Raw genomic sequence first — 114,447 nt, forward strand, 5'->3', positions numbered from 1 at the left:
TCCGCCAGACCCGTTACGGCATGGATGGAAAACCAATCAAAGTATGGAAATTCCGCTCCATGAAAGTGATGGAAAACGATGCCGTCGTGACTCAGGCCACCAAAGGTGACAAGCGTATTACGCCGGTGGGGAATTTCCTGCGCCGCACGTCGCTGGATGAACTGCCGCAGTTTATTAATGTGCTGATGGGAGAGATGTCGATTGTCGGTCCTCGCCCCCATGCGGTTGCGCACAACGAGCAATACCGCTTGCTGATTGAAGGCTACATGCTGCGCCACAAAGTGAAACCCGGCATTACCGGCTGGGCACAAATCAACGGCTGGCGCGGCGAAACTGACACGCTGGAAAAAATGGAAAAGCGCGTTGAGTTTGACCTGGAATATATCCGCGAATGGAGCCTGTGGTTTGACATCAAAATCGTCTTTCTGACGATTTTCAAAGGCTTTGTTAATAAAGCTGCGTATTAAGTGAGTCTTTAATGAGCCTGAGAGAAAAAACCATCAGCGGCGCGAAATGGTCCGCCATCGCCACGGTGATTATTATTAGCCTGGGGCTGGTGCAGATGACGGTGCTGGCACGCATTGTCGACAACCATGAGTTTGGCCTGCTGACCATCTCGCTGGTGATTATCGCGCTGGCCGATACGCTGTCGGATTTTGGTATTGCCAATTCGATTATCCAGCGTAAAGAGATCAGCCATCTTGAACTCACCACGTTGTACTGGTTGAACGTCGGCCTGGGGCTAGTGGTGTTTGCGCTGGTGTTTTTGCTCAGCGATGTGATTGCCTCGGTGCTGCATGCACCGAAGCTCGCGCCACTGATTAAGACGCTGTCGTTTGCTTTTATTGTCATTCCCCACGGCCAGCAGTTCCGCGCGTTAATGCAAAAGGAACTCGAGTTTTCAAAAATTGGCTCAATTGAAACAGTCTCCGTAATGGCGGGCTTTACCGTCACCGTGGGGGCGGCGATGTATTACCCGTTCGCCATGACCGCCATCGTCGGCTACCTGGTCAACACCGTGGTGCGTACCTCTCTGTTTGGCTTCTTCGGCCGCAAGATTTACCGCCCCGGCCTGCATTTTTCACTCAAGTCCGTTGGCTCGAACCTCAAGTTTGGCGCGTGGCTGACTGCAGACAGCATTATCAATTACGTTAATACCAACCTTTCAACGCTGGTGCTGGCGCGTATTCTTGGGGCGAGCATCGCCGGGGGCTACAACCTCGCTTATAACGTGGCGGTGGTGCCACCAATGAAGCTAAACCCAATTATCACCCGCGTGCTGTTCCCGGCATTTGCCAAGATTCAGGACGATACCGACAAGTTGCGCCTCAATTTCTACAAGTTGCTGTCGATTGTCGGAATTATCAACTTCCCCGCGCTGCTCGGTCTGCTGGTGGTATCGAACAATTTTGTGCCGCTGGTGTTTGGTGAAAAGTGGCAGTTTATTACCCCAATATTGCAACTGCTTTGCGTGGTGGGGCTGCTGCGCTCCATCGGTAACCCTATAGGGTCGCTGTTGATGGCCAAGGCGCGAGTGGATATCAGCTTTAAATTCAACGTCTTCAAAACCTGCTTGTTTATCCCGGCGATTATTGTCGGCGGCAATCTTGCTGGCGCACTGGGCGTGACGCTCGGCTTCCTGTTTGTGCAGGTGGTGAACACCGTTCTGAGCTATTTCATAATGATTAAACCGGTGCTGGGGTCCAGTTACCGCCAGTACATTCAGAGCATCTGGCTACCGTTTTACCTTTCGATTCCAACCATTGTGGTGAGTAGTGCGCTGGGGATTGCCCTGAAAGGCCATCTCGCGCTCGGCTTGCTGGTGGGCGTACAAATCGCGGCAGGCGTATTGGCCTTTATCGTCATGCTGGTGCTTTCCCGTAATGCGCTGGTGGTTGAGATGAAGCGCCAGTTCTGCCGTAACGACCGTTTAAAAACACTGCTTCGCGCAAGCTAAAACCCCTTAATAAGAGGTCTGATTTATATGAAATTATTGATTCTTGGCAACCACACTTGCGGCAACCGCGGTGACAGCGCCATTTTGCGCGGACTGATCGATGCGATTACCACCATTGATGACACCGTGCAGGTTGATGTGATGAGCCGTTATCCGGTGAGTTCCGCCTGGCTGCTGGGCCGCCCGGTTATGGGTGACGGCTTGTATAAGCAGATGAAGCAGCACAACAACGCGGTTGGGCTGATGGGGCGGGTAAAGAAAGTGCTGCGCCGCAAGTATCAACACCAGGTTTTGCTGGCGAAAGCCACTGACAACGGGCGCCTGCGCAATATCTCCATCCCACAGGGTTTTATTGATTTTGTGAAATCGCTGCAAAAATATGACGCGATTATTCAGGTCGGCGGCTCTTTCTTTGTCGATTTATATGGCGTTTCTCAGTTTGAGCATGCGCTGTGTAGCTTTATGGCCAAAAAGCCGGTGTACATGATTGGCCACAGCGTTGGGCCATTCCAGGACCCGCAGTTTAATCACCTGGCGAGTTATGTTTTCGGTAATGCCGAGTCGCTGATTTTGCGTGAGTCCGTCAGTCTCGACTTGATGAAACAAAGCAACATTGACAGCAGCAAAGTGGAGCAGGGCGTCGATACCGCCTGGCTTGTCGATCATCACAATGACAGCTTTGTGCCGAGCTACGCAGTGCAGCATTGGCTGGAAACCATCAAGCGCAAGAAGACAGTCGCTATTACGCTGCGTGAACTGGCACCTTTCGACAAACGCCTTGGCACCACGCAGCAGGCCTATGAACAAGCATTCGCCTCAGTGGTGAATCGTGTCATTGAGCAGGGTTACCAGGTGCTGGCATTGTCGACCTGTACGGGTATCGACAGCTACAACAAAGATGACCGCATGGTGGCGCTCAACCTGCGCCAGTATGTGAATGACCCGGAGCAATACCATGTGGTGATGGACGAACTTAACGACCTTGAGATGGGCAAAATTCTCGGTGAATGCGAACTGACGGTTGGCACGCGCCTGCATTCTGCCATCATCTCGATGAACTTCGGTACACCTGCGATTGCCATCAACTATGAACACAAATCCGCAGGCATCATGAAACAGCTTGGCATGCCGGAAATGGCGATTGAAATTCGCCAGTTGCTGAATGGATCTTTACAGAGTGTGGTGGCGGATGTGCTGGGGCAATTACCAGCAATCAAAGAACGCCTGGCTCATGCGGTGCGCGCCGAACGTGAAGATGGTTTGCATATGGTGGAATCTGTATTGAAGCGTGTTAAGGGGGAAAAATGAAAGTTGGCTTCTTCCTACTCAAATTCCCTGTGGCATCGGAAACCTTTGTGCTCAACCAGATAACCGCATTTATCGATATGGGTTATGAGGTGGAAATTGTCGCCATCCAGAAGGGGGATTTGACCAACACGCACTCGGCATTCAAAGAGTACGATCTGGCGGCGAAAACCACCTGGCTGATGGACGAGCCTTCGGGGAAGGCAGCAAAACTGCAATCACGTGCCCTGAATACTCTGCGTGGCGCACTTCGCCCGCAGACCTGGCGCGCGCTAAATTCCAAACGCTATGGCGACGAGGCGCGCAACCTGATCCTCTCCTCTATTTGTGGCCGTAACCCGCAAACCGTACAGGCAGATGTATTTATCGCTCACTTCGGTCCGGCGGGTGTCACGGCGGCAAAGCTGCGTGAACTGGGGCTGCTTAAAGGCAAAATTGCCACAGTGTTCCACGGCATTGATATTTCAGGGCGCGAGGCGCTTGCGCACTACACACCGGAATATCAAAAACTCTTTACCCGTGGCGATTTGATGCTGCCGATAAGCAATTTATGGGCGGGGCGTTTGCAAAAAATGGGCTGCCCGCCGAGCAAGATTACCGTTTCGCGTATGGGCGTGGATATGGAGCGGTTTTCGCAGCGTAGCGTGAAAGCTCCGGCCAAAACACTGGAGATTATTTCGGTAGCGCGATTGACCGAGAAGAAAGGTCTGCATGTCGCAATTGAAGCCTGCTTACTGCTCAAAGAACGCGGCGTGAAGTTCCGTTACAACATCCTCGGGATAGGTCCGTGGGAAACACGCCTGCGTACGCTTATCGAACAAAATCAGCTTGATGACGTAGTATTTATGCCGGGCTTTAAGCCGAACCATGAAGTGAAAGCGATGCTCGATGAAGCTGATGTGTTCTTGCTGCCGTCGATAACCGGTGAAGATGGCGATATGGAAGGTATTCCGGTGGCGCTAATGGAGGCGATGGCTGTGGGTATTCCGGTTATTTCTACCGTACATAGCGGTATTCCTGAACTCATAGACGCGGGTCGTTCCGGTTGGCTGGTGCCAGAAAAAGATGCGCCAGCACTAGCGGATACATTGCAGGCATTCGGCAACATCGAAGCCAATGAGCTGAAACCAATGCTTAGCCTTGCTCGCGCGAAAGTTGAAACTGAATTTAACCAGAAAGTTATCTACCGAGAATTAGCCCGTCAGCTACAAACGCTGTAAACCCACCGAGTGAAACCTCACGAGGATGTATGCGCAAAAGATTTGAATCGACTCACCCTTCGTTTTCCTCCTCCCGCCGCAAATTACTTAAAGCCAGTTCAGTACTGGCTGCGGTGCCATTCATCTTACCTCGTAGCCTGTTTGCCACAGGCCTTAAGAGCGAGGTCAACGTGCAGAAATTCTATAGCGGTGACTGGATTGCCGCCTTCAAACAAGCATTCTCAGCCGCTGATATCGTGACCGTTCCGACCGATTTGGTCTGCGACAACATCAATACCGCCATTTTTATGCCTGCAGGCAAAACCTTGCACGTCGCTGGCGGCTTAAAAGGTAATGGCAAAGGGCGTTTTGTACTGCAGGATAGCTGCCAGATTCTGGGTGAGAAGGGCGGGCGATTTAACAATATTACCCTCGATGTGCGTGGTTCTGATTGCACTATCAAAGGCATTGATCTGAGCGGCTTTGTGCCTGTGACGCAGATTTACATTGGCGGTAAAGAGAAGCGCACCATGCGCAACCTGGTGATTGACCAGATTACGGTGCACGATGCGAACTACGCGATTTTGCGCCAGGGTTTCCATAATCGTATGGAGAACGTGAAGATCACCAACGGGCATTTTAGCCGCCTGCAAGGTGATGCTATCGAATGGAATGTTGCTATCAACGACCATAACCTGCTTATCTCAGACCATGTGATTGAAAACATTGATTGCACCAATGGGAAGATCAACTGGGGCATTGGGATTGGGCTTGCGGGTAGTACTTACGACAACGAGTACCCGGAAGACCAGGCGGTAAAGAATTTTGTGGTGGCGAATATCACAGGTAGTAACTGTAGGCAGTTAATACATGTTGAAAATGGTAAACACTTTGTTATTCGTAATATTAAAGCCCGCAACATTAATCATACTTTCAGCCAGAAAGCGGGAATTGATAATGCGACAATAGCGATTTATGGCTGTGATAATTTCGTGATTGATAATATCGATATGAAAGAGAGTGCGGGGTTTCTTATTGGTTATGGTGTGATCAAGGGTAAGTATTTATCTATTCCGCAAAATTTTAAACTAAACGATATAGTGCTTGATAATACACAAATGCAGTATAAAAGCCGTGGAATACAGATTTCTTCGGGTAACGCGACGTCGTTTGTTGCCATCACCAATGTGGCGCTAAAGCGTGCAACGCTTGAGTTACATAACAAACCGCAACACTTGTTTCTGCGCAACGTTGACGTCATGCAGTACGCTGAAACTGGACCTGCGTTGAAGCTTAACTTCGACCTACGTAAAGACGTGCGAGGCCGCTTTATGGCTAAGGGTGATACGCTGCTTTCACTTGCGAATGTGCACGCTGTGAATGAGAGGGGGCAGAGTTCGGTGGACATCGACCGGGTTGACCATCAGCATGTAAACACTAGCGGGTTGAATTTTGTGCTGCCAGTGACGACTAAGTAGATTGTCAAATCACATTGCGAATTTTCCGACCTTTTGCAATGCATAAATCAAGGTTTTGGTTTTGCGTACTTTATTGAGAACGTTAAGATGAAGTACTAATTCTGGGGATCAATTCATGCTGGCATCAGCGCACGAAAAGACTATAATCCCCCAACCATTTTGAGGTGGGCTTGAATATGATTAATTTGAAAGCAGTTATTCCGGTAGCAGGCTTGGGCATGCATATGTTGCCCGCAACAAAAGCTATCCCAAAAGAGATGTTACCAATCGTCGATAAGCCGATGATCCAATATATCGTCGATGAGATCGTAGCTGCTGGTATCAAGGAAATCGTGCTGGTAACGCATTCATCCAAGAATGCTGTTGAAAACCACTTCGACACATCTTATGAACTTGAAGCTCTGCTTGAGCAGCGTGTTAAGCGCCAGTTGCTCGCTGAGGTTCAGTCAATCTGCCCTCCGGGCGTGACGATCATGAACGTACGTCAGGCTCAACCGCTAGGCCTTGGTCACTCCATTTTGTGCGCCCGTCCGATTGTTGGCGACAATCCATTTGTTGTGGTATTGCCTGACGTTATCCTTGATGGCGCAAGTGCTGACCCATTGCGTTATAATTTAGCTGCTATTGTTGAGCGTTTCAGAGAGACAGGGCGCAGCCAGGTTCTGGCAAAACACATGCCTAACGTTGATTTGTCTGAATACTCAGTTATCACAACGGAAGAACCGCTAGATAACGATGGGCAGATTGGCCGCATTGTCGAGTTTGTGGAAAAACCGGATGAACCACAAACACTGGATTCCGATTTGGCCGCGGTAGGGCGCTATGTTCTGTCTACTGATATCTGGGCTGAACTCGAGAAAACCGAGCCGGGTGCCTGGGGCCGTATCCAGCTTACTGATGCCATCGCTGCACTTAATAAAAAGCAAGCGGTAGAAGTTGCATTGATGACTGGCGAAAGCTATGACTGCGGCAAGAAAATGGGTTATATGCAGGCATTTGTACAATATGGTCTGCGTAACCATAAAGAAGGCCAGAAGTTTAGGGATAGCATTCAGAAGTTGTTAGCTCGCTGAGTCAAATACGCTCCTTTGTAATAATTAAGGGCAGTTAGATAGTTGGGACAACAAAGGCGCTTGGTAAGTCTGTTGTAGCTAACTGCCACTTCATTATGGTTCTTAACAGTAGTACATTAATCCCCAATGATTACTCATTTAATTGGTAGGTATTATTAGCCATCATTTGAATGTGTGTCTAAATGAATGTTTTCCAGTGGACTGGTAGCTGTTGAGCCAGGGCGGTAGCGTGAACCTAAAATAGAAGTATTTTAAATGAAAATGGTCAGAGTAATTGTTTTAAATGGTCTATCCGTATTTATTAGAGTTATTACGCTGTTAGGTATTAATAAGGCTGTTGCTTACTTTGCAGGACCTTCATCATTCGCAATCATATCACAATTACAAAATTTAATTGCAATGGCGCTCGTGTTCCCATCGAGCGCCATTAACGGTGCGACTGTAAAATTAATTGCAGCAAGAAAAGATAATGAAACGGAAATAGAAAAGGTTTCCCAAACATCATTTAGTGTAATGTTTTATTTCTCATTAATCTTTTGCATCCTTATACTGATATTTGGTGGTTTCATTTCATTTTTTTTACTCAAGACTTATAGCTATTCATATGTTATAAGATTGTTTGCAGTATGCATTTTTTTCTTTGCTCTAAATAGCTTTTTATTAGCATTATTTAATGGTCGAGGAGAAATAAAGAAGTATATAGCATGTAACATTATCGGAAATATTATAACATTGGTATTTTCGGTTGTTCTTATAATTAATTTTAAAATAGATGGTGCGTTAATTTCAATTGCAACAAATCAAGTTCTAAATGTAATTGTCACTATATGTGTATTGAAAAAAACCAACTGGTTTAAACTAAGTGAATATATTAGTATTACGAGTTTTATATATCTAAAGGAGATAATGCATTTTGCAGCTATGCCAATATTTGCTGCATTAATTATGCCTGTAAGTTTGACTATTGTTAGGAATTTTATCGTCTCATCATCAAGTTGGAATGATGCTGGTGTATGGGATGCGCTATGGAAGATCAGCAATGTTTATCTAATGATTATTACATTAACATTAAATGTTTATTTATTGCCGAAATTATCGAGTTTGTTTCATCAAGATTTGATTGTAAAAGAACTTTTGAAAAGTGCATGCGCAGTAGTTGCTATCATGATTTCCATAGCGGTAATGTTATTTCTATATAAAGATTTGATTATAAAATTGTTATTCACAAAGGAATTCATTAAAGTCAGTGACTACATATTATTTCAAGTGCTTGGGGATTTTTTCAAAATGTTATCATGGATAATAGCTTATTACATGTTAAGCAAGTCCAGAGTAATGAAGTATATTTTTTCCGAATCAGTTCAGTGGGTAGGATTTGTAATACTGTGTTGGGCTTTACCCCATGGAGATATTATTACTGGAGTAATGCATGCGTATGTAATATCGCAAATAATATACTTTATCACCCTTCTTCTTTTACTAATTCACGATATGAAAATTAAAAATGTCAAATGTAAAACCTTTAGTTAGTGTATTGATACCAGTATATAATGCTGCGGGATTTGTAAAAGAGTCTGTGCAAAGCATCATTAATCAAACATATGAAAATTTAGAAATAATTATTATCAATGATGGTTCAACGGATAATTCGTTAGAAATCGTTAATGATTTTAATGACAGCAGAATAATTGTCATTAATAACAAAGTTAATATGCGATTAATCAAAACATTGAATTTAGGATTGGATATATGCAAAGGGAAATATATAGCAAGAATGGATAGCGATGATATATCAGAATTACAGCGAATAGAAAAACAAGTAAATTATCTGGAAACACATGAGAGTTGTGTTGCATGTGGAAGTTTAGTGAAATATTTTTCACATGATGGCAAGACTAAACGATTTAATTTTATTGCGCCAGAAAACGATGAAAAAATCAGGTCCAAAATGTATATATCATCTCCTATATGTCATCCTGCTGCCATGATTAGGAGGTGTACTATAGCTGATAATAATTTGCGCTTTGATGAAAATTATCCTGATGCCGAGGACTATCATTTTTGGTACGTCCTTTCAAAATTCGGAAAGCTTCATAATATTCAAGAGATACTATTGAATTATAGACTTTCTAAATCACAGATAACGCAATTGCATAATAAAACTCAACAAGAAAGTTCGGAAAAAATCAGAGCGTTAATATTCAAAGAGGACTGTGGTTATAGCGCAGAGTTAGTTAATTTATCTAAGAACCAAGTTGATGAATTGCTTACAGTAGCGACGATAAAACCAGAGATTTTAATCTATTTTTTGAAGAAACAAACCAAAGTTAGTTTTTTATATTTAAAGTTATGTTACATGAGCATGAAACATATTAATTTTCTTAACTTTGCAGTAGTATTGAAACACACCATGAGAATCATATGACTAAAAGAAGCATCTTATCATGTTTGGCATTTTTTTTCATTCCTATCCTAGGGTTTGCAAGTTCATTTATTAATATATGTCGACGAGATGTTTCTAAGACTGATATATTTATAATATCTTCATTTTTTTTTATTATTGGATATTCAGTTCCTCCAGTGTATGATCTTGCTAGACATTATAGTGACTTCGACAGTATGGTCGATTTTAATTCTTTTTATACACTGATTGAATATAAATTCGATTTTATACTATATACTACAGAGTATGTTACTAAAACCCTCGGACTTCATTTTGGAATAGTGCCTGGCGCATATTCTTTTATATCATATTATATTATATTAAGCATTTATCGATTTTATACGTTAAAAAGTCAAAAAATGACATCTTCAACTTATTTTTTGCTTTCGCTTTTAGTTCTTTCAACTGTCCCATTGTTTACGATAATTTTAGGTTTAAGGTTTGGGTTCGGAATATTCATAGCCTTATACGCATCTTTTCTTATATTTGAAAAAAGGAACAAGATTGGATATTTATTTTTGATATTAGCTATGATTTGCCATTTTGCATTTTTATTATTAGCAATAGCGTTTATTCTTTCAAAATTAGTTCGTGTTAGTAAATCGTTATTCATAGTGCTAATAATAGTTGCTATATCAACATCATATCTTATTTCAAATTTGATTAATATTATGCCCGTACCTGAACTATTAAAGGGGAGACTCTTAGCTTATTTAACCGGTTATTGGGCTACGGAGTTTTTGGATACCTATAGCTTGTGGTATAGGGTGTCATTGATTTTGACATATTGGATGATATACCCAGGGGTTTTGTATTTATTTCTTATTAATAAAAATAGTTATAAAGATAGCTATATGCAGTTTACAATTTGGAATATTTTAATACTGTTTCTTTTTTGCAATTATGAAGTTATATTTAGTAGATATGCAATGTTTGTCAATTGCATGATCATATTGCAGTTTATAAAGCATTATTCTTCGAGTTGTTTTAAAAATACTTTTTTATTAATATTTACTTTTGTCGGTTTAATCACTTTTGCTTTTGGCAATATATATGCAAATAGAACTGTTATTAGTCTTAATAATATGACTAATATACTATATTTACCACCGGTTATTACGATTTTCGAACGTACACAATATGATAGAAAGATATTATCTCAAATTGATGAGCAAGGGCGATTTTTATGAAATTTAGTTCACCGACTGATTGTGATGTTGTTCTGTATTGGGTTGATTCAGAAGATCCAGAATGGTTAAACGAATATACAAAATATAAAAAATCCCCACCCAATCGATTTCGCGATCTAGGAGTTCTAAAATATGTATTTCGGAGCATTGAGTATAATATGCCATGGATACGAAACATCCATTTCATAACAAATGGTCAAATTCCCGAGTGGCTGAACTTAAGTTCTCCGAAACTCAAGTTCCATACACATGATGACATATTTTATTTCAAAGAAGCTTTGCCTGTATTCAATTCTTCTGCAATAGAAGCTAATTTCTCTAACATTCCTGGGTTGGCAGAACAATTCATCCTTTTTAATGATGATACATTAGTATTAAATCCTGTAGATATTACGCGTTTTTTTATTGAGTATAAGCCCGTGGATTACATTAAATTATCCTATCCGCGAAAAGGTAAATTATATGAAAAAATAAAACCGCAGAATGCACTTGCATGCAAATTCATTAATAATGCATATGCTTATTTAGATACGAAAAAGGTTAGAGAGTTAAAGATAAAAACATTATTTAATACCAACTATAATTGGCGAACAAACATTTCTAATCTTTTTTGGTATTGTGCAGGGGACATTAAATGGATTGATATATATCACCATCCACAACCCCATCTTAAAAAAACATGGATTGATTTTTATAATACACAAAAATATGGTGTTATTAAAGATACTTGCTATGCAAAATTTCGTAGTGGAAAAGATATAAATCAGTACGTGTATAGATTTATAAATTTAGTTAGAGGCAATTTTTACCCTATGGAATTTAATGATCATAAATCAGTTTATATTAATGATGTAGAAAAATTCAAGTTTTTATATGAAAAAATAATTTCTGGTATTACATTCTTGTGCTTTTGTGAAGATGAAAATATCAGTGATAGTGATTTCTCCAATCTTAAGGGTTTTTTAATCAATAGACTCGAGGCACATTTTGAAAAAAAGTCTAGTTACGAAAAATAAAATTGACTCAATACAATTTTTTCGATGCATTGCTATTGCCCTTGTTGTTTATGCACATTCATTTGATAGAATGGAACGATATAGCGAATTGTCAAATTACATTTCATTTTCCGATTTAGCTCATTTTTCTCGTTCAGGCGTAGATCTTTTTTTCATTATAAGTGGCTTTATTATGTCATATATTACACATAATGACGTTGTTAGTGGAAAATTCTCATGGCGATCTTTCATGTACAAACGAATTACTAGAATAGTGCCTATGTATTGGTTGGTTAGCCTTGTGGTTTTAGTGTTGTTACATTCATTCCCATCAATTTTTTATAACACCACAACTGATATTTATCACACTCTTGGTAGTTTCTTTTTTGTAGCGATTGCAAGTCCTGAAGGGAAATTTGCTCCATTGTTAGGTGTTGGCTGGACTTTGAATCTGGAAATGTATTTCTATCTAATTTTGGCACTATTTATATTTTTTTTTAAGGATAAGTATATTTTTCGTATTTTCATATTTATATCTTTATGTGCTTCACTAGGTCTATTATTTAAAGGTCGTGATGAATTATATATCTATTCATTGATAACTAATCCAATATTGCTGGAGTTTATTCTTGGTGCCTTTGTTTATCATCTTTATAAGATGAATAGTAGATTTTTACCTGATTCTTTATGGTATGTATTACTTGCGTTTAGCTTTATTTTTATTAGTTTCACCCTATTTTTACAAATGCCTGATGATTTAAGGTTTTTGTATTGGGGGGTGCCATATTCGATATTAATCCTTTGTACTCTCAGAATTTTCGAGTTTTATAAATTTCCAAAATTTTTCCTTATAATTGGAGATGCATCATATTCGATATATTTAACTCATTACTTTATTATATCTGGGTTTTATTTCATATTGCATCGCTTGGGCTATGATTTTATGTCTAATCCCTTCTTGGTGATATCCACAGCTATGATTTTTTCAATTCTGAGTGGCTATGCTGCTTACAAGCTCATTGAAATAAAGATAGTAGTATTTTTTAAAAAAAACGTCTCTTCTAAGGTTGGTATGCATGTTTAAAAATAAAGTATTATTAATTACCGGTGGTACAGGTTCTTTTGGTAATGCAGTGCTAAAACGTTTTTTAAATTCAAATATTGGTGAGATTAGAATCTTCAGCCGAGATGAAAAAAAACAAGATGATATGCGGAAAAAATATTCCAGCGATAAATTAAAATTTTATATTGGTGATGTACGAGACTATCAGAGTATATCTAATGCAATGCGTGGCGTTGATTATATCTATCATGCGGCAGCTTTAAAGCAAGTTCCATCTTGTGAGTTTTATCCTTTAGAGGCGGTGAAAACTAATGTAATTGGCACCGAGAATGTTTTAGAGGCAGCGATCACGCACGGTGTTGAGCGAGTGGTATGCCTGAGCACAGATAAAGCTGTTTATCCTATTAATGCCATGGGAATATCTAAGGCGATGATGGAAAAAGTTATTGTGGCTAAAAGCCGCAATCTAGCTCATACGAAAACAACTATATGTTGCACTCGTTATGGTAACGTAATGGCCTCCCGTGGGTCGGTAATTCCACTGTTTATCCGGCAGATTGTAAATGGTGATGCTATCACTATTACAGATCCTAATATGACTCGCTTTATGATGACATTAGATGATGCTGTTGATCTTGTTTTACATGCATTTGAGCATGGCCATAATGGAGATATTTTCGTACAAAAAGCACCTGCTGCAACAATAGAAATTTTGGTGAAAGCTTTATTGGATATTATGGATAAACCGAAGCATCCGGTTAATATCATTGGTACCCGTCACGGTGAAAAGCAATATGAAGCATTATGTAGTCGTGAAGAAATGTTTGTTGCTCAAGAAGAAGGCTATTATTACCGTGTACCTGCAGATAATCGTGATTTGAATTATTCAAAATATTTTGAGGAAGGCGAAAAAGATTTATCTGTTGTAGAGGATTATAATTCTCATAATACAGTGCGCTTGGATTTGGAAGGTATGAAAACTCTTTTGCGGAAACTTGATTTTATCCGTGCAATTGAAGATGGAAATGTATTTGTACCAGAAGGAGTATAATAGTGAATGTTTTGATTTTAGGTGCGACAGGTATGCTGGGGTACAGTCTGTTTGCTAATTTAAATGAATACAGCCACTTAAATATTTTCGGGACAGCACGTAGTATTATTGGAAAGGAGCCATATTTTTCTGATTGCGGAAAAAATTTGATTGTTGGTGTTGATGCCGATGATATTTGTAGCCTTGATAAGGTGATGGATATAGTTAAGCCGAATGTTGTTATAAATTGCATTGGTCTGATTAAACAGCATGAAGTTTCTAAACAACATATTTCTGCCATTAAAATTAATGCCTTACTACCACATCAATTGGCTGATTTATGTAATAAACATACTGCAAAATTTATTCATTTCTCTACAGATTGTGTTTTTGATGGTAGTAAAGGTTTATATGATGAATCTGACTTCCCCTCATCTACAGACTTATATGGTAAATCAAAATGTTTAGGTGAGGTGACTTACGGACAACATTTGACTTTGAGAACATCTATAATTGGCCATGAATTAAAATCAACTGTGAGTTTGGTAGACTGGTTCTTAAATCAGTCTTCTGAAGTTAATGGGTTTTCAAAAGCGATATTTTCGGGCTTGCCTACTTGTTATATTGCCAAGTTACTAGCTGAAAAGATATTGTCGGATGAGAGCTTGAAAGGACTTTATCATCTTTCCGTGAATCCAATTAATAAGTTTGATTTAATTTCGCTTATCTCTAAAAAATATGGGAAATCGATTGATATTCATAAATCTGAAGAGCTCGTTATCGACCGCTCACTTGATTCAGCAAAACTTAGAGCGGCAATTCGTTTTTCTCCTCCAACATGGCAGGAGCTGATTGAATATATGCACAGTGATTATCTAAAAAGGTACCTTCCATGCAAAAATTAAAAGTAATGACTATTGTTGGCACTCGTCCAGAAATTATTAGGTTATCACGTACAATAGCTAAGCTTGATACTTACTGTGAACATATTTTGATTCATACTGGTCAAAATTATGATTATGAGCTGAACCAAATATTTTTTGACGATTTAGGCATTCGTACGCCTGATGTTTTTTTAGAATGTGCTGGAGCTAATGCTGCAGAAACTATGGCTCAGGTAATTAGCAAATCAGATAAAGTATTCGCAGAGTTCATGCCTGACGCTCTACTAATTCTAGGAGATACTAATAGTGCCTTAGCAGCGATCTCTGCTAAACGAAAGAAAATCCCAATCTTTCATATGGAAGCAGGTAATCGCTGTTTTGACTTGCGAGTCCCAGAGGAGATTAATAGAAAAATCGTTGATCATATTGCAGATGTTAATATGCCATATAGCGATATTGCTCGTGAATATTTGCTTCGTGAAGGACTTAATCCCGATCTAATTGTCAAAACGGGGAGTCCAATGGATGAGGTGCTTGGTTTCTATAATAATAAAATTCGTGCATCAGATATTGTTAGCCGGTTGTCCTTAAACAGGAATGAATATTTTTTAGTTAGTGTTCACCGAGAGGAAAATGTAGACTCTGATATAAATATTCACAATTATGTTCAAGTGTTAAATGCATTGGCAGAAAAATATAAATATCCCATCATCGTTTCTACGCATCCAAGAACTAGAAAAAAAATAGAAAGTTTAAACTTACAATTCCATCCCTTGGTGAATTTATTAAAGCCATTAGGTTTTTGTGAATATGTTCGCTTGCAGATGGATGCTAAAGTTGTACTAAGTGATAGTGGAACTATTACCGAAGAGTCCTCTATTTTAAATTTCCCTGCATTGAACATTAGAGAGGCTCAAGAACGTCCTGAAGGATTAGAAGAAGGAGCCGTAATGTTCACGGGAATGAATATTGAGCGAATTTTGCAAGCTATCAATATACTTGAGCATCAACCACGTGGCACTATGAGATTAGTAAATAAGGTAAATGATTATATTGCTCCAAATGTTTCGGATAAAGTTCTACGTACAATTATAAGTTACACTGATTACGTCAATCGAGTTGTATGGAGAAAGTCGCTTTGAAGTTGGTGCTTATCATTGATGATTATTTGCCTGACAGTACTCGTGTAGCTGCGAAAATGTTTCATGAGTTGGCGATTGAACTATCTAAAAGAGGTCATTCAGTTACTGTTATTACTCCTGAGTTTAACGACGCGGGTAAGATAACTGTGAGTGAACTTGATGGCATTACCATATGGCGCTTCAAAAGCGGCCCAATAAAAGATATTGGAAAATTTCAGCGTGCAATAAATGAGTCCGTCATATCATTTCGTGCATGGAAATCCATCCGTCACTTAGTAAAATCTGATTCTTTTGATGGGGTTGTTTATTATTCGCCATCGATTTTTTGGGGCAGGTTGGTGAATAACATTAAGAGTGTTTGCCAATGCCCTGCATATCTCGTTCTTCGGGACCTGTTTCCTCAATGGGTTATTGATGCAGGAATGCTTCGTCAGGGTTCAATATTAGAAAGATATTTCAGAATATTTGAACGCTATTCTTATAAGCAAGCTGACGGAATAGGGTTAATGTCTGAAAAAAACCTCGAGATATTTCATGAAAAAAATAAGGGGTATCCGTGTGAGGTATTACGAAATTGGGCTGATGTATCAGTGTGTACAAATGATCAATGTGAAGGTGGGTCAATAAGAGAAAGACTGAACTTACATAAGAAAGTAATATATTTTTATGGTGGTAACATTGGACATGCGCAGGATATGGCTAACTTGATGCGACTTGCCAAAAGTATGAGCCACAATGAAAATGCTCATTTTCTTTTTGTAGGGCAGGGAGATGAAGTTGATTTAATAAATTCGCTTGCTTTGCAATGGGATTTGAAAAACTTCAGCTATATTCCATCTGTCTCACAGACTGAATTTAAGCGTATTCTGGCAGAGGTTGATATTGGTTTGTTTTCTCTTTCCGCTCGACATACAGCTCACAATTTTCCCGGAAAATTGTTGGGATATATGGTCCAGTCGCTTCCTATTTTAGGAAGCGTCAATGTTGGTAATGATTTAATGGATGTGGTCAATTTTAATAATGCTGGATACATTCATATAAATGGTGAGGATGACAAATTATTTGCCTCAGCACAGAAATTATATACGGATAAAGCTCTGAGAGAATCATTAGGTGAAAATTCACGTAAGTTGTTGCATAATCAATTTTCGGTAGCTTCAGCTGCGTATGCTATTGAGATGCGATTGGAGGCTGAAAATGCAGTTAATTGATAATATTCAATTACAACAGTTATATCTTGAAGCATCAAAATCTGAACGTTTGCGAACTCATTTTTTGTTGCATGATTCTCATCAGGACCACGTACAACGTTTAATTATTGCAATGGTACAGGGTAGTTATGTAGAACCTCATTACCATGAATTGTCGAACCAATGGGAATTATTTTCAGTTTTAGACGGGGTAATAAAAGTTACTTTGTATTCAACTGATGGCGGTGTCATTCAAAGTTTTAATGCCGGCCCTGGTGAGGATATATCCTTAATCCAGTTTGCTGCTGGAGACATCCATGGGATTGAGTGCCTTTCTAAGACAGCTCTTTTGTTAGAAGTAAAAGAGGGACCTTTTAACCCTGAGTTTGCAAAAGTATTCCCACATTGGTCATAGATGTGTTTTTTGTTCAATAACGTTTGATCTTTTTTATTTTTCTTTTCACAGTTTAAATTTGATTAAGTGCGGCTATTTTAAGCTCATGATGGCTACCTCATCAAACACTATCCCCTGGACTAAAACCTGAGTTAACATCTAAGCCACATTTCAAGCCGCGCACTTGCAGCGGTGACCACACCTGACAGGAGTATGTAATGTCCAAGCAACAAATCGGCGTCGTTGGTATGGCAGTGATGGGGCGCAACCTTGCGCTGAACATCGAAAGCCGTGGCTATACCGTTTCCGTGTTCAACCGTTCTGGCGATAAAACTGAAGAAGTGATCGCAGAGAACCCGGGCAAGAAGCTGGTTCCTTACTATACGGTACAAGAGTTTGTTGAATCTCTCGAAACTCCACGCCGTATCCTGTTGATGGTTAAGGCTGGTGAGGCCACGGACAAGACCATTGATTCTCTCAAGCCATATCTTGAGAAGGGCGATATCCTGATTGATGGTGGTAACACCTTCTTCCTGGATACAATTCGTCGTAACCGTGAGCTTTCCGCTGAAGGCTTCAACTTCATCGGTACTGGCGTTTCTGGTGGGGAAGAGGGCGCATTGAAAGGGCCTTCCATCATGCCTGGCGGTCAGAAAGAAGCTTATGAACTGGTTGCGCCAATTCTTAAGCAGATCGCAGCGGTTGCTGAAGATGGTGAACCATGTGTTACCTACATTGGTGCTGATGGTGCTGGTCACTATGTAAAAATGGTTCACAACGGAATTGAATACGGTGATATGCAATTAATTGCTGAAGCCTATTCACTGCTTAAAAATGGCCTGAATCTTTCGAATGAAGAGTTGGCGACAACCTTTACCGACTGGAATAAAGGCGAATTAAGCAGCTACCTAATCGACATCACCAAAGACATCTTCACTAAAAAAGATGAAGACGGTAACTACTTGGTAGATGTGATTCTTGATGAAGCTGCGAACAAAGGTACTGGCAAGTGGACTAGCCAGAGCTCGCTGGATCTGGGTGAACCGTTATCTCTGATCACCGAATCTGTGTTTGCACGTTACATCTCTTCCTTGAAAGAGCAGCGTGTTGCCGCTTCTAAAGTGCTGAGTGGCCCGCAGGCAAAACCATTTGCTGGCGATAAAACTGATTTTGCCGAGAAAGTGCGCCGTGCATTGTATCTGGGCAAGATTGTTTCTTACGCTCAAGGTTTCTCCCAGCTACGTGCAGCATCTGAAGAGAATAACTGGGATCTCAACTACGGTGAGATTGCTAAGATTTTCCGAGCAGGTTGCATTATCCGTGCTCAGTTCCTGCAGAAAATCACCGATGCGTATGCAGAGAACCCAGCCATCGCGAACTTGTTGCTGGCACCGTACTTCAAGAAAATTGCTGACGAATACCAGCAAGCTCTGCGTGATGTGGTTTCTTACGCGGTGCAAAATGGTATTCCAACGCCAACCTTCTCTGCTGCTATCTCTTACTACGACAGCTACCGTTCAGCGGTACTGCCTGCTAACCTGATTCAGGCACAACGCGACTACTTTGGTGCGCATACTTACAAGCGTACCGATAAAGAAGGCGTATTCCATACGGAGTGGATGGAAAAGTAATTAACTATCAGTAAATTATGATCTTATTTAAAACCAGTGGAGAATGCTCTCCACTGGTTTTTTTTCTGTCTGGACGTATAGGCTAAGCGCACCCTAAGTTCTACTATTAACCTCCATTAAAAATGGGGGATGTCCCCAAGGATTGAGACTATGGGGCAATTTGGCTGAGGATGACATCGATACAAAATCGATAAACTCATTTTGCAATCTGAATCTGGAGAAACTATGGCAATTCTTGTAACTGGTGGTGCTGGCTATATTGGCTCACATACCGTACTGGCATTACTGGAGAGAGGTGATGAAGTCGTTGTTATCGACAATCTTTCTAACGCATCTAAAGCGTCTTTAGAAAGGATTACAGAATTAACCGGAAAAGCACCAACACTATATGTGGCCGATATTTTAGATAAAAATATTCTAAAAGAGATTTTCTCAAACCATGTGATATCCGATGTTATCCACTTTGCCGGTTTAAAATCCGTCGGTGAATCGGTTAGAAAACCACTGGAATATTATGAGAACAACGTCGTTGGAACGCTTGTTTTGCTTAATGAAATGTTGCTCGCAGGCATAGATAATCTGATCTTCAGTTCATCTGCGACGGTGTATGGTCATCCCGAAAAAGTACCGCTCAGTGAAGAGTGTCGCACTGGCGGCACCACTAACCCATACGGGACGTCGAAATTAATGGTTGAGCGAATTTTGCGCGATTTTTCGCATGCACAGCCTAACTTCCGCATTACCTGTTTACGTTATTTCAACCCAGTCGGTGCGCATCCTTCAGGCCGTATAGGGGAAGATCCCAACGGCATTCCCAATAATCTAGTACCTTATATTTCTCAGGTAGCAATTGGAAAACTCGAATGCCTGTCTGTTTACGGCAATGATTATCCAACACCAGATGGAACCGGTGTTCGTGACTATATTCATGTGCTGGATTTGGCAAGCGGACATCTGGCGGCATTAGATCATAAAACTGAAGGTTCACCATTCAAAGCCATTAACCTGGGGACGGGTGTCGGCTATTCCGTTATTGATCTTATTAAGGCGTTTGAAAAAGCAGCACAAACGACAATTAACTATCAAATAGTTGAAAGAAGGCCGGGTGATGTTGCGGAATGCTGGTCAGATTCATCCTTAGCCAAACATGCTCTGGGATGGGAAGCGATTCGTTCTCTTGATGAGATGATGCGTGATACATGGAACTGGCAGAAAAATAACCCTAACGGTTTCGATTCTTAATCTCGTTTCTATCCTCAAGTTATTTCAAGATGCAGGGTGGTGGCAATTGAGTAAATCCAGATGAGCATGCAAAAATGAGCGATTCGGGTGAGCAGCCAAACCTCTGCAACTTGAAGGGTAATTTACATTATGGGTCCGGTATTCAGTCTCAATACCAATCAATTATTGAGCGCGAATCTTCGATACTCGATTCCAACCATTGCTCTGCTTTCCTCCATTATCCAGATTAATTATGGTTTTTCCTTGACCATTCAGCATCGGCAACGCAATAAAATAATACCTATTAACTAAGGTGACAGGCTGTTTAAGTGATCTATTATTTTGCGCAGCTATTTAGGTGATAACTCGTCCAGCACGTCAGAGGTATAATCCCCCGAAAAACGTTGAATTTGTAATTCGAATTTTCTCGTAATCTGAATCGGGGAGATATCTATGGACAAATCACGTTTTGCTGAAAGCCAGATCAGGACCATTCTGAAGTAGGTTGAAACCGGTACACCGATACCTGAATTGTGCCTGAAAGCAGTAATATGTGCTCGTCGATGGACTTCATGCTCGACCAACTATCGGATGATTGTTCTGTTCGTCTACTGAATATCATTGATGACTTTAACCGCGAAGCGCTGGCTATTGAGGTAGATTTTCCTCTGCATGCCAGTCGGGTGGTAAAGACACTTGAACAACTCATTGAGCGGAAAGGAAAATCGGCTGCAATAAGGTGTGATAACGGAGCGGAATATACAGGTAAGGCATTAATGTCATGTGCTCATCAGCAGAATATAGCGTTTAAGTTTATTCAGCTCAGTAAATCTCAGCAAAATCTCTATATTGAGCGATATATCGCATTGTGCGTTATGACTGACTGAGCCAGCACCTGTTTAGTATGCTTGATGAATTACAGCAAAATATGCAATAGAATGGCAGTGGTTTTATAATCATGAACGGCCCAATATGGCGATGAAAGGTTATACACCAGTGCATCATATATAGCGTATGGCCTGATTCTACTTATCACCTCCGTTAAAAATGGGGGATTACCGTAGTCGTAGCGGTTGTTCAACAAGATTTACACTCTTTGAGGCTTTATGAAAATTATTGTAACTGGTGGGGCAGGGTTTATCGGTTCTGCAGTAGTTCGCCACATTATTAACGCAACCAGTGATGAAGTTTTAGTCATTGATAAATTGACCTACGCCGGAAATATGGAGTCTCTTACCTCCGTATCCAGTAGTAAGCGTTATTCATTTCGCCAGATTGATATTTGTGACCGGGCCGCTTTAGATAATGCTTTTCATGAGTTCCAACCAGATGCGGTGATGCATTTGGCAGCAGAAAGCCATGTTGATCGTTCAATTGATGGTCCTGCAGCGTTCATTGAAACGAATATTGTTGGAACTTATATTTTACTCGAGGCTGCTCGAAATTACTGGAACCAGCAGACTCCATCATCGAAAGACGGCTTCCGTTTTCATCATATTTCCACAGATGAGGTTTTTGGTGACTTACATGATACGGAGTCACTGTTTACCGAAACAACACCTTATGCCCCAAGCAGTCCATATTCTGCTTCTAAAGCGTCTAGCGACCATTTAGTTCGTGCTTGGATGCGGACCTACGGGTTGCCCACAATTGTGACTAATTGTTCAAACAACTATGGCCCGTACCATTTCCCTGAGAAGTTGATTCCACTCGTTATTCTCAATGCGTTAGAGGGTAAACCTCTGCCAGTGTATGGCAATGGTTGCCAGGTACGAGACTGGTTATATGTCGAGGATCATGCCAGGGCACTTTACAAAGTAGTTACGGAAGGTAATCCGGGCGAGACATACAATATTGGCGGCCATAATGAGCGTAAAAACATTGATGTTGTGAAGACCATTTGCCGCTTACTTGATGAAATTGTTCCCACTAAGCCCGCAAACATAGAACGTTTTGAAGAACTTATTACTTATGTCACGGACCGTCCTGGCCACGATCTGAGATATGCAATTGATGCTTCCAAAATTGAAAGGGAACTTGGTTGGAAACCTAGTGAAACCTTTGAGAGCGGGATCAAAAAAACCGTCGAATGGTATCTTGCGAATGAGTCATGGTGGCAACGTGTTAAAAATGGTTCATATTCAATGGAACGTTTAGGTCTAAATAGTTAATCAAGAATATAAGGATTTTAAGATGAAGGGGATTGTACTGGCGGGCGGATCGGGAACACGGTTGTATCCGATTACACGCGGGGTCTCAAAGCAGCTGTTGCCCATTTACGATAAGCCCATGATTTACTATCCACTCTCGGTACTAATGCTGGCAGGTATCCGCGATATTTTACTTATCACCACACTTGAAGATCTTCCTTCATTCCAGCGTTTGTTGGGTGATGGTTCTCATCTAGGGATCAAGCTGAGCTATGAAATTCAGGCTCGTCCTGAAGGTCTGGCACAGGCATTCATTATCGGAGAAGAATTCATCAATGGCGAGAATTGTGCTCTGGTACTCGGAGATAACATATTCTTTGGGCAGGGATTCGGCAGTAAGCTTGAAATGGTTGCACAACGGCAAAATGGCGCTACCGTTTTCGGATACCAGGTGATGTCTCCGCAACGTTTTGGTGTTGTCGAATTCGACGAAAATTATCGAGCGCTTTCTATCGAAGAAAAACCGATGCAGCCAAAATCTAATTGGGCAGTTACTGGGCTCTATTTCTATGATAACAAAGTCGTCGATTTGGCTAAGCAGGTTAAACCTTCAGAACGGAATGAACTCGAAATCACCAGTATCAATCAGATGTATCTTGAGATGAATGAACTGAATGTTGAATTGCTTGGGCGTGGTTTTGCCTGGTTGGATACAGGGACTCACGATAGCTTGATTGAAGCATCTCAGTTCGTCCATACCATTGAAAAGAGACAGGGTTTCAAAGTAGCCTGCCTGGAAGAGATTGCCTATAGAAAAGGATGGATGTCTGTCGATCAAGTGCTTGAAAGTGCTAAGACTATGGATAAGACATCGTATGGGCAATATTTGATTCAGTTAGTGGGTAAGCAGATTCCCGTCTAAGCAAATCTACTTAATTGAGCAATCCTTAGACTCCTGGTTGATAAGGGATTGTATTTTTTCACAAAGCCCCATGATTTGAGGGGCGTTTTTCGGTTTTTTCCGACACAAACCATTACTCTTTCGCAGGCAATTTTTCTGTTATCTGATTATACTAAAAACGTACAAATGTTAGCGGTTTGTGAACTGATTTTTTAGGGTAATCATGATTCAAGATAAAAATGTAACAAATAGCCAAACAGGGAATTCAGGCGAAACAATCGATTTAATAGATGTTTTAATGCAGTTGTGGAAAGGGAAAACCACCATTATTGCTTGTGTTGTTGCGGCCATAGTACTTGCCGTTATCTATCTGTTTATCGCTAAAGAGAAATGGACCTCTACGACGGTTATTACGCAACCAGATGCTGCGCAAATTGCTACCTACAGCAATGCGTTAAACGTTATTTATGGCAATGCTGCCCCTAATATTACCGATCTGCAAAATAGAGTTGTCGGTCGCTTAAGCTCCTCACTTTCTGCTTTATCAGAAATGTTAGATAACCAGGAAGAGCCTGAAAAACTCACAGTTGAACCTTCTGTTAAAGGTCAGCAATTACCCTTGAAAGTTAGTTATGTCGACAACACACCTGAAGGTGCTAGAGCTAAAGTAGCTCAGTATATACAACGAGTTGATGAACAGGTTGGTGAAGAGCTTGCCGCAGATCTTAAGGACAATATTAAGCTGCAAATTTCGACGCTTGAGGACTCTTTGCAAACTCAGCAAAAAGTAGCGCAGGAACAAAAAGATTTGCGTATTAAGCAAATCAGTGAGGCGCTTAAATTTGCGACAGAAGCAAAGGTTTCGTCACCTCAGCTACAGCAAACTTCTGATGTTACTCAAGACACAATGGTTCTATTAGGTAGTGAAGCACTGTCTTCGATGATTAAAAATGAGGCTACACGCCCGTTAGTGTTTTCATCTACTTACTACCAGACTAAACAGAACTTACTTGATATTCAGAGTTTGAAAATCGATCCTGCGACAATCCATTCTTACCGCTATGTAATGAAACCAACTCTGCCAATTCGTCGAGATAGTCCGAAGCGTGCTTTGACATTGATATTGGCAACGTTGTTAGGTGGGATGGTTGGTGCTGGTGTAGTGTTAGGCCGCAATGCTCTACGTAACTACAAACCTGATGCCTAGAGTCAGAATGTGAAAAAGGCCGCTTTCGCGGCCTTTTTCACATCAACGTAAACCTACTTATGCCTTTCCCGCAAATTCTCAATCACCGCGCTCAAATCCAAATCCTGATCCTGCAGTAACACCAGCAAGTGATAGACCAAATCCGACGCCTCATTCTTCAGCTCAAAACGATCATTAACCGTTGCGGCCAAAGCGGTCTCCACGCCTTCTTCACCGACTTTCTGCGCGATACGCTTGGTTCCACTCGCATACAACTTCGCGGTATACGAACTTTCAGGATCGGCAGTTTTGCGTGACGCCAGCAGTTCCTCAAGTTGGTACAGGAAGTGCCAGTCGTGGTGGGTTTCACCAAAGCAGCTTGAGGTACCTAAATGGCAGGTTGGGCCTATTGGGTTTGCCAGAACAAGAAGTGTGTCGTTATCGCAGTCTGGAGCGATGTTTACGACATTCAGGAAATTGCCGGAAGTTTCGCCTTTGGTCCACAAACGTTGTTTCGTACGAGAGAAGAAGGTGACCTTTCCGCTTTCAATGGTTTGCGCCAGAGCTTCCGGATTCATATATCCCAGCATCAGCACTTCGCCGGATTTGGCGTGCTGGACGATGACCGGCATCAGGCCATCGGTTTTTTCCCAGTCCAGTTGAGCTTGTTGTTCTGTTGTTAGCACACTCTTATCTCCACGCCTTGCTGAGCCAGATAAAGTTTCAGCTCACCAATATTAATAATTTGTTTGTGGAACACTGAGGCTGCCAGTGCACCGTCAACATCTGCATCACGGAAGGCTTCCAGGAAGTGCTCCATGGTTCCCGCACCGCCAGAGGCAATCAGTGGCACGTGGCAAACTTCACGTACTTTCTTCAATTGCTCAAGGTCGTAACCGTTACGCACGCCATCCTGGTTCATCATATTCAGAACGATTTCCCCGGCACCGCGTTTTTGCACTTCCTGCACCCAATCTGCGGTTTCCCACGTGGTCACGCGCGTGCGGCTTTCATCGCCGGTATATTGATTGACGTGATATTTGCCGGTTTCGCTATCAAACCAGGTATCGATTCCGACCACGATGCACTGTACGCCAAAACGATCGGCCAGGCGGGTAATCAGTTCAGGGTCAGCCAGAGCAGGGGAGTTGATTGAAATTTTATCCGCGCCAAAAGAGAGAATCTGCGCGGCATCTTCAATCGACTTTATGCCACCCGCCACGCAGAAAGGAATATCGATAACTTCTGCCACGCGTGACACCCAGCTTTTATCAACCACACGGCCATCGCTGGATGCGGTGATATCGTAGAACACCAGTTCGTCAGCACCTTCGGCAGCGTAACGTTGCGCGAGTGGTACGATGTCACCAATGATTTCATGGTTGCGGAATTGCACACCTTTCACGACTTGCCCGTCGCGTACGTCCAGGCAAGGAATTATCCGTTTTGCCAGCATGAAATTGCCTCCGTCACGTTGAATTTCCCTTCCAGCAATGCCCGCCCAACAATCACACCCTGCACGCCCGTTCCGCGCAGCGCGGCGATATCATCAAGCCCGCCAATGCCACCGGAAGACTGGAACGCGACTTGCGGATAGCGCGCGCAAACTTCTTCATAAAGTGAGACGTTCGAGCCAGCCAGCGTGCCGTCGCGAGAAATATCGGTACACAGCACGTGTTTCAGGCCGACGGGCAGATACATCTCCACCAGCTCTTCCAGAGACACCCCCGAGTTTTCTTGCCAGCCGCTGACGGCAACGTGTTTATTGCCTTGTTCGTCGATGCGCACATCTAACGCCAGCACCAGCGCATCAGCACCAAAACGGGTAAACCAGCCTTTGACAACTTCGGGTGATTTCACCGCTGTTGAGCCAACCACGACACGCGCGACACCTGCTTCAAGTAGTGAGGCAACATCTTCTTCCGTGCGCACACCGCCGCCAACTTGCACCGGAACCTTCACGCCCGCAACCAGCGTTTTAATCAGTGGGATCTGGCGCCTGGCGGGATCTTTCGCGCCGGTTAAATCTACCAGGTGCAGCACTTGTGCACCTTGCGCTTCGTACTCTTGCAGGCGCGGTAATGGGTCGTTGCCGTAATCGCGTTGCTGGCCATAATCCCCCTGATGGAGGCGCACCACTGTGCCGTCAATTAAATCGAGAGCAGGAATAATCATGGTGCTTACATCTCCAGGAAGTTTTTCAGTAATTTTGCGCCTGCGGCACCCGAGCGCTCCGGGTGGAACTGCACGCCAAAGAAATTATCTTTTTGCACGGCGGCTGTGAAGGCTTCGCCGTAGCTTGCCTGCGCGATGGTGTTTGCACATACAGGCATCGCGTAGCTGTGCACGAAGTAAAAATAATCACCGTCGTCGATGCCGCGGAACAGACGGTCACCGGCTTTTGGATAGACGTGGTTCCAGCCCATATGCGGCAAAGGCAAACCATGGTCGACCATTTTTAGCACTGGCTGCTCGATGATGCCGAGCATGTCGATGCCGTTGCTTTCATCGCTGCGCGAACCCAGCAATTGCATACCGAGGCAAATACCCAGCACGGGTTGAGTACAAGCTTTGATCAGGTCGATAAGGTCGCGCTCACGAATCTGAGCCATCGCCGCTTGTGCTGTTCCAACGCCCGGTAGAAAAAGTTTATCGGCGCGCAGCACCACATCAGGATCGCGGCTAACCAGTGGCTCGTAGCCGTGGCGCTGAATTGCTGACCTCACCGAGTGCAGGTTGGCGCATCCTGTGTCCAGAATCACCACGTTCATTACAACACTCCTTTTGAGGAGGGCAGCGTGTCGCCTTCGACTTTAATAGCCTGGCGCAACGTGCGGCCAAAGACTTTAAACAGGCTTTCGACACGATGGTGGTCGTTTTTACCTTTGGTTTTCAGGTGCAGCGTCACGCCCATGGTGTAAGAAAGTGAACGGAAGAAGTGCTCAACCATCTCGGTGCTTAAATCGCCGACACGTTGGAAGTTATACTCGGCTTTATATTCAAGGTGCGGGCGGCCAGAAATATCCAGCGCACAACGGGCCAGGCATTCGTCCATCGGCAAAGTGAAGCCAAAACGCGTAATGCCACGTTTATCACCGAGCGCGATTTTCAGCGCTTCGCCCAGCGCCAGACCGGTGTCTTCAACGGTGTGGTGGTCATCGATATAAAGATCGCCTTTTACGCTGATATCCATGCGGAAACCGCCGTGGGTAGCAATCTGGTCCAGCATGTGGTCGAAGAAACCGACGCCAGTGTTAATTTTGCTTCCGCCTTCACGGTCGAGCCAGACTTGCACGTCGATTTGTGTCTCTTTGGTGGCACGTTCAACGTGGGCATAGCGGTCACGCTTAGTCAGCTTTTCGCTGATGGTCGGCCAGTTCAGTGTTTCGCCGTGGTAGCGTAAACCCTGAATTCCCATATTTTCAGCCAGCTCAATATCTGTCGCGCGGTCGCCAATCACATAACTGTTGGGTTTATCCAGCATGCCTTCTTCCAGGTAACCGTTCACCATGGCAATTTTTGGCTTACGGCAATCGCAATTATCTGCCGGTAAGTGCGGGCAGATCAGCACGTCGTCAAAGTTCACACCCTGCGAGGTAAACACTTGCATCATCAGGTTGTGCGGGCCATCGAAATCCGCCTGCGGGAAGCTCTCGGTACCTAAACCGTCCTGATTAGTAATCATAACCAGTTTGTAGCCTGCTTTTTGTAATTGCAGCAGGGCGGGGATCACCGCTGGCTCAAAGGCCAGTTTGTCCATGCGGTCCACCTGATAATCTGAAGGTGGCTCAGAAATTAAAGTGCCGTCACGGTCGATAAAAAGAATTTTCTGGCTCACACGCCCTCCGTGGCCGTCAGGCCTGGTTGTTCACGCAGCGCAGCAATGGTGCGCTCGCATTCTAAACGGGTGCCAACGGTTATCCGCAGGCAGCCGCTTAACGATGGTTGTTTATTTTGGTCACGTAAGATAATGCCCTGATCCCACAGAGATTTAAACACTGCACTTGAAGCGGTGATGCGGGCCAGAACATAGTTGGTTTCTGAGTCGAAAACTTGCTCTACGCAACCTACTTCATTAAGCGCGGTGACCAGGTACTGGCGATTCACCAGAACTTCTGCGACACGCTCGCGCATTGCATTTATTCCCTGCGGGCTTAACGCCTGAGCGGCAATATCCGCAACCGGGGTCGAAAGCGGGTAAGGGGCGATGACCTTCATCAGCAAGTTAATCACTTCTTCATTGGCGAGCGTAAAGCCACAACGCAGGCCAGCCAACGCAAAGGCTTTAGAAAGTGTGCGCAGTACTACGAGGTGTGGATATTCATTCAGCCAACCGGCCAGCGTCGCCTGCGGGCAAAACTCAATATAGGCTTCGTCGGCCACAACCAGCGCTTTGCCGCGAGCCATTTCAAGCAGCACGCGGAAATCCTGCGGGTTGATTAACTGTCCCGTTGGGTTGTTCGGGCTGCAAACATAAATGACTTTTACGCCTTCAATATTTTCCGCAATGCCCGGTAAATCAAGCTGCCAGTCTGGAAGTGTAGGGACGGTGCGGCACTCAACGCTAAAGGCTTCGCTGCTGACGCTGTACATACCATATGTCGGCGGGCAGTAGAGAACGGCATCTTTACCCGGCTCGCAGAATGCGCGGATCAACAGTTCGATACCTTCGTCTGCGCCACGGCTGACCAGCACTTGCTCAGGTTTCACGCCTGCGTATTCGGCATAACGCTCGATTACCAGTTTTGGCTGGCATTCCGGGTAACGGTTCAGCGTCTGTTGAGTCAGTTCGTACTCAACCGCAGTTGGATATTCGTTGGCGTTCAGCCACACATCACCATTGCCACCCAGGCGGCGAGCCGACTGGTAAGGGGTCAGGGCGCGGACATTTTCGCGGGCTAACTCTTCAATGCTCATGCTTGCTCCTTCAGTGCTGCAACTCGCAGGGTAACGGCATTTTTGTGGGCATCCAGCAGCTCGGCGGCGGCCAGAGTTTCAATCGTTTTCGCAAGACTTGCGAAACCTTGTGGTGAGAGTTCCTGAACCGTCATCCGTTTCTGGAAATCAGCCAGTCCAAGGCTTGAACACGTTGAGGTATAACCATACGTCGGCAGCACGTGGTTAGTGCCAGAAGCGTAGTCGCCAGCCGATTCCGGTGACCAGTCACCGAGGAACACGGAACCTGCACTGGTGATGCTATCGACCAGCTCACGGGCGTTGCGTGTCTGAATAATCAGGTGTTCCGGACCGTACTGGTTGGAGATCTCAATGCATTGCTCGAGGTCTCGGGCAACAATCAGGCGGCTGCTTTCCAGCGCTTTGCGAGCGGTTTCAGCACGTGGCAGAGCGGCTAGCTGGCGCTCAACGGCTTCGGCAACGGCTTGTGCCATATCGGCATCCGGCGTTAACAGAATCACTTGCGAGTCCGGGCCGTGTTCGGCCTGTGAAAGCAAATCCGATGCCACAAAGTCAGGCGTTGCACCGCTGTCGGCGATGACTAAAACTTCTGATGGGCCAGCAGGCATGTCGATAGCCGCGCCGTCAAGACGCTGGCTGACCTGGCGTTTGGCTTCGGTCACAAACGCGTTACCTGGCCCGAAGATCTTATCCACTTTCGGGATGCTTTCCGTGCCCAGCGCCAGTGCGGCAATGGCCTGCGCGCCGCCGACCTGGAACACTTCCTGCACACCGCAAAGTTGCGCGGCATACAGAATTTCATCGGCAATCGGCGGAGGTGAACACAGCACTACTTTTTTGCATCCCGCGATTCGTGCAGGCGTGGCAAGCATCAATACGGTTGAAAACAGCGGTGCGGAACCACCGGGAATATAAAGGCCAACAGAGGCAACCGGGCGCGTAACCTGCTGGCAACGCACACCCGGCATGGTTTCGATATCAACGGTTGGCAGTTGCTGGGCCACGTGGAATTTTTCGATATTCGCGACAGCAACGGCCATCGCGTCTTTAATCTCCGAACCCAGACGAGCAACGGCATCGGTAATTTCCTGCGCACTGACTTTCAGCTGCTGCACATCTGTTTTATCAAACTTTGCGCTGTATTCGCGCAATGCAGCATCACCGTTAGCTTTCACATTATTAAGAATGTCAGCCACCGTGCGGGTAATGCTTTCGGAGGCAGAAATCGCCGGACGGGTCAGCAAAGCCTGTTGCGCCGCTGCATCGCACTCATTCCAGTTAATCAACGTATTGAAGTTTGCCATGGTGTTACTCCATCATCTTCTCAATTGGTAACACCAGAATCGAACTGGCACCCAGCGCTTTCAGTTTTTCCATGGTTTCCCAGAACAGCGTTTCGCTGCTCACCATATGCATTGCCACACGTTGTTGATCGCCAGCCAGCGGCAGAATAGTTGGGCGTTCAGCGCCTGGCAGCAGAGAAATAATTTCATCCAGGCGCTCGCTTGGTGCATGCAGCATGATGTATTTCGATTCACGCGCCTGAATCACACCCTGGATGCGAGTCATCAGTTTGTCGATTAACTGCTGTTTGGCTTCCGGCATTTCACCGTCGCGTTGAATCAGGCAGGCTTTGGAGCGGTAAATCACTTCAACTTCACGCAGGCCATTAGCTTCGAGTGTTGCGCCGGTAGAAACCAGGTCACAGATTGCATCAGCCAGGCCCGCACGCGGGGCCACTTCAACAGAACCGTTCAACAGGCAAGATTTAAACTGCACACCTTTGCCATCAAGGTAGCGCTTCAACAGGTGAGGGTAAGAGGTCGCGATACGCTTATTATTCAGGCTTGCCGGGCCGTCCCACGGCTCATCAACGGAAATCGCCAGAGAAAAGCGGCAACCGCCGAAATCCAGGCGGCGCAGGGTAAAGTAACGTGGGTCTTCGCCCTGAGCGCGACGTGTCAGTAACTCTTCTTCCAGCACGTTCTCACCGATGATCCCCAGATCAACCACACCGTCCATAATCAGGCCAGGGATATCGTCATCACGCACGCGCAGAATGTCGATTGGCATGTTTTCAGCTAACGCAATCAGGCGCTGGGTGTGCAGGTTGATTTTTATGCCACAGCGTGCGAGCAATTCGCGTGAGTCATCGCTTAAACGGCCTGATTTCTGAATAGCTATGCGTAAACGGTTATTGTCTAACATGAGTAATCCCTCTAATAAATTCTTGTCTGACGTCCAAAAAAAAGCCCCCGGAAGAAATCTTCCGGGGGCTTATTGACTCGTTCATGCACCACTGGAAGATTTTTCTGTCTCCCAGCACACATCGCCTGAAAGACTAGTCAGGATGATGGTGATGATGGTGGGTAGTAGTTTGAACGCGTGTCATAAAATTCTCGTATGAATGTTTATTCATGATGTGCTTTTAACGTAAACCATATTCAGTGCCTTGTGCAAGGGCTTTTTACCCCCTCAATTAATATTCTGTTTAGTGCCATTGATTGTCAGTTGTCGTAACGTGGCGTAGCCTTAATAAAGGGCTAAAAAGCACAGCAGAGAGATATGCTGCAATCCAGGAGAGAAGGCATGAAAAAGGTTGCGATTGTCGGGTTAGGGTGGCTGGGAATGCCACTGGCGTTGTCTTTATCAGCGCGGGGCTGGCAAGTGACAGGGAGTAAAACGACCCTCGATGGCGTTGAAGCGGCGCGAATGTGTGGGATTGACGGTTATCAGTTGCAACTGACTCCTGAGCTGGTTTGTGACAGCGACGATCTTGATGCATTACTGGATGCTGATGCGCTGGTGATCACTCTGCCCGCTCGTCGTACTGGCGATGGTGACGATTTTTACCTGCAAGCGGTACAAGAAATTGTTGATAGCGCACTGGCTCATAATATCCCGCGTATCATTTTTACCAGTTCCACGTCTGTGTATGGCGAAACAGAAGGCAGCGTGAAAGAAACCTCGCCGCTTGAGCCCGTTAGCGCCAGTGGGCGGGTGCTGAAAGAGCTTGAAACCTGGCTGCATGATTTGCCTGGCACCTCGGTAGATATTTTGCGTCTTGCGGGTTTGGTTGGGCCGGAACGCCATCCTGGTCGTTTTCTGGCAGGGAAAACTAATGTGGCTAACGGTGCTCATGGGGTGAATCTGGTGCACCTTGAGGATGTTATTTCAGCAATTACTCTGTTGCTACAGGCTCCGAAAGGCGGGCACATCTATAATTTATGTGCGCCGGCTCATCCAACGCGTGCCGAGTTCTACTCTTTGATGGCACGGCAGATGAATTTAGACGCACCCGTTTTTCGAACTGAAACGCAAAATGGCCACGGTAAGCTGGTGGATGGCAACCGTATTTGCAACGAACTTGGGTTTGAATATCAATATCCAAACCCGCTGGTAATGCCCATGCAGTAACCGCTGTGGGGTGTTGCTCGTGACCTCCAGGAACGAGTATGAAACCACTGCTGGATGTGCTGATAATTCTCGATACCCTCGATAAAGAAGGGAGCTTTGCTGCTGCGGCAACAAAGCTCTTTAAAACGCCTTCCGCACTCAGTTACACCGTTCAAAAACTCGAAAACGATCTCAACATTCAAATACTCGACCGATCCGGCCACCGTGCGCGTTTTACGCGAACGGGTCAGCTTCTGCTGGAAAAAGGCCGCGAAGTGCTGCATACCGTACGCGAACTGGAACAGCAGGCTATCAAGCTTCATCAGGGATGGGAAAACGAGCTGGTGATTGGCGTGGATGATTCTTTTCCCTTTTCGTTGCTGACTCCACTTATTGAAGCTTTCTACAAAAGTTATAGCGTGACGCGGCTGAAATTCATCAACGGTGTATTGGGCGGTTCATGGGAAGCGCTCACTGAAGGGCGGGCCGATATTATTGTTGGCGCTATGAGCGACCCACCATCGTTGAGCGGTTTTGGTTTTACACTCCTTGGTCAACTTGAAAGTATCTTTGTTGTTGCACCTCATCACCCACTTGCGGAAGCTGAAGAACCACTCACTCGCCGGATTATCAAACGCAGCCGTGCCGTGGTAGTTGGCGATACATCGCGTCTTGAGCCGTCACGTTCGATGCATTTACTCGAAGAACAAGATGCGATCACCGTTTTTGATTTCAAAACCAAACTCGAGCTGCAAATCAGTGGTATTGGCTGTGGTTACGTACCCCGTTACATGGCGCAGCGTTTTATCGAAAGTGGCGTGCTGGTGGAAAAGCAGGTTGTGTCCCATGTACCTTTTGTACCGGTATGGATTGGCTGGAATGAGCAGACTGCCGGGCTTGCCAGTGAATGGTGGCGAGAGCAAATCGTCAATAGTCCCGAAATCGCACTGGTATACGGAACCACGCAAAAATAATGCTTTTGGGTGAGTGGCAGAGCGCCAGGCTCACATCTATTGTTTAAAGTGGCTCGTTATTTCTTCTGAATATGTCTTCGCGTTTAAATTTTCTTCTCTGCTTTGTTTTGCGGAGTTTTTTTGCACGCAAGGAGTCTGTATGAAGCAAACCAATCAGCAATGGCAGTCGCGGCGTGAACAGGCGGTTCCTCATGGGGTCGGCAATGCACTGCCGGTATACATCGAAAAAGCGAAAAATGCCGAATTATGGGATGTTGAAGGCAAACGCTATATTGATTTTGCCTCTGGTATTGCGGTGCTAAATACCGGGCATAACCATCCGGCCGTTATTGACGCCGTGCGTCAACAACTTGAAAAATTTACCCATCCTTGTTTCCAGGTGACCCCTTACGGCAACTATATTGAGCTTGCCGAACGGCTGAACAAACTGGTGCCAATAAGCGAACCATGCCAGACACTGTTTCTCACTACCGGCGCGGAAGCGGTTGAAAATGCCATTAAAGTGGCGCGTATTGCGACGGGGCGTTCGGCCATCATCGCATTTCGTGGCGCCTTCCATGGCCGGACCTTACTGGGCATGGCCTTAACGGGCAAAGTTCAGCCGTATAAAAAGGGCTATGGTCCGTTCCCGGCAGGCATTTATCACGCACCTTATCCAGCGGCCTATCTTGGTGTGAGTGACACTCAGGCACTGGCGTCATTGGCGGGTATTTTTGCTGCTGATGTTTCGCCGGATGAAGTCGCCGCGATCATTATTGAGCCGGTGCAAGGTGAGGGCGGTTTCTATGCTGCGTCACCATCATTTATGAAACAACTGCGGGCGCTGTGCGATAAGCACGGCATCGTTCTGATTGCAGATGAAATCCAAAGTGGGTTCTGCAGAACGGGTAAAACGTTTGCGATTGAACATAGTGAGGTGGAGCCGGATCTCATCACTATGGCAAAAAGCCTGGCAGGCGGCTTCCCACTTTCAGCGCTCGTCGGCAAAAAATCCCTGTTCGATAAAGCGATGCCTGGCGGCTTGGGTGGTACTTATGCCGGCTCGCCTGTAGCGATTGCAGCGGCACTGGCGGTGACTGATGTCATTGAGCAAGAAAATCTCAATCAAAAGGCGCAGGAAATCGGTGAGCTAATCACTGATCGTTTACAGCAAATGAGTGAGCAATTTACCTGCATTGGTGATGTGCGCGGATACGGTGCCATGATCGCGATGGAGTTGGTGGAAGAGCGCGATAGCCACCGCCCAAATAAAGAGTTAACACAGGTACTTGTGCAAGAAGCAGGCAGAAAAGGTTTAGTGTTGCTGTCATGCGGAGTGAGAGCGAATGTTATTCGTTTTCTCGTCCCGTTAACGGCTGAAAAAGAAATTGTTAATGAAGGCCTCAATATCTTGTCATCCTGCCTTGAATTAGTGCAAAATACGCGCCTCACTAAATGAGAACAAAAAACCGACGTTAAACGCGTCGGTTATTTTTTTGCATTAAGTTCAAGTAGTCAAACAGGCATACGCCAAAAATCCAAGAGGCCGGGCTTCGTACCGGATAGATACTAGCTTTTAAAAAACGACAGTCGTGTCGCCGAGGAAATTCAGATGGGGCAGCTTTTTGCTTTTGCGCAGGTATTCGCCGTTTGGGGGAATGACCATGTCGCTTAACGTCACCGCAGGTGCAAAATCTCGTGTTGAACTCCGTAAGAGCCTTACGCTCATTCCGGTAGTTATGATGGGCCTTGCTTATATGCAGCCTATGACCTTGTTCGATACATTTGGGATTGTATCTGGCCTTACCGACGGACATGTCGCTACGGCTTACGCGTTTGCCCTTGTGGCAATTTTGTTCACCGCGTTAAGTTATGGAAAGCTAGTACGCCGCTTCCCATCAGCGGGTTCTGCCTATACCTACGCTCAAAAAGCAATCCACCCGGTGGTTGGCTTTATGGTGGGTTGGTCTGCCTTGCTTGATTATCTGTTTATGCCGATGATCAACATCCTGCTGGCAAAAATCTATTTTGAAGCCCTGGTGCCGTCTATCCCTTCGTGGATTTTCGTGGTGCTGCTGGTTGGCTTTATGACTATCTCCAACCTGCGCGGCATCAAAACCGTGGCTAACTTCAACAGCTTTATTGTTGTGCTGCAAATGATCGTGATGGTGGTGATCACCGGTCTGGTTATTTACGGTGTGGCAAATGGCGAAGGTGCAGGTACGTTAACCAGTACACGTCCATTCTGGTCAGAACATGCGAATGTGGTGCCGATGATTACCGGTGCGACCATCCTATGCTTCTCGTTCCTTGGTTTTGACGGTATTAGTTCTCTATCTGAAGAGACCAAAGATGCAGGCCGCGTTATCCCAAAAGCGATTTTCCTGACTGCTTTAATTGGCGGCGTGATCTTCGTTGTGGTGTCTTACTTCCTGCAACTGTATTTCCCGGACATCTCGCGCTTTAAAGATCCGGATGCATCGCAGCCAGAAATCATGCTCTTCGTGGCAGGTAAAGCCTTCCAGTTCGGCATCCTGATTTTCTCCTGCGTGACTGTTCTGGCTTCTGGTATGGCGGCACATGCGGGCGTTTCTCGCCTGATGTATGTGATGGGCCGTGACGGCGTGTTCCCGGAGCGCTTCTTCGGCTACATTCACCCGAAATGGCGTACCCCGGCGCTCAACGTTGTACTGGTCGGTATCATTGCTCTGTTTGCGGTTAAGTTTGACCTGGTAACAGCCACTGCGTTGATTAACTTCGGTGCGCTGGTGGCGTTTACCTTCGTTAACTTGTCAGTAATTTCCCAGTTCTGGATTCGTGAAGGGCGCAATAAGTCCATCAAAGATCACATCAACTATCTGGTGCTACCAATTTGTGGTGCGCTGACAGTCGGTGCGTTGTGGATTAACCTGGAAGAAAGCTCGATGATTCTGGGGCTGATTTGGGCGGCCATTGGCCTGACTTATCTGGCCTTCGTGACTCGCCGCTTCCGTAACCCGGTTCCGCAATTCAACGAAGATTTAGCGTAAAAGCTAAATACGAAGAAGGCCGCGAAAGCGGCCTTTTTGCTATCTATTACCCTACCAAAAACTGCGCGTACTCAAACAGCTCCTTAAGCAAGGCCGTCTTTTCCTTGTCCCCTTCATGCAGGTTATACAGCGCCTCCAGTTCTTGCGCGTAGGCTTGCAGCGCTTCCTGAGATAACACATCGCGGCGGTGTTCTAACCAGCGCTGTTGTTCTGCTTCATCCAGTGTTCCTGGGAAATTACGCGCGCGATAGTTAAACAACAGCTTTTCAATACGCTTATCGGCGAAAGTGATATCCAGCGCGGGCAGATTTTGCGGATCGGTTTGCAGCACTATGCGCATCGCCGCACGGTCTGCATCACTGAAGAAACCGTTATAAAGCTGCGCATCAACATTATCAGATGGTACAAAAGGTTCGGCTTCAGCAAAGATAGCAACGGCTTTTTCACGTACCACAGGGTGCTCGCGCAGTAACTTCAGGTTATCCAGGCAATGCTTACGATCGATTCCTAAACGTTCAGCATCTTCCGGGCGCAGCGTATTAGCCACCGCCAGCACCGGGCATTTATTCAGATGCACCAGTTTAATTGGCACCGCAGCCGCATCGCCAAGCGCGGCCTTCGGCGTATACAAACGTTCGCGTAATGTATCGGCGTCCAGTTCCAGCAGCGGCGAAATATCACCTGCTAAATCGACCATAATCACCGCATTTTTGTTATCCGGGTGCCAGGCCAGCGGTGCAATCCAACTGGTGTTGCCACGCCATGCGCCGAACATCCCGGAAACATGCACCAGTGGTTTCATCTGCGGGATATCAATCAATGTGGTGAGTTTGTGTTTGGAACGATGGCTGTAAAGGTACTCAAACAGCCGTGGCTGGCGAGTCTTAACTAATTGCGCCATCGCGATAGTGGCGTATACATCAGACATCGCATCGTGCGCGTTCGCATGTTCAATACCGTTGGCTTTGGTCAAATGCTCGAGGCGGAAACTCGGCAGCCCCTCGTCGTTTTCCGGCCAGACAATCCCTTCCGGGCGCAGGGCATAGCAGGCGCGCATCACATCGAGCAAATCCCAGCGCGAATTATCGTTCTGCCAGCTCCAGCCGTATGGGTCGTAAAAGTTACGGTAGAAAATATTGCGCGTTACTTCATCGTCGAAGCGCACGTTGTTGTAGCCGACCACGCAGGTTTTCGGCACGGTAAAGATATTGTGAATACGTTTGGCAAAATCTGCTTCATTCACGCCCTGAGCCAGTGCGTGTTGTGGTGTAATACCGGTAATCATCACAGCTTCTGGCTGTGGAAGGTAGTCATCAGCGGGTTTGCAATAGAAAACTTCAGGATCACCGATAACATTGAATTGGTCATCAGTACGAATCGCTGCAAATTGCGCCGGTCGGTCAAGGGATGGGCTTTTGCCGAAGGTTTCATAATCATGAAAGAGGAAGGTCGGTTGTTGCGTTGAATTTTCCACGGCTTATTCCCGCCCTTGAGTGTTGTTTAACTTACTGTTATTAAACTGAAATACCACTAAAACCCTCTCCATGTTTCCATTTTGATTATCAGGTGTTGCATAAGTGCATGGTAAACCATTAATAAGCCTCCTGCACCACCGTGAAAAGCATTCAACGCCCGTATGCAAATTTGATTATTCATAACTTTTTGCAATTTAATCGCGAAAATTATCGCAAACTCCAGTAAAAGAAGCGGCTGAATTTATTGTTTCCGAGGGTATATCGTTGAAGATCCGTCTATTTGCTGCCTGTTCATTGCTTTCTTTTGTTGCTCACTCCGCTTTTGCCGACGATACCTTTGTTAATGCACCACCACCTCCACAGATCCAGGCGGGATCGTGGGTGTTGATGGATTACACCACCGGGCAAATACTGACAGCGCAAAATGAACATGTGCGACGCAACCCGGCGAGTCTGACCAAACTGATGACCGGCTATGTGGTGGATCGCGCCATTGATAGCGGGCGTATCTCGGCAAACGATATGGTCACCGTAGGTAAAGATGCCTGGGCGAAAGGGAATCCGGTTTTTGACGGTTCGTCGCTGATGTTTTTGAAAGCAGGTGACAGATTAACGGTTCATGACTTGAGCCGCGGGCTGATTATTGATTCCGGGAACGACGCTTGTGTCGCGTTAGCCGATTACGTCGCTGGCGGGCAGCCACAATTTGTGGCCCTGATGAACAAATACGTGCAGCAGTTACATCTGCGCGATACCCATTTCGAAACGGTTCACGGCCTCGATGCGCCTGGCCAGCATAGCTCGGCATACGATCTTGCGGTACTTTCTCGCGCCATTATTCACGGCGAGCCTGATTTTTATCATATGTATAGCGAGCGTAGCCTCACGTGGAATGGCATCACGCAGCAGAACCGCAATGGCCTATTGTGGGATAAGGGGCTGAATGTGGATGGTTTGAAAACCGGGCACACTGCCAGTGCAGGCTTTAATCTTATCGCTTCAAGTGTTGATGGCGAGCGCCGCTTAATTGCCGTTGTCATGGGTGCGGAAAGCTCGAAAGGCCGCGAGGATCAGGCGCGTAAACTGCTGCATTGGGGTCAGGATAATTTTGATACTGTGCAGGTGCTGCATAAAGGCAAAAAAATTGGCACCGAAACAGTCTGGTATGGCGACCAAAAGAAAGTTGAAGTCGGCACCAATCAGGATGTCTATCTGGCGCTGCCAAAATCAGAAGTTCCAAACATTAAAGCCAAATATGTCCTTGATAACCCGGAGATGGAAGCGCCTGTCGCCGCTAACCAACATGTTGGTGAAATTGAACTGTTTGACCGCGACAAGTTGATTGCACACTGGCCGCTGGTAACGCTAACAGATGTTAAAAAGGGCAGTGCATGGTCGCGATTTAGTGATTATCTGAGCCACAAGCTGTAGTTGCTTAAAAATTTCAACAGGCTGACTTTATGTTGGCCTTTTTTTCGCATTTAGTTCTAACCTGCGCTTCTCGTCTGTACTACGATCTATTGGCGAAAAGCGATCTTGCTCGCAAAGTAACCACATCACCCTGCCAAAGGATTGCTTCCCTGCAATAGAGTGGTGTATTTATATACAGTACTTTTAATCGGGTCAGGAGGTCATATGGAATTTAACGTACAACAAGTTCATGAGCGAAAAGTAGCGGGTTTTCATATGGTAGGGCCGTGGGAAAAAACGGTTCAACAAGGATTTGAGCAACTTTCTCTATGGGTTAAATCGCATAAAGTCGTCGGTGAAGAGTGGCTGGCGGTTTACTACGATAACCCAGATGTCGTGCCTGCAGAAAAGCTTCGTTGCGATACGGTTGTATCCGTTGCGGAAGATTTTACCGTGCCTGAAAACAGTGAAGGTGTCATCACTACACGCATTGAAGCAGGGCAATATGCGGTCGCGCGTGCAAAAGTCGACGACGGCGATTTTGCAAAACCATGGAATATCTTCTTTGATAGTCTCCTTGCTGATAACCGTTACCAGTTAACCGGCAAACCTTGCTTTGAGCACTACCTGAATGATGGCTCTGAGAGTGGAGTGTGGGAAGTTGATATGTATATCCCGGTAGCAGATCAAGTCTAAAGGCGAAGGGGGCTCAAGCCCCCTAACTTTGTGATGCCCACACTAAAAAAACAGGTACAATCACGCTTTTGTTTCAGGAGAGCCGGGTGTGCGCCCCGACAAATCACTAAGCCCGTTTGAACTGCGTGTTTATCGCAACTACCGAATTGTGCACGGCGTTCGTATCGCGCTGGCATTTGTTCTTACCTTTCTCATCGTACATCTTCTGAAAGTTCCGGAGGGCACGTGGCCATTAATCACTTTAGTGGTGGTGATGGGGCCAATATCCTTCTGGGGAAATGTAGTACCTCGCGCCTTTGAACGTATTGGCGGTACCATTTGTGGCGCAACCATGGGGCTTATTGCACTAAGGTTGGAGCTGTTTTCTCTGCCGCTGATGCTGGTTTGGTGCGCTTTTGCTATGTTTATTTGCGGTTACCTGGCGCTGGGGAAACGCCCGTATCAGGCTCTGCTGATTGGTATTACCCTAGCGGTCGTGGTGGGTGCTCCGGCTGGGGATATGGAAATTGCGATGTGGCGTAGCGGTGATGTTATCTTCGGATCACTACTCGCAATGCTATTTACCAGTATTTATCCGCAGCGTGCGTTTATCCACTGGCGCATTCAAATGGCGAATTTCGTCACCGCCTTTGGCCGGGTTTATAACGCAGGTTTTTCGCCGAACTTGCTGGAGCGCCCGCGTCTGGAAAAACACCTGCATCAGGTGTTGACCGATGTAGTGAAAATGCGCGCGCTGATTGGGCCGAGCAGCAAAGAAACCCACATCCAGAAATCAATTTTCGAAGCGATACAAACTGTCAGCCGTAATATGGTGTGCACGCTTGAGCTGCAAATCAATGCTTACTGGGCTTCCCGAGAGAGCCATTTCCTGATGATCAATGCTCATACTCTGCGTGATACTCAGCAGATGACGCAACGCACACTTGCTGCGATTGCTCATGCATTGCATGACGGCAACCCATCACCGATTTCTGCGAATAATGAAAAGCTGACTGAGATCGTCAGTGAGTTGCGCCAGCTTATGCAGGAAGGTGGAAATGGGAAACTTCAGGAAACCCCAATTCACGGTTATGTCTGGTTGAGTCTGGAGCTTGCTCGTCAACTGGAATTACTCTCGCAGTTGATCTGCCGCGCGTTACGTAAATAATTGCGGGGTGCGGAGCGAATTGCTGGTTTCGATTCAGCACCAATTGAGGTTAAGATAGCGAAAGAGACTAATCGCCTGTACTGTTTGGTTATAGAGCCCGGAACAGACGGGGATAAAAGAATTGTCAGCGGCCGCCGCTACCATTAAGGTAATCCTATGGCGGTTGTCTTAACGAATCCGAGTATGTAATTAGCAGGGGTAAAAAAATGGAACCAACTAAACCTTCTTTCCAGGACGTGCTTGAGTTTGTGCGTCTGTTCCGTCGTAAAAACAAACTGCAGCGTGAGATTCAGGACGTTCAGAAAAAGATCCGTGATAACTCAAAACGTGTTCTGCTGCTTGATAACCTGAGTGACTACATTAAGCCAGGTATGAGCATTGAAGCTATACAGGGCATCATTGCCAGCATGAAAACCGACTACGAAGACCGTGTTGATGATTACATCATCAAGAATGCTGAACTGTCTAAAGAGCGTCGTGAAATTTCCAAAAAACTGAAAGTGATGGGTGAAATCAAACCCGACTAAATTTACCCGTCATACTTCGAGCTGCCTGTGTGTTAGCTGCGTTCACTTACCGCTTTAATGCAACTCGAATTATTTAGGGTAAATAGTGTTAATTGTGAAAACCGCCGGTTCGGCGGTTTTTTTTCGCAACAACTCAGCGCACTCCGCCCTCTATCATCTTTACCAGATGCTGCTGCGGATAATGCCTATCAATCTCTAAATGCTTTATCAGCCAGAGCATCTTCTCAACATCATGCTTACTGGTATCAAGCATCAATCCCACCACACTGCCGCTATGCGCCACATTTAACCCGTACAAATCTGACTCTTCGACCAGGGCTAATAGTTGGGAAAACATGGGTTTTACTAACAGTTGCTGGCAGGCTTTGGCACTCATTGTAGTGGCTTCACCTAACAACCGGGCATCTTGTTGTCGGCAACTGCGTTGTAGCGTCTGCCAGGCGTTATCCAGTAAGCCCGCGTTACGGATTAACACTGATTCCCGTTCGTAACGATGATAATCCTCCGTCAAAAGCGTGGTATTGCTTTCAAGCAGCAGAATTTCCAGCATTGGCGTGGTCTGGCAGCTAATTTGTACTTGTGCCTGGATATGGTCAAAAAGGGTTGGCTTGCGAAAAATCGTGCTGTCCGTTGGTTCTAGTTGTACGCATAAAGTGGCAAGCGTGGACTCATCCAGCATTTCACCTAAATGACGCGCGGTAGCAACTGCTGTGGCGGCAATATCCGCAGTGCTACTGGCAAGACCTTTCCCGACCGGAACCGTTGATTCCAGATTAATGCTCAGGCTGTTTGCTAGCGCAATGGAATAGCCAAAGTACGCGACGACGCACTCCAGCATCTGGCGCATTCGGGGCCGCTCGTCGGAGAGCCTCTTGCCTTCACTGACTTCAACGGTGCTAAACCAGTCTATCGGGCAGGACACCAGTTTTTCCCCGCCATCTATCCAGCCCTGAATTAATTCACCGCAGGACGCCGGGCAACGCGCTTCAGACATCGTGAGAGCAACCATTTGTTATCGTGAAATTCATTTCATCTTCTTCGGCACAATGCCTAAAAAATCAGTAAAAATTGTTATAGCGCAACACTCAATATCTATTAGCTTTTACACTGTGTCAGCTTTAATACATTTGCGTGCATGATAATTTGAGAATCATGCACGATACAACTGACTCGTTTATGCCATGTGTCAAACATGGCTGGGAAGGGGGTGACAATCCCCCGCAGCCCCCGCTGCTGTGATGCCGACGAACCCGCGTAACCACTGATCTTTGATTGGGAAGGGCGGGCGAGAGTGACGCTAAGCCAGAAGACCGACTTGTCAGCCGTACCCGTCATACTTCAAGTTGCAGGTGCATTGGCTGCACTCACAAACCCGAATCACTTACTACAGTAAGCTCATCGGGATTTGCTCGATTGCCGCCTTCCTGCTCCTCGAATTATTCCGGGTAATATTTTAAACAACTCCTTCGGTGGGAAGCCAGTTGTCATCAGATGCGTGCAGCCGCAAGGTGCGCGCACGTGCTGACATCCGCATTTTGCCGAAGTAAGTAAAAAGGCAATTATGGCAGGGGCAGCGAAACACGCATTCGTCATTGCAGGAACCAGCAGCGGCTGTGGCAAAACCACCGTCACGCTCGGGCTGCTTCGTGCCCTCATGCTGCGCGGCCTGCGCGTTCAACCTTTCAAAATCGGCCCCGATTACCTCGATAGCGGCTGGCACAGTGCTGTGTCTGGCATTGCCTCACGCAATCTCGATGCGTTTATGCTGCCCACGCCAACGCTTAATGGTCTGTTTGCAAAACAAATGCAGCACGCTGATGTCGCCGTTATCGAAGGCGTGATGGGGCTGTACGATGGTTACGGAACTGACCCCAACTATTGCAGCAGTGCTGCAATGGCAAAACAGCTCGGTTGCCCGGTGATTTTGCTGGTGGACGGTAAAGCTGTCTCCACTTCTATTGCTGCAACGGTAATGGGTTTCCAACGCTTTGACCCAACGTTAAATATCGCGGGCGTTATTCTTAATCGCGTCAACAGCGATAGCCATTATCAATTACTTGCCGATGCCATCACCCGTTATTGTGGTATTCCGGTGCTTGGCCGCGTACCTGTCATGGCCGATGTGGCTTTGCCTGCACGACATCTCGGACTCGTTCCTGCCCAAGAAAATGCGCCGCAAGATGAACGCTGGCAGCAGCTGGCGCAACAGCTCGAAGAAACCGTCAACATTGACCTCCTGTTAAATTTATCTCGCCTGAACTCGCTGCCACAAGGCGAAGCGCCGGTTATTCCTGATGCGGCACTGGCTGATGGGCTTACGCTTGCACTTGCCGAAGATGAAGCCTTCAACTTTTATTACCCGGACAACCTCGAATTACTCGAGCAGGCAGGGGTAAAAATCCAGCGTTTTAGCCCCTTGCATGACACTAAACTCCCTGATTGCCAAATGATTTGGCTCGGCGGTGGCTATCCAGAAGTACACGGCGAGAAACTTGCCGCCAATATCAAAATGCGTGAATCCCTGCAAAAGGCACATCAGCAGCGAATTCCGCTGTACGCCGAATGTGGCGGGTTGATGTACCTGGGGGAATCTCTGACTGACGGGAATGAGGAAACCCATGCCATGTGTGGCGTATTGCCTGGTCACAGTCAGATGGGCAAACGGCTGACGCGTTTTGGCTACTGCGAAGCCACGGCATTACACGACACGTTACTTGCCAAAAAAGGCGAAACCCTGCGCGGCCATGAGTTTCACTACTCCGATTTTAGCGGCTCATTACCTGCCGCTCTCGATTGTTGCAAATGGCGCGATGGTGTAGCTATTTCGCGCTGGCAGGGCGGTTTTCAGCATCATGCGACCTTTGCAAGTTACCTGCATGTTCATTTCGCTCAACGTCCATCGTTACTCAATCACTGGTTAGCACTTGCGAGGAATCACCTATGACACTTCTTGCGTGGGCTGTCGCGTGGTTACTGGATTATTGGCTCGGCGACCCGCATCACTGGCCACATCCGGTGCGCTGGATTGGCAATCTCATCAGCTTTACGCAGCGCCAGATACGCCGGTGCTGCAAAAGCGACCGCGCGCTGAAAATCGGCGGCGGCGTGTTATGGCTGGTTGTGGTGGGTTCGACCTGGTGTGTGAGTTGGGGAGTATTGCACCTCGCAAATCAGGTATCTGTGTGGCTCGGCTGGCTGGTTGAGGTGTGGATGATTTATACCGTACTTGCCGCCCGTTGCTTGAGTGATGCGGCTCTCGAGGTTTATCGCGCACTCAAAGATGGCACGCTAGAAGAGAGTCGCGAGAAATTATCCTGGATAGTCGGGCGTGATACTTCGCAACTCGAGCGCCCGCAAATCACCCGTGCGGTGGTCGAAACGGTGGCAGAAAATAGTGTCGATGGTGTTATTGCGCCGCTGTTTTTCCTGATGATTGGCGGTGCACCGCTTGCCCTGGCCTACAAAGCTATCAATACCCTCGATTCGATGATCGGTTATAAAACCGAAAAATATCGCGCCATTGGTTATGTCAGCGCCCGGCTTGATGACCTCGCTAATTTCATTCCCGCAAGATTGAGCTGGTTGCTGCTTACCCTCGCGGCCTTTTTCTTGCGAGCCAACCCTCGCCAGGCGCTGCTTATCGGCTGGCGTGACCGCTATCAACACAGCAGTCCGAACTGCGCCTGGCCTGAGGCTACCGTTGCCGGTGCGCTGGGTATCCGCCTGGGCGGGCCGAACACCTATTTTGGCGAGCGGGTAGAAAAACCCTGGATGGGGGATGAGCAGCGCGGCATTGCCCTTGACGATATTACTCGCACCATTCAACTCATGATGTTGGCTTCGCTGTTTGCTTTGCTGCTGTTTGCCGCATTGCGCGTACTTGCACCTGGCATAGCTTAAGGACACCTGATGAACTACCTGCAACAACCCCAGCTTATTGAGCAGCACAGTTTTGAAATCATTAGCGAAATTATTGCCGCCGAGCGCCCGGAATATCGTTTTAACGATGCTATTCAGGAAGCGATGATCAAGCGGGTTATCCACACTACCGCCGATTTTGAGTGGCTGGATATTTTGTGGTTTTCACCTGATGTCATCGAAAAACTGACCGCCAGTTTGTTGCGTGGTTGCACGTTGTACACCGATACCACCATGGCACTTTCGGGTATTAACAAGACCCTGCTGGCGGAGTTTGGTTGTAGCTGCCGCTGCTTTATTAGCGATCCGCGCGTGGTGGCACATGCCAAAGAGCAGGGCGTGACGCGCTCAATGGCGGCGGTGGATCTGGCTTTAGAGGAAGATGGCGAGAAGGTCTTTGTCTTTGGTAATGCGCCAACGGCACTGTTTCGCCTACTGGAAAAAGGTGCCACACCTTCCGCTGTTATCGGCGTGCCCGTCGGGTTTGTCGGGGCGGAAGAGTCCAAAGAAGCGCTGGTAGAAAGCGGTTTACCCGCCATTGCCGCCCGTGGGCGCAAAGGCGGCAGTAACGTTGCCGCAGCCATTGTGAATGCGCTGCTTTACCGCTTGCGGGAGGCTCAGTGAGCGAGCAAACCGCCGATTGCGTCTGGCATAAAGGCAAGGCATACCGCAAAGGCTACACCACCGGTTCATGCGCCACTGCTGCGGCTAAAGTCGCGGCTCTGATGGTATTGCGCCAGCACGTGATCGACCAGGTTTCTATCGTCACCCCTTCAGGCGTCACACTGCATCTCAACGTTGAAATGCCAATTATCGAAGGTCAGCAGGCGACGGCAGCAATCCGTAAAGACGGCGGCGATGACGTCGATGCGACTCACGGCATGCTGATTTTCGCTCGCGTGCAGCTTAATGACAGCGGTGCGATCACACTGCGCGGCGGTACTGGGGTCGGCAAAGTCACACGCAAAGGCATCGGTTTGCCCATTGGCGAATCGGCCATTAACCGCACGCCGCGCCAGACCATTGAAGCGGCGGTGCGTGAAGTTATCGGTGCGGAACGTGGCGCCGAAATTGAAATTTTTGCTCCAGAAGGTGAGGAGCGAGCAAAGAAAACCTACAACCATCGCCTCGGGATTTTGGGCGGGATTTCGATAATCGGTACCACCGGTATTGTGATGCCGATGTCCGAAGAAAGCTGGAAGCGTTCACTGGCACTCGAGCTGGAAATGAAACGCGCCGCCGGGCTGGATAAAGTCATTCTGGTGCCGGGCAACCACGGTGAACGTTTTGTCCGCGAGCAACTCGATTTGGACAGTGAATGTGTGGTGACGATGAGCAATTTCGTCGGCTACATGATTCAGGAAGCAGTGCGCCTTGAGTACCGTCACATCGTGTTGATTGGCCACCCTGGCAAGTTGGTGAAAGTCGCCGCCGGGATTTTCCACACCCACAGCCACATTGCCGACGGGCGCATGGAGACGTTGGTCGCACACCTGGCACTAATGGGCGCGCCGTTTTCGTTGCTGGAAGCTGTAAGCCAGTGCGACACCACTGAAGCGGCACTTGAAATCATCGCGGAGCAAGGCTGGATGGGCGTGTTTGAACGTCTGGCAATCCGCATCTGTGAGCGTGTTACTGAGATGCTGCGTTTCACCCAATCCCCGCCTAAGTGCGACGCCATTTTATTCTCGTTTGATAACCAGGTTTTAGGCAGTAGCCGCCCGGTGGCTGAAATAGCGCAGGAGTTGCGATGCTGACCGTTGTAGGTATTGGACCAGGGGCTGCGGAGTATCTGACTTTCCAGGCGCGTATCGCCATTGATGAAGCGCAGATTCTGGTGGGCGGTGCACGTCAACTGGCGCTGTTTGCTGATTCGGAGGCCCAAACGCGTTTGTTGGATAGCGATCTTGACGGCTTAATCGCCTGGCTTGGTGAACGCCTTAGCCAGCAAATAGTGGTCCTGGCCTCTGGCGACCCGCTGGTTTATGGCATTGGTAAACGTCTGGCAGCAAGTTTCCCGCCTGAACAACTGTGCATTATTCCCGGCATCAGCTCGATTCAATATCTGTGCGCCAAAGCGGCCGTCGATATGAACGACTTATGGATCACCAGCAGCCATGGGCGTGAACCCGATTTCAACGCGATTGTGGCGCACCAAAAAGTGGCAATGGTGACCGACACCATTATCGGGCCGCATGCCATCGCCCAGGCATTTCTGATGCGCGGCCTCAATCCCATTCTCATTATTGGCGAGAACCTGTCGTCAGCAGATGAACGAATCCATCGCTTGCGCGCCGCCGACGTGGCGCAGTCTTACGCGATGAATGTGGTGATAATACTCAATGAAAGATGATCTGTTTTTACGCGGTGCACGCGTGCCGATGACTAAAGAAGTGGTACGGACTCAGGCGCTCGATCGCCTGCAATTACAGCACGCCACGCACTTTATCGACATAGGCGCAGGCACCGGCAGCGTGTCCCTTGAAGCGGCGATGCGGTACCCGCAATTGCAGGTGTCGGCAATTGAGCGCAACCCTGACGCGCTGGCGCTGATGGCAGAAAACCGTGAGCTTTTCGCCTGTCCGAACGTTGAAATCATCAGCGGGTACGCGCCAATAGAGCTGAACGTGATGGCCGATGCGGTGTTTATCGGCGGCAGTGGTGGGCAACTTACGGAATTGATCGACTGGTCGCTGGCGCATTTGCATCCCGGCGGGCGTCTGGTGATGACGTTCATCCTGCTTGAAAACTTAACCTGCGCGCTAACTCACCTTGAGCAGTGCGCGGTGAGCGATTTTGACTGCCTGCAATTGCAGGTGGCAAACCTCGCAACGCTTGGCAGTGGGCATTACTTCAAACCGAACAATCCCACTTATTTGATCTCTTGTCGCAAGGAAGGAAGCAATGACTGAGTTATTTGATACCCGCAAAGTCTGGTTCGTTGGCGCAGGTCCTGGCGATAAAGAGCTGATTACGCTGAAAGGCTACCGCATCTTGCAACAGGCCGAAGTGGTGATTTATGCCGGCTCGCTCATCAATCCTGAATTGCTGGATTACTGCCAACCTGGCACCGAATGCCATGACAGCGCCGCGCTCAATCTCGACGAGATTATTGAGTTGATGGAGAACGGCGTGAAAGCGGGCAAACTGGTGGTGCGCCTGCAAACCGGCGATCTCTCGCTGTATGGCTCAATCCGCGAACAGGGCGAAATGCTCACCAAACTCGGTATTGGCTACGTTTCTGTGCCGGGAGTCAGTGCGTTTTTGGGCGCTGCTGCACAACTTGGCGTGGAATACACCGTACCGGAAGTCTCGCAGAGCCTGATCATCACGCGTATCGAAGGCCGCACGCCGGTGCCACCGCTCGAACAACTTGAATCCTTCGCAAAACACCAAACCTCAATGGCCATTTTTCTCTCGGTACAACGGATTAACCGTGTGGCAGAACGCCTGATTGAAGGCGGTTATCCAGCAGATACGCCAGTCGCGGTAGTCTATAAAGCCACCTGGCCTGATTGCCAGGAGTTACGCGGCACCCTTACTGACATTGCTGAAAAAGTACGCGAAGCCGGAATCCGTAAAACCGCGCTGATTATGGTTGGGGCGTTTTTGGGCGAGGAGTATCACTACTCGAAACTCTACGACGCAGGGTTCAGCCATGAATACCGCAAAGCCTGAGTCGATCGCGCTGTTTTGCCTGACACCCGGTGGTGTGGTGCTGGCACAACGCCTGCGTGAAGCCTTGCCGCTGACCTGTTTTACCAGTGAAAAGTTGCTACAACCGGGTTTTATCCCGTTTGGCGGCAGTTTTGCTCAAACGGTACAGCAGGCATTCAGCGAGTATTCGGCTCTGGTATTTATTGCGGCCACCGGAATTGTGGTGCGGGTGATTGCGCCAATGCTGTGCGACAAACTGCAAGACCCGGCGGTTGTGGTAATGGATGAACGCGCAGAACACGTTATCAGCCTGCTTTCCGGCCACATGGGGGGTGCTAACGAGCTAACTCGCCAACTGGCAACGCTGCTAAACGCAGACCCGGTCATCACTACCGCGACCGATGTGAATCAGATGGCGGCGCTTGATACGCTTGCGGCAAAACTTGACGCAACTATGCTCGATTTCCGTCTGGCGGTGAAAACCGTCAACCAAATGTTGGTGAGTCAACAGCGCGTTGGCCTGTGGTGGGACAGCGAATTTGCGCCACATGCTGAGCGTTACGACACGCGCGGCTTTATTGCGATTGAGGGCCTTGATGCCCTGCCAGAGCTTGATGCGCTGGTGTGCGTCACGCTGCGTGATTCGCAGCCTGCCTTAAATATTCCCGTTTATAAACTGGTTCCGAAACGCGTCATAGCAGGCATCGGCTGCCGCCGTGACACGCCGCCACAAACCGTGGCCGCGCTGCTCCGCCAGCAACTGGCTGAGAACCATTTTGACCCGCTGGCGTTGTGCGCCATCGGCAGTGTAATGCTCAAGCAAGATGAGCCTGCACTACTGGAACTGGCACAGCACCATCAAATCCCTTTCAAACTTTTTAGCGTTGACCAATTGAGCGAACACGAGCATCGATTTCCGGCATCGGAATTTGTGCGCCTGACCGTAGGCGTTGGCAGCGTCTCGCAACCTGCTGCGTGGCTGATGAGCAACGGCAATCTAGTGGGTCACACTCTGAAACAGCAGGGTGTCACCATAACTTTAGGAGTTTCAGACAGATGTTAACGGTAATCGGCATTGGCCCTGGTAGTGAAGCCATGATGACTCAGGAAGCTATTGCTGCTCTGCAGGAAGCTGAAATTGTCGTCGGATATAAAACTTATACCCACCTGGTGAAGCCATTGACTGGCGACAAACAGGTGATCAAAACCGGCATGTGTAAAGAGATTGAACGCTGCCAAACCGCCATCGAACTGGCGCAAGCTGGACATAACGTGGCGTTAATCAGCAGCGGTGATGCCGGGATTTACGGCATGGCCGGTCTGGTGCTGGAACTGGTGACATCGCAGCAACTGGACATTGAAGTGCGGCTGGTGGCGGGCATCACAGCCAGCATTGCCGCTGCATCATTACTCGGCGCGCCATTAATGCATGATTTCTGCCATATCAGCCTGAGCGATTTACTCACGCCATGGCCGGTTATCGAAAAACGCATTATTGCGGCGGCTTCTGCTGATTTTGTTATTTGCTTCTATAACCCGCGCAGCCGTGGCCGCGAAGGTCATCTGGCGCGTGCGTTCGAATTGATGAGCGAGTTTACCAACCCGCAAACGCCAGTGGGCGTGGTGAAAGCGGCCGGACGTAAGAAAGAACAAAAATGGCTGACCACCTTTGGTGAGATGGATTTCGAACCGGTTGATATGACGAGTCTGGTGATTGTCGGCAACAAAACGACCTTTGTTCGCAATGGATTAATGATTACCCCTCGAGGTTACGAGCTGTGAGTGAAACGCCAGTGCTGGTATTCGGCGGAACCAGCGATGCCCGGTTTATTTGCCAGATCCTCGATGAACTGCGCATTTCGTACACGCTTTCGGTCGCGACGGCGGTAGGGGCGTCTCTGGCGGGTGATATCGGTGGGAAAATTCGTGTAGGGCGAATTGATACCGATGGAATCGCCGACTGGCTGGTCAGCAATGCCGTGAACTGGGTGATTGATGCCTCGCATCCGTATGCCGAATTGCTTAGCCAAAATATCACCCACGCCTGTGAAATCGTGGGTGTAACACTCAGCCGGTATCAGCGGCGTAGTGAACTTAATGATCTGGAACACCCGTTGCTGCACAAAGTGGCCAGTCTGCAAGCCGCCTGTGCCGTGGCGCAAACATTTGGCCCACGCGTGCTGTTGACTACCGGTAGCAAAGAACTGGCTGCTTATCAGCAAGCTCTACCGGGCAAAACACTGCTGGCTCGGGTGTTACCGACCAGCGAAGTGATTGCCGAGTGCGAAGCGCTGGGGTTGGGCGTTGACAATATTATTGCGCTGCGCGGCCCGTTCAGCGCTGAGTTTAACGCCGCCACTTATGACTTCTGTGCACCCGATGTGGTGATAACCAAAGAGTCCGGTGCCGAAGGCGGTTATCTCGACAAAGTTACCCCTGCGCTGGCGCGAAATATTCCCTGTGTGGTGGTGACTCGCCCGCAATCGCAGGTTTTTGGCCCTGAATTACTGGAAAGCCGTGAAGATGTGAGCCGCCGTGTCACACGCTGGCTGCAAGAGAGAAAATCATGAAAAAAGCCCTGTTAGTAATCAGTTTCGGTACCAGTTACCACGAAACCTGCACCAAAAATATTGTTGCCTGCGAAGAACAACTTGGCCGCACCTTTGCCGACCGCGATCGGTTCCGTGCCTTTACCTCCGGCATGATTATTCGCAAGTTAAAAAAGCGCGATAACCTGGACATTGATACACCTGCACAAGCACTGCTGCGCCTTGCTGAACTGGGTTATCAGGATGTGGCCGTACAGTCGTTACATGTAATTAATGGTGACGAGTACGAAAAAATCTCCCGTGAAGTTAAAGCGTACAGCCATTTATTCCAGCGCCTGGCATTGGGCACAGCATTGCTTAGCGATTTCAATGATTACGAGCTGCTGCTCAGCGCCCTACAAAGCCAGATGCCACAGCTTGAAGCCGATGAGCGCGTAGTGTTTATGGGCCACGGTGCCAGCCATCATGCGTTTTCGGCCTATGCCTGCCTCGATCATTTAATGGCGGCTCGCCAGATCCCGGCGCGTGTCGGTGCGGTAGAAAGCTACCCGGAAATCGACCTTATCGTGCGTGGCTTGCTGAAAGAAAAGGTACGTAAAGTCCACCTGATGCCGCTGATGTTAGTGGCGGGTGACCATGCAATTAACGACATGGCGTCTGATGAAGAAGATTCGTGGAAAACGCAATTGCAGGAAGCGGGCATTGAAGCACAACCCTGGTTGCAAGGCCTGGGCGAAAACCCACAAATTCGCGCCATGTTTGTGAACCATTTGCAGCGTGCATTGGAAAAGTCAGCGGAGGTGGCAGCATGACCGGTCGTTTATATGCTCTCGGTACCGGGCCTGGTGCCAGTGACCTGATTACCGTCCGTGCGGCGCGTATCATCGGCAAACTCGATGTGTTGTATGCGCCAGCAGGGCGCAAAGGCGGCGACAGTCTGGCGCTTTCCATTGTGCGCGAATACCTCAGTGAAACTACCGAAATACGCACCTGCCACTTCCCGATGAGTGCTGATAACGACGAAAAAGCGGTGGTGTGGGATGAAACTGCGGCGGCGCTGCAACACGAAGTGGAGCAGGGTAAACAGGTCGGGTTTATCACGCTCGGTGATTCAATGCTGTTCAGTACCTGGGTGTTTTTGCTGGCTCGTATCGGCAACCCGGAGTGGTTGGAAATCGTCCCTGGTGTCACCTCTTTTGCTGCTATCGCCTCCCGCGCGCAACTGCCGCTGGCGATGGAACAGCAATCCCTCGCGGTGATGTCTTGCACAGCATCACATCAGGCTCTTACTGAAGCATTGCGCGCGCATGACAGCGTAGTGTTGATGAAAGTCTATGGCCGCTTCGCGCAAATCAAGGCGCTGCTACAACACCTGGGAATCATTCAACATGCGGTGTTAATGGCGGAAGCGACATTACCGGGCGAGCAATGCTGGCGAAACCTGGAAGAGGTGCCGGATGACCAGAAGCTACCGTATTTTTCGACCATTCTTGTGAATAAACAGTGGCGTAACCAGACGTTGTAAATCTGATACGCATTCGTAGGTCGGATAAGCGCCATCCGACATTAACGTCTTAAAGGAAAATCATGGAATCGTTACTTAAAAAACTCTCGCTAAGCGGGCTGGGCATGGGGATGTTGTTGCTCATCGTGCCGCAAGAAGCCTTCGCAATGCACATTATGGAAGGTTTCCTGCCGCCAATGTGGGCTCTGGCATGGTGGATTTTATTCCTGCCGTGTTTGTACGTCGGGCTGGTGCGTTTGCGCCAAATCGTGGCACACGACAGCAACCAGAAAGTGCTGCTGGCACTTTGCGGTGCATTTATCTTTGTGCTCTCGGCGTTAAAAATCCCCTCGGTTACCGGAAGCTGCTCGCACCCAACTGGCGTTGGCCTTGCGGTAATTCTGTTCGGCCCAGGCGTTGTGGCGGTTTTAGGCGCCATTGTGCTGTTGTTCCAGGCATTACTGTTGGCGCACGGCGGGCTGACTACGCTTGGCGCAAACGGCATGTCGATGGCGGTTATTGGGCCGATTGTCGGATATCTGGTGTGGAAACTGGCATGTAAAGCGGGCTTTCGCCGCGATGTGGCCGTGTTCCTGTGTGCGATGATTGCTGACTTAACCACTTACTTCGTTACTTCGATTCAACTCGGTGTAGCGTTCCCCGATCCGCACTTTGGCGTTACCGGTTCCTCGATGAAATTTATGGGTATCTTCTGTCTGACGCAGATCCCAATAGCCATCGCCGAAGGCTTGCTCACCGTGATGATTTACGACCAGCTAACCAAACGACAACTGCTTCCTGCCAGGAGCCAATAAAATGAAAAAGACCCTGATATTGCTTGCCCTGATAATAGGACTGATGATTGTGCCGTTCTTTGTTCCTCACGGTGGCGAATACGGAGGCTCCGACGACCAGGCAGAAGGGCAGATATTGGTCGTCGCTCCTCATTACAAACCGTGGTTCCAGCCGCTTTATGAACCAGCCAGCAGCGAAATCGAAAGCCTGCTGTTTACCCTGCAAGGTTCAATCGGTACGGCGGTGATTTTCTACATTCTGGGCTATTACCGGGGCCGCCGCGAAGACCATGCTGGGGATTGATAAACTCAGTTACCAAAGCCGCTGGTGCCGTGTCTCACCGCTGCGTAAATTTGCGCTGTATCTGGTGATGATGGTGCTGGCGTTTGCACTGCCGCCAGTCGGGCAGGCGGTTTTGCTGCTGGTGATTGCCGCTTTTACCTGTTGGTTGCTGCGTGTTGGACCGGTGCGGTACTTGCGCTGGCTGGCGGTGCCACTGGGCTTTTTGCTGATCGGCGTGGTGACGATAATCTTCAGTGCCGCGCACCACGCGCAGGCTTTGCTGTGGAGTGTGCCGCTCGGCTCATTTTATGTGGGCATTGATGCACAAGGCGTGATGATGGCAAACCAGACTTTCTGGCGCAGCCTTGCGGCTCTGGGCGCGACTTACTGGCTGGTGCTAAATCTACCGTTTCCGCAATTGATCATCTTGCTACAACGCTTGCGCGTACCGCGTTTGCTGACCGAGCAAATCCTGCTCACCTGGCGTTTTATTTTTATCCTGTTGGACGAGGCGCAGGCCATTCACCGTGCTCAGACATTGCGTTTCGGTTATCGTACGCTGCCTGGTGGCTACCGTTCGCTTGCTATGTTAGTCAGCATGCTTTTTTCGCGCGTGCTGCTGCGTTACCAGCAAATGGTTACGACGCTGGATATCAAACTTTACCAGGGTGATTTCCACCTGTGAGAACTGCACCAATGCTGACAACCCAAAATTTATCTTTTCGCTATCAGGACGATACCGTTCTGCACGATTTAACTTTTGATTTTGGGGCGTACCCGGTAACGGGAATAGTCGGCGCAAACGGCTGTGGGAAATCCACGCTGTTTATGAACCTCAACGGTGTTTTGCGCCCGAAGAATGGCGCAGTTTTGTGGCAGGGCAAAGCGATAAATTACAGCAAAACCGGGTTGATTGAGCACCGCCAGCGCGTCACCACCGTGTTTCAGGACCCGGAACAACAAATCTTTTATACCGATATCGACAGCGATATCGCCTTTAGCTTGCGCAACCTTGGCGTGAATGAAATCGAAATCGCCCGCCGTGTCGAACACGCGATTCAACTGGTAGATGCGCAATCTTTCCGCCACAAACCGATTCAATATTTAAGTCACGGGCAGAAGAAACGCGTGGCGATTGCCGGATCGCTGGTGATGGAAGCCGACTATTTATTGCTTGATGAACCGACCGCCGGACTTGACCCATCGGGCCGTCAACAGATGATTGAAATCATCGCCCGCATTGCTGCGCAGGGTAAGCACGTCGTCATCTCAAGCCATGATATTGATCTGATTTATGAAGTTTGCAACGCCGTGTATGTGATGAAAGGCGGCAGAATCGTCGCGCAAGGTGAACCCGGCGAAGTCTTTAGTCAGGCGCCGATGCTGCAAGATGCCGGGCTTGTGCAGCCATGGCTGGTCAAACTGCACAGCGAACTCGGTTTCCCGTTGTGCAAAACCGAAACTCAATTGTTTAACGCCTTGCGCGTTTCAAAGGAAGCAGGATGAGCCTTTCAATCATGGTTCAGGGCACCGCCTCTGATGTAGGGAAAAGCATGTTGGTGGCTGGGCTGTGCCGGATTTTCGCCCAGGATGGACACCGTACCGCGCCGTTTAAATCGCAGAATATGGCGCTCAATTCGGGCATCACGCCGGATGGTAAAGAGATGGGCAGGGCGCAGATTTTCCAGGCTGAAGCGGCTGGAATTACCCCTGATGTGCGCATGAACCCCGTGCTACTCAAACCAACCAGTGACTGCAAAGCGCAGGTGGTGTTGATGGGTAAAGTCGCCACCAATATGGATGCTGTGGCCTACCACAACTACAAACCGCAATTGAAAGCGCAAATCCGCGAGGTCTACCAAAGCCTTGCGTCAGAACATGATGTGATGGTGCTTGAAGGGGCGGGTAGCCCGGCTGAAATCAACTTACGCGACCGCGATATCGTCAATATGGGCATGGCAGAACTGGCGCAATGCCCGGTGATTCTTGTTGCAGATATTGACCGTGGCGGCGTGTTCGCTGCTATTTACGGCACCATAGCGCTACTGCTGGAACATGAAAAGTGGCGCGTAAAAGGCGTCATTATTAACAAGTTCCGTGGCGACGTGGCGCTGCTCTACTCCGGCATCGAACAAATCGAAGCGTTAACCGGCGTGCCAGTTTTGGGCGTGATGCCGTGGCTGAATGTCGATCTCGAAGATGAAGACAGCGTTGTTTTGCAGCGTGGGAAATACGACGAAGTCACCCCGAAAGAGTTGGATATTGCAGTTTTAAAACTGCCGTACATGTCGAACTTCACCGATTTTAATGCGTTGGCGGCACAGCCTGATGTGCGCCTGCGTTATGTAGCCAAACCTGATGAACTGCAAAACAGTGACCTGGTGATTGTGCCGGGCAGTAAAAATACCCTCGGCGACCTGCTCTGGCTGCGTGAAAACGGCCTCGAGCAGGCGCTGCTAACACACCATAGCAATGACGGCGCGGTGCTGGGGATTTGCGGCGGCTATCAGATGCTCGGGCAGCATATTTACGACGAAGTGGAATCCGGGCTTGGCGAGATGGCCGGTATTGGTTTGCTGGATGTGGTGACACGCTTTGCCAGTGTTAAAACCACGACCCGCGTCGCCGGAAAGGTTCAGGCGCAACTGCCCGGCGTTTTTGCAGCAAGCTCAGGTTCAGCACTGCAAGGTTATGAAATCCATATGGGCGAAACGCAGCGCGGAGAAAATACCGCACCGTTTGCTACCTTCACCGAATGTAATACTCAGCCTTATCATAATGTTGATGGTGCTATCAGCGAAGATGGTCGCGTGCTGGGCACTTACCTGCATGGCCTGTTTGATAGCGGTGAGTTTACTCGCAGTTTGTTGGATAGCTTGCGTCTGCGCAAAGGGCTGAATGCCTGGGAAGGCGAGGTGTTCGACTATCAAAATCATAAAGATCAGCAGTTCAATATCCTGGCTGACGCGATGCGTGAGAACATTGATATCTCACGTATTTATCAGATTATGGAAGAGCATCAGGAACAACCAATATGAAATTAGTCACGGGCGGCGCTCGTAGCGGTAAAAGCCGTCATGCCGAACAACTGGCCGCAAATTTTGAACGTGTGTTGTATATCGCTACGTCGAAAATTTTCGACAGTGAAATGGAGCGGCGTATTGCGCACCATCGCGACAGCCGCCCGGCGCATTGGCAAACCGTTGAGCAGTATCGCGAGTTAAACACCGTTATTAATGAGCACAACAATGCCCGCGAAGCTGTGTTACTGGAATGCATCACCACGCTGATTACCAACGTCATGTATGACGCGGCGGGCGATAAGCCAGAAGAAGATTGGGATTTTGACTCGATGGAACAGGTGGTGAATCAGCAAATCGACATTTTGCTGGCGGCCTGCGAATCAAGCCCGGCGGAAGTGATTCTGGTGACCAATGAAGTAGGGATGGGCATTGTGCCGGAAAACCGCCTGGCGCGGCATTTCCGTGATATTGCCGGGCGCGTAAACCAGCGCCTGGCGCAGCGTGCCGATGAGGTGTGGCTGGTTATTTCAGGGATTGGGGTAAAAATTAAATGATCTTCCGTTTGTTCTTCGCCACTTTGCAGTTTATGAGCCGCATTCCGGTGCGCGCACGCTGGACTGATGGTATCGAAACACACCAGTATGTGCGCGGTATCGTGACCTTTCCATTTGTTGGCCTGGTGCTGGGTGCTTTGGCAGGGGCTGTGTTTACGCTGTTGCAGCCGTGGGCTGGCTTACCTTTAGCGGCCATGGGTTATGTGCTGGCACTCGCATTATTGACCGGTGGTTTCCATCTTGATGGCCTGGCTGACACGTGCGATGGCATTTTCTCGGCGCGTACTCGTGACCGCATGCTGGAAATCATGCGCGATAGCCGTCTTGGTACTCACGGTGGGCTGGCGCTGATCTTTGTGATTGTGACCAAAGTGCTGGTGGTCAGCGAACTGGCGCTGCGTGGCAATAATATGCTGATGGTGCTGGCAGCGGCTTCCATTGCCGGGCGCAGTGCTTGTGTACTGCTGATGTACAACCACAAGTATGCGCGTGAGAAAGGGCTGGGTAATCTGTTTATCGGCAAAGTGACGGGCACACAGGCGCTGCTGACGCTGATTGGCGGTGCGGTGCTGTGTACGGTTCTGTTGCCTGCTTCCGGTCTGCTGGCGCTGGCTATCACAATACTGGCGATGTATCTCCTCGGTCTGATGTTGAAGCGCACGCTCGGCGGGCAAACCGGCGACACGCTGGGGGCGGCGATTGAATTGGGCGAAGTGGTTTTCCTGCTCGCGCTGCTGCGCTGATTGTCGGATGGCGCTGTGCTGAACTGTTTTTTATAACGTTTCTGAGAATAAAAAAATGCAAACTTTAAATTCATTATTGGCAATGATTTCCCCGCTTGATTGCGATGCAATGGCTCGTGCACAGCAGCACATTGATGGCCTGTTAAAACCTTTCGGCAGCCTTGGGCGTCTGGAAGCATTAGCGGTGCAGCTGGCAGGAATGCCAGGCATGAAAAACGGCCTGAACACTAAACGCAAATCAATCTTCGTGATGTGTGCTGACCACGGTGTGTACGCAGAAGGCGTGGCAATCTCCCCGCAAATTGTGACCGCGATTCAGGCGATGAACATGACACGCCACAACACAGGCGTGTGTGTACTGGGCGCGACTGTCGGTGCGGATATTCATGTGGTCGATGTCGGTATCGACAGCGATGCTCTGCCTGGTGTGTTGGATATGAAAGTGGCACGTGGCAGTGGCAACATCGCGAAGGGCGCGGCGATGAGCCGTGAGCAGGCTGAAAACCTTCTGCTGGCAAGCATGCAACTCACTATGCAAAAAGCCGCTGAGGGCGTCACGCTGTTTGGCGTGGGTGAACTAGGTATGGCGAACACCACACCTGCGGCTGCGATGGTCAGCGTGTTAACCGACAGCTCACCGGACGACGTTGTTGGCATGGGCGCTAACTTCCCAAGCGACCAGATGCATCACAAAATTTCCGTAGTGCGTAAAGCGATTGAAACCAACCAGCCCGATGCAGCTGATGGTATTGATGTGTTGGCCAAAGTGGGTGGTTTCGACCTGGTGGGTATGACGGGTGTGATGTTGGGTGCAGCGGCTGCTGGCCTGCCGGTCGTTCTTGATGGTTTCCTGTCTTATGCCTCAGCACTCGCCGCTTGCCAGATTGCGCCAGGCGTGCGTGATTATTTAATCCCGTCGCATTTGTCTGCGGAAAAAGGTGCGGTGATCGCGATGAACAAGTTAGGGCTGGAGCCGTATTTGCAGATGGGTATGCGTTTAGGTGAAGGCAGCGGTGCGGCATTGGCAATGCATCTGGTGGATGCGGCGTGCGCAATGCACAACAATATGGGATCGCTGGCAGACAGCAATATTGTGTTGCCAGGGTGATCTTCTTGGATCACTAATCTGAATTTACCGGGATCGTGATAATTCCGTTCACTTACCTTTCAGTACAATTTATGCCGGGAACAAGGTCAAAAACCAAACCGGTTTTTGACCTTGTTCCCGGTAAGAAGATGTCTTGCAGTTCGGACGCTCAAGCTTAACTATTTTTAAGTTAAATTATCACTAAATAACTTTATTTATCACTAAATTTAGTTATGATAATTATCACGGATCGACATAAGGAAACCAAAGTGCCGAATGTTGAATGGAGTAAGACGGCAATGAAACAGCTTCTCCGCATAGATAGCCGCTACCGTGAAGCGATATATGCCCGGATAAGTGAGCTAGAAGAATTTCCTGATGTGCAGCTAGATTTAAAGAAGCTGCACGGCAGTAAAGGGAAAGAATATCGGGTAAGGGTGGGTGTTTATCGGGTGCTGTTTACGGTAATAGATGGAAATCCAACCATAATCCAGATTGAAGAGGTAATGCGCAGACAATCAAATACATACTAAGTGGAGGCGAGGCAACCCGCTTCAACAAGTGAGAAATCTCGACTTTTCTCCAATATTTGCGAGACCCGTGAGAATGAAAAAAATACAATTCTTGACCGATGAAAATGGTGCACGTCAATCTGCTGTGATACCTATTGACCTGTTTAATAAACTGGTAGAAGCCGCAGACCTGGATGATTTTTACGAATCGGTTCCCTATGCTCCTGGCCCTAACGACGATGAGACAATCCCACATGAAGTTGTAGGCTACCAAATGAGAAAAGGCGCGACTTTACATGCCGCCTGGCGCATGTATCGTGGTCTATCTCAAGAGGCTGTGGCGGAAGTGCTCGGCATCTCTCAAGCGGGTGTAGCAAACATGGAGAAACGTGCTAAACCTCAGCGTTCCACATTAGAAAAACTCGCTGAATTGTATAGATGTCGCGTTACCCAGCTAATTGATGACTGATAAAAAATCTGGGCCAATGGAGTGTCTCCTGGATTGGTCGGGGAAAGGGATAACTACAACAAACTATCTCAATTTTTATCCTTATTGAGATAGTTTGTGAAAGAGATGAGAGCTTACTTCACCTTCACCAGCGTCCGCCCCTGAACCGCATTATTCATAATGTCATCGGCAAATTTAGGCGCTTGCTCCATGCTAATCTCGGTCGTTGCCGTCTCATAGAAACTCTCCGGCAACAATTCGGCCAGACGCTCCCACGCGGCAACTCGGCGCTCAATCGGCGCACTAACCGAATCAACACCTTGCAGGCGTACGTTACGCAGAATGAATGGCATCACTGTCGTTGGCAGTGAGAACCCACCCGCAAGGCCGCAAGCCGCGACACAACCGGAGTAGTTCATCTGTGCCAGCAGTTTGGCGAGTACATTTCCACCCACGGTATCAACCGCACCAGCCCATACTTGTTTTTCCAGTGGGCGAGTTTCAGCAAATTCACTGCGTGGCAGAATGCGGCTGGCACCTAACTGGCGTAGGTAGTCGTGAGTGGATTCACGGCCAGAAACAGCTACAACCTGGTAATCCAACGCATGCAGCAGAGCGATTGCGGTGCTGCCCACGCCGCCGCTGGCACCGGTCACAACCACTTCGCCGCTTTCTGGTGTAATACCTGCATCTTCCAGTGCCATCACGCACAACATAGCAGTAAAGCCTGCTGTGCCAACGATCATCGCTTTACGTGCGCTAAGGCCGGCAGGTAGTGGAACAAGCCATTCGGATTTCACACGTGCTTGTTCGGCAAGGCCACCCCAATGGTTTTCACCCACACCCCAGCCGGTCAACACCACTTCCTGACCTGCGCTGAAATTAGCATCATCACTACTCGCCACGCGCCCTGCGAAATCAATCCCCGGTACCATCGGGAAGTTACGGATGATTTTGCCTTTGCCGGTGATCGCCAGCGCATCTTTATAGTTCAGGCTTGACCACTCAACATCAACCAGCACATTTCCCAGATCGATTGCCGGCGCAGAGATTTGTTTTACCTCGGCCTGAGTCTGACCTTCAACTTGTTCAAGTACGACTGCTTTCATGGTGGATCCTCATTCGTTGGGCCGGGTATTCCAGCCTAATTGTTTCTGATGCCCAACACGGTATACCCGAAGCAGCTGAGAATAAAGAATACCAACAATATTCCTGTGTAAATGGCTGCTTTTTAGCAGGTTATAAGATTTTCATATTTTAACTTTTGACCCTACCACTCGTATGTTTGAAACAAAAGTTTCCACCAGTTGTGACAAAAGTTTCACATATGCCCATTGGGCTGTTTCAGCCCCTTCTGAGGAGATAAGCATGCGCGTCATTCGACTTACAACCGCTGTAGCCCTGGTACTGGCAAGTGCGCATGCAGCCGCACTGGATAAGTTAAAACTGCAGCTCGACTGGATGCCAAATGGCGGTGATAAAGCATTCGTTTTTGTCGGTGTTCAAGAAGGTTTTTACGCAGCAGAAGGGCTGGATGTCACCATTTTACCTGGCCGTGGCAGCAGCGACACGCTGACGAAAATTGCTTCAGGTGCAGCTGATGTGGGCACTGGCGGCATTGCTTCTTTAATGATGGCGCAAGCTGAAGGTGGCATTCCAGTGAAAGCCATCATGAGCATTTACTCAAAACAGCCTGATGCGATTTACTCGTGGCAGGGAAGCGGCGTGACCGATATGAAAAGCCTGAAAGGCAAAACGCTTGGTATCCCGACGTTCTCTGCCTCTAATGCGTTGCTTCCCATCATGCTGGAAAACAATGGTGTTGATCCCGATAGCGTAAAACAGATCAAAGCTGACCCAGGCACGCTGGTGCCAATGCTGGCACAGGGGCGTGTTGATGGCGTGGTGGTGTGGTCAACTAATCGCCCGAGCATTGAAGCGACGCTGACTCAGGTCGGTAAAAAACCGCTTGAACTGGCCTGGACCGATTACGGCCTTGATGGCTACGGCCTGTCGTTCTTTGCCTCCGATAAGCTCATCAAAGAAAAGCCGGATGTTGTAGCGCGTTTCGTCCGAGCTTCCAAAAAGTCTATCGAATTTAGCCTGGCGCACCCGGACAAAGCCGCCGCTGACCAAAAAGCGATGGTGCCTGAAGCCGATGTCGTGATGCTGGAAGCTGATTTCAACGTTACAAAACCGCTGATTAACAATGAAATTAGCCAGCGCGAAGGCCTGGGCCAATTCGACCCGACGCTTCTGAAGCACACGTGGGAATGGGTTGCGAAATCAATGAAATATCCGACCGATAAAGTAAACCCGGAAACCCTGGTTGACCGTAGTTTTCTCGCTAAATAAGGGAATATCATGCAGCCTGTTATAGAGCTTAGTCATGTTAATCAGACATTTATATCTGCTGATGGCACCAGGGTTACTGCACTTGATGAGGTGAATCTGACGCTGCGTCGCCATGAATTCGTCTCATTTATTGGCCCATCAGGCTGCGGGAAATCGACCATTTTGCGTTTGATTGCCGGGCTGATCAAACCAAGCAGCGGTGTGATTTCTGTTTATGGCAACCCGGTGACCGAACCGCGAGATGAAATGGGGTTTGTGTTTCAGAAACCGACGTTGCTGCCATGGCTCACGGTGCTCGATAACATCACTTTCCCGATGAAACACAAGTATGGCCGCGTGGATGCTAAAGATATCGCGCGTGGGCATGAATTGCTGGAAATGACAGGGCTGACGCAGTTTGCCAATAAGCGCCCGGCGGAACTTTCAGGCGGTATGCAGCAGCGTGTTTCCATTGCTCGCTCTTTGCTGCATGACCCGGATATTTTGCTGATGGACGAACCGTTTTCCGCTCTTGATTCGCTGACACGCGATGAAATGAGTTTTGAGTTGATGCGTATCTGGAATGAACGCCCAAAAACAGTGCTGTTTGTTACCCACTCAATTCAGGAGGCGTTGCTACTTTCTGACCGCATCGTGGTGATGAGCGCGCGCCCTGGGCGGGTGAGTGAAATTATTGATGTCCCGCTGGCACGCCCAAGAGATGAGGAAACACTCAATCACCCGCTATTCCATGAGTTAACCGCAGATATCCGCCACAAAGTGTTTAGTCGCCGCAAGGAGCCTGCATGAAAGCGTTTCTGGAAAAGTACATTGCGCTGCTGGCGCTGGTGGTGGCGGTTTTGCTGTGGGAAGGGGCGTGTAAATTATTCGCCATCCCGGTGTTTATTCTACCTTCGCCATCGGCCATTTTCGCTTCAGTAAGCACGTTGGATGCCGGGCGCTGGGCGACTCATATCCTTGCAACATTAAGCGTGGCGTTAAGTGGTTTCCTGTTGGCGATTGTGATTGCGCTGCCGCTGGCCATTGCGATTGTCAGCTCTAAATTGCTCGCCCGCCTGGTGCTGCCATGGTTGATTGTGATTCAGTCAACGCCGGTTGTGGCAATTGCGCCAATTATTGTCGTAACACTGGGTTCTGGCATGTTGCCGCGGGTGGTGATCACCACATTGATCTCTTTCTTCCCGCTGGTGATTTCCACGGCGACCGGCATGAATTCTGTGCCGTCTGAATTGCTTGAACTGTCTAAAACATTACGTGCACCACGCAACCGCGAATATTGGCAGATTCGTATGCCGTATGCAGTGCCGTATATCTTCAGTGCACTAAAAGTGGCGATTACGCTGTCGATTATCGGCGCGGTGGTTGCGGAGTTTGTCGCAGCCGATCAAGGCCTGGGTTACTTGATTTTATTCAGCACCTCATCGTTCAAAATCCCATTGGCTTTCGCCAGCTTGTTCTTGCTGGTGGTGTGCAGCCTGACGTTGTACGGGCTGGTGAGCTGGATGCAAAAACGGTTGTTCCCGTGGAGCTTCGATACAAAATAAGGAAGGAAACACATGTCTTTAAAACGTGGGCCTGCGCCAAATAAAGAGCAAATTTTACGCCACTTGCGCCGCTCAAATGAGGTGGCACAGAGGGCGATTGCACTTGGGCATCATCCTTTTGGTGCGCTGTTAGTCGCACCGGATAACGAAACAGTATTGCTTGAGCAGTGCAATATCGACACGGTTAATCACGCGGAATCAACCCTTGCGCGAATTGCGGCGACTAACTACACCGCCGAATATTTATGGCAATGCACGCTCTTTACCGCCGTCGAACCTTGCTGCATGTGCGCGGGTACGGCGTACTGGGCAAATATTGGGCGAGTCGTTTTTGGCATGTATGAGAGTCAACTATTGGAAGCGACCGGCAACCATGAAGAAAACCCGACCATGAGTGTGTCGTCGAAATACGTTTTTGAGCATTGCCAGAAACCAGTGGAGTTAATTGGCCCGGTGGAAGAAATTATCGAAGAGACAAGGGCGATGCAAAAGGCGTTTTGGACGGGGCGGTAGAGGGTTGAATGTCGGGTGAACGTTAGCCTCACCCGACATGACAACGGTTAACCCTGCAATTGCAACGTGGTTAAACAGGTCTGGCTCTCTTTGTGCGTCGCAATTGGCGCAGTGGCCGTTTTCCCCTGGTAACTTACTTCAATCGTGCCTTCCATATCACGTGGCAACCAGACGCCAACAAAGCCATTCGCGTGACTGGTCATCTTTTTCTGCATCAATATCTTGCCGCTTTTGTCCGTCACTTTCACATCAAATGGCGTATTTGCAAGCTCGCCACGGCAGCCAGAAAGACTGTGGTTAAAGCACGGATGGGTTTGCGTCACGTAAGGTGCGAAAGACAAATAGAACTTATCGCCGAGCGGATAGCTGAACTGCTGCGTGCCGTCAGACAACTTCAGTTCGGTGCTGGTGATACCTGCGTTATACGGCAATGGTCGAGCCTGGGTTGAACCGTCGATCGCTTCCACCATTTGCTCGGTGGTTTTACCCGACAGACCGTGTGCTGCGAGAAACTCTGCATCTGATTGCGCAGCAATTGCCGTGCCACTGATGCTCAGTGCCAGCAAAGCGAAAAGCAGTTTTTGTTTCATCTATAATTCCTGTCTAAAGAGAGAGTTGAGTTGTGCTCGACTCTAGACCTTCCCCTAAGGGGAGGGTCAAAAGGATATGCAATTCTTTACAGAATGTATGGGTATTTTGGGCGTTTATGGGTAAAAGGCGATGTCGAAGCGACGGGAAGTAACCCGCGCTTCGAGATTGAATGGTGGGTAGGGATTTTTCAATTTAGGTCTTTTCAGGTGCTATAGCGCAAAAGCGTGTATCCAGCTTATCCGTGTTTAAGTTTGAGGGAATTGTATGAAGTGAAGTGTTTTTCTGGCGACTAACATAAATGTTTCCATAAACCTAAGAAAGCCTACTTGGGTAACTCTGAGCAGGCTTTTGTATTTGGCATACCCTGACGGCCTATTATGCGCCAGAAGTGGACATTGCTTACGTAAAATTTCTGCCTGCTTACAAACAAATAAACCTTTATATTGCTGTGTGTTTATTTGCGCCGAGCAAATAATTGGTTGTTTTTCGCACAAGCGCAACGCTGTCTTATGTATATCAAATAAATGAATCGACATTGCTTAATCAATATAAAACCAAAGTGTTTTTTAACCTTTTGATTTTAATCAGTTAAAATATTAGTGAAATGATTGCATTAACAATAACCCTGGAGCATATATAAATAGCACAATAACTAAATTATAATTCTTAAACATCCGGTTGATATACGAGGTCAGAATGCGATTAATTGTCATGCTGTTAAGCTTTGCGCTCACCACACAGGTCTGGGCGGGCGAATTTGCCAGACCTGCCGGTAAAGTCCTTTTAACGCTGTCTGGTAATATCGAAAATACAAATGAAGCTGGTAAAGCCGTTTTTGATATCGCCAGCCTTGAGAAACTGGGTATGGTCAGCTTTCAGACCACTTCTCCCTGGTATGATGGCCGCACTACTTTTACGGGTATTCCACTACAAAAGCTTATGGATTATGTCGGGGCGAAAGGTTCTGTTGTTAAGGTCACTGCGCTCAATGACTACACCACAGAAATCCCCCTCAGTGATTTTAAGAAATACAACGTTATCCTTGCTTTAAAAATCAATGGAGAATATATGCGTATCCGTGATAAAGGCCCGTTGTTTGTTGTTTACCCCTATGACAGCATCCCTGAGCTGAATAATCAGATTTATTATTCAAGGTCAGCCTGGCAGGTCAGCAGAATGAATATTGAGTAATGGGTCAGAACACCAACATGAACAGAATTCTGGCTGGCATCATTTGTTTCCTTTTTATATCTACTGCGTATATCTCTTTCCTTGTGCATGAAAGGCAACAAGAGTTACAGAAACTGACTCACTACGCCGCTTCGTGGTCTGCTGCACAGATGGTATCAGAGTATTACCGGTTCGAATCGTTGCTTGGTCTTTACACTATTGATGAGACGATGACGCTGGATGATGTGCGCATGCGTCTCGACATTATGCTCAGCCAGAGTGATTTAATGAAAGAAGGTGATCTGAGGAATTACATAGAAAGTAATAAAGCCCATCATGCACTGGCTCTACAGCTTGAAAAGACACTTGAGTATCTGGATATTAATCTTGAGAAAATGAACCGCTCAGAACTCCAGGCATACCTGAAAAAAATGCAGACTCTTGATGCACAAATGAGTCGTCTGTCCTCCGGCGCTTTAGACAAAGATATCAACACGATCAATGACGCCAACCTCAAAATTAAAACCCTGTACTATATTTACTCAGCGACGTCTGTATTGCTGATAATAATGAGTGCGATACTGGGTCTACTGATATTTTATCAAAACAGAAATATTCTGAAGGCACATCTTCAGGTAAAGAGTCTTGCTGAAGCACTGCAGGAATCTAAAGAAAAACTGCAAGTCCAGAATGCAAGACTGGAGTATGACGTCTACCATGACTCTCTCACAGAGATGAATAACCGCCATTTTTTCTGGGGGAATTTAAATGAAACCATCGAAAACGCAGTCAAAAACAATAATTCTGTGAATGTGATGTTGTTTGATTTAGACCGATTCAAGGAGGTCAATGATACGTATGGTCATGATGTCGGTGATATATTATTACGCCAGATATCACATCGTCTAATTTCGATGGGCCTGGCTTCCGATACGCTTTATCGTTTAGGCGGAGATGAGTTTGCGTTTCTCTCGAGTGGCCTGACGGAGAGCAGTGCCGTTTTACAAGCCCAAAATATATGCAATATTATCAGCCAGCCCTACACTATTTATAATACGATTATCAATATAACTACCAGTGTCGGTATTGTCATCTCAGACACTGAACGCCGCTCCGACTATCTCTATAAATTTGCCGATCTGGCCCTTTATGAAGCTAAAAAGGAAGGCGCTGGTAAAATAAAAGTCTTCCGGCAATGGATGTTAGATAAGTTGCAAGAAAGCCGAACCCTTGAGCATGATATGGCACTGGCGTTAGTGAATAAAGAATTCGTGGTTTACTATCAGCCTATTGTCGATTCTTTCAGCCAGGAAATTTACAGTTATGAAGCCCTTATTCGTTGGATACATCCTCAGAAGGGCCTACTGTCGCCGGACAGCTTCATTCCGGTGGCTGAAAAAACAGGAATGATTAACGAGATGGGGAAATCGGTGCTTGAAATGGCCTGCCGGGAAGCCGCTTCCTGGGTGATTCCTACTAAAATTTCAGTCAATGTCTCTCCTGTCCAGCTAAGCAGTAAAACCTTTGCCGGAATGGTGTTGTCCATTCTGAACGAAACGGGACTTCCCGCTGAGCGTCTTGAACTGGAAGTGACAGAATCCTCTCTCTTTACTGAGAGTAATACGCCGATGAATACGCTTAACAGGCTGCGGGCTCTGGGAGTGAAAATCTCCCTCGATGATTTTGGTACCGGTTATTCTTCTCTTTCGCGCCTGAGTAAGCTTGCCTTCGATAAAATCAAAATAGACAAGTCCTTTGTGAATTCTATATCCACACAGGAAGATGCCCTTAATATCATCAGGCTTATCACCGGAATGGCGAAATCCCTCAATATGAAAACCGTTGCGGAAGGTGTTGAAACACAGGAGCAACTGGAAAGCCTTCAGTTGCTGGGCTGTGATTTCATACAAGGCTATCTGTTTGGTAAACCTCAGCCTTATATAGATGGGAAAATTAGATACGGTTAAAGGGGAAATTTTCTTTCTGCCTGGTCATACACCGGAATATCTACTTCAACTCAAACGCAATTGAAAAACGACAGGAGTAGCAAACTCCTGTTGCCAGCTCTGTTTCTCAGCTTGCTGCGATGGTGGCTATGTCATCACTCATCGATTGTAACTCATTGATCAGTCTTGCCACATGGAAACCATCGCACACGGAATGATGTACCTGAACAGCGAGAGGCAACAGTACTTTTCCATCTTGTTCGTAGTATTTTCCAAGAGTAAACATGGGGGCAAAAAAGTTCTGCATGTTTGCAACGTTGATATTAAAACTGGTAAAACTTACCCAAGGAATAGCCGATACGAAAAATATATTCTCCCGAGACTCCTCCTTAGGCCAATAAGAAAGGTTATTACCATAGCGTGCAATATCTTCTGAATAAACGTCCTGGAAGTGATGAATATTGCCATCGTAGTGACTCCATAATGATGAAAAGGTCTCCGTTTCATTATGGAAAATGGTATAGCTTGGATGAATCTCATTCCATATAACAAGCTCATTATTCTTCATAGCCATACGGAACTCCGCATGACTATTTACGATTTTAGACAGGAGGAAAATAATAGTAGGGTAAAATTTCCAGCCAACTTCTCTTATATGTTTTAGCAGCGCGGTAATATCCACCAGGACAGTTTGGTTAATTGTACTTTGAGCAAATGACTGAAATACCTCAAAATGCTCCTTCCTTGCCCAACGAGACAAGTCAACAGGTGTATATTCTGGGGTTGTTTTTTTCATTTTTTTAACCTTTGATTGTAAATTATATATCAAATATTAATCTAAATTTCATGAGTTAATGAAACATATAGAATGCTAACTATTTTTGTAGAAAACACATTTTTGAGAGTAGCTCATCATTATACAGTAGGGAAGGGGTTTAAAATATTTTATATATCAGATAATAAAAGTAGATTGTTAAGTCTACTGGTTTTTTCCTGGCAATAAAATTTTGTGGAATATCTACTCCTTGCTCAAATCTGCTCTAAGATCGTTCACTGGTGGCTACGTGCCAGGAGCGGAAACTCATAAATCTTGGTAGCTATACAGATACGTCGAGTTGCTTAGTAATACGGGTTGGTCATTTAATAAAGGTAATGTTCATGCACTCACATCCTCTACGCCAGATCATTGAATCATGTGACAGAGCGATCTCTGCTAAAGATTTTGACTCTTTGATGGAGCACTATTCTGAAGATGCTGCTCTGGTAGTTAAGCCTGGTATGATCGTCAAAGGTAAAGTTAATATCCGCAAAGCTTTTGTTGCTATATCTGATTATTTTCAGGGCCAGCTTATTGTAGAACAGGGGGATATGCAGGTGATAGAAGGTGGCGGCAATGCTCTCGTTATCATGGAAACAGTACTTCGTTTCCCCGATGGGCACAGTGGAATAGTTGAAACGACACGTCGCGCAACCTATGTATTTCGGCAGGACAGTGATAGTCGCTGGCTTTGTACAATCGACAATTCTTATGGTACTTCTCTTTTGGATGTTGATACTGCCTAAAACACATTGCTTGAACTATAGCGAGTAGTAGCCTCGCTTTTAAAATGGATATTATTCATTGCATTTTTCAGGCACAACTTCCGCTCCTCGCACAGAGCGGGCCTTCAACTCGGTTAGCTCGTCCGCTATGTGCCAGAAGCGGACCAAAGAATATGTGTTAATTGTTGATAACCGAATAAGGTTCTTATCGCTACTTTCTCTCTATCTGCCTTTGAGAGCAGCGGCAGTTTGAATACCTTCACTACCGAACGATCTATAACCACACTTAACATGCGTGGCACCTCTGCCATAAGCAGTGAGGGCTCTCACAAAAATCGCTTCCTATAAGAGTAATACCCCGTTATCAGATCAATGAAAAACGTGAGCATGATCATCTGAGTTGAGCCAGATTAAGTTCGCTGAGGAGCCACGTTTTGAACACCTCCAGCGCAAAATGCATGTGCTGATGCTGCGGAAAAACCAGATAGTGTCCAATGTAATGAATTTCACTGGTGCTACTAACCAGCGGGCAAACCAGCCTGCCGCTTGCTATTTCCCGTTCTGCAAGCAGCTTTGATTCGAGTACCACCCCTAATCCGTCAACTGCTGCGGCAATTGCCATAAAACTGCGGTCAAACTGAAGCCCATATTGACGGGGCGGCTTCATGTCATTCGCCTGAAACCATCCTTTCCACTGATACAACTGCACATCGCACTGAATTAATGTGAGCGCATAAAGATCTTCCGGTTTCCGAAGGCGCTCAGCCAGCTGTGGGGAACATAGTGGCGTCAGTTCTTCAACCGCGAGAGGGATTTTCTCATAAGGTGATGGACGGGGCTCGCCGTAGACGATATCCAGGTCAAAGTCATCCTGTTCAAAACGCGCGTATTCAGTGCTGGCTGAAAGCCGCAGATCGATATGAGGATTCTCGCGTATGAAACTGCCGAGACGTGGTAACAGCCACTGATGGGCAAAACTTGGGGCTGTATGAAGGCGCAGAGGTCTGGATTCATTGGCCGTGACTAATGAAAGGCCCTGCTCCAATTCGTTAAACCCGCGTTGTATATGCTCAAGCAGTATTGACCCTTCTTTCGTTAGCGCGATTTCCCGCGTGCTGCGATGAAAAAGCCGGACCTGCAGCAAATTTTCGAGTTTGCGAATGGCATGACTAATTGCGCTGGGCGACAATTCCAGCTCAGTGGCTGCCAGCGCAAAACCACCTGTACGTCCCGCCGCTTCAAAAGCCCGCAAAAGGTTAAGAGGCGCTTTTCTTAAGAGTGTCATTCATGAATCCTTTTCAGCAGTTGCTGCATTTATTGCTTTTGTCAGTCTTACTCTGAACAGCATAACCTCATCACATACCGCAACAGGCGGGGATTCATAATGCGTTACCTCTTAAAACAGAGCCGTAACCGCTTATGAAAGATGACTTCATACGTGAATAAGCTAGCACACTGTATGGGCGTCACCTATCCGCGATCCCTGACTGTTTTGTAATCACCCTTATAAGGAGCAGCAAATGAGCATGATTGCAGATCCCGCCATCGCATCAGCTGATTCACTTAACAAAATTGCCCGGCATGCCTGGCATATACGCCGCTTTGCCCTGAGGATGGGGGAAGTGCAGGGTCAGGGATACATTGGTCAGGCGCTGGGTCTTGCCGACGTGCTGGCTGTGGCCTGGTGCCACGCCATGCGCTTTGATCCTGAAAATCCGGAATGGGAGGGACGGGACCGCTTTCTGCTCTCCCATGGCCACTATGCCATCGCCCTTTACGCAGCGCTGATTGAAGCTGGTGTCATCCCTGAAGAAGAGCTGGAAACCTACGGCTCGGATGACAGTCGGCTGCCGATGTCAGGAATGGCAACCTATACGCCAGGTATGGAAATGTCCGGTGGCTCGCTAGGTCAGGGACTTGCCATTGCCACAGGTATGGCGTTGGCGCTACGTCATAAAGGCAACTCAGCTTTTGTATACAACTCCATGTCGGACGGTGAACTTGATGAAGGTGCAACATGGGAAGCCGTCATGTCAGCGGCGCATCACCAGCTCGATAACCTGATAGCCCTGGTTGATATTAATCAGCAGCAGGCTGACGGTCCCTCACAAAAAATAATGGGTTTTGAACCTCTGGCCGATAAGTGGCTGGCGTTTGGCTGGGATGTACAGCGCGTTGATGGTAATGATATTGCAGCAGTCAAAGCGGCATTTGACCGCGCGCGTCAGCTGAAAGAGCCCAAACCGCGCGTCATTCTCCTGGATACCCTAATGGGTAAAGGCGTTCCCTTTCTGGAAGCGCGTGAAAAAAACCATTTTATCCGCGTTGATGCAGATGAGTGGCAAAAAGCAATCGCCATTCTTGATAAAGTAGAGGAGGAGCGCGCATGAGCAGCGTCGCAGAGAAGAAACCCCGTTTAACCACCTCGGCCATGATTGCTTCCATCGCAGCAGAAGGTCAGAAAACCGTGTCGGCACCCTTTGGTCATGCACTCGTCAAAGCGGCACAGGGCCGGCCTAATATCGTTGGCCTTACCGCCGATCTCTCTAAATATACTGATCTGCACATCTTCGCCCAGGCCTTTCCTGAACGCCATTTCCAGATGGGGATGGCGGAACAGCTGCTCATGGGTGCGGCGGGCGGCATGGCCAAAGAGGGCATGATCCCTTTCGCCACCACTTATGCCGTTTTCGCTACTCGTCGCGCTTACGACTTTATTCATCAGGTGATAGCAGAAGAGAACCTCAATGTGAAAATCTGCGCGGCATTGCCGGGTCTCACCACGGGTTATGGCCCCAGTCATCAGGCAACCGAAGATATCGCATTAATGCGCGGAATTCCTAATCTGACCATCCTTGATCCCTGTGATGCTCTGGATACCGAACAGGCCGTCGCCGCTGCGGCCGATCATAACGGCCCTGTGTACATGCGCCTGTTGCGTGGAAAGGTGCCGTTGGTACTGGACGAGTACGATTATCAGTTTGAACTGGGGAAAGCCAAACTCCTGCAGGACGGGCGTGACGTATTGCTTATCTCCAGCGGCATCATGACCATGCGGGCGCTGGAAACAGCAAAAGCGCTGGTGCAGGACAAGGTGGATGTCGCCGTGCTGCACGTGCCGACCATTAAGCCTCTCGATACGGCCACCATTCTTGAACAGTGCCGCCGCAGCGGACGTCTGGTAGTGGTTATTGAGAACCACAGTGTAGTTGGCGGACTGGGTGAAGCAGTAGCGACGACATTAATGCGTGCACAGGTCATGCCTGCGTTCCGTCATATCGGGCTGCCGGATGAATTCCTGGCCGCAGGTGCGCTGCCGACGCTGCACGATCGCTATGGCATTTCTACCTCATCCCTGATCAACGCCGTTAAAGGCTGGCTTGCATAAGGAGCACGACATGAAAGTTGTATTCGTCGGCATGGGCGCTATTGGAATGCCTATGGCATTAAGAATAAAGGCAGCCGGACATGACGTACAGGGCGTGGATGTGGCTGAAACGTCCCGGCAGCGCGCGCGTACTCAGGGCATAGAAGCCGTAGAGCGATATGCCCTGACAGGAAAAGCTGACGTGGTTGTGGTCATGGTTGCCACTCCTCAGCAGCTTGCGGCACTTGTGGAGGAGGCATTACCGAATGTGGCTGGTCAGCACTGGGTGATTATGTCGACCGTTGGCCCCGAAGCCATCATTGCCGCCGCCGCACAGCTGCAGCAAGCAGGCGCCAGCGTGGTTGATGCGCCGGTAACCGGCGGCACTGCGCGGGCCAGCACCGGGGATCTGGTGATTTTTGCGGCGGGTGAGGAAGTTTCGCTTAACCATGTCGCACCGGTTCTGACAGCGATGGGCAGGATGAAAACGGTAGGAAACCGGCCTGGCGACGGACAGGGAATTAAGGTGATTAACCAGCATCTTTGCGCCGTCCACATCGTAGCCGCCGCCGAAGCGCTGAACCTTGCTCATTCGCTTGGATTAGATCCAGCACAGGTTTTACCGCTTGTCGAGGGCGGCGCGGCAGGCTCCTGGATGTTGTCAGACCGAGGCCCGCGCATGCTACAGGGCACAGATGTGGAGGTTTCCAGTGCCGTAAATATCTTTGTTAAAGACAGCGGTCTGGTAGCAGACGCAGCAGCGGCATGCGAGGCAGAAGTTCCACTTTTAAACGTGGCACATGCCCGCTATGTGGCCGCAGCAAAAGCTGGCCTGGGGCAACATGATGATAGCCGGGTGATTGAAACCTGGTAGGGGCCATAAGTGTTTGCCGGGATCTTCCGGGTAAACTATCGAAACGGGGTCAACAATGAAATCTAACTCTGTACCTGATAATCATAAAAACAACCCGGTAAAAGTATCCATCGCCTCAATGATAGGCTCAGCGGTTGAAAGCTACGATTTCTTTATTTACGGTACCGCAGCCGCTGCGTGGTTTGGAAAAATCTTCTTCCATACCGAGGAACCTATTGTCGGTATCATGGCGGCCTTTGCTACCCTTGCCGTAGGCTTTCTGATGCGGCCGGTTGGCGGTTATCTTGCCGGGCATTTTGGCGATCGCTATGGCCGTAAAGCTGTACTGTTCTGGTCACTGCTGGCAATGGGGCTTGCAACGGTCCTGATCGGTGCTTTGCCGACCTATGAGCAGGTGGGTATTTTGGCACCCATTCTGCTGATTCTGCTGCGCATGATCCAGGGTATCGGATTTGGTGCTGAATGGGGCGGTGCAGTGCTGATGGCATTTGAACACGCCCCGGAGAGGAAACGGGGTTTTTATGGTGCCGTTCCGCAACTCGGTATTCCGCTTGGCCTGCTGCTGGCTAACGGCGCTTTTCTTCTCTCTGGCGCCTTGTTTGAAGGTGACTGGGTATGGCGGGTGCCGTTCCTGATTTCATTCATCATGGTGGCAATCGGCATCTTCATTCGCATGAGCGTAGCGGAATCGCCAGAGTTTGAAAAAGCAAAAGCGGAGAAGCGTATTGTTAAGCAACCGGCTCTGGAAGTCATCCGTCGTGACTGGCGAACGATTTTGAATATTGTGGGGTTACGACTGGCTGAAACCGGCGGCTACTATATTACGACAAGCTTTATGCTTTCCTATGTTGTTCTTGCAGAGATAACGGACACTCGTCACGTGTTGTGGGGAACGCTCATCGGCTCTGTGCTTGGTCTGGGCAGTCATCTCTTTTACGGCGCATTAAGTGACAAAATAGGCCGCCGCCGGGTATTTCTGATTGGCGCCCTGTTCACCATAGCATTTGGTATCCCGATGTTTATGTTGATTAATACCGGTGCTGTTGTGCTGGTGATTACGGCGATCGCATTATCACTGGTGCTGAGTCATGATCCAATTTTTGCGGTGGAATCAAGCTGGTTTGCCGAGCAGTTTCCGGCCCATATACGCTCGTCAGGTATTTCACTGGGTTATAACGGGGCATCTGTCGTTGCAGGATTACTTCCATTTATTTCTACCGGTGTATATAGCATGGTTGGCTGGATCGGGCCGGCAGTTATATTCTCTCTTCTGGGCGTGCTTTCTACCTGGTGCGCGTTACGTACGCCAGAGACGGCACCAGCCAGAATAAATAAAAAAAATAAAATAGTTTCCAGTGTTGTAAAAACACATATGGATAAAAGTTACTAAGCTTCTTCCTTGGAGAAATAGTCACATCCCTGAATGCAATATTAAGGCTTTCAGGGACGTGATGCAGTAATGGCGGTGTGCGTCCCGAAGGCAATAAAGTCAAGCGCCGAAATGCTGCGTCCCGGTCAGGATATAGTTTTTACTTCACAGGCTAAACGTCCGCTCTTCGCTGTGAGTTCAACTAATGGATGCAACACACAGCTCATAGCTGACAGAGATCAACCTGTGGCTGATAAGTACCGAAGCGGACGTTGCTAACGCCACGGTGTTTTAATTGATTAAAAGCAGGTGTAACTAATACAAAAATAGTTGCAGACGCCGTTAGGTAGGATCGGGATATAAAGAAAGTTGTTTCTATCAATCCGTCATTTTTACTTCTGATGGGCGCAATTAGACGCGCCCCTTTTTTAAGCGATTATCATTGATAATTACTTAGATGCATCCCGCAGAGCTTGCTTGATAAAGGCGACGGAGCTCTCAAGAGCCTGCACCGCTTCTGGCTGCAGCGTGGAGAAGAAATGCCAGGCGTGGAACATACCCGGCCAGACTTCCAGATTTACGCGAACCCGGTTATCACCCAGATGAGTTGCGAGCCGCATCGCGTCGCTCAGCATCAGTTCATTCTCTCCAATCTGAACCAGCACCGGCGGCAGACCTGTCACATCGGCAAACACCGGTGATGCCATTGGGTGATTAGGTAACGCATCGCCCAGGAAGGTACGTGCCAGGAAATCCAGACCGGCCTTGGTGTTCAGAGGATCAAGACCTTCCCGGTTGGTCATGGAGACGCCCGTGTGCTCAAGGTTGGCCCATGGGGAAATGGAAACACCGCCGGCTGGAAGTGGCAGGCCTTTATTACGTGCAGCTACCATAACGGTAACCACCATTGCTCCGCCCGCAGACTCGCCTGCCAGTACGATTTTGCTGGCGTCAAATCCCTGTTCAATTAACCACTCATACGCACGAACGGTATCGGTAACGGGCGTAGGGAAAGGATACTCCGGCGCCAGACGGTAATCCGGCATGTATACCCGTGCGCCCAGCATGCTGGCGTAGTTGCCACCAATACCGTGATAGCCCGACGATTCGCCGACAATGTAAGCCCCGCCGTGGATGTACATCACGATGGCATCTGTTTCAAGGTTGTCAGGAGTCACCAGCGTTCCCGGCACGCCCCCCATATCAACCTCAGTAAAGCTGACACCGGCAGGTGCGGGATTTTTAGCCAGCATCCGAGCGTAGGCGTCACGCACCTCACTCATAGGCGTTACGGTATCCTCACCCGTAAGGATTGGACCCAGACCGGCCAGACTTTCAGACCATTCTTTTACGGCTTGCTTAGTTTGTTGATTCAGCATTGTCATTCCTGTTTGCATTTGCGTTATAAGTGAACAGGAATCTATAATATATAAACATTTGGGGAATGTGCTTCCCATATTAGGGTACTTTATCGCCCGTATTGGATGAGATAAATAAAGCATGGAGATCAACAGCATTGGTGACATCGCCGCGTTCGTCGCGGCTGTAAAAGCCGGGAGTTACACCCACGCCGCGGGTTCTCTTGGGCTCACACGTTCTGCCATTGGCAAGAGTATTGTCAGGCTCGAAACGCGTATGGGGGTTCGTCTCCTTAACCGTACCACCCGGAGTCTGAGTCTCACCGATGAAGGGAGGGTCATGTTCGATCGTTGCCGACAGATACTGGATGACCTAGAAGAGGTCGATGCCGCCATGGCCATGCGCAGGGGTAAGCCAACGGGGACTCTCCGGCTGAGTGCGCCGCTTTCTTTTGGGCAGCGCCATATCCTTCCCATTCTGGATGTTTATCTGAAAAAGTGGCCGGAACTTCGTGCGGAGGTGTCCTTTAGCGACAGGTTTGTTGATCTTATTGAAGAAGGCTTTGATATTGCCATTCGCATTGGTGAACCTCGCGATGACTCACGTATTCTTACCCGTACAATTGCTTCGCAGCACATTGTCACTTGTGCATCACCCGAGTATTTATCCTCACGGGGCGTTCCAGAAACACCCGCAGACTTAACCGGGCATGACACTATCTTTCTTCTGAGTGCAGAAAAGAGACGCAGCTGGCGGTTTGCGACCCCGGAAGGCACTTTTGTTTATGAAGGGCCTGGCAGGCTTAACCTCGACAGTTCGGAAGCCATGCGGGCATCGGCTATTTCTGGATTTGGTATCGTTCACTTACCAACCTATTTGCTAGGGGAGGATTTACGTAGCGGTAAGTTAATACCGGTGCTTGAGGAGTATCCTTTCCCTCCGGAACCTATTAGGCTCATTTATCCCAGTAAACGACATTTATCACCGCGAATTCGGGCTTTTATTGACCTGCTTGTGGAAAGCTGGGAGCAAGGTTTACCTTGGGAATGAAGTATATCCAAACGCAGTTGTCCGCTGCATTTTCAGGCACAATGTCCGCTTCGCTCAATGCAGACCTGTTGTCTCTTCAATCTGCTGCGTGAAGCGGGCTGACACAATGGCTCCAACATACGAATCAGTCCACAATAAAGAGTTTTGCGCCTTTCGTAGTTCTGGACTGATGTGGCTCCGCGTTATCACCAACCTGATAGCTCATCCCCGCAGTTAAAATGAATTTACGACCATCTTCGAGCATTGTTTCTAGTTCTCCCTCCATGCAGAAAAGAACATGCCCTTTTTGGTGTAAGTATCCCTGTAATCCGCGCCATTCACTTTTAGAAATCTTCCTACAAACTGATTACCCGTGTGAGGCTAACTTCCGCAGTTCGCTCATAGCAGACGCAAACCCAACTTAGCGAGTGTTAACCCCCCCTCAAAACAAACTCTCATTCCTCGCTCTGATCCACTCCCCACTAACCGGATGAATAAAATGCAGCTCGCTGGCATGCAGCATCAGGCGGGGAGTTTGTTCAGTGCCTGGTAGCAATAAACCGCCATATAGGTCACAGCCTAAAATAGGGTGGCCCAACTGTTGGCAATGGATGCGCAGTTGATGAGTACGCCCTGTTTCCGGGGTTAGCTCTACTCGCGTTAATGGCAGTAGCGTCCCGTCATCCTGTTCGCGATAAACGCGTTCAATGACGCGATAGCCGGAACGTGCAGGCTTGCCGTTGATTGCGCAAATCGACATCAGCGGGAATAGCGCCGGGTCTTTGGCAATCGGCGCATCTATCACCCCTTCGTTGTTGTGCAGGTGCCCGCAGAGCAGTGCGCTGTAGACTTTGGTCACCGTGCGCTGGCTGAATTGCTGGCAAAGGGCTGCATTGATCGCTTTGTTGCGGGCAATCACCATCAACCCGGAAGTACCAAAATCCAGGCGGTGGACCAGCGTGCAGCCGGGAAATGTCTGAACTAAGCGATGATGCACCGAATCAAGGTTTTGCGGGTTTTTCCCCGACAGGCTGAGCAACCCGCTGGGCTTATTGATCAGCACCAGGTGTTCGTCCTGATAGAGAACCTCTATCTTTTCATGGCACGCAGGGGCGATAAAGGTATCGATAATCGTAGACATCAGGCTGCCTGGAGGGTGAGTGGGAGCGGATGATAACGAATTTTAAACCGTCAGGCGAATCTGGCTATTCGCTTTGTCATACAGGTTGGCTTTGTGATTTCGATTTTCGAATAACTCGTTGAAACTGATGTGGCTCGGGGTTATTTTTTACAACATCAAAACAGTTAATGGTTATTAAAATGAAAAAAATCCGTTGGGGCATCATTGGTACAGGAACGATTGCTAAAAAATTCGCCGGGACTCTGGGTTACTTATCAGATGAGTGTGAATTTGTTGGTGTAGCCTCACGCTCTATTGAAAATGCAGAAGCTTTTGCAAAGCAATATGGTGCGAAGAAAGCCTTTGGCAGTTATCAGGAACTGGCGCAGAGTGCTGATATAGATGCAGTGTATATCGCAACGCCGCATAACTCACATTATGAAAATAGCTTACTGTGTTTAAAAAATAACAAGCATGTTTTATGTGAAAAAAGCTTCACAATTGATGTAAGCCAGGCTGAACATTTATTTAAACAAGCCTCTGACAATAGTTTGTTTATTATGGAAGCGTTCTGGACGAAATTCTTACCGGCATATGCGGAAATACATAAAATTTTGAACAGTGGCCAACTGGGAGATGTGGTTAATATAGCTGCAGATTTTGGCATCAACCCGCCTGGTAGCAGAAATGATCGTAAAATAAATCCTGAGCTTGCGGGTGGTGCACTTTATGATGTGGGGATTTACGTTATTGGTATTACCTGCATGCTATTAGGATATGAACCTAAAAGCGTTGTCTCTAATGCTGTGTTATCTGACGGTGGAGTCGATCTGTCAAGTTTCTACTTTATGCAGTATGAAAGTGGGCAAGTTGCTTTGCTAAGCTCATCCGTAGAAGCATTGTCACGCCAGCAAGCGATCATTCAATGTAAAAATGGCTATATTGTTATCGATACACCACACGCTGCAAATGGATTTACGGTTTACCAGAATGACAATAAAAAAGAGTATAACTTCCCGTTTGATTTCGATGGCTTCGAGTATCAATTAAGGCACACCAACGATTGTATTCGCCAGGGGAAAACGGCGAGTGACATAATGAAACCACATGACACAATCGCCGTATTAAAAATTATGGATAATATGCGTAAAGAATGGGGTATGAAATTCCCCTTTGAAATCTAGTTTGACCCGTTGAAATAAAACCCGGAAGTGAGTCTTCATTTCCGGACCCAACACAACCGCCAGGTTTATGACTAAGCCCTTGATGATTTTCTAACAACGAGTTTTAAACCAGCTAGCGAATCTGGCTATATCGTTAACTGAGGCAGGCAATATACTTTTCGCCTGAACGGCGGACTATCTCATCCGCATTTTTTGCGATCTCCTTTCCTTCAAACGCGCCATAGAGTTTCGAAAATTTCAGGCAATCCAATTGGCGGATAATGTTACCGACCGTCGCTGCTGGCAGCGGTAGCATATTGGGATAGCTCCACATGAAAGAGACCGCATCCGCGCCAGGGGTGACCTGAACGGTGTCCCCACAAAGCAGCATTCCTTCATCTTTTGCCCAGTGCAGAACGCTGCTGCCGGCGAAATGCCCACCGAGCCGTAATAGAGTGACGTCAGTGACCAGTTTAAGGGTGTTACCTTCCCAAAGGGTAATCCACGGACTATCGCGCATGATCCACTGGCTATCGCTGGCATGAAGGTAAATCGGGGCTTCAAACTCGGCGGCCCAATCTTGCATGGTGCTGTAGAAATGAGGATGCGATATGGCGATAGCTTTGAGACCGCCGAGTGAATGAATCAGCGTTTTTGTGGCGTCATCGAGCGTGGCAATGCAATCCCACAGAATATTACCTTCCGGCGTTCGCAGAAGAAAAGCGCGTTGACCGATCGCAAACTCAGGCACAGTTTGAATGCTGAAGAGGTGGGTTTCGTGCTGTTTCCATGTATTGGTATGTGAACTAAAAAGGCTGTCAGAATCGACCCATTGCTGCCCCCTCACGGGTAGATACTGACGCTCATCTTTGCAGATTTTGCAATGTGCCGGGTGGTAAGCGCTGGCCTCATAGGATGTGCCGCAGGCTTTGCATAACGTGATCATTGAGTCGTCCTCTCTGTTCTGGTGTCTTTTAAAACACAGTCAGCCTGGCACAACGGTACATATGGATGTGCCAGTTAGTGCTGCGAGAGAATTATAGAAACCCACAAAAACAAAAAAGCCCGCTTAAGTTTCCTTAAGCGGGCTCTCGAATTTGGCTCCTCTGACTGGACTCGAACCAGTGACATACGGATTAACAGTCCGCCGTTCTACCGACTGAACTACAGAGGAATCGGTTAACGGGGCGCATATTAACGATTCGAGGGGGGCATGTCAAAGGGTTCACGAAAAAGTTTTTTGTTTGCTCTTTTTATAGTCAACATGTTGAGTATTAAGGCGAATTTGTCTTATCTGTAATCAGTAAATACAAATCACGCTCCGACCCATTTCTCCGCTCAATAGTAACCATTATTTATCTATGGACTATGTTGGTGCAAAGACGCATAAATCTTGAACATCACAGCTTTATTGTTAAGCAGATGTGATCCCCGCTGTAAATTCATTGCGTTGTACCGGAGCGCATTAAACGGCGCTCTATACTCAAATAAGTCTGAATCCAGGCACCGGGTGGCCAAATCTGGCAACCATTTTGCTTAATGTTCAAGGCTGTGAAAATCGTAAGGAAACCCCGTAAGGAAACCTCGCTGTAACCACAGGAAATTGACTGGATAGTGCATTTTGTTCGCGTTTTTGCTTTTGAAATGGCTCTTACACCGTTTTGCATAAACCTCTTTGCTGATTTGCTAAGGAACATACAAATGTCGCTGAAATTGATCAGAAGTCCTCTTTCTCTGGTGTTGGCTGGTTGTCTGGTAACGGCGTTTTCCGCCCATGCCGATATTGTCATTGGTGTCGCAGGGCCGTTTACCGGGCCGAACGCGACTTATGGCGATCAGTACTGGCATGGCGCGACTCAGGCCGCCGAAGATATTAATGCTGCCGGTGGGATTAACGGCGAAAAAATCAAACTGGTGCAGGGCGATGACGCCTGTGAACCAAAACAGGCGGTTTCCGTCGCTAACCGTTTGGTCGACCAGGACAAAGTGAAGGCCGTGGTCGGCCATTTCTGTTCTTCATCTACTATGCCTGCCTCGGAGGTTTACAATGATGCGGGCATTCTCGCCATCACTCCCGGATCGACCAACCCGCTCATCACCGAGCGTAAGATGAACGATATGTTCCGCATGTGCGGTCGTGATGACCAACAGGGGCAGGTCGCCAGCGATTTCATTATCGATAAACTCAAAGCCAAACGAGTGGTGATCATTCACGATAAAGACACCTACGGGCAGGGACTTGCAGATGCTACCAAAGCGGCACTCGCGAAACGTGGCGTTAATGATGTGATGTACGAAGGCTTGTCGCGCGGTGAAAAAGATTTTAATGCGCTGGTCACCAAAATCAGTGCGCAAAAACCAGACGTGGTGTTCTTCGGCGGTTGCCACCCGGAAGCGGGGCCACTTGTACGCCAGATGCGTGAGCAGGGCGTGCAGGCTAAATTCTTCTCCGGCGACTGCATCGTGAACGAAGAGATGGTGACTGCTGCAGGCGGCCCGCAATATACCAACGGCATTTACATGACCTTCGGTAAAGATCCTCGCTTGATCCCTGATGGCAAAGCGGTAATCGACAAATTCCGCGCCAGCAAATTTGAACCTGAAGGTTACACCCTCTATTCCTACGCTTCTGTTCAGGCCATTGCTGCGGCATTTAAAGCCACTGGCGGTACAGATTCAGCCAAAGCCAGCGCCTGGCTGAAAGCCAATCCGGTGGATACCGTGATGGGCAAAAAAGCCTGGGATGATAAAGGCGACCTGAAAGTCTCCGACTATGTCGTCTACCAGTGGGATGACAAAGGAAAATATAAAGAAGTCCAATAATATCGGGATTTGTAGGGGGGATAAGCGGTAGCGTCATCCACCATTTTCGCCTTTCATTGCTGGTGAAAGTGTCGGGTGACGCTGCGCTTACCCGACCTACAAAAGAAGCTTGTCCGCCGCGCTAAAAGAGATTGCCTGCCTATGGACGCATTCTTCCTGCAACAATTGATCAATGGCGTAACGCTAGGTTCCGTCTACGGGTTGATAGCTATTGGCTACACCATGGTTTACGGCATTATTGGCATGATTAACTTCGCCCACGGCGAAGTGTATATGATCTCCGCTTATCTGTGCGCCATCGGGCTTGCGCTGCTTTCGTTCTTTGGTTTGCAGTCGTTTCCTTTACTCATTCTCGGCACGCTGGTGTTCACCATAGTGGTGACGGGCGTGTACGGCTGGACCATCGAGCGCATCGCTTATAAACCGCTGCGCAACTCTACCCGTTTAGCACCGCTGATTTCCGCAATCGGCATGTCGTTAATCCTGCAAAACTACGCACAAATCAGCCAGGGGCCGCGTCAACAGGGTATTCCAACCATGCTTGATGGCGTATTCCGTTTTCATATTGGTGAAGGATTTGTGCAAATCACCTACACCAAAGTGTTCATCCTGATTGCTTCGTTTGCTGGCATGTTGCTGCTGACCTGGATTATCGGCAATACCAAACTGGGGCGCATGTGCCGGGCGGTGCAGCAAGACCGCAAGATGGCCTCAATTCTGGGGATTAATACCGACCGTATTATCTCGATTGTGTTTGTGATTGGTGCGTCAATGGCGGGGCTGGCGGGTGTGCTTATCACCATGAACTACGGCACTTTCGATTTCTACGCGGGTTTTATTATTGGTATTAAAGCGTTCACCGCGGCGGTATTGGGTGGGATTGGATCGCTACCCGGCGCGATGCTGGGCGGGCTGATTCTGGGGATTGCTGAGGCGCAATTCTCCGGCATGGTGAATTCCGATTACAAAGATGTGTTCTCGTTTGGGTTACTGGTGGTGATCCTCATTTTCCGTCCCCAGGGGCTGCTTGGCCGACCCATCGTTGCCAAAGTGTGAGGGAGCAAAACATGACATCAGAAACGGCTTTGCATGAAGGCTTTTCCCTCAAACGTTGCTTACTGGATGCGATTTTCGCAGGGTTGGTGGCGTTAATAGTTTTTGGCCCGATAGTCGGTGTGGTGCTTGATGGGTACAGCTTTAACTTCGAAGGACAGCGGCTGGTGGCGATTATCGCGGTGGTGATGGTGGGGCGCTTTTTGCTGAGTGCTTTTTTTACCACCTCGACCGGAATGCGTTTTTTAAGCCGTTTTGAAACGGATAACTCGGGCGTGTATGTGCGCCCGCCAGAATATAAAAGCCGCATGCGCTGGATTATTCCACTGGTGATCGCCCTGGCGATTTGCTTCCCGTTTGTTGCGACCAAATACGTGCTGACGGTGGCGATTCTCGGGCTAATTTATGTCCTGCTGGGCCTTGGGTTAAATATTGTCGTTGGGCTCGCAGGCTTGCTGGACTTGGGTTACGTCGCATTCTACGCCATTGGTGCGTATGGACTGGCGCTGGGTTATCAGTATCTCGGACTCGGGTTCTGGTCGATGTTGCCACTTTCGGCGCTGATGGCGGCAGCAGCAGGGGCTTTACTCGGTTTCCCGGTTTTGCGCATGCACGGCGATTACCTGGCGATCGTGACACTAGGCTTTGGGGAGATTATCCGCCTGGTGCTGAATAACTGGCTGACGTTTACCGGCGGCCCTAACGGGATCTCTGCTCCGCCTCCGACGCTGTTTGGCCTTGAATTTGGGCGGCGCGCCAAAGAAGAAGGTGGTGTTCCGTTCCATGAGTTCTTCCATCTCACCTATAACCCCAATCTGAAGTTTATTTTTATCTACGCCATTCTGGTGTTGGTGGTTTTGCTGGTGCTGTACATCAAACACCGCCTGACGCGTATGCCGATTGGCCGTGCCTGGGAGGCGTTGCGGGAAGATGAAATTGCCTGCCGATCCATGGGCCTCAATCATGTTCTGGTTAAACTCTCAGCTTTTACCCTGGGCGCTTCAACGGCGGGTATTGCTGGTGTATTTTTCGCGACCTACCAGGGTTTTGTTAACCCGACTTCATTCACCTTCTTTGAATCAGCGTTAATCCTCGCCATTGTGGTGTTGGGCGGGATGGGGTCGACAGTGGGCGTAGTGCTGGCAGCGTTTGTGCTGACGGTTACGCCTGAACTACTGCGCAGTTTTGCCGAATATCGCGTGCTGCTGTTTGGCATGTTGATGGTGGTGATGATGATTTGGCGACCACGCGGCCTGATTCGCATCAACCGCAGCGGGTTTGCGGTGCGCAAGGGAGTGGCACCATGAGCGAGATGATATTAAGTGTTGAACATTTGATGATGCACTTTGGCGGCATTAAAGCGCTCAACGATGTAAATCTTGAGGTGCGCCGTGGGTCGATTACCGCGCTGATTGGACCTAATGGAGCTGGCAAAACCACGGTGTTTAACTGCCTGACCGGTTTTTATAAAGCCTCCGCTGGCAACATCTTGTTTAACACGCGTGATAAAACTACCAACGTGATTCAGATTCTGGGACAGAAATTCCAACCGGGTGACTGGATTAACCCGGCGCGGCTCGGTTCGCGCATTTTCTACAAAATGTTCGGTGGCACGCATCTGGTGAACCGAGCAGGGCTTGCGCGCACCTTTCAGAATATCCGTTTATTCCGGGAAATGTCGGTGGTGGAAAACCTGCTGGTGGCGCAGCACATGCAGGTAAACCGCAATTTACTGGCGGGTGTGCTGAATACGCCAGCCTATCGGCGTGCCGAAAGCCGTGCGCTGGACCGCGCGTTTTACTGGCTGGAAGTGGTGGAGCTGGTGGATTGCGCCAATCGCCTTGCGGGAGAGATGTCCTACGGCCAGCAACGGCGCCTCGAGATCGCCCGCGCCATGTGTACCGCACCAGAAATGATCTGCCTTGATGAACCAGCTGCAGGTTTGAACCCGGTTGAAACTCGCACCCTGAGTAAGATCATCCGTTTCCTGCGCGACCACCACGGCATCACTGTTTTGCTGATTGAACATGATATGGGCATGGTGATGGATATTTCCGACCACATTATTGTGCTCGACCACGGCGATGTCATTGCCGAGGGCAAACCTGAACAAATCCAACATGATGAAAAAGTGATTGCCGCCTATCTGGGCACCGACGAAGACGAGGTCAGTGTATGAGTGAGGCGATGCTGGAGTTTAGAAATGTGGATGTTTTTTATGGTGCCATTCAGGCGCTAAAACAGGTTTCTTTGCAGGTGAACGAAGGGGAAACCGTGGCATTGATTGGGGCTAACGGGGCCGGGAAATCAACGCTGTTAATGTCTATTTTCGGCCAGCCGCGCATTCGCGGCGGGCAAATCCTGTTTCATGGTGAAGATATCAGCCATAAATCGACGCACTTTGTGGCGTCAGGCGGAATCGCACAGGCTCCTGAAGGGCGGCGAATATTCCCGGATATGACGGTCGAAGAAAACCTGCTGATGGGTACCATTCCCATCGGCAACCAGTTTGCCGCGCAGGATTTGCAAACCATGTTTGATCTATTCCCGCGTTTAAAAGAGCGCCGTAAACAGCGGGCGATGACCATGTCCGGTGGCGAGCAGCAAATGTTGGCGATAGCGCGAGCACTGATGAGTCGCCCAAAACTGTTGCTGCTGGATGAACCGAGTCTTGGACTCGCACCAATCGTCGTGAAGCAAATCTTCCAGACGCTGCGTGAATTAGCGCGCAACGGCATGACGATTTTTCTGGTGGAGCAAAACGCGCACCACGCGCTGAAACTTTCCGACCGTGGATACGTGATGGCAAACGGGCAAATAAGGTTGAGCGGCAGCGGGGCGGATTTGTTGGGTAATGAGGAAGTGCGCAAAGCGTATTTGGGTGGAGTTTAGAAATTCGGTATAGCCTAAATAATTCGGGTTGCAGGAAGGCGGCAAGTGAGCAAATCCCCGGGAGCTTACTTGAGTAAGTGACCGGGGTTTGAGAGTGCAGCCAACGCATCTGCAGCCTGAAGTATGACGGCTATAAAAAAATACTTTGCAGGATAAGCGATTGTAAATCATTATTTGAAATGTGGTTTCACTTCCTCCCCCAAGGTCAATCTTGAACTTAAAAGCAGCACTTCATCAGCGCGTGGAAAAAACTCGCTGGTACGCCAAACGGAAAAGCAACCGAGTCCTGTTCTGGCGCGAAATTACACCCCTTGCGGTGCCTATCTTTCTGGAAAATACCTGCGTATTACTGATGGGAGTCCTGAGCACCTTCCTTGTGAGTTGGCTAGGAAAGGAAGCTATGGCAGGCGTCGGGCTTGCCGATAGCTTCAACATGGTGATCATGGCATTTTTCGCGGCAGTGGATCTCGGTACTACAGTTGTGGTGGCATTTAGCCTCGGTAAACGCGACCCTAAACGTGCGCGAGATGCCGCACGACAGTCATTGATATTAATGACAATTATTGCGGTTTTCCTGGCGGCCGGCATTCACCTGGCAGGTGAGCATGTCGTTAACGTTATTGCTGGGGCTGCCACACCTGAAGTGAAAGCATTGGCACTCTCGTATCTGCAAACCACTGTATGGAGCTACCCGGCAGCGGCGATTGCGCTTATCAGCAGCGGCGCATTGCGCGGGGCAGGGAATACCAAAATCCCATTGCTGATTAACGGCGGGATGAACATCCTCAACATTATTATCAGTAGCGTCTTGATTTACGGCGCGATGGGATGGAACGGGCTCGGCTTTTTTGGTGCTGGACTGGGCTTAACTATTTCACGTTATATCGGCGCTATCGGTTTCGTTTATGTGCTGGTGATTGGCTTTGCTCCTTCTTTGCGTATCTCGCTAAAAAGCTATTTCCGTCCGCTCAAAGTCGGCATTTTGTGGGAAGTGCTGGGGATTGGTATTCCTGCCAGCATTGAGTCTGTGTTGTTTAATGCCGGGAAATTACTCACGCAAATGTTTGTCGCCGGGATGGGCACCAACGTGATTGCCGGTAACTTTATCGCGTTCTCCATTGCTGCATTAATTAACTTGCCCGGTAACGCCCTGGGTTCGGCATCCACTATTATCGTCGGCAAGCGGCTTGGGAAAGGGCAAATTGGCCAGGCCGAACGGCAGCTGCGCCATGTGTTCTGGCTATCCACTCTTGGCCTGACGATTATCGCCTGGGGAACAGCGCCTTTCGCCGGATTGATGGCCTCGTTCTATACCCATGAAGATGATGTAAAAGAAGTCGTCAAAATACTGATTTGGCTGAATGCCGCGTTTATGCCGATTTGGGCTGCGTCATGGGTTTTACCTGCCGGTTTGAAAGGGGCGCGCGATGCCCGTTTTGCCATGTGGGTATCCATGGCGAGCATGTGGGGCTGTCGCGTGGTTGCAGGCTACACATTAGGGATTGTGCTGGAAATGGGCGTAGTCGGTGTCTGGATGGGGATGTTCTTCGACTGGACGGTGCGCGGCGTGTTGTTCTACTGGCGAATGGTCAGTGGACGCTGGCTGAAAAAGTACCCGCGTCTTAAAAGAGAACCGATTTCACAAACAGAATAAAGCTCTTACTGGAAGCTTTCGAACGCTATCTTAATTGCTCCGTGTGTTTATTGAACTCACGGGGCGATTTTCGTTTAAAACCATGATATTCATCACCCTGCAATGTCTCGTTTTGACTAGTAACGTAAAGTTACTGGCAGTGAAATATTCTAAAATGTTATTAATTGACGCAAGCAATGACTTTGGTGAATATAACAGGAAGACGAGGTAGTGATGAGCACAACGACAAGGAACACGGAAGGTCGTCTAATGACAGGATTTCTCAACGCCGTTGAGAAAGCAGGAAACAAATTACCCGAACCCGCATTAATCTTTTTCTATTTTTTACTGGTGGTGATGGCGATGTCAGCGGTGCTTTCCACCGTTGATTTTGATGTCGTCAACCCTGTGACCAATGAAGCAGTCAGAATTAATAACCTGCTTTCGGCACAGGCATTAACCGTCACCCTTTCCTCAATGGTGACCACGTTTACCACCTTTGCACCGCTGGGGATCGTGTTGGTAGCGATGTTAGGTGTGGGTGTGGCAGAAAGCTCAGGCTTTATTAATACCGGCCTGAAAAAAATGCTGCGTGTGACGCCCAAAAAACTGCTGACGCCAATGATCATTTTCGTCGCAATGTTCAGCCACGTAGCAGCCGATGCAGGCTATGTGCTGGTTATTCCATTGGGCGCAATTATCTTTATGTCTGCCGGACGCCACCCGTTGGCGGGCATTGCAGCGGCATTTGCCGGGGTTTCTGGCGGCTTTGCGGCCAACATGGTGCCAACCGGTAACGATGCATTGCTGCAAGGTTTTACCCAAACTGCCGCGCAGTTACTGGACGGGACCTATACCGTCAACACCTTGTGTAACCTGTTCTTCGGTATCGGTTCGACAGTGATGATTACCCTGGTTGGCTGGTGGGTGACTGAACGTATTGTTGAGCCACGCGTGTCGAAACTAGAGATCGACGGCGATTATCAACATAACGAAGATATGAGCAGCTACACCGCTGCGGAAAGCCGTGGCTTTAAAGTCGCGGGTCTGGTGATGGTTCTGGGGTTGGCAGGTCTTGCGGCGCTGGCATGGCCTGAAACTTCGCTGCTTCGTAGCCCAACTGATGGCTCACTCACCAGTTATGGTGCGCCAATCATGAAATCCATAGTGCCATTGATTTTCCTGATCTTTATCATCCCTGGTATTGTCTACGGCTTTGTGGCTGGCACCTTTAGCCGCGGCAAAGATGTCATCGACGCGATGAACCAATCCATGAGCAAAATGGGTTCATACATGGTGATGGCTTTCTTCTGCGCCATGTTTATCAAAGCGTTTGGCGATTCCAATATTGGTACGCTGATTGCGCTGGCTGGTGCTGATGTTCTGAAAACCATGGCGCTGCCGGGCGAAGCGACCATTATCGGTATGATTCTTCTGACCGCTGTCGTGAACATCCTGATTGGTTCTGCATCAGCAAAATGGGCGCTGTTGTCACCAATTATGGTGCCAATGCTGATGGCGGTGGGTATCTCCCCTGAACTGACTCAGGCGGCGTTCCGTATCGGTGACTCCACAACCAACATTATTACTCCGCTGATGGTCTTCTTCCCGCTGGTTGTGGTGTATTGCCAGCGCTACGTGAAGTCCACTGGCGTGGGCACGCTAGTGTCGATGATGATGCCTTACTCGGTGATCTTCTTCGTCTGCTGGAGCATCTTCTTGCTGGTGTGGTGGGCGTTGGGTCTGCCACTGGGCGTGAATGCGCCGTATACCTATCCGATTCAGTAAGTGTTTTACAAACCGGCCGCAACAGTGGCCGGTTTTGCTTTAATGGGGGAAAAGGTTTTGCAGCACATCGCAACGCTGTTTCACCGCTTCATGCAGCAACCGCACCGTGGTGGAAAGCTGTTTGCGATGCGGGCAAATCATATTCAGCGGCACGCTATCACCCTGATATTGCGGCATGACTATCTTCAACCGACCTTCGCTCACATCTTCGCTGACATCCAGCCAGGATTTATAGGCAATCCCTTCCCCCGCAACGGCTAAACGGCGGATCACTTCCGCATCATCACTCACAATGGCGCTTTTCACCGCCACATGATGTGTATCGCCATCTAAAGTTAACGTCCATTTGTCATAGACCCGGCCACGAAGCGCGTAGGTTAGCGCGTCATGTTGCACCAGTTCGCTGATGGTTTTCGGCTCTCCGCAACGTGCAATATAAGAGGGAGAAGCGACGATAACGCGTCGATTATTGGGGGCCAGCGGCAGTGCCACATACGAGGCGTCATCGTTATTACCATAGCGGAACGCGACATCCACCGGATCTTTGAATACATCGGCAATCTGGTCGGAGAACAAAATTTTCAAATGCAACGCCGGGTGCTCGCGACGAAACGCCTGAAATACCGTTAAAAGCATATTTCGCCCTAAATCTGACGGCACGGCGATTTGCAGTACGCCACGGACTTCATCGGTTGCAGGCTGAATTTGTTCAAATCCGGCTTCAAGAGTTTGTAGTGCAGTAACAGCATATGGCAGCCAGGTTTCACCTTCTGGTGTCAACCGCAGGCTGCGCGTAGAGCGGGCAAATAAACGAGTATTCAGCGTTTGCTCGAGGCGTTTGATGGCAGTGCTGACCTGTGCAGGCTGCAATCCCGCTTCACGCGCGGTATCACTAAAACTGTTTAAGGCGGCGGCTCTGACAAACAAAGTAAGGTCTTCCAGCCTGAGCATTTTAACTCTCCGAGTATAAGTGTTGTTTTCTAAGGGCTGTTTTTCGCCTGCAGCACACCTTGTACCATGAGTTCATTCACTCGATGAACCCTTTAATCTCTGGAGCAACCATGAAAGCTATCGCGATTACTCAAGCTGCACAAAATGGCACCAATCTGGAATCTCTTAGTGAGATTACTCTCCCAACTCCGGTCGCTACAGGGCACGATTTGCTGGTAGAAGTGAAAGCGATTTCGGTGAACCCGGTCGATACCAAAGTGCGAGCAGGCTTTAAAGCGGAGCAGCCGCGTGTATTGGGTTGGGATGCGGTCGGCGTGGTTGTGGCGACGGGTGAAAATGTTTCGCTGTTTAAGGCTGGTGACGAAGTATGGTACGCCGGTTCGCTTACTCGCCCAGGCAGCAACAGCGAATTCCAGTTGGTGGATGAGCGTATTGCCGCGCTGAAACCAAAATCTATCGATAACGCATCCGCAGCGGCAATGCCTTTAACGGCAATCACCGCATGGGAAATGTTGTTTGAACGCCTCGGTGTGAAAGAGGGTGGTAGCGATAATGATGTACTGCTGATTGTCGGTGCTGCGGGCGGCGTGGGTTCTATCCTGACGCAGCTGGCGCGTAAACTCACCAACATTACCGTGATCGGTACCGCATCACGTCCGCAAAGCCAGCAATGGGTGGCGGATTTAGGGGCGCATTATGTTATTGACCATAGCAAGCCGTTGACTGAAGAAATGGCGCGTATTGGCGTGAAAAATGTTACCCATGTTGCAAGCCTCAACCAGACCGACAAACACTACCAGCAACTGATTGAAGTACTGGCACCTCAGGGGAAACTGGCGCTGATTGATGACCCTGAAACACTGGATGCACGCCCGTTGAAAGTGAAAAGTATCTCCCTGCATTGGGAATTTATGTTCACCCGTTCCATGTTTGAAACCAGCGACATGATTGAGCAAAACCGTCTGTTAACTCGCGTGGCAGATTTGATTGACCAGGGCGTACTGAAAACGACACTCGGCGAACATTTCGGCACCATTAACGCCGCTAACTTGCGCCGCGCCCATGAATTAATTGAAACCAACCGCGCGGTCGGTAAAATTGTCCTCGAAGGCTTCTAATTACATAAAAATCATAGAGAAAATATCATGGACATTATTCATTCAGCAGCATCACGTTATTCCACCAAAGCATTCGATCCCGCTAAAAAAATTAGCGAAGAAAACATTGAGAAAGTGAAGGATTTACTGCGTCTCAGCCCGTCCAGCACCAACTCGCAGCCGTGGCATTTTATTCTGGCGAGCACTGACGAAGCGAAAGCGCGCATCGCGAAAGCGACATCAGGCTTCTACGTTTTTAACGAACGCAAAGTGCTTGATGCCTCGCACGTTGTGGTGTTCTGCGCCAAAACGGCAATTGATGAGACTCACCTGTCAAAACTGTTGGACCAGGAGAATGCCGATGGCCGTTTTGCCAGCCAGCAGGCGATGGAAGGGCAGCACAAAGGTCGTTCTTATTTTGTGAATATGCACCGCTTTGATTACAAAGATGCGCAGCACTGGATGGAAAAGCAGGTTTATCTCAATGTTGGCAACTTCTTGCTGGGTGTTTCCACTCTGAACATTGATGCGGTACCAATTGAAGGTTTTGACGCCCGTATTCTCGACGAAGAGTTCGGCCTGCGTGAGAAAGGTTTCACCAGCCTGGTTATCGTGCCAATTGGTTATCGCAGCGCGGAAGACTTCAACGCGGCGTTGCCAAAATCGCGCCTTGAGTTCAGCGAAATTTTAACGGAATGCTAAATATGAGTGATAACACACTGTCGATCATTGCTGTACTGAAGGCAAAAGAGGGACAACAAGATAACCTGAAATCAGCATTACAGGCGCTGATTGCACCGACGCGTCAGGAAGAAGGTTGCCTGGATTATGCGTTGTTCCAGCTCCAGGATTCACCGGACACGTTTTACATGCGCGAGTCATGGAAAGGGCAGGAAGCGCTGGATGTACACATCGCATTACCGCATTTCCAGGCGTTTATTAAGCAGATGGATGCGCTGCTGGCTGAGCCATTACAGCTTATTCGTTTGAATGCGGTTGAGCCATAAACCCTGCTTTTTGAGCGACAAAACCGAGGCCGCCACAGTATCTGTGGCGGCCTTTTTCTAGTTTTTTGTGCGAGCCACCCACGCCTGAAAGAAATCAATAAACACGCGTACTTTCTCAGGAACATGGCGAGTGTTGGGGTAAAGCGCATAGATGCTCTGGCGAGGAAACTGGTGGTGACTCAGTACCGCCTGTAACTGACCCGAGGCGATAGCCGGGCGCACCAGCCACTCGGGTAAGAGTGCGACACCTGCACCTGCAAGGGCAAAGGCCAGCAGCGCGGATGCGCTATCTGCGACGATACTGGGCGGTTCTTCCACATCGAATAATATTGCCTGCTGTTCTGGGATGGTCACTTGCCAACTAAGAGGCGAAGCCAGGCGGCTGTGTGCTAGCCATGTGGCCTGCGCCAACTGAGCCAGGTTTTCTATGGGGTTTGCGGCCAGATAAACAGGGGCGGCAACGGGTAAAATCGCGAAACTATCGACAGGTGCGGCCCGATGATTCGAATCCGCAAGCTGGCCGAGGCGGATAGCCACATCGAAGCGTTCCGCTATCAAATCCGCATGATATGAAGAAGAGACGTGCTGGATGCGCAGTTGCGGATGTTCACGCGAAAATGCCGCAAGCGCAGGCACCACCACCTGCGAGCCATATTCCGGCGTGCTGGTGATCCGCAAAACGCCGCTCAGCCCTTTATGATCACGTTGCACATCGTCCAGCAGGTTTTGAGCTTCCTCAAGCAGATGCAGGCAGCGGGGATAGAAATGCTCCCCTGCATCAGTCAGTGAGAGCCGCCGGGTGCTGCGCACCAACAGTGATACGCCTGATTCTGCCTCAAGCTGTTTGATGTTAAAACTCACTACCGCTTTGGTCAGGCCCAGCGCGGTAGCCGCTGCGGTAAAACTCCCGGCCTTCACCACTGCGACAAATATGGTTAAGCGTTGCAGATTCAGCACAATAACCCTCACCACTGTCAAAAATATTTTGACAGTGTAACGCCTGCCAGACGATTTATCCCTCTCTTCCATACCGCTACACTCCGTCGCCTCTAACCGGAGGTTTTATGCGTTATCGCACCAAAGTTGCCATTGTTTATCTGCTGGGCTTTTTCGTTGATTTGATCAACATGTTTATCGCCAACGTCGCGTATCCCGCTATCGGACGCGGGTTTGGGGCTTCAGTCAGCGAGCTTTCCTGGGTCAGTAACGCTTATATTTTAGGACTGACGCTGGTGATCCCGCTGAGTGCCTGGCTCGCGCAGCGCCTGGGTGGGCGCACTGTTTTACTGCTTTCGCTGAGTTCATTTTTGCTGGCGACATTGGGCGCGGGTATGGCGCAATCTATCGAGCAACTGATTGGCTGGCGGCTATTGCAGGGCCTGGGCGGTGGACTGCTGATCCCGGTTGGGCAGACGTTGACCTACCAGCTTTATCACAGTCATGAACGCGCCGCATTATCGGCGGCGATAATGTTAGTGGGCCTGTTAGCTCCGGCGCTGTCGCCTGCGATTGGGGGTGTGATTGTCGATTCACTCAGCTGGCGCTGGGTTTTCTTCGCCAATCTACCGCTTGCTTTCATCGCGCTGCTGCTGGCGGCAGTCTGGCTACAAAAAGAACCTCGCACCACGCAGCCCACGGCGTTGGATTTTATCGGCCTGGGCAGTGGCTGCGGTGCGCTGATGTGTACTTTACTCGGCTTCACGATGCTTGCTGAAAACGGTCAGATGTTGAATGGCATCGTATTGTTGCTATGCGCGATAACGCTGTTTGCAGGGTTCTTTCGCCATAGCCTGCGTCATCCGCAACCGCTGATTAATCTCCGTCTGGTAAAGGAGCCTTTATTACGCAGCGCCATGATGATTTATCAATGTATTCCGGGGATGTTTATTGGCGTCAGCCTGATAGCTACGCTTTGGCTGCAAAACCAGCTTAACCTCAGTGCTACGCGAGTCGGCAGCCTGATGGTGCCCTGGTCGATGGCTTCTTTACTGGCGATAACGTTCACCGGAAAACAGTTCAACCGTTTTGGCCCACGCCCTATGTTGATAACGGGTTGTCTGCTGCAAGGGCTGGGTATTCTGGCGTTGACCCTGGTTCATAGCGCGGAACAATATCCACTTCTGCTGGTTGCTTTCGCCATGATGGGGTTCGGAGGTAGCTTGTGCAGCAGTACCGCGCAAAGTTGCGCCTTTTTACAGGTGGCAGATGAGCAACTCGGCCAGGCAAGCGCACTGTGGAACATCAACCGCCAACTGAGCTTTTGCATGGGCATATCGATATTGAGTCTGCTGCTCAATACCTTGCTGGAAACGCTTGCGCCCGCAGCGGCTTATCAATGGTGTTTTTATCTGGCGGCAGTCAGCACATTAATTCCTGCGCTGCTTTGTCTGCGCATCGCTAACGGCGCTATCTTGCGTCAACTCAAGGCTCAAAAGGAGAGAAGATGAATCGCTACATTCAGGAAGTGATAGAGGCTCACGTGGCAATCGAAAACTGGCTTGGCAAAGGAGAAGGGGACGTGCAGGCGTTGCTGGCTCGCTTTTCGCCGCTATTTACCATGGTTACGCCCGGTGGCAAAACACTGAATTTTGACTCACTAAGTGCATTCTTTCAGGCTCAGCCAGCCGCAAAACCTGGTTTGAAAATTTCACTGGAGGAGATAACGGTTATTGCCGAGTGGCCTGCCGGTGCGGTGGTCAGCTATAGCGAGTGGCAAAGTTTACCCGGGCTAGAGAAAACTCTGCGCTACTCGACCGTCGCATTTAGTAAGACGGATTCTGCTCTGCTCTGGTTACGCTTGCACGAAACCGCCGCGGTTTAAGCGTTAAATTAAACCTTCCGTTTGTGGCGCGCGAGAATGCTGACTCGCGCAATACTCACCTTGTTGCACATAACCAATATGGTCGGCCATAAGCTGGGCTTCGTGTTCGCTGTGCGTCACCAGCAATGCTGTTTGCCCGGCGTCACGCAAAATATCGCGAACTTCCGTCCCAAGGCGTTGGCGCGTTTTCTTGTCCAGACTCGAAAACGGTTCGTCTAACAGCAGAATTTCAGGGTGCGGTGCTAACGCTCGTGCCAGTGCAATACGCTGTTGTTGCCCGCCGGAAAGCTCATGAGGATAACGGCTGGCATGGCTGTGTAATTCCACCATTTTTAGCAGTTCGCTGACACGAATTTGTTGCTCGTCACGCGGCAAGCGACGCAGGCCAAAAGCCACATTCTGTTGTGCCGTAAGATGCGGGAACAGCGCATATTCCTGAAACACCATGCCGACGTGGCGCTTTTCCGGCGGCAGATGCACGCCCGCTCCGGCGACTCGGCGCTGTGAAACATAAATCTCACCGTGTTGCAGACGTTCAAACCCCGCCACAGCACGCAGAACCGTGGTTTTGCCGCAGCCAGAAGCACCGAGCAGGCAAGCGAGTTCGCCTTTGCGCACCGACATCGAAAAGCCTTTCAATACCGTTTGTTGGCTGTTGCCATAAGCAACGTGCACATCCTGTAGGCGTAATGCAATTTCTGACATAACTTCTTCCTTAGCCCTGGCGAGTCATCTGGTGACGAACCAACAAAATAACCGGCAATGTGCCCGTGAGAACAATCATCAAGGCGGCGATGGCCCCTTCTTCATAGGTACCGCGCGCGGCTTCTGCATACAGCAACGTCGCCAGTGTTTCGAAGTTAACCGGACGTAAAAGCAGGGTGGTCGGCAGTTCTTTCATCGCATCGGCAAAAACTAATAACGCACTGCTGACTAACGCCGGGCGCAGTAGCGGGAAATGAATCCGGGCAAATGTTCCCACACCGTTTTCCCCTAATAAGCGCGATGCTTGTTCAAGGGAAGGAGGAATGCGGCTTAAACCGGAGTCTAAAGCGCCAATGGCGATCGCCTGAAAACGCATAGCACAGCAGATAACGAGCAAAACTCCGGCTGACATCAGCGGCAAGCCGCGAACGTCCATTAAATCCGCCAGCCAGCGGTCTACTGCCATCGCAGGTGTCAGAAAACCAATGGCCAGAATGGTGCCAGGAACCGCGTAACCTAATGATGAAAGGCGCATTACGCCACGGCGAAAACCAGGCATCGCGTTGTCTGCGGCGTTGTGACGTGCGCTCCAGGCAACCAGTAAGCTGACACAAACCACGACTAGCGTGGTTCCCGCCGCCAGTGAGAGCGTATTTTGTAGTGCTGCAAGTAACGAAGGCGAGAGGGCATTTTCCTCGCCGAGCCGTTTTGCGCTTTCCCAGGCTAAAAATATCACCGGGGCCAAAAATCCCAGGATAACAGGCAATGCGATGACAGAGCCAAGCAGCCACCCACGCCAGCCCTCTATTCGTGTTGGTTTAATTTTGCGTAGACTACGACTGCTGAAACCTTGTTTTTTGCGGCCATAAAACTCAAGAGTCAGGATGCAGAAGATAAACATCAGCATCATGCAGGCGATTTGCGCAGCAGAGGCGAGGTCAGAACGCGAAATCCAGGTGGTGTAGACCGTGACGGTTAAGGTTTGCACACCGAGAAATTCTGAGGCGCCGATATCATTGAGTGTTTCGAGAAGCGCAAGGCTGATACCCACCGCTAATGCCGGACGTGCCATAGGGAGAACAATGCGAAAGAAAGTGCCCGTGGCACTGCAACCCAGTGTGCGTGCCGCTTCCAGCAAATGAGCGGGCTGGCTGATAAACATGGCGCGGGTCGTCAGATAAACATAAGGATACAGCACCAGACCCAGCAGAATGATAGCGCCAGGCAGCGAGCGCAAATCAGGTAACCGGAATTGCCTGGGACTATCGAAACCGAGCAAAAAACGGATGAAGGTTTGCAGCGGGCCGATAGGATGCAATAAATCAAGCCAGGCGAATGCCACAATATAAGTGGGCATCGCCAGCGGTAACAGGAGTGCCCAACTGAGAAGTTTCCGTCCCGGAAAATCCCAGGCTGTTACTGCCCATGCGCTACCCACTCCAATTACGCCGACCATTACTGCAACACCCGCCAGTAATAGCACGGTATTTTTGAGCACCGTTGGCAGCACAAAAGTAATGAGATTATCCCAGTGCGAGAAATCCGCCTGAGTGGCTTGCCAGATAAGCGCAACGATAGGTGTCAGTACGCCAAGCGCGATACACAGTGCGCCGAGATGGAGCGGCGTCAATAATGACTGCGGCCCGGAAACCAGGCCGCGTAACGTCGGAAGACGAAGTGATTTATTGATCGAATCCAACTTTATCTACCAGCAGGCTCGCTTGTTTACGATGTTTCACGATTTCGGTTAACGGGATTTTGTCCACGTCAATTTCACCGATGGTTGCACTGATAACCGGATCAAGGGTCACGCCCTTGAGTACTGGGTATTCAAAGTTGGCTTTTGCGTAGATTTGTTGGGCTGGTGCAGAAACCAGATATTCCATCAGTTTCACCGCATCGGCTTTATTTGGTGCAAACTTCGCGACTGCTGCACCACTAATATTGACGTGCGTGCCGCCTTGTTCGAAGGTTGGTTTCACGACTTTAATGGCATCGCCCCATTTACGCGCATCGCTGCCTTCTTTGGCATTTTTCATCTGGCCGATGTAGTAGGAGTTCGCAAGACCAATATCGCAAATGCCGCCGAGGATATCGCGAGCTACGTCACGATCGCCACCGGTGGCTTTACGTGCCAGGTTAGCTTTCACGCCGCGTAACCACTCCTCGGTTTTCGCTTCGCCGTGGTGGGCAATCATGGCGGCAATAAGTCCGGTGTTATAAGGGTGCTGACCGGAACGAATACACACTTTACCTTTATAATCAGGGCTGGAAAGTTGCTCGTAGTGCCAGTTATCAATTGGCATAGATTTATCGGCGTAGAGCACACGGGCACGCATCGACAGCGCAAACCATTGGTTGTCTGCACCACGTAAATTTGCCGGGATGGCTGTTTTGAGCGCTTCCGACTCCACAGGCTGTGTCACGCCTGCTTCAACTAAATCGATGAGATTACCCGCATCGACGGTCATTAATAGGTCTGCGGGGGAATTTTTGCCTTCTGCTTTAACACGTTCAAGCATGCCATCCTTGATGTAAACCGTATTCACTTTTACACCGCTGGATTGTGTCCAGCTGTCGAGTAATGGCTGAATCAGGCCCGGTTCACGAGTGGTGTAGAGAGTCAGAGTATCTTGCGCAAAAGCCGGCAGACTTACCGATAAGACCAGTGCCGATGCAAGCGTGATACGGCGCAGTCCGGTGCGAGGCAGAGCATTCATCGTTTATATCCCAGAGTGATTGGAACTTCTTTGAGTCCCGAACAGGTGAAACTTCCTTTAGGCAGGCGAACGATAAATGATAATCACTAACAGTTACAATCATCGCAAAGTTTAAATGATTCACATTTACACAACTTTAATCGGCGATGTGAATTGACGCTTAACAGGGGAGAAACAATCAGGGAGTGGGGAGAATGGCGCTGCGTAGAAAAGCAAAAAGCCCGCTTAGTTTCCTAAGCAGGCTTCTTAAATTTGGCTCCTCTGACTGGACTCGAACCAGTGACATACGGATTAACAGTCCGCCGTTCTACCGACTGAACTACAGAGGAATCGTTTGAACGAGGCAAATAGTAACGTTACGTTCAAAAAGAGTCAACGACAAAAATAACACACTGATTCAAATGGCTAAATTAAGCTCAACTTGTTGAATTAATGCACCGTATTTCCATTGGATGACTCGATGTTTTCACGCTCACGTAACCGTAATAACGGGTCCTGGCCATAAAACTGGCAAAAACGCTGATAAAGTGAAGGGAAACGAGGCGCGAAAAGCTCTGGGGCACTGAAAAAATACTCTGAGAGCACGGCAAAACATTCTGCCGGTTCAGATGCCGCATAGGCATCAATACTGGCGGCATTTTCGCCCACCATATCAATTTCGTCCTGGATGTTACCCATTGCCGCCTGGAGATCGTGCTCCCAGCCCGCAACATCGCGCAGCGCTATTAACGGAACGCCGCTGGCACGGTCGCCATTACGCATATCCAGTTTATGAGCCACTTCGTGGAAGACGAGATTAAAGCCGGATGCGTCAAATGAGTCCTGCACATCAAGCCAGTTAAGAATGATGGGACCTTGCTGCCAGCTTTGACCAGACTGCACAACGCGCTGGTTATGCACCAGGCCAATGTCATCTTCCCATTCATCATCCACCACGAATGGGGCAGGGTAGATGAGGATTTCATGAAAACCATCCAGCCACTCGGTACCAAGCTCGAGCACCGGCAAACAAAACAGTAACGCGATCCTCGCGCTTTTTAGTTCATCAAGTTCGAATCCTTGCAAAGGCACCAGCCGTTTTTGCTGTAAAAAACGGTCAGCCAGAAGGACCAGTTTTTTTTGCTCAGCAGTCGTGAGCGTTCCCAGGACCGGAATGGCTAAAGCCTGCTCCCACGGCAATACCGTGACAGCGGATGAATCATTTGATTTCCAGGGCCACTTAATCATGTTACTCGCTCGCAAAGTCATCTCTTGAACGGAAAACTACTATACCGTGACTGTGAAAATGCCGCACTAGTGGGGCACATGGCAGCGACCAGAACAGGACCGCCGAGAGAAGGGTTTCACCCTATATCTCTGTACCATTATTCAAACACTTACCAATTTTTCTTTCAACGACGCGGGTCACAGCTTGGGCGGGAAGCCATAAAATTATTTCTATCTTCAATGTTTGTAGTGGAAATATATGTATCGGCTATATGAATGCACGTTCCGGGGAGAGAAACCCAGAAAACCTGGGGTAGGGGTTTTGCTAGTTGCCAGACTGCATCTATAGTCTGAGCAGTTAACAAGGGAACCTACAGGTATTCAAAGTCTAATTAGTATTATTATCGATATCTATTCCCTGCATTTTTATAATCCAAAATGTCTTTTTGTCTAATATCTCTATTCTAATTTAACCGGATAAACTAAGAACTGATATTTTTGATTGCATTCATAATTTTTATTGTTGTTTTTACTGAACTTTAATTCGGGCGGGAGTGGTTTTAGTGTTTGACCCTAAAACTGGCTGGATATTAAGTAAAGAATGTCTAAAATTACATATTTATAAAATTGCGCAATAAATAATCTGATGTTTGTGGGTTGTTAATTTGATGAGAAATGACATGATATATTACAATTTTAGGAATTATCCGGATTAAAAACAGCTATTTCATGCTGTTAAAAAACAGTGAAAATGTGATAAAAATCACACCCATGGAGATGCTCCACCTATCGCAATACATCAGCTAATTAATTGAGGGACATATGTCAGAGGTTATGGACGAAAAACCGACTCGTACTCCGGGCGGAAAATTGGCGCTGTGGTTGTTTTATGGATTTTGCCTGTACACGGTTTGGGCTGTGGTGCGTTACTTTTGGGTTGTCAGTGACGTTACCGGTGGTGATATGGGATCGCTCGGTGGAAAGTTGCTTGGCGCCTTAATGGGGTTATTGGTTCTGGGATCGGTTGCTGCATTATTAGGTGGTTTGGCCTGGTATACGCGGGCCAGGTAAATAAAATCGTGCCAATGTGGTCTGTTGTCAGCGCTTTACTTGCTTATTTTGTGATCTTGTACTCATATTAAGTACCGGGTCCAGCTGCGAAGTGAGGAGTACGTATGCCGATAGCCCACTGGCAAGAACGTTTTGATGAGTATTTGCAACACAACTGGTTGCAGGACGATAAAGCCCATGATGTGGCACATTTTCGTCGTGTATGGAAAACATCACAGCAGATCATGGAAACCACAGAGGCCGATAGGCTAGTGGTGCTAACCGCGTGTTACTTCCATGATATTGTCAACTTGCCGAAGAACCATCCTGAACGTCATCTTGCTTCCACACAGGCTGCTCAAGAGACTTTACGCATTCTGGATGCTCACTTTCCCGACTTTCCGCATCCGTTATACGATGCCGTTGCACATGCTGTTCGCGCTCATAGCTTTAGCGCCGGGATTGCACCTCAAACACTTGAAGCGAAAATTGTACAGGATGCCGATCGTCTGGAGTCTTTAGGGGCAATAGGGCTTGCGCGGGTTTTCTACACTTCTGGTGCGTTGGGGCGACCACTGTTTGACAGCGAAGATCCGCTGGCTTGCCATCGTGAGCTGGATGATGCCACTTATGCCCTTGATCACTTCCAGAAAAAATTACTTAAATTGCCTGATACCATGCAAACCGAGGCAGGACGTGCACTTGCTCTTCTTAATGCAGATTTCCTGGTGAATTACATGGCCAAACTTTGTGCTGAATTGAAAGGTGATTACTGCGGTATTGAGCAGGACGTAGTGCATCAATTTTCCTCCCAAAAAATTCCCTCTTAAAATTAAAGAGATGCCCGCAACGGTTGCGGGCTGTTCTGATTCTCTCTGGGTCAAATCAGTGATAGAGTGACACTCTATTTTCCCTGCTATGGTTCATGATGAACGACTTCGACACTATTGCCGTGCAACTCTCACAACAATCCCTCCGCCAGCAGCAGCAACAACTAGAAGAAGACTACGCACTCGTGAGCCATATTCTGGAAATCTATGACCAGAAGACGGTGGCACACCATTTGCGCCAGGTGAGTGGCGACTGGACTCGTGAATCGTTAAACCGTTGGTTTAACCGTAAATCGTCTCTGCGTACCTTGACGCCTGCTGAAAGCGAAATGCTGCAAAACATGTTGCCGCCTTTGCCAGCCCATCATGGGAAATACGCATTTAAATTTGTCGATTTATTTGCCGGAATTGGCGGTATTCGTAGCGGTTTCGAAGCAATTGGCGGCCAATGTGTATTTACCAGCGAGTGGAACAAGCATGCGGTGCGTACTTATAAAGCCAACTGGTATTGCAGCCCGGAGAATCATCAGTTCAATCAGGATATCCGCGATGTCACTTTGAGCCATCGGGATGATGTCAGCGATGAAGAAGCTGCGGCACATATTCAGGCAACGATGCCCGACCACGATGTTTTGCTGGCGGGTTTTCCATGTCAGCCTTTCTCTCTGGCTGGGGTGTCGAAGAAGAATGCATTAGGGCGAGCACATGGATTTGCTTGTGAAACGCAGGGCACACTGTTCTTCGATGTGGCGCGTATTATTGATGCGAAACGTCCGGCAATTTTTGTGCTCGAAAACGTTAAAAACCTCAAAAGCCATGATAAAGGCAACACCTTCCGTATCATTATGGAAACCCTCGATAGCCTGGGTTATGAGGTGGCTGATGCCGCGATAATGGGGGCGGGGGATCCAAAAATTATTGATGGTAAAAACTTCCTGCCACAGCACCGGGAACGTATTGTGCTGGTAGGTTTTCGTCGTGACCTCAATCTGCATAAAGATTTCACGCTAACTAAGCTCAGCGAGCTATATCCCCAACGGCGCCCAACCTTTGGTGAATTACTGGAACCTTCTGTCGACAGTAAATATATCCTGACGCCTACGCTGTGGAAGTATCTTTATTATTACGCCAAAAAACATCAGGCGAAGGGGAATGGTTTTGGCTATGGACTGGTTGATCCCCAAAACCCCGCAAGTGTGGCCCGTACATTATCAGCCCGGTATTACAAAGATGGCGCTGAAATACTTATCGACCGGGGATGGGATAAATCTCTTGGGGAAGCGGACTTTGACAACGCGGATAATCAGGTTCGCCGCCCACGTCGTTTAACGCCTCGCGAATGTGCGCGCTTAATGGGTTTTGAAGCGGTTCAAGGGAATGCATTCCGTATTCCGGTTTCGGATACTCAGGCTTACCGGCAGTTTGGTAATTCAGTGGTGGTGCCTGCGTTTGCAGCTGTTGCCAAACTGCTTGAATCTCGAATTGCTCAGGCGGTGGAGCACAGAAGTACTCCTGTATTGGACAAAGCAATCTGATACAACAGCCGCCGTTAACTCCGGCTTTAGCCACTGCTTTAGGCCGGAGTATTAATTTGTAGCAAACCATTGAGCATGTTTTTCAATGAGATGGTGAACATGTCATTACTGTTCCTGGCAAGTGCTTCGGCATCTGCGATTGTGCCGTAGTTCATGGTCAATAACAGTCGGGCTGCACATGCTAAATCAACTGTAGCACCGATAACACCTGCCTCTCTGGCTTCACTCAGGCGTGCCGTCATTAACTCTGTAATGGCCTGATATTTCTCTTCCAGCATTCTTGCCACCTCCGCATTACGCATCCCTTCCGCCATTATTTCCACGACTAACGCGCGTTGCGCCTGGTCTTCCTTCGCCAGCTGTAAAAATGAATCCACCAGATAATCTACCAGCCCTTCTCCCGCAATCGGGTCGCGAAAGTGCGTCAGCGCACGCTCCTGATCCTGAGCAATGATCGCCTGAATGAGTGCTTCCTTCGACGGGAAATGATGATAAAGCGTGCCAGGGCTGATATCGCATGCTTTGCAGATGGTTTTCATGGATGTGCTGTGAAATCCATTGCTGGAAAAACATTGTCGAGCCGCAGCCAGCGCGCGCTCAGGAGTAGGCAGAACTTCGGTCAACGTCATTGCGTATCCAGTAATAAAAATGGCCATTGATAGCAGTGTAAAAGAGTTTTCCTGACAGGCCCAGAGTTGTCGCTTAACTTTGAGAACCCATGGAATACCTTCCTGCGATGAGTGTACATGGAATACAAAAACAAATCGAATGAACGTTCGATTGAACAAAAAACCAATAAAGTCAATCATGTATTTCCTGATTGCGTGGGGTGGCGCACATCAACTGACTTGCAATATTGATTTTTATGATCGTCGTTTCAGAACGTTATTTCACGAATTTTTCCCACCCTGGCTTCATGCTAATTCTGTGCTTCCACATTTTTATCGGTATCTCCTGCCAGTTTTAGTCAGAAACCGGCAGGCACCATTCCTTCGTTTTGTTTAAGGATCTTTACTATGTTGCGTCCTACAGAAACCTCTTCCCGTGAAATTAAACGCCTCGATGGCCTTTGGTCTTTTTCAGTCGATACAAATGATGCGGGGATGGAACACGGCTGGTGGCGTCAGGATTTAGCGCAAAGCCGCGCCATCGCGGTACCAGGGAGTTACAACGATCAGTTTGCCGATGCGGGGATTCACAACTACGTGGGCAATGTCTGGTATCAGCGGGAAACACGCATTCCACGTGGCTGGGTAGACCAACGTATCGTGCTGCGTTTTGATGCTGTTACACATCGGGGAAGTGTATGGGTTAACGATCATTTCGTGATGGAACATCAGGGCGGGTATACCCCGTTCGAAGCAGATATCAGTCACCTGGTGGCAGCAGGTGAAACGGTGCGTATCACCGTTTGCGTCAATAATGAACTGAGCTGGAACACTATCCCTCCGGGTATCGTCACTGAGTTGGATAACGGTAAAAAGCAGCAGTCTTACTTTCATGACTTTTTCAATTACGCCGGTATCCATCGTAGCGTGATGCTTTACGCCACACCTACTGCGTATATTCAGGATGTTACGGTTGTTACTGATGTTGCGGAAAATACTGAACAGGCGACCGTAACCTGGAATGTGGTTGCTGATGGTGATATTCGGGTTGAGCTTCGCGATGGGCAGCAAAAAATAGTGGCACAAGGGCTGGGGGCCACAGGTATATTTGAACTGGATAATCCTCATCTTTGGGAACCAGGTGAAGGGTATTTGTACGAGCTGCGGGTTACCTGCGAAGCCAATGGTGAGTGTGACGAATATCCAGTACGTGTCGGTATCCGTTCCATTACGGTTAAGGGTGAGCAGTTTTTGATTAACCACAAACCGTTTTATTTAACCGGTTTTGGTCGACATGAAGATGCAGATTTTCGCGGCAAAGGTTTCGACCCGGTGTTGATGGTTCACGACCACGCGTTGATGAACTGGATTGGCGCTAACTCCTATCGCACGTCCCACTACCCTTACGCGGAAGAGATGCTCGATTGGGCTGATGAGCACGGTATCGTAGTGATTAATGAAACCGCGGCGGTTGGCTTTAACTTATCGTTGGGAATCACTTTTGACGCAGGCGAAAGACCTAAAGAACTCTACAGCGAAGAGGCGATTAATGGCGAGACTCAGCAGGCTCACTTGCAGGCTATAAAAGAGCTTATTGCCCGGGATAAAAACCATCCAAGTGTAGTGATGTGGAGTATTGCCAATGAGCCCGACACCCGTCCAAATGGAGCCAGAGAGTACTTTGCGCCTTTAGCTAAGGCCACTCGTGAACTGGATCCGACACGTCCGATTACCTGCGTAAACGTGATGTTCTGCGATGCCGAAAGCGACACCATCACCGACCTGTTCGACGTGGTTTGTCTGAATCGCTATTACGGCTGGTATGTGCAATCAGGTGATTTGGAAAAAGCAGAACAGATGCTGGAGCAGGAACTGCTGGCCTGGCAGTCAAAACTACATCGCCCAATTATTATTACGGAATACGGTGTCGATACGCTGGCAGGAATGCACTCGGTTTATAACGACATGTGGAGTGAAGAGTACCAGTGCGCCTGGCTTGAAATGTATCACCGTGTCTTTGACCGGGTTAGCGCCGTGGCTGGCGAGCAGGTGTGGAACTTTGCCGATTTTGCTACATCACAGGGAATTCTACGTGTGGGCGGCAATAAAAAAGGCATCTTTACCCGTGATCGTAAGCCAAAGTCGGCAGCGTATGTATTGAAGAAACGCTGGAATGGCATGGCATTTGGTGAAAAACCGGTTCAGGGAGAATAAGGGATGAATCAACACCTGTCCTGGCGAACCATCATTGGCTACAGTCTGGGAGATGTAGCCAATAATATCGCCTTTGCTATGGGTGCATTGTTTCTGCTCAGTTATTACACCGACGTCGCAGGCGTCGGTGCTGCTGTTGCCGGAACCATGCTATTGGTTGTGCGCATTTTTGATGCCTTTGCCGATATTGCGGCGGGGCGGATTGTGGACAGCGTAAATACCCGTTGGGGGAAATTCCGTCCATTCTTGTTGTTTGGATCAGCCCCACTGATGCTGTTTAGCGTGCTGGTGTTTTGTGTTCCGGCTGACTGGAGTCATACCAGTAAAGTCATTTATGCGTATCTGACCTATATGGGACTCGGCGTGTGCTACAGCCTGGTTAACATTCCCTATGGGTCACTTGCCACCGCAATGACGCAGCAGCCTCAGTCACGCGCCAGACTGGGGGCGGCACGTAGTGTCGCGGCAGCGCTGGCTTTTGTCAGCCTGGCATTTATCATCGGGCCAAAAATTAGTGGCGTTAGCCCATCTGAAATTCAATCGGTCTACATTGAGTGGACGATTGCATTGGCGATAGTGGGCCTGATTCTCTACTTTATCTGCTTCAAATCAACCAGGGAAAATGTGGTGCGCATTGTTGCGCAGCCTTCGCTACATATCAGCCTGCAAACGTTAAAAAGAAACCGACCATTATTGATGCTATGTATGGCGGCGCTATGTATTTTGATTTCGACATTCGCTATTAGCGCCTCGTCACTGTTCTACGTGCGTTATGTTCTCAATGATGTCGGGCTGTTTTCCGTACTAGTGCTGGTGCAAATGCTGGTTGGTACGCTGGGTTCCGCACCACTAGTACCAAGATTGGTTAAGCGCCTTGGGAAAAAGAATACTTTCCTTATTGGTGCAGGTATCGGAATGCTTGGCTACCTGCTCTTTTTCCTGATGTCTGAACAAGCTCCACATTATGCATTTACAGCCCTTGCCATTGCTTCGGTGGGGCAGGGAATAACCATGACTGTGATGTGGGCGCTGGAAGCTGATACCGTTGAATATGGCGAATATTTGACCGGCGTGCGTATTGAAGGGCTGACTTATTCGTTCTTCTCATTTACGCGAAAATGCGGCCAGGCAATTGGTGGGTCTATTCCGGCATTTATTCTGGGAATGAGCGGATATATCGCCAACCAGGCACAAACGCCTGACGTCATAATGGGCATAAGAGTCTCAATTGCACTGGTGCCTTGCCTGTTTATGATACTGGCGTTTGTCATTATCTGGTTTTATCCATTAACGGATAAAAAGTTCAGTGAAATTGTGCAGGAAATTGAAGTGCGTAAGCGAGCTCAACAGCAATTAATTAATGACTTTACCGGATAACATCTTCGTAAAATAAAACCCTACAAGGTTAACTTATGAATATTAATGCGAAGCTCGTAGCTATTGTCATAGCTGCGCAAGCCGCCTGTACCTCTGTGTATGCCACATCTATAACAGAAGATGATTCCTCATTAAGATTACGCCTTAAAAATGAATTACGTAGAGCAGATAAACCCAGTGCAGGGAATGCCAAAGATATTTACGCCTGGGTTCAGGGCGGGTTAATTGATTTCAGAAGTCGCTATTATCAGAACCATATTAGCATAGAGGGTGGAGCATATTATGTTTATAAATTAGGAGCGCGTGCAGATATGAGCACTCGCTGGTATCTGGATGGGCACGATAGCTTTGGCCTGGCATTGGGTGCTGTTAATTTGAAATACACCGACAGCGCGTTATTAAAAGTTGGGCGTTTCGGCACTGATTACGGTTATGGCAGTTTACCCTGGCGAATTCCTCTGATTGCCAGTAGTTCGCAGCGAACATTACCGACGATTTCGGAAGGGGCGTTAGGATACCTTGCTGTATCGCCTAACCTGGAGTTTTGGGCTATGTGGCGCTCGCGAGTATTTAACTGGACGGATTCGACAACCGGGGTCCGTGATGAGGGGGTCTATAACGCAGCAACCGGGAAATATGATAAACATCGGCCGCGAACGTTCCTTGCATCCAGTTGGCATAATAGTGCAGAACGTTATTCTATCGGCGCTTCAATTCAGCAAGATGTTTCAACACAGCTGCAAACTATCCTGGAAAAACGGGTAGAGCTCAGCGAAGAATATGCATTAAAAGGCGAATTGCTGGGGATGTACATTCATCTGGATGGGTTAAGCCGTTCACAAGTGCAGCCAAATGAAACTTCGCTTATCAGCGGTCAACTAACCTGGATAACTCCCTGGGGAAATTTGTTTACCAATGCAGGATATTTACGGCACGCTATGAATGGTGCCATCGTGGATACCGACCTTGGTTACCCTTTTTCTCTGAGTCTTGATCGTAACAAAGAGGATATGATCTCCTGGCAGATTGGCGCGGGCTATAGCCTGACTCCCTCAACGAGTATTGTTGTGGCGCCAATAGTGACAAACGGATACGAATCAAGTCGCGAGGATGTCAAAATTGAAGGTGTTGGTGTACTGGTTGGTGCGAATTATCGTCAGATGCAAGGGCCATTAACAGGATTGAATATATTCCTTGCTATGGATAAAGGTCGGGAAAAACGAGAGGGTAGTGCGCCTGGCGACAGGTTGAATTACTGGGATATCAAACTCAACATTCAGTATGACTTTACCCTGAAGTGACTATTTTTTAGTCAAGGGAAGCCCGGCATAAAGTTTGTGTCGGGCATCAATATCTTTTAAAGGAGCAACGATTAGTTAATATTAGTCGATCTCTTTTTCTCAAGGCTGACCCCATATCTGGCGGTCACGATGCCAGTCTGGAATTCCATTGTTTTTATTTGCTCAAAAGCATCATTGCCATCTTTAACATCCATATCCAGAAGCTGTGCACTTAGCGTTTTGACTAACAATTCGCCATTTCCTTTGTGCTCATAGCTCGCACCTTCAATACAGGATATTGTCGCCAGGCGGTCAAATAGCTGTAAATCTTCGGACAGAAATGCCGTCTCTGTCATTTTTGTGCCGGTTTTATGTTGCCATAAATTGACCATTGCACTGCGATAAGTCTTCGGCGCTACAGTTTTGCAACTCTTCACAATATCAGCATCGAGAATTGCGGCCTGTGAAATGGGGTTGGTCTGTCCATCCATGGCTTCATTCCAGTGAACCATATAATCCTGAGTAATATTATTTTCTGCTTCTCCTGCCCATGTGCTGAATACGCCACTCAACAACAAAGTTGGGATGAATAATGCTTTGTATAGCTTCATGTTATCGTCTTAAACAAGCCCAGTCCGGGCATAAAAAAGTTAAATAGAATATTTGATATAATGAAGAGCTTTTACATGCCAACAAAATAATGCTACTGATGTTAACAACTTAAGTTTTTCTTCTTCATAATGGGTGCTGCGGAATATAGATTGCCATTTTAATTCTACAGATCAAAGTTGAAATTATTTCAAAAGTGGCTAAATGATGAGCAGAAATTGATGTATTTTTAGTTGATACATGATGTTAGAAAAATAGTTACTGTCGTGGAATGTCCAAAAGTATACATAATTAAATTCATCGATATTCATTTTTGGCAGCGGAAATAATTTCACTATAAAATTATTTTTAATTATTCGCAGCGGAGCCATTATTTTTTATAACGTATGTTATGTGGTTGTTGCTAATATTGGACTGAGTATATTAATAACGAGTAAGAGAGCCGCTAATGGTTGATGTGCATAGTAAGGCGATTCGCAGCAAAAACATGCGCGCCATTGCAACGCGCGACACTGCTATTGAAAAACGGTTGTCTGGTTTATTGAGCGAGTCTGGCTTTGCGTTTCGCGTGCAAGATGCCTCGCTTGCGGGTCGTCCGGATTTTGTTATTGATGAGTATCGCTGCGTTATTTTTGCTCATGGCTGTTTCTGGCATCACCACGACTGTTATCTGTTCAAGGTTCCGGCAACCCGCACCGATTTCTGGCTTGAGAAGATAGGTAAAAATGTGCAGCGCGATAAGCGAGATATACAGCTTTTATTGAACGAAGGTTGGCGGGTGCTTTTAGTCTGGGAATGCTCATTACGTGGGCGCGAAAAACTCAGTGATAGCGCGCTTTGTGAACGGCTTGAAGAGTGGGTCTGTAGTGGGAATAATTTTGCCCAAATTGATGGGCGGGGCATACACACCATCGCAGATAGTGGGTGGCAAATGCCACCCACGAGTTGATTACTTCTCTACTTCACACGGAGTGATCACCGGCTTTGGGGGCAAGAGGTATTTCCCAAGCGTAACCAGTACAACTGCAAAGATAATCACGCCGAGTGCCAGCCATTCTATTGGTGACAAGCTTTCTCCGGCGAAACCCGTACCCAAAAGCACCGCCACTACTGGATTGACGTAGGCATAACTGGTCGCTACCGCAGGTGCCACATTACGAATCAAGTACATATAAGCGCTGATCGCAATAATAGAACCAAATAGTGAGAGATAAGCCACCGCTATAAAGCCTGCTGGTGTAGGCATTGCAGTCAGGCGTTCGCCTGTTAACGCCGATGCGACCAGAAGGACAATGCCTGCCGCAAGCATTTCTACTGCACCGGCCATCAAGCCGGTTGGCAATTCAATACGCGACCCGTAAACCGAACCAAACGCCCAGCTCAAGGAACCAATCAGAATTAACAACGCGCCCCAGGGATTACCACTCAGGTTTCCACCGCTATTAAGTAACACAATGCCGGCAAGGCCAATGGCGATGCCTAGCCACTCCAGTTTGCGCGTTTGAATGCCGAACAGTCGGCTAAAGCACAAGGTAAATAGCGGAACCGTTGCGACCATGACTGCGGCAATACCCGATGGAACATGCTGATGTTCTGCGACAGTCACAAAACCATTGCCAACAGCCAGCAATAACACGCCAATTAACGCGGCATTAAGCATTGGGCGCATGGCGGGTAACTTATGGCCACGTAGTAATAAAACGCTCATCAACAACACACCAGCAACCATAAATCGCACGCCAGCCATCATAAATGGCGGCCAGCTTTTCACGCCTACGGCGATAGCAAAATAGGTGGAGCCCCAGATGATGTACAACGAAAATAGTGCAGCAACCAGCGGCAATAACTGACCAGAACGAACGCGCATGTTTCCTCTCTTTACCCTTCCTGCAACTCGAATTATTCAGGGTAACTAACGCTAATAGAGCTAATAGTTAACGTCAAAACTATCTTTCTGGCGAGGATTTTACTTGTTTAAAGAATGTTAATTTTTATTGACAGATGAGTTTGATATTCGCCAGCTAACTTTTGTTCCATACTATTGAGTAGACAAACAAAAAAGGATGCTCATTTTGGCTGGAAGTAGCTTACTAACATTGCTGGATGATATCGCCACTTTGCTGGACGATATCTCGATGATGGGGAAACTGGCAGCGAAGAAAACTGCCGGGGTATTGGGAGACGATCTCTCCCTTAACGCACAACAAGTTTCTGGGGTCCGGGCAAACCGTGAATTGCCGGTGGTGTGGCAAGTTGCGAAGGGGTCGGCCATCAATAAGCTGATCCTCGTTCCTCTGGCTCTGATTATTAGCGCTTTTGCACCGTGGGCCATCACGCCATTATTAATGATTGGCGGCGCTTTCCTGTGTTATGAAGGCGTGGAAAAAGTCGTTCACACGCTCCAGGCCCGTAAGCACAAGGAGACACCGGAAGAGCGCCAGAAGCGGTTAGATGATATTGCCGCGCAAGACCCGCTGGTTTACGAAAAAGACAAAGTGAAAGGCGCGATTCGTACCGATTTTATTCTCTCTGCTGAAATCGTGGCGATTACGTTAGGCATTGTCGCCGAAGCGCCTTTGCTCAACCAGGTGTTGGTGCTATCGGGAATAGCGCTGGTCGTGACGGTAGGGGTGTATGGCCTGGTGGGGATTATCGTTAAGCTCGACGATCTTGGTTTTTGGCTGGTTGAGAAAACCTCGGTTATCGCACGCGGGATCGGCAAAGGGTTATTAGTGTTGGCACCGTGGCTGATGAAATTCCTCTCTGTTGTCGGAACTCTGGCTATGTTTTTGGTCGGCGGCGGCATTCTGGTTCACGGTATTCCGGTTCTTCATCATGCCATTGAAAACTGGGCGCAGAAGGTCGGTGGTGCCGTTCATTTACTCGGGCCAACCGTAGCAAACCTGGTTATCGGTTTTGTCATTGGCGCCATTGTGCTGGCAGTCGTTAATGGCATAAGCCGCCTGCGTGGGCGCACAGTTCACTAATTTTTTGCGTAAATTTGCCTGGTTTGCCAGGCAAAACACCAGGTCATTGTCTATAACTGTAGAAGTTTTCACCCCTGATACAGGAGGCAGTTATGGTCTTTGTGGTCAGCGATGAAGTCCAACCTAAGAATGGTGGCCCAAGGATGATTGTTACCGGGTTTTCCAGCGGTATGGTGGAGTGTCGTTGGTATGATGGTTTTGGTGTAAAGCGCGAGGCCTTCCGAGAGGATGATTTGGCCCCACTGGCAACAGGAGGCGGCTCGCA

At 48.4% G+C, this 114,447-nt stretch carries 113 protein-coding genes, 2 tRNA genes, 2 pseudogenes, 1 riboswitch and 1 other annotated feature (2 of these 119 running past the window's edge); of the genes and pseudogenes, 87 read left to right on the forward strand and 30 right to left on the reverse strand.

Annotated elements, in window-relative coordinates; all coding sequences use genetic code 11:
- The 22 genes and pseudogenes from wcaJ to wzzB form a co-directional block, all read left to right on the forward strand.
- A protein-coding gene (wcaJ, locus tag LVQ76_RS08965) for an undecaprenyl-phosphate glucose phosphotransferase (RefSeq protein ID WP_064512211.1) crosses the window boundary here: on the forward strand, positions 1-467 show its end. The gene continues 928 nt to the left of window position 1, outside the view; only the last 467 of its 1,395 coding nucleotides appear in the window; its start codon lies beyond the left edge, outside the window; it ends in the stop codon at positions 465-467.
- Positions 468-478: 11 nt separating this feature from the next.
- Positions 479-1,957 carry an MOP flippase family protein gene (locus LVQ76_RS08970; RefSeq protein WP_232921458.1) on the forward strand — a complete coding sequence of 493 codons (1,479 nt, stop codon included), beginning with the start codon at positions 479-481 and terminating at the stop codon, positions 1,955-1,957.
- A gap of 27 nt (positions 1,958-1,984) precedes the next feature.
- A complete protein-coding gene (wcaK, locus tag LVQ76_RS08975) occupies positions 1,985-3,265 on the forward strand; it encodes a colanic acid biosynthesis pyruvyl transferase WcaK (protein ID WP_232865230.1) in 1,281 nt (426 codons plus the stop codon).
- Positions 3,262-4,482 carry a colanic acid biosynthesis glycosyltransferase WcaL gene (gene wcaL, locus LVQ76_RS08980; protein ID WP_232921459.1) on the forward strand — a complete coding sequence of 407 codons (1,221 nt, stop codon included), beginning with the start codon at positions 3,262-3,264 and terminating at the stop codon, positions 4,480-4,482. The genes wcaK and wcaL overlap by 4 nt, the downstream gene beginning before the upstream one ends.
- Before the next feature lie 29 nt (positions 4,483-4,511).
- A complete protein-coding gene (gene wcaM, locus LVQ76_RS08985) occupies positions 4,512-5,939 on the forward strand; it encodes a colanic acid biosynthesis protein WcaM (protein WP_232921460.1) in 1,428 nt (475 codons plus the stop codon).
- A gap of 170 nt (positions 5,940-6,109) precedes the next feature.
- Positions 6,110-7,012, forward strand: a complete 903-nt coding sequence (gene galF / locus LVQ76_RS08990) for a UTP--glucose-1-phosphate uridylyltransferase GalF (RefSeq protein WP_502258082.1) — start codon at positions 6,110-6,112, stop codon at positions 7,010-7,012.
- 255 nt (positions 7,013-7,267) lie between these two features.
- Positions 7,268-8,542, forward strand: coding sequence for an O-antigen translocase (locus LVQ76_RS08995; RefSeq protein ID WP_232921461.1), 1,275 nt, complete (start codon positions 7,268-7,270; stop codon positions 8,540-8,542).
- The gene (locus LVQ76_RS09000) at positions 8,517-9,437 is read left to right on the forward strand and encodes a glycosyltransferase family 2 protein (RefSeq protein ID WP_232921462.1); all 921 of its coding nucleotides are present in this window, start codon (positions 8,517-8,519) and stop codon (positions 9,435-9,437) included. The genes LVQ76_RS08995 and LVQ76_RS09000 overlap by 26 nt, the downstream gene beginning before the upstream one ends.
- Positions 9,434-10,645: an EpsG family protein gene (locus LVQ76_RS22380; RefSeq protein ID WP_370640073.1), complete on the forward strand. Its 1,212-nt coding sequence runs from the start codon at positions 9,434-9,436 to the stop codon at positions 10,643-10,645. Before LVQ76_RS09000 ends, LVQ76_RS22380 begins: the two co-directional genes overlap by 4 nt.
- Positions 10,642-11,661 carry a stealth family protein gene (locus tag LVQ76_RS09010; RefSeq protein WP_232921464.1) on the forward strand — a complete coding sequence of 340 codons (1,020 nt, stop codon included), beginning with the start codon at positions 10,642-10,644 and terminating at the stop codon, positions 11,659-11,661. The genes LVQ76_RS22380 and LVQ76_RS09010 overlap by 4 nt, the downstream gene beginning before the upstream one ends.
- Positions 11,633-12,724 (forward strand): acyltransferase family protein, encoded by a 1,092-nt coding sequence (locus LVQ76_RS09015; protein ID WP_232921465.1) that lies wholly within the window; start codon positions 11,633-11,635, stop codon positions 12,722-12,724. The genes LVQ76_RS09010 and LVQ76_RS09015 overlap by 29 nt, the downstream gene beginning before the upstream one ends.
- On the forward strand, positions 12,717-13,754 hold the full coding sequence (locus tag LVQ76_RS09020; RefSeq protein ID WP_232921466.1) for a polysaccharide biosynthesis protein: 1,038 nt from the start codon (positions 12,717-12,719) through the stop codon (positions 13,752-13,754). The genes LVQ76_RS09015 and LVQ76_RS09020 overlap by 8 nt, the downstream gene beginning before the upstream one ends.
- Before the next feature lie 2 nt (positions 13,755-13,756).
- Positions 13,757-14,638 carry a dTDP-4-dehydrorhamnose reductase family protein gene (locus LVQ76_RS09025; protein ID WP_232921467.1) on the forward strand — a complete coding sequence of 294 codons (882 nt, stop codon included), beginning with the start codon at positions 13,757-13,759 and terminating at the stop codon, positions 14,636-14,638.
- The gene (gene wecB, locus LVQ76_RS09030; RefSeq protein ID WP_232921468.1) at positions 14,626-15,759 is read left to right on the forward strand and encodes a non-hydrolyzing UDP-N-acetylglucosamine 2-epimerase; all 1,134 of its coding nucleotides are present in this window, start codon (positions 14,626-14,628) and stop codon (positions 15,757-15,759) included. Before LVQ76_RS09025 ends, wecB begins: the two co-directional genes overlap by 13 nt.
- A complete protein-coding gene (locus LVQ76_RS09035) occupies positions 15,756-16,970 on the forward strand; it encodes a glycosyltransferase family 4 protein (RefSeq protein ID WP_232921571.1) in 1,215 nt (404 codons plus the stop codon). Before wecB ends, LVQ76_RS09035 begins: the two co-directional genes overlap by 4 nt.
- A complete protein-coding gene (locus tag LVQ76_RS09040) occupies positions 16,957-17,364 on the forward strand; it encodes a WbuC family cupin fold metalloprotein (protein ID WP_232921469.1) in 408 nt (135 codons plus the stop codon). Before LVQ76_RS09035 ends, LVQ76_RS09040 begins: the two co-directional genes overlap by 14 nt.
- A 197-nt stretch (positions 17,365-17,561) precedes the next feature.
- Positions 17,562-18,974 carry an NADP-dependent phosphogluconate dehydrogenase gene (gene gnd, locus LVQ76_RS09045; protein ID WP_154153362.1) on the forward strand — a complete coding sequence of 471 codons (1,413 nt, stop codon included), beginning with the start codon at positions 17,562-17,564 and terminating at the stop codon, positions 18,972-18,974.
- A 225-nt stretch (positions 18,975-19,199) separates the two neighbouring features.
- Positions 19,200-20,216, forward strand: coding sequence for a UDP-glucose 4-epimerase GalE (gene galE, locus LVQ76_RS09050; protein ID WP_232865246.1), 1,017 nt, complete (start codon positions 19,200-19,202; stop codon positions 20,214-20,216).
- Positions 20,217-20,728: 512 nt separating this feature from the next.
- Positions 20,729-21,206 (forward strand): annotated as a pseudogene (locus tag LVQ76_RS09055) (DDE-type integrase/transposase/recombinase); the annotation flags it as partial.
- Positions 21,207-21,301: 95 nt separating this feature from the next.
- Positions 21,302-22,366, forward strand: a complete 1,065-nt coding sequence (rfbB, locus tag LVQ76_RS09060; RefSeq protein WP_232921470.1) for a dTDP-glucose 4,6-dehydratase — start codon at positions 21,302-21,304, stop codon at positions 22,364-22,366.
- A gap of 22 nt (positions 22,367-22,388) precedes the next feature.
- Positions 22,389-23,267: a glucose-1-phosphate thymidylyltransferase RfbA gene (rfbA, locus tag LVQ76_RS09065; protein WP_232921471.1), complete on the forward strand. Its 879-nt coding sequence runs from the start codon at positions 22,389-22,391 to the stop codon at positions 23,265-23,267.
- A 202-nt stretch (positions 23,268-23,469) separates the two neighbouring features.
- Positions 23,470-24,453 (forward strand): LPS O-antigen chain length determinant protein WzzB, encoded by a 984-nt coding sequence (gene wzzB / locus LVQ76_RS09070; protein WP_232921472.1) that lies wholly within the window; start codon positions 23,470-23,472, stop codon positions 24,451-24,453.
- 53 nt (positions 24,454-24,506) lie between these two features.
- On the opposite strand, the gene hisIE is transcribed toward wzzB, so the two are convergent.
- The 9 genes from hisIE to hisL form a co-directional block, all read right to left on the reverse strand.
- On the reverse strand, positions 24,507-25,118 hold the full coding sequence (gene hisIE, locus LVQ76_RS09075; RefSeq protein WP_232921473.1) for a bifunctional phosphoribosyl-AMP cyclohydrolase/phosphoribosyl-ATP diphosphatase HisIE: 612 nt from the start codon (positions 25,116-25,118) through the stop codon (positions 24,507-24,509).
- The gene (hisF, locus tag LVQ76_RS09080; RefSeq protein ID WP_064554775.1) at positions 25,112-25,888 is read right to left on the reverse strand and encodes an imidazole glycerol phosphate synthase subunit HisF; all 777 of its coding nucleotides are present in this window, start codon (positions 25,886-25,888) and stop codon (positions 25,112-25,114) included. The genes hisIE and hisF overlap by 7 nt, the downstream gene beginning before the upstream one ends.
- Positions 25,870-26,607, reverse strand: coding sequence for a 1-(5-phosphoribosyl)-5-[(5-phosphoribosylamino)methylideneamino]imidazole-4-carboxamide isomerase (hisA, locus tag LVQ76_RS09085; protein ID WP_232921474.1), 738 nt, complete (start codon positions 26,605-26,607; stop codon positions 25,870-25,872). Before hisA ends, hisF begins: the two co-directional genes overlap by 19 nt.
- 5 nt (positions 26,608-26,612) lie before the next feature.
- On the reverse strand, positions 26,613-27,203 hold the full coding sequence (gene hisH, locus LVQ76_RS09090) for an imidazole glycerol phosphate synthase subunit HisH (RefSeq protein WP_232921475.1): 591 nt from the start codon (positions 27,201-27,203) through the stop codon (positions 26,613-26,615).
- Positions 27,203-28,270 carry a bifunctional histidinol-phosphatase/imidazoleglycerol-phosphate dehydratase HisB gene (hisB, locus tag LVQ76_RS09095; protein WP_232921476.1) on the reverse strand — a complete coding sequence of 356 codons (1,068 nt, stop codon included), beginning with the start codon at positions 28,268-28,270 and terminating at the stop codon, positions 27,203-27,205. The genes hisH and hisB overlap by 1 nt, the downstream gene beginning before the upstream one ends.
- Positions 28,267-29,349 carry a histidinol-phosphate transaminase gene (hisC, locus tag LVQ76_RS09100; protein WP_232921477.1) on the reverse strand — a complete coding sequence of 361 codons (1,083 nt, stop codon included), beginning with the start codon at positions 29,347-29,349 and terminating at the stop codon, positions 28,267-28,269. The genes hisB and hisC overlap by 4 nt, the downstream gene beginning before the upstream one ends.
- Positions 29,346-30,653, reverse strand: a complete 1,308-nt coding sequence (hisD, locus tag LVQ76_RS09105) for a histidinol dehydrogenase (protein ID WP_232904293.1) — start codon at positions 30,651-30,653, stop codon at positions 29,346-29,348. The genes hisC and hisD overlap by 4 nt, the downstream gene beginning before the upstream one ends.
- A 4-nt stretch (positions 30,654-30,657) precedes the next feature.
- Positions 30,658-31,557: an ATP phosphoribosyltransferase gene (gene hisG, locus LVQ76_RS09110; protein ID WP_064545284.1), complete on the reverse strand. Its 900-nt coding sequence runs from the start codon at positions 31,555-31,557 to the stop codon at positions 30,658-30,660.
- A 35-nt stretch (positions 31,558-31,592) separates the two neighbouring features.
- Positions 31,593-31,715, reverse strand: a sequence feature (His leader region).
- Positions 31,691-31,741, reverse strand: a complete 51-nt coding sequence (gene hisL / locus LVQ76_RS09115) for a his operon leader peptide (protein WP_193216250.1) — start codon at positions 31,739-31,741, stop codon at positions 31,691-31,693. (Overlaps the previous feature by 25 nt.)
- 197 nt (positions 31,742-31,938) lie before the next feature.
- Between hisL and LVQ76_RS09120 the strand changes: the two genes are divergently transcribed.
- From LVQ76_RS09120 to LVQ76_RS09135, 5 genes are all read left to right on the forward strand, one after another.
- Positions 31,939-32,766: an SDR family oxidoreductase gene (locus tag LVQ76_RS09120; protein ID WP_232921478.1), complete on the forward strand. Its 828-nt coding sequence runs from the start codon at positions 31,939-31,941 to the stop codon at positions 32,764-32,766.
- A gap of 38 nt (positions 32,767-32,804) precedes the next feature.
- A complete protein-coding gene (locus LVQ76_RS09125) occupies positions 32,805-33,719 on the forward strand; it encodes a LysR substrate-binding domain-containing protein (protein WP_232865258.1) in 915 nt (304 codons plus the stop codon).
- Between the two features lie 139 nt (positions 33,720-33,858).
- Positions 33,859-35,157, forward strand: coding sequence for a 4-aminobutyrate--2-oxoglutarate transaminase (gabT, locus tag LVQ76_RS09130; protein ID WP_232921479.1), 1,299 nt, complete (start codon positions 33,859-33,861; stop codon positions 35,155-35,157).
- 153 nt (positions 35,158-35,310) lie between these two features.
- Positions 35,311-35,373 (forward strand): membrane protein YoeI, encoded by a 63-nt coding sequence (gene yoeI / locus LVQ76_RS22385; RefSeq protein ID WP_115631794.1) that lies wholly within the window; start codon positions 35,311-35,313, stop codon positions 35,371-35,373.
- Complete coding sequence (locus LVQ76_RS09135; protein WP_151994370.1) at positions 35,363-36,727, forward strand: APC family permease; 1,365 nt, start codon at positions 35,363-35,365, stop codon at positions 36,725-36,727. Before yoeI ends, LVQ76_RS09135 begins: the two co-directional genes overlap by 11 nt.
- 46 nt (positions 36,728-36,773) lie before the next feature.
- On the opposite strand, the gene sbcB is transcribed toward LVQ76_RS09135, so the two are convergent.
- The gene (sbcB, locus tag LVQ76_RS09140; RefSeq protein ID WP_232921480.1) at positions 36,774-38,201 is read right to left on the reverse strand and encodes an exodeoxyribonuclease I; all 1,428 of its coding nucleotides are present in this window, start codon (positions 38,199-38,201) and stop codon (positions 36,774-36,776) included.
- Between the two features lie 265 nt (positions 38,202-38,466).
- On the opposite strand from sbcB, the gene dacD reads away from it, so the two are divergent.
- The 4 genes from dacD to LVQ76_RS09160 all read left to right on the forward strand — a co-directional run bounded on the left by dacD (position 38,467) and on the right by LVQ76_RS09160 (position 41,982).
- Positions 38,467-39,633, forward strand: a complete 1,167-nt coding sequence (gene dacD / locus LVQ76_RS09145; protein WP_232865261.1) for a serine-type D-Ala-D-Ala carboxypeptidase DacD — start codon at positions 38,467-38,469, stop codon at positions 39,631-39,633.
- Positions 39,634-39,837: 204 nt separating this feature from the next.
- Positions 39,838-40,308 carry a DNA gyrase inhibitor SbmC gene (sbmC, locus tag LVQ76_RS09150; RefSeq protein ID WP_232865262.1) on the forward strand — a complete coding sequence of 157 codons (471 nt, stop codon included), beginning with the start codon at positions 39,838-39,840 and terminating at the stop codon, positions 40,306-40,308.
- 88 nt (positions 40,309-40,396) lie between these two features.
- Positions 40,397-41,455 (forward strand): FUSC family protein, encoded by a 1,059-nt coding sequence (locus LVQ76_RS09155; RefSeq protein WP_232865263.1) that lies wholly within the window; start codon positions 40,397-40,399, stop codon positions 41,453-41,455.
- A gap of 206 nt (positions 41,456-41,661) precedes the next feature.
- Entirely contained in the window at positions 41,662-41,982 is a 321-nt protein-coding gene (locus LVQ76_RS09160) for a DUF496 family protein (protein ID WP_151994365.1), read from the forward strand.
- Positions 41,983-42,115: 133 nt separating this feature from the next.
- Here the strand turns inward: LVQ76_RS09160 and LVQ76_RS09165 are convergent, their stop codons facing one another.
- Entirely contained in the window at positions 42,116-42,976 is an 861-nt protein-coding gene (locus LVQ76_RS09165; protein ID WP_232921572.1) for a GHMP family kinase ATP-binding protein, read from the reverse strand.
- Between the two features lie 159 nt (positions 42,977-43,135).
- Positions 43,136-43,315, forward strand: a riboswitch (cobalamin riboswitch).
- A gap of 228 nt (positions 43,316-43,543) precedes the next feature.
- Here LVQ76_RS09165 and LVQ76_RS09170 point away from each other — a divergent pair.
- The 22 genes from LVQ76_RS09170 (at position 43,544) to LVQ76_RS09275 (ending at position 61,075) form a co-directional block, all read left to right on the forward strand.
- Complete coding sequence (locus LVQ76_RS09170) at positions 43,544-44,926, forward strand: cobyrinic acid a,c-diamide synthase CobB (protein ID WP_232904288.1); 1,383 nt, start codon at positions 43,544-43,546, stop codon at positions 44,924-44,926.
- Complete coding sequence (gene cbiB, locus LVQ76_RS09175) at positions 44,923-45,882, forward strand: adenosylcobinamide-phosphate synthase CbiB (protein WP_232921481.1); 960 nt, start codon at positions 44,923-44,925, stop codon at positions 45,880-45,882. Before LVQ76_RS09170 ends, cbiB begins: the two co-directional genes overlap by 4 nt.
- Before the next feature lie 9 nt (positions 45,883-45,891).
- Positions 45,892-46,524 carry a cobalt-precorrin-8 methylmutase gene (locus tag LVQ76_RS09180; RefSeq protein ID WP_232921482.1) on the forward strand — a complete coding sequence of 211 codons (633 nt, stop codon included), beginning with the start codon at positions 45,892-45,894 and terminating at the stop codon, positions 46,522-46,524.
- Positions 46,521-47,657, forward strand: a complete 1,137-nt coding sequence (gene cbiD / locus LVQ76_RS09185) for a cobalt-precorrin-5B (C(1))-methyltransferase CbiD (protein ID WP_232865268.1) — start codon at positions 46,521-46,523, stop codon at positions 47,655-47,657. The genes LVQ76_RS09180 and cbiD overlap by 4 nt, the downstream gene beginning before the upstream one ends.
- Complete coding sequence (locus LVQ76_RS09190) at positions 47,651-48,253, forward strand: cobalt-precorrin-7 (C(5))-methyltransferase (protein WP_232921483.1); 603 nt, start codon at positions 47,651-47,653, stop codon at positions 48,251-48,253. The genes cbiD and LVQ76_RS09190 overlap by 7 nt, the downstream gene beginning before the upstream one ends.
- Positions 48,243-48,812, forward strand: coding sequence for a decarboxylating cobalt-precorrin-6B (C(15))-methyltransferase (locus LVQ76_RS09195; protein WP_232904284.1), 570 nt, complete (start codon positions 48,243-48,245; stop codon positions 48,810-48,812). The genes LVQ76_RS09190 and LVQ76_RS09195 overlap by 11 nt, the downstream gene beginning before the upstream one ends.
- On the forward strand, positions 48,805-49,578 hold the full coding sequence (locus tag LVQ76_RS09200) for a cobalt-precorrin-4 methyltransferase (protein WP_232921484.1): 774 nt from the start codon (positions 48,805-48,807) through the stop codon (positions 49,576-49,578). Before LVQ76_RS09195 ends, LVQ76_RS09200 begins: the two co-directional genes overlap by 8 nt.
- On the forward strand, positions 49,559-50,620 hold the full coding sequence (gene cbiG, locus LVQ76_RS09205) for a cobalt-precorrin 5A hydrolase (protein WP_232921485.1): 1,062 nt from the start codon (positions 49,559-49,561) through the stop codon (positions 50,618-50,620). The genes LVQ76_RS09200 and cbiG overlap by 20 nt, the downstream gene beginning before the upstream one ends.
- Entirely contained in the window at positions 50,614-51,339 is a 726-nt protein-coding gene (locus LVQ76_RS09210) for a precorrin-3B C(17)-methyltransferase (protein ID WP_232921486.1), read from the forward strand. Before cbiG ends, LVQ76_RS09210 begins: the two co-directional genes overlap by 7 nt.
- On the forward strand, positions 51,336-52,127 hold the full coding sequence (locus tag LVQ76_RS09215) for a cobalt-precorrin-6A reductase (protein ID WP_232921487.1): 792 nt from the start codon (positions 51,336-51,338) through the stop codon (positions 52,125-52,127). The genes LVQ76_RS09210 and LVQ76_RS09215 overlap by 4 nt, the downstream gene beginning before the upstream one ends.
- Positions 52,124-52,918, forward strand: a complete 795-nt coding sequence (gene cbiK / locus LVQ76_RS09220) for a sirohydrochlorin cobaltochelatase (RefSeq protein ID WP_232921488.1) — start codon at positions 52,124-52,126, stop codon at positions 52,916-52,918. The genes LVQ76_RS09215 and cbiK overlap by 4 nt, the downstream gene beginning before the upstream one ends.
- The gene (locus LVQ76_RS09225; RefSeq protein ID WP_232865276.1) at positions 52,915-53,631 is read left to right on the forward strand and encodes a cobalt-factor II C(20)-methyltransferase; all 717 of its coding nucleotides are present in this window, start codon (positions 52,915-52,917) and stop codon (positions 53,629-53,631) included. The genes cbiK and LVQ76_RS09225 overlap by 4 nt, the downstream gene beginning before the upstream one ends.
- 62 nt (positions 53,632-53,693) lie before the next feature.
- Positions 53,694-54,425, forward strand: a complete 732-nt coding sequence (gene cbiM / locus LVQ76_RS09230) for a cobalt ECF transporter S component CbiM (RefSeq protein WP_151994353.1) — start codon at positions 53,694-53,696, stop codon at positions 54,423-54,425.
- Position 54,426: 1 nt separating this feature from the next.
- Positions 54,427-54,708 carry an energy-coupling factor ABC transporter substrate-binding protein gene (locus LVQ76_RS09235; RefSeq protein ID WP_151994352.1) on the forward strand — a complete coding sequence of 94 codons (282 nt, stop codon included), beginning with the start codon at positions 54,427-54,429 and terminating at the stop codon, positions 54,706-54,708.
- Positions 54,695-55,372 carry an energy-coupling factor ABC transporter transmembrane protein gene (locus tag LVQ76_RS09240; protein ID WP_232865277.1) on the forward strand — a complete coding sequence of 226 codons (678 nt, stop codon included), beginning with the start codon at positions 54,695-54,697 and terminating at the stop codon, positions 55,370-55,372. Before LVQ76_RS09235 ends, LVQ76_RS09240 begins: the two co-directional genes overlap by 14 nt.
- 11 nt (positions 55,373-55,383) lie before the next feature.
- Complete coding sequence (locus LVQ76_RS09245) at positions 55,384-56,193, forward strand: ATP-binding cassette domain-containing protein (RefSeq protein ID WP_232921489.1); 810 nt, start codon at positions 55,384-55,386, stop codon at positions 56,191-56,193.
- The gene (locus LVQ76_RS09250) at positions 56,190-57,725 is read left to right on the forward strand and encodes a cobyric acid synthase (protein ID WP_232921490.1); all 1,536 of its coding nucleotides are present in this window, start codon (positions 56,190-56,192) and stop codon (positions 57,723-57,725) included. Before LVQ76_RS09245 ends, LVQ76_RS09250 begins: the two co-directional genes overlap by 4 nt.
- Positions 57,722-58,264, forward strand: a complete 543-nt coding sequence (gene cobU, locus LVQ76_RS09255) for a bifunctional adenosylcobinamide kinase/adenosylcobinamide-phosphate guanylyltransferase (RefSeq protein WP_232921491.1) — start codon at positions 57,722-57,724, stop codon at positions 58,262-58,264. Before LVQ76_RS09250 ends, cobU begins: the two co-directional genes overlap by 4 nt.
- Positions 58,264-59,007 (forward strand): adenosylcobinamide-GDP ribazoletransferase, encoded by a 744-nt coding sequence (gene cobS / locus LVQ76_RS09260; RefSeq protein WP_193216249.1) that lies wholly within the window; start codon positions 58,264-58,266, stop codon positions 59,005-59,007. Before cobU ends, cobS begins: the two co-directional genes overlap by 1 nt.
- 55 nt (positions 59,008-59,062) lie before the next feature.
- Positions 59,063-60,115, forward strand: coding sequence for a nicotinate-nucleotide--dimethylbenzimidazole phosphoribosyltransferase (cobT, locus tag LVQ76_RS09265; protein ID WP_232921492.1), 1,053 nt, complete (start codon positions 59,063-59,065; stop codon positions 60,113-60,115).
- Positions 60,116-60,363: 248 nt separating this feature from the next.
- Positions 60,364-60,627: a type II toxin-antitoxin system RelE family toxin gene (locus tag LVQ76_RS09270; protein WP_232921493.1), complete on the forward strand. Its 264-nt coding sequence runs from the start codon at positions 60,364-60,366 to the stop codon at positions 60,625-60,627.
- 73 nt (positions 60,628-60,700) lie between these two features.
- Positions 60,701-61,075: a helix-turn-helix domain-containing protein gene (locus tag LVQ76_RS09275; protein WP_151994344.1), complete on the forward strand. Its 375-nt coding sequence runs from the start codon at positions 60,701-60,703 to the stop codon at positions 61,073-61,075.
- A gap of 113 nt (positions 61,076-61,188) precedes the next feature.
- Here LVQ76_RS09275 and acuI read toward each other — a convergent pair whose 3' ends face one another.
- Positions 61,189-62,163 carry an acrylyl-CoA reductase (NADPH) gene (gene acuI, locus LVQ76_RS09280; protein ID WP_232921494.1) on the reverse strand — a complete coding sequence of 325 codons (975 nt, stop codon included), beginning with the start codon at positions 62,161-62,163 and terminating at the stop codon, positions 61,189-61,191.
- Between the two features lie 259 nt (positions 62,164-62,422).
- Between acuI and LVQ76_RS09285 the strand changes: the two genes are divergently transcribed.
- The 4 genes from LVQ76_RS09285 to LVQ76_RS09300 are packed head-to-tail and all read left to right on the forward strand — an operon-like array spanning position 62,423 to position 65,466.
- Positions 62,423-63,409 (forward strand): ABC transporter substrate-binding protein, encoded by a 987-nt coding sequence (locus LVQ76_RS09285; protein ID WP_232921495.1) that lies wholly within the window; start codon positions 62,423-62,425, stop codon positions 63,407-63,409.
- A gap of 9 nt (positions 63,410-63,418) precedes the next feature.
- Positions 63,419-64,198, forward strand: coding sequence for an ABC transporter ATP-binding protein (locus LVQ76_RS09290; protein WP_232921496.1), 780 nt, complete (start codon positions 63,419-63,421; stop codon positions 64,196-64,198).
- Positions 64,195-64,953 carry an ABC transporter permease gene (locus tag LVQ76_RS09295; RefSeq protein ID WP_232921497.1) on the forward strand — a complete coding sequence of 253 codons (759 nt, stop codon included), beginning with the start codon at positions 64,195-64,197 and terminating at the stop codon, positions 64,951-64,953. The genes LVQ76_RS09290 and LVQ76_RS09295 overlap by 4 nt, the downstream gene beginning before the upstream one ends.
- A gap of 12 nt (positions 64,954-64,965) precedes the next feature.
- Positions 64,966-65,466 carry a nucleoside deaminase gene (locus LVQ76_RS09300; RefSeq protein ID WP_232921498.1) on the forward strand — a complete coding sequence of 167 codons (501 nt, stop codon included), beginning with the start codon at positions 64,966-64,968 and terminating at the stop codon, positions 65,464-65,466.
- Positions 65,467-65,513: 47 nt separating this feature from the next.
- Here LVQ76_RS09300 and cueP read toward each other — a convergent pair whose 3' ends face one another.
- Positions 65,514-66,056 (reverse strand): copper-binding periplasmic metallochaperone CueP, encoded by a 543-nt coding sequence (gene cueP / locus LVQ76_RS09305; RefSeq protein ID WP_232921499.1) that lies wholly within the window; start codon positions 66,054-66,056, stop codon positions 65,514-65,516.
- A gap of 697 nt (positions 66,057-66,753) precedes the next feature.
- On the opposite strand from cueP, the gene LVQ76_RS09310 reads away from it, so the two are divergent.
- A complete protein-coding gene (locus LVQ76_RS09310; protein WP_232865288.1) occupies positions 66,754-67,248 on the forward strand; it encodes a putative pterin-binding protein in 495 nt (164 codons plus the stop codon).
- 17 nt (positions 67,249-67,265) lie between these two features.
- Entirely contained in the window at positions 67,266-69,194 is a 1,929-nt protein-coding gene (locus LVQ76_RS09315) for a putative bifunctional diguanylate cyclase/phosphodiesterase (RefSeq protein ID WP_232921500.1), read from the forward strand.
- Between the two features lie 106 nt (positions 69,195-69,300).
- Here LVQ76_RS09315 and catA read toward each other — a convergent pair whose 3' ends face one another.
- Positions 69,301-69,969 (reverse strand): type A chloramphenicol O-acetyltransferase, encoded by a 669-nt coding sequence (gene catA / locus LVQ76_RS09320; protein ID WP_232904268.1) that lies wholly within the window; start codon positions 69,967-69,969, stop codon positions 69,301-69,303.
- A 362-nt stretch (positions 69,970-70,331) separates the two neighbouring features.
- On the opposite strand from catA, the gene LVQ76_RS09325 reads away from it, so the two are divergent.
- Positions 70,332-70,736, forward strand: a complete 405-nt coding sequence (locus tag LVQ76_RS09325) for a YybH family protein (RefSeq protein ID WP_232921501.1) — start codon at positions 70,332-70,334, stop codon at positions 70,734-70,736.
- A gap of 370 nt (positions 70,737-71,106) precedes the next feature.
- Here LVQ76_RS09325 and LVQ76_RS09330 read toward each other — a convergent pair whose 3' ends face one another.
- Entirely contained in the window at positions 71,107-72,000 is an 894-nt protein-coding gene (locus LVQ76_RS09330; RefSeq protein ID WP_232921502.1) for a LysR substrate-binding domain-containing protein, read from the reverse strand.
- Positions 72,001-72,241: 241 nt separating this feature from the next.
- Between LVQ76_RS09330 and LVQ76_RS09335 the strand changes: the two genes are divergently transcribed.
- Genes LVQ76_RS09335 through LVQ76_RS09350 form a run of 4 tightly spaced genes read left to right on the forward strand, consistent with a single transcriptional unit; the run spans position 72,242 to position 76,346 of the window.
- Positions 72,242-73,105, forward strand: a complete 864-nt coding sequence (locus LVQ76_RS09335) for a transketolase (protein ID WP_232921573.1) — start codon at positions 72,242-72,244, stop codon at positions 73,103-73,105.
- A complete protein-coding gene (locus tag LVQ76_RS09340; RefSeq protein WP_133522839.1) occupies positions 73,102-74,103 on the forward strand; it encodes a transketolase family protein in 1,002 nt (333 codons plus the stop codon). Before LVQ76_RS09335 ends, LVQ76_RS09340 begins: the two co-directional genes overlap by 4 nt.
- Positions 74,104-74,113: 10 nt before the next feature.
- A complete protein-coding gene (locus LVQ76_RS09345) occupies positions 74,114-74,956 on the forward strand; it encodes an NAD(P)-dependent oxidoreductase (protein ID WP_133522840.1) in 843 nt (280 codons plus the stop codon).
- A gap of 55 nt (positions 74,957-75,011) precedes the next feature.
- Positions 75,012-76,346: an MFS transporter gene (locus tag LVQ76_RS09350; RefSeq protein ID WP_133522841.1), complete on the forward strand. Its 1,335-nt coding sequence runs from the start codon at positions 75,012-75,014 to the stop codon at positions 76,344-76,346.
- A 428-nt stretch (positions 76,347-76,774) separates the two neighbouring features.
- Here LVQ76_RS09350 and LVQ76_RS09355 read toward each other — a convergent pair whose 3' ends face one another.
- Positions 76,775-77,704 (reverse strand): alpha/beta hydrolase, encoded by a 930-nt coding sequence (locus LVQ76_RS09355; protein WP_064518707.1) that lies wholly within the window; start codon positions 77,702-77,704, stop codon positions 76,775-76,777.
- Positions 77,705-77,825: 121 nt separating this feature from the next.
- Here LVQ76_RS09355 and LVQ76_RS09365 point away from each other — a divergent pair, with 121 nt between their 5' ends.
- On the forward strand, positions 77,826-78,734 hold the full coding sequence (locus LVQ76_RS09365) for a LysR family transcriptional regulator (protein ID WP_015697052.1): 909 nt from the start codon (positions 77,826-77,828) through the stop codon (positions 78,732-78,734).
- A 124-nt stretch (positions 78,735-78,858) separates the two neighbouring features.
- Here LVQ76_RS09365 and LVQ76_RS09370 read toward each other — a convergent pair.
- Together LVQ76_RS09370 and LVQ76_RS09375 are read right to left on the reverse strand one after the other, a co-directional pair.
- Positions 78,859-79,020 (reverse strand): annotated as a pseudogene (locus LVQ76_RS09370) (DHCW motif cupin fold protein); the annotation flags it as partial.
- Positions 79,021-79,155: 135 nt separating this feature from the next.
- A complete protein-coding gene (locus tag LVQ76_RS09375; RefSeq protein ID WP_232921503.1) occupies positions 79,156-79,854 on the reverse strand; it encodes an RluA family pseudouridine synthase in 699 nt (232 codons plus the stop codon).
- A gap of 179 nt (positions 79,855-80,033) precedes the next feature.
- On the opposite strand from LVQ76_RS09375, the gene LVQ76_RS09380 reads away from it, so the two are divergent.
- On the forward strand, positions 80,034-81,017 hold the full coding sequence (locus tag LVQ76_RS09380) for a Gfo/Idh/MocA family protein (protein WP_232904266.1): 984 nt from the start codon (positions 80,034-80,036) through the stop codon (positions 81,015-81,017).
- A 133-nt stretch (positions 81,018-81,150) separates the two neighbouring features.
- Here the strand turns inward: LVQ76_RS09380 and LVQ76_RS09385 are convergent, their stop codons facing one another.
- Positions 81,151-81,942, reverse strand: a complete 792-nt coding sequence (locus LVQ76_RS09385; RefSeq protein ID WP_232921504.1) for an MBL fold metallo-hydrolase — start codon at positions 81,940-81,942, stop codon at positions 81,151-81,153.
- A gap of 152 nt (positions 81,943-82,094) precedes the next feature.
- A tRNA-Asn gene (locus tag LVQ76_RS09390) sits at positions 82,095-82,170 on the reverse strand.
- A 527-nt stretch (positions 82,171-82,697) separates the two neighbouring features.
- Here LVQ76_RS09390 and LVQ76_RS09395 point away from each other — a divergent pair.
- From LVQ76_RS09395 to LVQ76_RS09425, 7 genes are all read left to right on the forward strand, one after another.
- Positions 82,698-83,819: a branched-chain amino acid ABC transporter substrate-binding protein gene (locus LVQ76_RS09395; RefSeq protein WP_034458282.1), complete on the forward strand. Its 1,122-nt coding sequence runs from the start codon at positions 82,698-82,700 to the stop codon at positions 83,817-83,819.
- Between the two features lie 141 nt (positions 83,820-83,960).
- Positions 83,961-84,875: an ABC transporter permease subunit gene (locus tag LVQ76_RS09400; protein WP_151994326.1), complete on the forward strand. Its 915-nt coding sequence runs from the start codon at positions 83,961-83,963 to the stop codon at positions 84,873-84,875.
- An 11-nt stretch (positions 84,876-84,886) separates the two neighbouring features.
- Positions 84,887-86,179 carry a high-affinity branched-chain amino acid ABC transporter permease LivM gene (livM, locus tag LVQ76_RS09405; RefSeq protein WP_232921505.1) on the forward strand — a complete coding sequence of 431 codons (1,293 nt, stop codon included), beginning with the start codon at positions 84,887-84,889 and terminating at the stop codon, positions 86,177-86,179.
- Positions 86,176-87,051 (forward strand): ABC transporter ATP-binding protein, encoded by an 876-nt coding sequence (locus LVQ76_RS09410; protein WP_232865299.1) that lies wholly within the window; start codon positions 86,176-86,178, stop codon positions 87,049-87,051. The genes livM and LVQ76_RS09410 overlap by 4 nt, the downstream gene beginning before the upstream one ends.
- Complete coding sequence (locus LVQ76_RS09415) at positions 87,048-87,764, forward strand: ABC transporter ATP-binding protein (protein ID WP_232865300.1); 717 nt, start codon at positions 87,048-87,050, stop codon at positions 87,762-87,764. The genes LVQ76_RS09410 and LVQ76_RS09415 overlap by 4 nt, the downstream gene beginning before the upstream one ends.
- 211 nt (positions 87,765-87,975) lie before the next feature.
- Positions 87,976-89,418 carry an EmmdR/YeeO family multidrug/toxin efflux MATE transporter gene (locus tag LVQ76_RS09420; RefSeq protein WP_232921506.1) on the forward strand — a complete coding sequence of 481 codons (1,443 nt, stop codon included), beginning with the start codon at positions 87,976-87,978 and terminating at the stop codon, positions 89,416-89,418.
- Between the two features lie 249 nt (positions 89,419-89,667).
- On the forward strand, positions 89,668-91,185 hold the full coding sequence (locus LVQ76_RS09425) for an AbgT family transporter (protein ID WP_232865302.1): 1,518 nt from the start codon (positions 89,668-89,670) through the stop codon (positions 91,183-91,185).
- 39 nt (positions 91,186-91,224) lie between these two features.
- Here LVQ76_RS09425 and LVQ76_RS09430 read toward each other — a convergent pair whose 3' ends face one another.
- A complete protein-coding gene (locus tag LVQ76_RS09430) occupies positions 91,225-92,136 on the reverse strand; it encodes a LysR family transcriptional regulator (RefSeq protein ID WP_232921507.1) in 912 nt (303 codons plus the stop codon).
- 110 nt (positions 92,137-92,246) lie between these two features.
- Here LVQ76_RS09430 and LVQ76_RS09435 point away from each other — a divergent pair, with 110 nt between their 5' ends.
- The 3 genes from LVQ76_RS09435 to LVQ76_RS09445 are packed head-to-tail and all read left to right on the forward strand — an operon-like array spanning position 92,247 to position 94,240.
- Positions 92,247-93,254, forward strand: a complete 1,008-nt coding sequence (locus LVQ76_RS09435) for a zinc-binding alcohol dehydrogenase family protein (RefSeq protein WP_232865304.1) — start codon at positions 92,247-92,249, stop codon at positions 93,252-93,254.
- Positions 93,255-93,281: 27 nt separating this feature from the next.
- Positions 93,282-93,935, forward strand: coding sequence for an oxygen-insensitive NAD(P)H nitroreductase (nfsB, locus tag LVQ76_RS09440; RefSeq protein WP_232865305.1), 654 nt, complete (start codon positions 93,282-93,284; stop codon positions 93,933-93,935).
- A 2-nt stretch (positions 93,936-93,937) separates the two neighbouring features.
- On the forward strand, positions 93,938-94,240 hold the full coding sequence (locus LVQ76_RS09445) for a putative quinol monooxygenase (protein WP_232904259.1): 303 nt from the start codon (positions 93,938-93,940) through the stop codon (positions 94,238-94,240).
- Between the two features lie 57 nt (positions 94,241-94,297).
- Here LVQ76_RS09445 and LVQ76_RS09450 read toward each other — a convergent pair whose 3' ends face one another.
- Positions 94,298-95,197, reverse strand: a complete 900-nt coding sequence (locus LVQ76_RS09450) for a LysR family transcriptional regulator (protein WP_232921508.1) — start codon at positions 95,195-95,197, stop codon at positions 94,298-94,300.
- 107 nt (positions 95,198-95,304) lie between these two features.
- On the opposite strand from LVQ76_RS09450, the gene LVQ76_RS09455 reads away from it, so the two are divergent.
- Together LVQ76_RS09455 and LVQ76_RS09460 are read left to right on the forward strand one after the other, a co-directional pair.
- Positions 95,305-96,687 carry an MFS transporter gene (locus LVQ76_RS09455; protein WP_232921509.1) on the forward strand — a complete coding sequence of 461 codons (1,383 nt, stop codon included), beginning with the start codon at positions 95,305-95,307 and terminating at the stop codon, positions 96,685-96,687.
- Positions 96,684-97,061: a DUF4440 domain-containing protein gene (locus tag LVQ76_RS09460; RefSeq protein WP_232921510.1), complete on the forward strand. Its 378-nt coding sequence runs from the start codon at positions 96,684-96,686 to the stop codon at positions 97,059-97,061. Before LVQ76_RS09455 ends, LVQ76_RS09460 begins: the two co-directional genes overlap by 4 nt.
- A 3-nt stretch (positions 97,062-97,064) precedes the next feature.
- Here LVQ76_RS09460 and LVQ76_RS09465 read toward each other — a convergent pair whose 3' ends face one another.
- From LVQ76_RS09465 to mtfA, 5 genes are all read right to left on the reverse strand, one after another.
- Positions 97,065-97,766, reverse strand: a complete 702-nt coding sequence (locus tag LVQ76_RS09465) for an ABC transporter ATP-binding protein (RefSeq protein ID WP_232865310.1) — start codon at positions 97,764-97,766, stop codon at positions 97,065-97,067.
- A 10-nt stretch (positions 97,767-97,776) separates the two neighbouring features.
- Positions 97,777-99,465 (reverse strand): ABC transporter permease, encoded by a 1,689-nt coding sequence (locus LVQ76_RS09470; protein WP_232921511.1) that lies wholly within the window; start codon positions 99,463-99,465, stop codon positions 97,777-97,779.
- Positions 99,449-100,486 (reverse strand): extracellular solute-binding protein, encoded by a 1,038-nt coding sequence (locus LVQ76_RS09475; protein WP_232921512.1) that lies wholly within the window; start codon positions 100,484-100,486, stop codon positions 99,449-99,451. The genes LVQ76_RS09470 and LVQ76_RS09475 overlap by 17 nt, the downstream gene beginning before the upstream one ends.
- Positions 100,487-100,739: 253 nt before the next feature.
- Positions 100,740-100,815, reverse strand: a tRNA-Asn gene (locus LVQ76_RS09480).
- 100 nt (positions 100,816-100,915) lie between these two features.
- On the reverse strand, positions 100,916-101,713 hold the full coding sequence (mtfA, locus tag LVQ76_RS09485) for a DgsA anti-repressor MtfA (protein WP_232921513.1): 798 nt from the start codon (positions 101,711-101,713) through the stop codon (positions 100,916-100,918).
- Positions 101,714-102,526: 813 nt separating this feature from the next.
- Between mtfA and drpB the strand changes: the two genes are divergently transcribed.
- From drpB to LVQ76_RS09500, 3 genes are all read left to right on the forward strand, one after another.
- Complete coding sequence (gene drpB, locus LVQ76_RS09490; RefSeq protein ID WP_064512143.1) at positions 102,527-102,763, forward strand: cell division protein DrpB; 237 nt, start codon at positions 102,527-102,529, stop codon at positions 102,761-102,763.
- A gap of 104 nt (positions 102,764-102,867) precedes the next feature.
- The gene (locus LVQ76_RS09495; RefSeq protein ID WP_064512078.1) at positions 102,868-103,572 is read left to right on the forward strand and encodes a phosphohydrolase; all 705 of its coding nucleotides are present in this window, start codon (positions 102,868-102,870) and stop codon (positions 103,570-103,572) included.
- Between the two features lie 98 nt (positions 103,573-103,670).
- A complete protein-coding gene (locus LVQ76_RS09500) occupies positions 103,671-105,107 on the forward strand; it encodes a DNA cytosine methyltransferase (RefSeq protein ID WP_232921575.1) in 1,437 nt (478 codons plus the stop codon).
- Between the two features lie 38 nt (positions 105,108-105,145).
- On the opposite strand, the gene LVQ76_RS09505 is transcribed toward LVQ76_RS09500, so the two are convergent.
- Entirely contained in the window at positions 105,146-105,736 is a 591-nt protein-coding gene (locus tag LVQ76_RS09505) for a TetR/AcrR family transcriptional regulator (RefSeq protein ID WP_232865315.1), read from the reverse strand.
- Between the two features lie 387 nt (positions 105,737-106,123).
- On the opposite strand from LVQ76_RS09505, the gene uidA reads away from it, so the two are divergent.
- The 3 genes from uidA to uidC are packed head-to-tail and all read left to right on the forward strand — an operon-like array spanning position 106,124 to position 110,607.
- Positions 106,124-107,929, forward strand: coding sequence for a beta-glucuronidase (gene uidA / locus LVQ76_RS09510; RefSeq protein ID WP_232865316.1), 1,806 nt, complete (start codon positions 106,124-106,126; stop codon positions 107,927-107,929).
- 3 nt (positions 107,930-107,932) lie between these two features.
- Positions 107,933-109,306 carry a glucuronide transporter gene (gene uidB, locus LVQ76_RS09515; protein WP_232904249.1) on the forward strand — a complete coding sequence of 458 codons (1,374 nt, stop codon included), beginning with the start codon at positions 107,933-107,935 and terminating at the stop codon, positions 109,304-109,306.
- 35 nt (positions 109,307-109,341) lie between these two features.
- Positions 109,342-110,607 (forward strand): glucuronide uptake porin UidC, encoded by a 1,266-nt coding sequence (uidC, locus tag LVQ76_RS09520; RefSeq protein ID WP_232865318.1) that lies wholly within the window; start codon positions 109,342-109,344, stop codon positions 110,605-110,607.
- Positions 110,608-110,678: 71 nt separating this feature from the next.
- Here uidC and LVQ76_RS09525 read toward each other — a convergent pair whose 3' ends face one another.
- On the reverse strand, positions 110,679-111,197 hold the full coding sequence (locus LVQ76_RS09525) for a hypothetical protein (RefSeq protein ID WP_232864718.1): 519 nt from the start codon (positions 111,195-111,197) through the stop codon (positions 110,679-110,681).
- Between the two features lie 446 nt (positions 111,198-111,643).
- Between LVQ76_RS09525 and LVQ76_RS09530 the strand changes: the two genes are divergently transcribed.
- Complete coding sequence (locus tag LVQ76_RS09530) at positions 111,644-112,144, forward strand: very short patch repair endonuclease (protein WP_232921514.1); 501 nt, start codon at positions 111,644-111,646, stop codon at positions 112,142-112,144.
- Here the strand turns inward: LVQ76_RS09530 and yedA are convergent, their stop codons facing one another.
- Positions 112,145-113,062, reverse strand: a complete 918-nt coding sequence (gene yedA / locus LVQ76_RS09535) for a drug/metabolite exporter YedA (RefSeq protein WP_232904246.1) — start codon at positions 113,060-113,062, stop codon at positions 112,145-112,147.
- Positions 113,063-113,267: 205 nt separating this feature from the next.
- Between yedA and LVQ76_RS09540 the strand changes: the two genes are divergently transcribed.
- Together LVQ76_RS09540 and LVQ76_RS09545 are read left to right on the forward strand one after the other, a co-directional pair.
- A complete protein-coding gene (locus LVQ76_RS09540; protein WP_232864721.1) occupies positions 113,268-114,182 on the forward strand; it encodes a DUF808 domain-containing protein in 915 nt (304 codons plus the stop codon).
- Between the two features lie 92 nt (positions 114,183-114,274).
- A protein-coding gene (locus LVQ76_RS09545) for a YodC family protein (protein WP_064512072.1) crosses the window boundary here: on the forward strand, positions 114,275-114,447 show its 5' portion. Its footprint extends 7 nt past the window's final position; 173 of the gene's 180 nt are visible here — the first part of the coding sequence; the start codon lies at positions 114,275-114,277; its stop codon lies off the right edge, out of view.

The organism is Buttiauxella cochleicola, assembly GCF_021283185.1.
Classification (GTDB): Bacteria; Pseudomonadota; Gammaproteobacteria; order Enterobacterales; family Enterobacteriaceae; genus Buttiauxella; species Buttiauxella massiliensis.

What these genes read in the sequence shown, in the direction of transcription:
- LVQ76_RS09355 (WP_064518707.1), bottom strand. Translation starts at nt 77,704, where the DNA reads ATGCTGAATCAACAAACTAAGCAAGCCGTAAAAGAATGGTCTGAAAGT.
- LVQ76_RS09500 (WP_232921575.1), top strand. Translation starts at nt 103,671, where the DNA reads ATGAACGACTTCGACACTATTGCCGTGCAACTCTCACAACAATCCCTC.
- LVQ76_RS09300 (WP_232921498.1), top strand. Translation starts at nt 64,966, where the DNA reads ATGTCTTTAAAACGTGGGCCTGCGCCAAATAAAGAGCAAATTTTACGC.
- wzzB (WP_232921472.1), top strand. Translation starts at nt 23,470, where the DNA reads ATGATTCAAGATAAAAATGTAACAAATAGCCAAACAGGGAATTCAGGC.
- LVQ76_RS09010 (WP_232921464.1), top strand. Translation starts at nt 10,642, where the DNA reads ATGAAATTTAGTTCACCGACTGATTGTGATGTTGTTCTGTATTGGGTT.
- LVQ76_RS22380 (WP_370640073.1), top strand. Translation starts at nt 9,434, where the DNA reads ATGACTAAAAGAAGCATCTTATCATGTTTGGCATTTTTTTTCATTCCT.
- gabT (WP_232921479.1), top strand. Translation starts at nt 33,859, where the DNA reads ATGAAGCAAACCAATCAGCAATGGCAGTCGCGGCGTGAACAGGCGGTT.
- LVQ76_RS09430 (WP_232921507.1), bottom strand. Translation starts at nt 92,136, where the DNA reads ATGCTCAGGCTGGAAGACCTTACTTTGTTTGTCAGAGCCGCCGCCTTA.
- LVQ76_RS09245 (WP_232921489.1), top strand. Translation starts at nt 55,384, where the DNA reads ATGCTGACAACCCAAAATTTATCTTTTCGCTATCAGGACGATACCGTT.
- LVQ76_RS09040 (WP_232921469.1), top strand. Translation starts at nt 16,957, where the DNA reads ATGCAGTTAATTGATAATATTCAATTACAACAGTTATATCTTGAAGCA.
- LVQ76_RS09415 (WP_232865300.1), top strand. Translation starts at nt 87,048, where the DNA reads ATGAGTGAGGCGATGCTGGAGTTTAGAAATGTGGATGTTTTTTATGGT.
- LVQ76_RS09475 (WP_232921512.1), bottom strand. Translation starts at nt 100,486, where the DNA reads ATGAATGCTCTGCCTCGCACCGGACTGCGCCGTATCACGCTTGCATCG.
- mtfA (WP_232921513.1), bottom strand. Translation starts at nt 101,713, where the DNA reads ATGATTAAGTGGCCCTGGAAATCAAATGATTCATCCGCTGTCACGGTA.
- nfsB (WP_232865305.1), top strand. Translation starts at nt 93,282, where the DNA reads ATGGACATTATTCATTCAGCAGCATCACGTTATTCCACCAAAGCATTC.
- LVQ76_RS09335 (WP_232921573.1), top strand. Translation starts at nt 72,242, where the DNA reads ATGATTGCAGATCCCGCCATCGCATCAGCTGATTCACTTAACAAAATT.
- hisD (WP_232904293.1), bottom strand. Translation starts at nt 30,653, where the DNA reads ATGGCAAACTTCAATACGTTGATTAACTGGAATGAGTGCGATGCAGCG.
- yedA (WP_232904246.1), bottom strand. Translation starts at nt 113,062, where the DNA reads ATGCGCGTTCGTTCTGGTCAGTTATTGCCGCTGGTTGCTGCACTATTT.
- uidA (WP_232865316.1), top strand. Translation starts at nt 106,124, where the DNA reads ATGTTGCGTCCTACAGAAACCTCTTCCCGTGAAATTAAACGCCTCGAT.
- hisG (WP_064545284.1), bottom strand. Translation starts at nt 31,557, where the DNA reads ATGTTAGACAATAACCGTTTACGCATAGCTATTCAGAAATCAGGCCGT.
- LVQ76_RS09200 (WP_232921484.1), top strand. Translation starts at nt 48,805, where the DNA reads ATGACTGAGTTATTTGATACCCGCAAAGTCTGGTTCGTTGGCGCAGGT.
- LVQ76_RS09435 (WP_232865304.1), top strand. Translation starts at nt 92,247, where the DNA reads ATGAAAGCTATCGCGATTACTCAAGCTGCACAAAATGGCACCAATCTG.
- hisH (WP_232921475.1), bottom strand. Translation starts at nt 27,203, where the DNA reads ATGAACGTGGTGATTCTGGACACAGGATGCGCCAACCTGCACTCGGTG.
- LVQ76_RS09525 (WP_232864718.1), bottom strand. Translation starts at nt 111,197, where the DNA reads ATGAAGCTATACAAAGCATTATTCATCCCAACTTTGTTGTTGAGTGGC.
- LVQ76_RS08995 (WP_232921461.1), top strand. Translation starts at nt 7,268, where the DNA reads ATGAAAATGGTCAGAGTAATTGTTTTAAATGGTCTATCCGTATTTATT.
- cueP (WP_232921499.1), bottom strand. Translation starts at nt 66,056, where the DNA reads ATGAAACAAAAACTGCTTTTCGCTTTGCTGGCACTGAGCATCAGTGGC.
- LVQ76_RS09275 (WP_151994344.1), top strand. Translation starts at nt 60,701, where the DNA reads ATGAAAAAAATACAATTCTTGACCGATGAAAATGGTGCACGTCAATCT.
- drpB (WP_064512143.1), top strand. Translation starts at nt 102,527, where the DNA reads ATGGACGAAAAACCGACTCGTACTCCGGGCGGAAAATTGGCGCTGTGG.
- LVQ76_RS09340 (WP_133522839.1), top strand. Translation starts at nt 73,102, where the DNA reads ATGAGCAGCGTCGCAGAGAAGAAACCCCGTTTAACCACCTCGGCCATG.
- gnd (WP_154153362.1), top strand. Translation starts at nt 17,562, where the DNA reads ATGTCCAAGCAACAAATCGGCGTCGTTGGTATGGCAGTGATGGGGCGC.
- cbiM (WP_151994353.1), top strand. Translation starts at nt 53,694, where the DNA reads ATGGAATCGTTACTTAAAAAACTCTCGCTAAGCGGGCTGGGCATGGGG.
- LVQ76_RS09125 (WP_232865258.1), top strand. Translation starts at nt 32,805, where the DNA reads ATGAAACCACTGCTGGATGTGCTGATAATTCTCGATACCCTCGATAAA.
- cbiB (WP_232921481.1), top strand. Translation starts at nt 44,923, where the DNA reads ATGACACTTCTTGCGTGGGCTGTCGCGTGGTTACTGGATTATTGGCTC.
- LVQ76_RS09395 (WP_034458282.1), top strand. Translation starts at nt 82,698, where the DNA reads ATGTCGCTGAAATTGATCAGAAGTCCTCTTTCTCTGGTGTTGGCTGGT.
- cbiG (WP_232921485.1), top strand. Translation starts at nt 49,559, where the DNA reads ATGAATACCGCAAAGCCTGAGTCGATCGCGCTGTTTTGCCTGACACCC.
- LVQ76_RS09400 (WP_151994326.1), top strand. Translation starts at nt 83,961, where the DNA reads ATGGACGCATTCTTCCTGCAACAATTGATCAATGGCGTAACGCTAGGT.
- LVQ76_RS09530 (WP_232921514.1), top strand. Translation starts at nt 111,644, where the DNA reads ATGGTTGATGTGCATAGTAAGGCGATTCGCAGCAAAAACATGCGCGCC.
- LVQ76_RS08970 (WP_232921458.1), top strand. Translation starts at nt 479, where the DNA reads ATGAGCCTGAGAGAAAAAACCATCAGCGGCGCGAAATGGTCCGCCATC.
- LVQ76_RS09290 (WP_232921496.1), top strand. Translation starts at nt 63,419, where the DNA reads ATGCAGCCTGTTATAGAGCTTAGTCATGTTAATCAGACATTTATATCT.
- LVQ76_RS09505 (WP_232865315.1), bottom strand. Translation starts at nt 105,736, where the DNA reads ATGACGTTGACCGAAGTTCTGCCTACTCCTGAGCGCGCGCTGGCTGCG.
- LVQ76_RS09385 (WP_232921504.1), bottom strand. Translation starts at nt 81,942, where the DNA reads ATGATCACGTTATGCAAAGCCTGCGGCACATCCTATGAGGCCAGCGCT.
- LVQ76_RS09160 (WP_151994365.1), top strand. Translation starts at nt 41,662, where the DNA reads ATGGAACCAACTAAACCTTCTTTCCAGGACGTGCTTGAGTTTGTGCGT.
- wcaK (WP_232865230.1), top strand. Translation starts at nt 1,985, where the DNA reads ATGAAATTATTGATTCTTGGCAACCACACTTGCGGCAACCGCGGTGAC.
- LVQ76_RS09250 (WP_232921490.1), top strand. Translation starts at nt 56,190, where the DNA reads ATGAGCCTTTCAATCATGGTTCAGGGCACCGCCTCTGATGTAGGGAAA.
- LVQ76_RS09285 (WP_232921495.1), top strand. Translation starts at nt 62,423, where the DNA reads ATGCGCGTCATTCGACTTACAACCGCTGTAGCCCTGGTACTGGCAAGT.
- LVQ76_RS09225 (WP_232865276.1), top strand. Translation starts at nt 52,915, where the DNA reads ATGACCGGTCGTTTATATGCTCTCGGTACCGGGCCTGGTGCCAGTGAC.
- LVQ76_RS09135 (WP_151994370.1), top strand. Translation starts at nt 35,363, where the DNA reads ATGTCGCTTAACGTCACCGCAGGTGCAAAATCTCGTGTTGAACTCCGT.
- wcaL (WP_232921459.1), top strand. Translation starts at nt 3,262, where the DNA reads ATGAAAGTTGGCTTCTTCCTACTCAAATTCCCTGTGGCATCGGAAACC.
- cobU (WP_232921491.1), top strand. Translation starts at nt 57,722, where the DNA reads ATGAAATTAGTCACGGGCGGCGCTCGTAGCGGTAAAAGCCGTCATGCC.
- LVQ76_RS09120 (WP_232921478.1), top strand. Translation starts at nt 31,939, where the DNA reads ATGAAAAAGGTTGCGATTGTCGGGTTAGGGTGGCTGGGAATGCCACTG.
- acuI (WP_232921494.1), bottom strand. Translation starts at nt 62,163, where the DNA reads ATGAAAGCAGTCGTACTTGAACAAGTTGAAGGTCAGACTCAGGCCGAG.
- LVQ76_RS09190 (WP_232921483.1), top strand. Translation starts at nt 47,651, where the DNA reads ATGCTGACCGTTGTAGGTATTGGACCAGGGGCTGCGGAGTATCTGACT.
- uidB (WP_232904249.1), top strand. Translation starts at nt 107,933, where the DNA reads ATGAATCAACACCTGTCCTGGCGAACCATCATTGGCTACAGTCTGGGA.
- LVQ76_RS09375 (WP_232921503.1), bottom strand. Translation starts at nt 79,854, where the DNA reads ATGTCTACGATTATCGATACCTTTATCGCCCCTGCGTGCCATGAAAAG.
- galE (WP_232865246.1), top strand. Translation starts at nt 19,200, where the DNA reads ATGGCAATTCTTGTAACTGGTGGTGCTGGCTATATTGGCTCACATACC.
- sbmC (WP_232865262.1), top strand. Translation starts at nt 39,838, where the DNA reads ATGGAATTTAACGTACAACAAGTTCATGAGCGAAAAGTAGCGGGTTTT.
- LVQ76_RS09330 (WP_232921502.1), bottom strand. Translation starts at nt 72,000, where the DNA reads ATGACACTCTTAAGAAAAGCGCCTCTTAACCTTTTGCGGGCTTTTGAA.
- LVQ76_RS09460 (WP_232921510.1), top strand. Translation starts at nt 96,684, where the DNA reads ATGAATCGCTACATTCAGGAAGTGATAGAGGCTCACGTGGCAATCGAA.
- rfbA (WP_232921471.1), top strand. Translation starts at nt 22,389, where the DNA reads ATGAAGGGGATTGTACTGGCGGGCGGATCGGGAACACGGTTGTATCCG.
- wcaM (WP_232921460.1), top strand. Translation starts at nt 4,512, where the DNA reads ATGCGCAAAAGATTTGAATCGACTCACCCTTCGTTTTCCTCCTCCCGC.
- cobT (WP_232921492.1), top strand. Translation starts at nt 59,063, where the DNA reads ATGCAAACTTTAAATTCATTATTGGCAATGATTTCCCCGCTTGATTGC.
- LVQ76_RS09310 (WP_232865288.1), top strand. Translation starts at nt 66,754, where the DNA reads ATGCGATTAATTGTCATGCTGTTAAGCTTTGCGCTCACCACACAGGTC.
- rfbB (WP_232921470.1), top strand. Translation starts at nt 21,302, where the DNA reads ATGAAAATTATTGTAACTGGTGGGGCAGGGTTTATCGGTTCTGCAGTA.
- wecB (WP_232921468.1), top strand. Translation starts at nt 14,626, where the DNA reads ATGCAAAAATTAAAAGTAATGACTATTGTTGGCACTCGTCCAGAAATT.
- LVQ76_RS09380 (WP_232904266.1), top strand. Translation starts at nt 80,034, where the DNA reads ATGAAAAAAATCCGTTGGGGCATCATTGGTACAGGAACGATTGCTAAA.
- LVQ76_RS09295 (WP_232921497.1), top strand. Translation starts at nt 64,195, where the DNA reads ATGAAAGCGTTTCTGGAAAAGTACATTGCGCTGCTGGCGCTGGTGGTG.
- LVQ76_RS09345 (WP_133522840.1), top strand. Translation starts at nt 74,114, where the DNA reads ATGAAAGTTGTATTCGTCGGCATGGGCGCTATTGGAATGCCTATGGCA.
- LVQ76_RS09325 (WP_232921501.1), top strand. Translation starts at nt 70,332, where the DNA reads ATGCACTCACATCCTCTACGCCAGATCATTGAATCATGTGACAGAGCG.
- catA (WP_232904268.1), bottom strand. Translation starts at nt 69,969, where the DNA reads ATGAAAAAAACAACCCCAGAATATACACCTGTTGACTTGTCTCGTTGG.
- LVQ76_RS09165 (WP_232921572.1), bottom strand. Translation starts at nt 42,976, where the DNA reads ATGTCTGAAGCGCGTTGCCCGGCGTCCTGCGGTGAATTAATTCAGGGC.
- LVQ76_RS09455 (WP_232921509.1), top strand. Translation starts at nt 95,305, where the DNA reads ATGCGTTATCGCACCAAAGTTGCCATTGTTTATCTGCTGGGCTTTTTC.
- cbiK (WP_232921488.1), top strand. Translation starts at nt 52,124, where the DNA reads ATGAAAAAAGCCCTGTTAGTAATCAGTTTCGGTACCAGTTACCACGAA.
- LVQ76_RS09170 (WP_232904288.1), top strand. Translation starts at nt 43,544, where the DNA reads ATGGCAGGGGCAGCGAAACACGCATTCGTCATTGCAGGAACCAGCAGC.
- hisF (WP_064554775.1), bottom strand. Translation starts at nt 25,888, where the DNA reads ATGCTGGCAAAACGGATAATTCCTTGCCTGGACGTACGCGACGGGCAA.
- livM (WP_232921505.1), top strand. Translation starts at nt 84,887, where the DNA reads ATGACATCAGAAACGGCTTTGCATGAAGGCTTTTCCCTCAAACGTTGC.
- LVQ76_RS09425 (WP_232865302.1), top strand. Translation starts at nt 89,668, where the DNA reads ATGACAGGATTTCTCAACGCCGTTGAGAAAGCAGGAAACAAATTACCC.
- LVQ76_RS09235 (WP_151994352.1), top strand. Translation starts at nt 54,427, where the DNA reads ATGAAAAAGACCCTGATATTGCTTGCCCTGATAATAGGACTGATGATT.
- LVQ76_RS09410 (WP_232865299.1), top strand. Translation starts at nt 86,176, where the DNA reads ATGAGCGAGATGATATTAAGTGTTGAACATTTGATGATGCACTTTGGC.
- LVQ76_RS09315 (WP_232921500.1), top strand. Translation starts at nt 67,266, where the DNA reads ATGAACAGAATTCTGGCTGGCATCATTTGTTTCCTTTTTATATCTACT.
- LVQ76_RS09020 (WP_232921466.1), top strand. Translation starts at nt 12,717, where the DNA reads ATGTTTAAAAATAAAGTATTATTAATTACCGGTGGTACAGGTTCTTTT.
- LVQ76_RS09000 (WP_232921462.1), top strand. Translation starts at nt 8,517, where the DNA reads ATGTCAAATGTAAAACCTTTAGTTAGTGTATTGATACCAGTATATAAT.
- hisA (WP_232921474.1), bottom strand. Translation starts at nt 26,607, where the DNA reads ATGATTATTCCTGCTCTCGATTTAATTGACGGCACAGTGGTGCGCCTC.
- LVQ76_RS09195 (WP_232904284.1), top strand. Translation starts at nt 48,243, where the DNA reads ATGAAAGATGATCTGTTTTTACGCGGTGCACGCGTGCCGATGACTAAA.
- LVQ76_RS09365 (WP_015697052.1), top strand. Translation starts at nt 77,826, where the DNA reads ATGGAGATCAACAGCATTGGTGACATCGCCGCGTTCGTCGCGGCTGTA.
- LVQ76_RS09465 (WP_232865310.1), bottom strand. Translation starts at nt 97,766, where the DNA reads ATGTCAGAAATTGCATTACGCCTACAGGATGTGCACGTTGCTTATGGC.
- hisC (WP_232921477.1), bottom strand. Translation starts at nt 29,349, where the DNA reads ATGAGCATTGAAGAGTTAGCCCGCGAAAATGTCCGCGCCCTGACCCCT.
- LVQ76_RS09180 (WP_232921482.1), top strand. Translation starts at nt 45,892, where the DNA reads ATGAACTACCTGCAACAACCCCAGCTTATTGAGCAGCACAGTTTTGAA.
- LVQ76_RS09445 (WP_232904259.1), top strand. Translation starts at nt 93,938, where the DNA reads ATGAGTGATAACACACTGTCGATCATTGCTGTACTGAAGGCAAAAGAG.
- uidC (WP_232865318.1), top strand. Translation starts at nt 109,342, where the DNA reads ATGAATATTAATGCGAAGCTCGTAGCTATTGTCATAGCTGCGCAAGCC.
- LVQ76_RS09495 (WP_064512078.1), top strand. Translation starts at nt 102,868, where the DNA reads ATGCCGATAGCCCACTGGCAAGAACGTTTTGATGAGTATTTGCAACAC.
- LVQ76_RS09210 (WP_232921486.1), top strand. Translation starts at nt 50,614, where the DNA reads ATGTTAACGGTAATCGGCATTGGCCCTGGTAGTGAAGCCATGATGACT.
- LVQ76_RS09240 (WP_232865277.1), top strand. Translation starts at nt 54,695, where the DNA reads ATGCTGGGGATTGATAAACTCAGTTACCAAAGCCGCTGGTGCCGTGTC.
- LVQ76_RS09350 (WP_133522841.1), top strand. Translation starts at nt 75,012, where the DNA reads ATGAAATCTAACTCTGTACCTGATAATCATAAAAACAACCCGGTAAAA.